This is a genomic window from Microbacterium sp. K35 (assembly GCF_004794375.1).
Taxonomy (GTDB): Bacteria; Actinomycetota; Actinomycetes; order Actinomycetales; family Microbacteriaceae; genus Microbacterium; species Microbacterium sufflavum.
The window spans coordinates 56842-168068 of sequence record NZ_SSDM01000417.1; the positions used below are offsets into that span (position 1 = coordinate 56842).

111 protein-coding genes and 3 tRNA genes (1 of these 114 running past the window's edge) are annotated in these 111227 nt (G+C 68.2%); 54 read left to right on the forward strand and 60 right to left on the reverse strand.

Annotated features, from left to right (window positions below; translation table 11 throughout):
* Positions 1 to 736: the 5' portion of a DEAD/DEAH box helicase gene (locus DW299_RS17625; RefSeq protein ID WP_136032340.1), read on the reverse strand. The gene continues 1007 nt to the left of window position 1, outside the view; only the first 736 of its 1743 coding nucleotides appear in the window; its start codon is at positions 734 to 736; its stop codon lies beyond the left edge, outside the window.
* 147 nt (positions 737 to 883) lie between these two features.
* Here DW299_RS17625 and DW299_RS17630 point away from each other — a divergent pair, with 147 nt between their 5' ends.
* Positions 884 to 1711, forward strand: a complete 828-nt coding sequence (locus DW299_RS17630; protein WP_136032337.1) for an SGNH/GDSL hydrolase family protein — start codon at positions 884 to 886, stop codon at positions 1709 to 1711.
* 4 nt (positions 1712 to 1715) lie between these two features.
* Here the strand turns inward: DW299_RS17630 and DW299_RS17635 are convergent, their stop codons facing one another.
* On the reverse strand, positions 1716 to 2516 hold the full coding sequence (locus tag DW299_RS17635) for a TrmH family RNA methyltransferase (RefSeq protein ID WP_136037356.1): 801 nt from the start codon (positions 2514 to 2516) through the stop codon (positions 1716 to 1718).
* A 65-nt stretch (positions 2517 to 2581) separates the two neighbouring features.
* Here DW299_RS17635 and DW299_RS17640 point away from each other — a divergent pair, with 65 nt between their 5' ends.
* Positions 2582 to 3421 carry a Sir2 family NAD-dependent protein deacetylase gene (locus DW299_RS17640; RefSeq protein ID WP_136032333.1) on the forward strand — a complete coding sequence of 280 codons (840 nt, stop codon included), beginning with the start codon at positions 2582 to 2584 and terminating at the stop codon, positions 3419 to 3421.
* Positions 3418 to 4005 carry a histidine phosphatase family protein gene (locus DW299_RS17645; protein ID WP_136037357.1) on the forward strand — a complete coding sequence of 196 codons (588 nt, stop codon included), beginning with the start codon at positions 3418 to 3420 and terminating at the stop codon, positions 4003 to 4005. The genes DW299_RS17640 and DW299_RS17645 overlap by 4 nt, the downstream gene beginning before the upstream one ends.
* A 37-nt stretch (positions 4006 to 4042) precedes the next feature.
* On the opposite strand, the gene DW299_RS17650 is transcribed toward DW299_RS17645, so the two are convergent.
* Genes DW299_RS17650 through DW299_RS17670 form a run of 5 tightly spaced genes read right to left on the reverse strand, consistent with a single transcriptional unit; the run spans position 4043 to position 9973 of the window.
* Positions 4043 to 4849 (reverse strand): HpcH/HpaI aldolase/citrate lyase family protein, encoded by an 807-nt coding sequence (locus tag DW299_RS17650; protein ID WP_136037358.1) that lies wholly within the window; start codon positions 4847 to 4849, stop codon positions 4043 to 4045.
* Positions 4846 to 5331: a MaoC family dehydratase gene (locus tag DW299_RS17655; protein WP_136037359.1), complete on the reverse strand. Its 486-nt coding sequence runs from the start codon at positions 5329 to 5331 to the stop codon at positions 4846 to 4848. Before DW299_RS17655 ends, DW299_RS17650 begins: the two co-directional genes overlap by 4 nt.
* Before the next feature lie 9 nt (positions 5332 to 5340).
* Positions 5341 to 6492 carry an acyl-CoA dehydrogenase family protein gene (locus tag DW299_RS17660; protein WP_136032325.1) on the reverse strand — a complete coding sequence of 384 codons (1152 nt, stop codon included), beginning with the start codon at positions 6490 to 6492 and terminating at the stop codon, positions 5341 to 5343.
* Positions 6489 to 8414: an acetyl/propionyl/methylcrotonyl-CoA carboxylase subunit alpha gene (locus DW299_RS17665; protein ID WP_136037360.1), complete on the reverse strand. Its 1926-nt coding sequence runs from the start codon at positions 8412 to 8414 to the stop codon at positions 6489 to 6491. Before DW299_RS17665 ends, DW299_RS17660 begins: the two co-directional genes overlap by 4 nt.
* Before the next feature lie 5 nt (positions 8415 to 8419).
* Positions 8420 to 9973 carry a carboxyl transferase domain-containing protein gene (locus DW299_RS17670; RefSeq protein WP_136032321.1) on the reverse strand — a complete coding sequence of 518 codons (1554 nt, stop codon included), beginning with the start codon at positions 9971 to 9973 and terminating at the stop codon, positions 8420 to 8422.
* Positions 9974 to 10085: 112 nt separating this feature from the next.
* Between DW299_RS17670 and DW299_RS17675 the strand changes: the two genes are divergently transcribed.
* Complete coding sequence (locus tag DW299_RS17675; protein ID WP_136032319.1) at positions 10086 to 10688, forward strand: TetR/AcrR family transcriptional regulator; 603 nt, start codon at positions 10086 to 10088, stop codon at positions 10686 to 10688.
* Here DW299_RS17675 and DW299_RS17680 read toward each other — a convergent pair.
* Genes DW299_RS17680 through pdhA form a run of 3 tightly spaced genes read right to left on the reverse strand, consistent with a single transcriptional unit; the run spans position 10681 to position 14175 of the window.
* A complete protein-coding gene (locus DW299_RS17680) occupies positions 10681 to 12051 on the reverse strand; it encodes a dihydrolipoamide acetyltransferase family protein (RefSeq protein WP_136032317.1) in 1371 nt (456 codons plus the stop codon). The genes DW299_RS17675 and DW299_RS17680 overlap by 8 nt on opposite strands.
* Positions 12048 to 13058, reverse strand: a complete 1011-nt coding sequence (locus DW299_RS17685) for an alpha-ketoacid dehydrogenase subunit beta (RefSeq protein ID WP_136037361.1) — start codon at positions 13056 to 13058, stop codon at positions 12048 to 12050. The genes DW299_RS17680 and DW299_RS17685 overlap by 4 nt, the downstream gene beginning before the upstream one ends.
* Before the next feature lies 1 nt (position 13059).
* A complete protein-coding gene (gene pdhA, locus DW299_RS17690; RefSeq protein ID WP_136037362.1) occupies positions 13060 to 14175 on the reverse strand; it encodes a pyruvate dehydrogenase (acetyl-transferring) E1 component subunit alpha in 1116 nt (371 codons plus the stop codon).
* 169 nt (positions 14176 to 14344) lie between these two features.
* On the opposite strand from pdhA, the gene DW299_RS17695 reads away from it, so the two are divergent.
* Complete coding sequence (locus DW299_RS17695) at positions 14345 to 14830, forward strand: Lrp/AsnC family transcriptional regulator (protein ID WP_136037363.1); 486 nt, start codon at positions 14345 to 14347, stop codon at positions 14828 to 14830.
* Here the strand turns inward: DW299_RS17695 and DW299_RS17700 are convergent.
* The gene (locus DW299_RS17700) at positions 14790 to 15689 is read right to left on the reverse strand and encodes an alpha/beta fold hydrolase (RefSeq protein WP_136037364.1); all 900 of its coding nucleotides are present in this window, start codon (positions 15687 to 15689) and stop codon (positions 14790 to 14792) included. The two genes, DW299_RS17695 and DW299_RS17700, sit on opposite strands and share 41 nt — an antisense overlap.
* A gap of 111 nt (positions 15690 to 15800) precedes the next feature.
* Between DW299_RS17700 and DW299_RS17705 the strand changes: the two genes are divergently transcribed.
* Both DW299_RS17705 and DW299_RS17710 read left to right on the forward strand, forming a co-directional pair.
* The gene (locus tag DW299_RS17705; protein WP_136037365.1) at positions 15801 to 16718 is read left to right on the forward strand and encodes a helix-turn-helix transcriptional regulator; all 918 of its coding nucleotides are present in this window, start codon (positions 15801 to 15803) and stop codon (positions 16716 to 16718) included.
* A 172-nt stretch (positions 16719 to 16890) separates the two neighbouring features.
* The gene (locus tag DW299_RS17710; protein ID WP_136037366.1) at positions 16891 to 17208 is read left to right on the forward strand and encodes a DUF7882 family protein; all 318 of its coding nucleotides are present in this window, start codon (positions 16891 to 16893) and stop codon (positions 17206 to 17208) included.
* 50 nt (positions 17209 to 17258) lie between these two features.
* On the opposite strand, the gene DW299_RS17715 is transcribed toward DW299_RS17710, so the two are convergent.
* The 4 genes from DW299_RS17715 to DW299_RS17730 form a co-directional block, all read right to left on the reverse strand.
* Positions 17259 to 17519, reverse strand: a complete 261-nt coding sequence (locus DW299_RS17715; RefSeq protein WP_136031905.1) for a DUF6458 family protein — start codon at positions 17517 to 17519, stop codon at positions 17259 to 17261.
* A gap of 141 nt (positions 17520 to 17660) precedes the next feature.
* The gene (locus tag DW299_RS17720; protein ID WP_275090601.1) at positions 17661 to 18923 is read right to left on the reverse strand and encodes a globin domain-containing protein; all 1263 of its coding nucleotides are present in this window, start codon (positions 18921 to 18923) and stop codon (positions 17661 to 17663) included.
* 45 nt (positions 18924 to 18968) lie between these two features.
* A tRNA-Ile gene (locus DW299_RS17725) sits at positions 18969 to 19042 on the reverse strand.
* A 13-nt stretch (positions 19043 to 19055) separates the two neighbouring features.
* A complete protein-coding gene (locus tag DW299_RS17730; protein WP_136037368.1) occupies positions 19056 to 19622 on the reverse strand; it encodes a gamma carbonic anhydrase family protein in 567 nt (188 codons plus the stop codon).
* Positions 19623 to 19754: 132 nt separating this feature from the next.
* Between DW299_RS17730 and DW299_RS17735 the strand changes: the two genes are divergently transcribed.
* On the forward strand, positions 19755 to 20240 hold the full coding sequence (locus tag DW299_RS17735; RefSeq protein WP_136037369.1) for a Dps family protein: 486 nt from the start codon (positions 19755 to 19757) through the stop codon (positions 20238 to 20240).
* A gap of 66 nt (positions 20241 to 20306) precedes the next feature.
* Here the strand turns inward: DW299_RS17735 and DW299_RS17740 are convergent, their stop codons facing one another.
* Genes DW299_RS17740 through DW299_RS17760 form a run of 5 tightly spaced genes read right to left on the reverse strand, consistent with a single transcriptional unit; the run spans position 20307 to position 25190 of the window.
* The gene (locus tag DW299_RS17740; protein WP_136037370.1) at positions 20307 to 21803 is read right to left on the reverse strand and encodes an amidohydrolase; all 1497 of its coding nucleotides are present in this window, start codon (positions 21801 to 21803) and stop codon (positions 20307 to 20309) included.
* Positions 21800 to 22441: an FMN-binding negative transcriptional regulator gene (locus DW299_RS17745; protein ID WP_136031895.1), complete on the reverse strand. Its 642-nt coding sequence runs from the start codon at positions 22439 to 22441 to the stop codon at positions 21800 to 21802. The genes DW299_RS17740 and DW299_RS17745 overlap by 4 nt, the downstream gene beginning before the upstream one ends.
* A gap of 39 nt (positions 22442 to 22480) precedes the next feature.
* Positions 22481 to 23479, reverse strand: coding sequence for an Fpg/Nei family DNA glycosylase (locus DW299_RS17750; protein ID WP_136031893.1), 999 nt, complete (start codon positions 23477 to 23479; stop codon positions 22481 to 22483).
* A gap of 1 nt (position 23480) precedes the next feature.
* Positions 23481 to 23966, reverse strand: coding sequence for a ribose-5-phosphate isomerase (locus DW299_RS17755; RefSeq protein ID WP_136037371.1), 486 nt, complete (start codon positions 23964 to 23966; stop codon positions 23481 to 23483).
* A 39-nt stretch (positions 23967 to 24005) separates the two neighbouring features.
* Entirely contained in the window at positions 24006 to 25190 is a 1185-nt protein-coding gene (locus tag DW299_RS17760) for a ferrochelatase (protein WP_136037372.1), read from the reverse strand.
* 164 nt (positions 25191 to 25354) lie between these two features.
* Here DW299_RS17760 and pepN point away from each other — a divergent pair, with 164 nt between their 5' ends.
* The 4 genes from pepN (at position 25355) to DW299_RS17780 (ending at position 31169) form a co-directional block, all read left to right on the forward strand.
* Positions 25355 to 27907 carry an aminopeptidase N gene (pepN, locus tag DW299_RS17765; RefSeq protein WP_136037373.1) on the forward strand — a complete coding sequence of 851 codons (2553 nt, stop codon included), beginning with the start codon at positions 25355 to 25357 and terminating at the stop codon, positions 27905 to 27907.
* 78 nt (positions 27908 to 27985) lie between these two features.
* Positions 27986 to 29059, forward strand: a complete 1074-nt coding sequence (locus DW299_RS17770; protein ID WP_136037374.1) for a mechanosensitive ion channel family protein — start codon at positions 27986 to 27988, stop codon at positions 29057 to 29059.
* Positions 29056 to 29505 (forward strand): globin, encoded by a 450-nt coding sequence (locus tag DW299_RS17775; RefSeq protein ID WP_136037375.1) that lies wholly within the window; start codon positions 29056 to 29058, stop codon positions 29503 to 29505. The genes DW299_RS17770 and DW299_RS17775 overlap by 4 nt, the downstream gene beginning before the upstream one ends.
* On the forward strand, positions 29502 to 31169 hold the full coding sequence (locus tag DW299_RS17780; protein ID WP_136037376.1) for an FAD-binding dehydrogenase: 1668 nt from the start codon (positions 29502 to 29504) through the stop codon (positions 31167 to 31169). The genes DW299_RS17775 and DW299_RS17780 overlap by 4 nt, the downstream gene beginning before the upstream one ends.
* A gap of 158 nt (positions 31170 to 31327) precedes the next feature.
* Here DW299_RS17780 and DW299_RS17785 read toward each other — a convergent pair whose 3' ends face one another.
* Positions 31328 to 31993 (reverse strand): DUF8185 domain-containing protein, encoded by a 666-nt coding sequence (locus tag DW299_RS17785; RefSeq protein ID WP_136031878.1) that lies wholly within the window; start codon positions 31991 to 31993, stop codon positions 31328 to 31330.
* A gap of 51 nt (positions 31994 to 32044) precedes the next feature.
* Between DW299_RS17785 and DW299_RS17790 the strand changes: the two genes are divergently transcribed.
* Complete coding sequence (locus DW299_RS17790; RefSeq protein ID WP_136037377.1) at positions 32045 to 32935, forward strand: acyl-CoA thioesterase; 891 nt, start codon at positions 32045 to 32047, stop codon at positions 32933 to 32935.
* Between the two features lie 36 nt (positions 32936 to 32971).
* On the opposite strand, the gene DW299_RS17795 is transcribed toward DW299_RS17790, so the two are convergent.
* The 4 genes from DW299_RS17795 to DW299_RS17810 form a co-directional block, all read right to left on the reverse strand.
* Entirely contained in the window at positions 32972 to 33460 is a 489-nt protein-coding gene (locus tag DW299_RS17795) for an acyl-CoA thioesterase (protein WP_136037378.1), read from the reverse strand.
* Positions 33461 to 33464: 4 nt separating this feature from the next.
* Positions 33465 to 35144, reverse strand: a complete 1680-nt coding sequence (gene ettA, locus DW299_RS17800) for an energy-dependent translational throttle protein EttA (protein WP_136031871.1) — start codon at positions 35142 to 35144, stop codon at positions 33465 to 33467.
* 81 nt (positions 35145 to 35225) lie between these two features.
* Positions 35226 to 35720, reverse strand: coding sequence for a DUF6993 domain-containing protein (locus tag DW299_RS19575; RefSeq protein WP_240745446.1), 495 nt, complete (start codon positions 35718 to 35720; stop codon positions 35226 to 35228).
* A 73-nt stretch (positions 35721 to 35793) separates the two neighbouring features.
* Positions 35794 to 36372 (reverse strand): single-stranded DNA-binding protein, encoded by a 579-nt coding sequence (locus tag DW299_RS17810; protein WP_136037379.1) that lies wholly within the window; start codon positions 36370 to 36372, stop codon positions 35794 to 35796.
* A 205-nt stretch (positions 36373 to 36577) separates the two neighbouring features.
* On the opposite strand from DW299_RS17810, the gene DW299_RS17815 reads away from it, so the two are divergent.
* Positions 36578 to 36847: a hypothetical protein gene (locus DW299_RS17815; RefSeq protein WP_136031867.1), complete on the forward strand. Its 270-nt coding sequence runs from the start codon at positions 36578 to 36580 to the stop codon at positions 36845 to 36847.
* A gap of 24 nt (positions 36848 to 36871) precedes the next feature.
* Here DW299_RS17815 and DW299_RS17820 read toward each other — a convergent pair.
* Positions 36872 to 36944 (reverse strand) — tRNA-Arg (locus DW299_RS17820).
* A gap of 61 nt (positions 36945 to 37005) precedes the next feature.
* Between DW299_RS17820 and orn the strand changes: the two genes are divergently transcribed.
* From orn to DW299_RS17850, 6 genes are all read left to right on the forward strand, one after another.
* Positions 37006 to 37632 (forward strand): oligoribonuclease, encoded by a 627-nt coding sequence (orn, locus tag DW299_RS17825; RefSeq protein ID WP_136031865.1) that lies wholly within the window; start codon positions 37006 to 37008, stop codon positions 37630 to 37632.
* A 36-nt stretch (positions 37633 to 37668) separates the two neighbouring features.
* Positions 37669 to 37741: transfer RNA gene (locus tag DW299_RS17830), tRNA-His, on the forward strand.
* Between the two features lie 88 nt (positions 37742 to 37829).
* On the forward strand, positions 37830 to 38459 hold the full coding sequence (locus tag DW299_RS17835) for a LysE family transporter (protein WP_136037380.1): 630 nt from the start codon (positions 37830 to 37832) through the stop codon (positions 38457 to 38459).
* A gap of 33 nt (positions 38460 to 38492) precedes the next feature.
* A complete protein-coding gene (locus DW299_RS17840) occupies positions 38493 to 38840 on the forward strand; it encodes a metallopeptidase family protein (protein ID WP_136037381.1) in 348 nt (115 codons plus the stop codon).
* 2 nt (positions 38841 to 38842) lie between these two features.
* Positions 38843 to 39133: an ATP-dependent Clp protease adapter ClpS gene (clpS, locus tag DW299_RS17845; protein ID WP_136031860.1), complete on the forward strand. Its 291-nt coding sequence runs from the start codon at positions 38843 to 38845 to the stop codon at positions 39131 to 39133.
* Complete coding sequence (locus DW299_RS17850) at positions 39130 to 39612, forward strand: DUF2017 family protein (protein WP_136037382.1); 483 nt, start codon at positions 39130 to 39132, stop codon at positions 39610 to 39612. The genes clpS and DW299_RS17850 overlap by 4 nt, the downstream gene beginning before the upstream one ends.
* A 16-nt stretch (positions 39613 to 39628) precedes the next feature.
* Here the strand turns inward: DW299_RS17850 and DW299_RS17855 are convergent, their stop codons facing one another.
* Genes DW299_RS17855 through gatC form a run of 6 tightly spaced genes read right to left on the reverse strand, consistent with a single transcriptional unit; the run spans position 39629 to position 45187 of the window.
* Positions 39629 to 40210, reverse strand: a complete 582-nt coding sequence (locus DW299_RS17855; protein ID WP_136031856.1) for a nucleoside/nucleotide kinase family protein — start codon at positions 40208 to 40210, stop codon at positions 39629 to 39631.
* Positions 40194 to 40511, reverse strand: a complete 318-nt coding sequence (locus tag DW299_RS17860) for a hypothetical protein (RefSeq protein WP_136031854.1) — start codon at positions 40509 to 40511, stop codon at positions 40194 to 40196. The genes DW299_RS17855 and DW299_RS17860 overlap by 17 nt, the downstream gene beginning before the upstream one ends.
* Positions 40512 to 40549: 38 nt before the next feature.
* Positions 40550 to 41809, reverse strand: a complete 1260-nt coding sequence (locus tag DW299_RS17865) for a DNA polymerase IV (protein ID WP_136037383.1) — start codon at positions 41807 to 41809, stop codon at positions 40550 to 40552.
* 47 nt (positions 41810 to 41856) lie between these two features.
* Positions 41857 to 43374 (reverse strand): Asp-tRNA(Asn)/Glu-tRNA(Gln) amidotransferase subunit GatB, encoded by a 1518-nt coding sequence (gatB, locus tag DW299_RS17870; RefSeq protein ID WP_136037384.1) that lies wholly within the window; start codon positions 43372 to 43374, stop codon positions 41857 to 41859.
* The gene (gene gatA / locus DW299_RS17875; protein ID WP_136037385.1) at positions 43374 to 44891 is read right to left on the reverse strand and encodes an Asp-tRNA(Asn)/Glu-tRNA(Gln) amidotransferase subunit GatA; all 1518 of its coding nucleotides are present in this window, start codon (positions 44889 to 44891) and stop codon (positions 43374 to 43376) included. Before gatA ends, gatB begins: the two co-directional genes overlap by 1 nt.
* Complete coding sequence (gatC, locus tag DW299_RS17880) at positions 44888 to 45187, reverse strand: Asp-tRNA(Asn)/Glu-tRNA(Gln) amidotransferase subunit GatC (RefSeq protein WP_136031845.1); 300 nt, start codon at positions 45185 to 45187, stop codon at positions 44888 to 44890. Before gatC ends, gatA begins: the two co-directional genes overlap by 4 nt.
* A 64-nt stretch (positions 45188 to 45251) precedes the next feature.
* Here gatC and DW299_RS17885 point away from each other — a divergent pair, with 64 nt between their 5' ends.
* The 3 genes from DW299_RS17885 to DW299_RS17895 are packed head-to-tail and all read left to right on the forward strand — an operon-like array spanning position 45252 to position 49316.
* A complete protein-coding gene (locus tag DW299_RS17885) occupies positions 45252 to 46952 on the forward strand; it encodes a long-chain-fatty-acid--CoA ligase (RefSeq protein WP_136037386.1) in 1701 nt (566 codons plus the stop codon).
* A 46-nt stretch (positions 46953 to 46998) separates the two neighbouring features.
* The gene (locus DW299_RS17890) at positions 46999 to 48852 is read left to right on the forward strand and encodes a DEAD/DEAH box helicase (protein WP_372490593.1); all 1854 of its coding nucleotides are present in this window, start codon (positions 46999 to 47001) and stop codon (positions 48850 to 48852) included.
* 2 nt (positions 48853 to 48854) lie between these two features.
* Entirely contained in the window at positions 48855 to 49316 is a 462-nt protein-coding gene (locus DW299_RS17895) for a GNAT family N-acetyltransferase (protein WP_168443176.1), read from the forward strand.
* Between the two features lie 15 nt (positions 49317 to 49331).
* Here the strand turns inward: DW299_RS17895 and ligA are convergent, their stop codons facing one another.
* From ligA to DW299_RS17910, 3 genes are read right to left on the reverse strand one after another with little or no spacing between them, the layout of a single operon-like run.
* On the reverse strand, positions 49332 to 51647 hold the full coding sequence (gene ligA, locus DW299_RS17900) for an NAD-dependent DNA ligase LigA (RefSeq protein WP_136037388.1): 2316 nt from the start codon (positions 51645 to 51647) through the stop codon (positions 49332 to 49334).
* Between the two features lie 38 nt (positions 51648 to 51685).
* Positions 51686 to 52783, reverse strand: coding sequence for a tRNA 2-thiouridine(34) synthase MnmA (gene mnmA / locus DW299_RS17905; protein WP_136037389.1), 1098 nt, complete (start codon positions 52781 to 52783; stop codon positions 51686 to 51688).
* 9 nt (positions 52784 to 52792) lie between these two features.
* The gene (locus DW299_RS17910) at positions 52793 to 53968 is read right to left on the reverse strand and encodes a cysteine desulfurase family protein (protein WP_136037390.1); all 1176 of its coding nucleotides are present in this window, start codon (positions 53966 to 53968) and stop codon (positions 52793 to 52795) included.
* A gap of 104 nt (positions 53969 to 54072) precedes the next feature.
* On the opposite strand from DW299_RS17910, the gene glgX reads away from it, so the two are divergent.
* From glgX to glgB, 3 genes are all read left to right on the forward strand, one after another.
* Positions 54073 to 56145, forward strand: coding sequence for a glycogen debranching protein GlgX (glgX, locus tag DW299_RS17915; RefSeq protein ID WP_136037391.1), 2073 nt, complete (start codon positions 54073 to 54075; stop codon positions 56143 to 56145).
* Between the two features lie 64 nt (positions 56146 to 56209).
* The gene (locus DW299_RS17920; RefSeq protein WP_205814444.1) at positions 56210 to 58282 is read left to right on the forward strand and encodes an alpha-1,4-glucan--maltose-1-phosphate maltosyltransferase; all 2073 of its coding nucleotides are present in this window, start codon (positions 56210 to 56212) and stop codon (positions 58280 to 58282) included.
* A complete protein-coding gene (gene glgB, locus DW299_RS17925; RefSeq protein WP_136037392.1) occupies positions 58279 to 60486 on the forward strand; it encodes a 1,4-alpha-glucan branching protein GlgB in 2208 nt (735 codons plus the stop codon). The genes DW299_RS17920 and glgB overlap by 4 nt, the downstream gene beginning before the upstream one ends.
* Before the next feature lie 51 nt (positions 60487 to 60537).
* Here the strand turns inward: glgB and DW299_RS17930 are convergent, their stop codons facing one another.
* Positions 60538 to 61473: a tetratricopeptide repeat protein gene (locus DW299_RS17930; protein WP_136037393.1), complete on the reverse strand. Its 936-nt coding sequence runs from the start codon at positions 61471 to 61473 to the stop codon at positions 60538 to 60540.
* Positions 61470 to 63431, reverse strand: coding sequence for a DUF8094 domain-containing protein (locus DW299_RS17935; RefSeq protein ID WP_136037394.1), 1962 nt, complete (start codon positions 63429 to 63431; stop codon positions 61470 to 61472). Before DW299_RS17935 ends, DW299_RS17930 begins: the two co-directional genes overlap by 4 nt.
* 177 nt (positions 63432 to 63608) lie before the next feature.
* Between DW299_RS17935 and DW299_RS17940 the strand changes: the two genes are divergently transcribed.
* A complete protein-coding gene (locus DW299_RS17940; protein WP_136031823.1) occupies positions 63609 to 64670 on the forward strand; it encodes an AI-2E family transporter in 1062 nt (353 codons plus the stop codon).
* A 27-nt stretch (positions 64671 to 64697) separates the two neighbouring features.
* Here DW299_RS17940 and DW299_RS17945 read toward each other — a convergent pair whose 3' ends face one another.
* From DW299_RS17945 to rpsB, 9 genes are all read right to left on the reverse strand, one after another.
* Positions 64698 to 65420 carry an alpha/beta hydrolase gene (locus tag DW299_RS17945; protein ID WP_168442836.1) on the reverse strand — a complete coding sequence of 241 codons (723 nt, stop codon included), beginning with the start codon at positions 65418 to 65420 and terminating at the stop codon, positions 64698 to 64700.
* Complete coding sequence (locus DW299_RS17950) at positions 65417 to 65704, reverse strand: Rv1322 family protein (RefSeq protein WP_136031821.1); 288 nt, start codon at positions 65702 to 65704, stop codon at positions 65417 to 65419. Before DW299_RS17950 ends, DW299_RS17945 begins: the two co-directional genes overlap by 4 nt.
* Before the next feature lie 9 nt (positions 65705 to 65713).
* Positions 65714 to 66247, reverse strand: coding sequence for an aggregation-promoting factor C-terminal-like domain-containing protein (locus tag DW299_RS17955; protein WP_240745447.1), 534 nt, complete (start codon positions 66245 to 66247; stop codon positions 65714 to 65716).
* Positions 66248 to 66453: 206 nt separating this feature from the next.
* Positions 66454 to 67035, reverse strand: coding sequence for a DivIVA domain-containing protein (locus DW299_RS17960; RefSeq protein ID WP_136037395.1), 582 nt, complete (start codon positions 67033 to 67035; stop codon positions 66454 to 66456).
* Positions 67035 to 68177 carry a phosphatidate cytidylyltransferase gene (locus tag DW299_RS17965; protein ID WP_205814445.1) on the reverse strand — a complete coding sequence of 381 codons (1143 nt, stop codon included), beginning with the start codon at positions 68175 to 68177 and terminating at the stop codon, positions 67035 to 67037. The genes DW299_RS17960 and DW299_RS17965 overlap by 1 nt, the downstream gene beginning before the upstream one ends.
* Positions 68178 to 68183: 6 nt before the next feature.
* Positions 68184 to 68738 carry a ribosome recycling factor gene (gene frr / locus DW299_RS17970; RefSeq protein ID WP_136031814.1) on the reverse strand — a complete coding sequence of 185 codons (555 nt, stop codon included), beginning with the start codon at positions 68736 to 68738 and terminating at the stop codon, positions 68184 to 68186.
* Positions 68739 to 68804: 66 nt separating this feature from the next.
* Positions 68805 to 69521: a UMP kinase gene (gene pyrH / locus DW299_RS17975; RefSeq protein ID WP_136037396.1), complete on the reverse strand. Its 717-nt coding sequence runs from the start codon at positions 69519 to 69521 to the stop codon at positions 68805 to 68807.
* A gap of 90 nt (positions 69522 to 69611) precedes the next feature.
* Positions 69612 to 70439 (reverse strand): translation elongation factor Ts, encoded by an 828-nt coding sequence (gene tsf, locus DW299_RS17980; RefSeq protein ID WP_136037397.1) that lies wholly within the window; start codon positions 70437 to 70439, stop codon positions 69612 to 69614.
* Positions 70440 to 70482: 43 nt separating this feature from the next.
* On the reverse strand, positions 70483 to 71424 hold the full coding sequence (gene rpsB / locus DW299_RS17985) for a 30S ribosomal protein S2 (RefSeq protein ID WP_136031920.1): 942 nt from the start codon (positions 71422 to 71424) through the stop codon (positions 70483 to 70485).
* Between the two features lie 304 nt (positions 71425 to 71728).
* Here rpsB and DW299_RS17990 point away from each other — a divergent pair, with 304 nt between their 5' ends.
* Positions 71729 to 72376, forward strand: coding sequence for a murein hydrolase activator EnvC family protein (locus DW299_RS17990; protein ID WP_240745448.1), 648 nt, complete (start codon positions 71729 to 71731; stop codon positions 72374 to 72376).
* Positions 72377 to 72470: 94 nt separating this feature from the next.
* Here the strand turns inward: DW299_RS17990 and DW299_RS17995 are convergent, their stop codons facing one another.
* From DW299_RS17995 to DW299_RS19580, 3 genes are all read right to left on the reverse strand, one after another.
* Entirely contained in the window at positions 72471 to 73373 is a 903-nt protein-coding gene (locus tag DW299_RS17995) for a tyrosine recombinase (RefSeq protein WP_136037398.1), read from the reverse strand.
* Positions 73374 to 73449: 76 nt separating this feature from the next.
* Complete coding sequence (dprA, locus tag DW299_RS18000) at positions 73450 to 74628, reverse strand: DNA-processing protein DprA (RefSeq protein ID WP_136037399.1); 1179 nt, start codon at positions 74626 to 74628, stop codon at positions 73450 to 73452.
* On the reverse strand, positions 74625 to 75275 hold the full coding sequence (locus DW299_RS19580) for a magnesium chelatase subunit ChlI family protein (protein ID WP_136037400.1): 651 nt from the start codon (positions 75273 to 75275) through the stop codon (positions 74625 to 74627). The genes dprA and DW299_RS19580 overlap by 4 nt, the downstream gene beginning before the upstream one ends.
* On the opposite strand from DW299_RS19580, the gene DW299_RS18010 reads away from it, so the two are divergent.
* The 3 genes from DW299_RS18010 (at position 75181) to DW299_RS18020 (ending at position 80584) form a co-directional block, all read left to right on the forward strand.
* Positions 75181 to 76656, forward strand: coding sequence for a tyrosine-type recombinase/integrase (locus DW299_RS18010; RefSeq protein WP_136031802.1), 1476 nt, complete (start codon positions 75181 to 75183; stop codon positions 76654 to 76656). The two genes, DW299_RS19580 and DW299_RS18010, sit on opposite strands and share 95 nt — an antisense overlap.
* A 389-nt stretch (positions 76657 to 77045) precedes the next feature.
* Positions 77046 to 78491 (forward strand): hypothetical protein, encoded by a 1446-nt coding sequence (locus DW299_RS18015; protein WP_136031800.1) that lies wholly within the window; start codon positions 77046 to 77048, stop codon positions 78489 to 78491.
* Entirely contained in the window at positions 78491 to 80584 is a 2094-nt protein-coding gene (locus DW299_RS18020) for a hypothetical protein (protein WP_136037401.1), read from the forward strand. Before DW299_RS18015 ends, DW299_RS18020 begins: the two co-directional genes overlap by 1 nt.
* An 841-nt stretch (positions 80585 to 81425) precedes the next feature.
* Here the strand turns inward: DW299_RS18020 and DW299_RS18025 are convergent.
* Complete coding sequence (locus tag DW299_RS18025; RefSeq protein WP_029259156.1) at positions 81426 to 81791, reverse strand: hypothetical protein; 366 nt, start codon at positions 81789 to 81791, stop codon at positions 81426 to 81428.
* Positions 81792 to 82391: 600 nt separating this feature from the next.
* Between DW299_RS18025 and DW299_RS19650 the strand changes: the two genes are divergently transcribed.
* Entirely contained in the window at positions 82392 to 82676 is a 285-nt protein-coding gene (locus tag DW299_RS19650) for a helix-turn-helix transcriptional regulator (protein WP_081860109.1), read from the forward strand.
* Positions 82677 to 82760: 84 nt separating this feature from the next.
* On the opposite strand, the gene DW299_RS19720 is transcribed toward DW299_RS19650, so the two are convergent.
* The 3 genes from DW299_RS19720 to DW299_RS18045 all read right to left on the reverse strand — a co-directional run bounded on the left by DW299_RS19720 (position 82761) and on the right by DW299_RS18045 (position 85961).
* A complete protein-coding gene (locus DW299_RS19720) occupies positions 82761 to 83231 on the reverse strand; it encodes a Mov34/MPN/PAD-1 family protein (RefSeq protein WP_081860108.1) in 471 nt (156 codons plus the stop codon).
* Positions 83216 to 84505, reverse strand: a complete 1290-nt coding sequence (locus DW299_RS18040) for a HesA/MoeB/ThiF family protein (RefSeq protein ID WP_136031787.1) — start codon at positions 84503 to 84505, stop codon at positions 83216 to 83218. Before DW299_RS18040 ends, DW299_RS19720 begins: the two co-directional genes overlap by 16 nt.
* Positions 84506 to 85007: 502 nt before the next feature.
* Positions 85008 to 85961, reverse strand: a complete 954-nt coding sequence (locus tag DW299_RS18045; protein ID WP_029259152.1) for an SMODS domain-containing nucleotidyltransferase — start codon at positions 85959 to 85961, stop codon at positions 85008 to 85010.
* 171 nt (positions 85962 to 86132) lie between these two features.
* Between DW299_RS18045 and DW299_RS18050 the strand changes: the two genes are divergently transcribed.
* Both DW299_RS18050 and DW299_RS18055 read left to right on the forward strand, forming a co-directional pair.
* Positions 86133 to 87431 carry an SAVED domain-containing protein gene (locus DW299_RS18050; protein WP_136031783.1) on the forward strand — a complete coding sequence of 433 codons (1299 nt, stop codon included), beginning with the start codon at positions 86133 to 86135 and terminating at the stop codon, positions 87429 to 87431.
* Between the two features lie 386 nt (positions 87432 to 87817).
* Positions 87818 to 88129 carry a thioredoxin family protein gene (locus tag DW299_RS18055; RefSeq protein WP_081860107.1) on the forward strand — a complete coding sequence of 104 codons (312 nt, stop codon included), beginning with the start codon at positions 87818 to 87820 and terminating at the stop codon, positions 88127 to 88129.
* A gap of 175 nt (positions 88130 to 88304) precedes the next feature.
* On the opposite strand, the gene DW299_RS18060 is transcribed toward DW299_RS18055, so the two are convergent.
* From DW299_RS18060 to cmtR, 5 genes are read right to left on the reverse strand one after another with little or no spacing between them, the layout of a single operon-like run.
* Positions 88305 to 88514: a hypothetical protein gene (locus tag DW299_RS18060; RefSeq protein ID WP_029259149.1), complete on the reverse strand. Its 210-nt coding sequence runs from the start codon at positions 88512 to 88514 to the stop codon at positions 88305 to 88307.
* A 54-nt stretch (positions 88515 to 88568) separates the two neighbouring features.
* On the reverse strand, positions 88569 to 89102 hold the full coding sequence (locus DW299_RS18065; protein WP_231494440.1) for a signal peptidase II: 534 nt from the start codon (positions 89100 to 89102) through the stop codon (positions 88569 to 88571).
* A complete protein-coding gene (locus tag DW299_RS18070) occupies positions 89099 to 89707 on the reverse strand; it encodes a cadmium resistance transporter (RefSeq protein WP_029259147.1) in 609 nt (202 codons plus the stop codon). Before DW299_RS18070 ends, DW299_RS18065 begins: the two co-directional genes overlap by 4 nt.
* Complete coding sequence (locus tag DW299_RS18075; protein WP_036271584.1) at positions 89707 to 91623, reverse strand: heavy metal translocating P-type ATPase; 1917 nt, start codon at positions 91621 to 91623, stop codon at positions 89707 to 89709. Before DW299_RS18075 ends, DW299_RS18070 begins: the two co-directional genes overlap by 1 nt.
* Positions 91620 to 91979 (reverse strand): Cd(II)/Pb(II)-sensing metalloregulatory transcriptional regulator CmtR, encoded by a 360-nt coding sequence (gene cmtR, locus DW299_RS18080; protein ID WP_029259145.1) that lies wholly within the window; start codon positions 91977 to 91979, stop codon positions 91620 to 91622. The genes DW299_RS18075 and cmtR overlap by 4 nt, the downstream gene beginning before the upstream one ends.
* Before the next feature lie 234 nt (positions 91980 to 92213).
* Between cmtR and DW299_RS18085 the strand changes: the two genes are divergently transcribed.
* The 20 genes from DW299_RS18085 (at position 92214) to DW299_RS18180 (ending at position 109586) form a co-directional block, all read left to right on the forward strand.
* Complete coding sequence (locus tag DW299_RS18085) at positions 92214 to 92495, forward strand: metal-sensitive transcriptional regulator (RefSeq protein WP_029259144.1); 282 nt, start codon at positions 92214 to 92216, stop codon at positions 92493 to 92495.
* Between the two features lie 31 nt (positions 92496 to 92526).
* Entirely contained in the window at positions 92527 to 92850 is a 324-nt protein-coding gene (locus DW299_RS18090) for a heavy-metal-associated domain-containing protein (protein ID WP_029259143.1), read from the forward strand.
* Positions 92851 to 92906: 56 nt separating this feature from the next.
* On the forward strand, positions 92907 to 95018 hold the full coding sequence (locus DW299_RS18095; protein WP_200935185.1) for a heavy metal translocating P-type ATPase: 2112 nt from the start codon (positions 92907 to 92909) through the stop codon (positions 95016 to 95018).
* A 51-nt stretch (positions 95019 to 95069) separates the two neighbouring features.
* Positions 95070 to 95531 carry a DUF6153 family protein gene (locus DW299_RS18100; protein WP_051671013.1) on the forward strand — a complete coding sequence of 154 codons (462 nt, stop codon included), beginning with the start codon at positions 95070 to 95072 and terminating at the stop codon, positions 95529 to 95531.
* 85 nt (positions 95532 to 95616) lie between these two features.
* Positions 95617 to 96216 carry a DUF305 domain-containing protein gene (locus tag DW299_RS18105; protein WP_029259139.1) on the forward strand — a complete coding sequence of 200 codons (600 nt, stop codon included), beginning with the start codon at positions 95617 to 95619 and terminating at the stop codon, positions 96214 to 96216.
* A 60-nt stretch (positions 96217 to 96276) separates the two neighbouring features.
* Complete coding sequence (locus tag DW299_RS18110) at positions 96277 to 97143, forward strand: F510_1955 family glycosylhydrolase (protein ID WP_045278977.1); 867 nt, start codon at positions 96277 to 96279, stop codon at positions 97141 to 97143.
* A gap of 210 nt (positions 97144 to 97353) precedes the next feature.
* On the forward strand, positions 97354 to 97689 hold the full coding sequence (locus DW299_RS19325) for a hypothetical protein (RefSeq protein WP_168442832.1): 336 nt from the start codon (positions 97354 to 97356) through the stop codon (positions 97687 to 97689).
* Between the two features lie 66 nt (positions 97690 to 97755).
* On the forward strand, positions 97756 to 98229 hold the full coding sequence (locus DW299_RS18120; RefSeq protein WP_136031778.1) for a hypothetical protein: 474 nt from the start codon (positions 97756 to 97758) through the stop codon (positions 98227 to 98229).
* A gap of 71 nt (positions 98230 to 98300) precedes the next feature.
* Positions 98301 to 98966 (forward strand): DsbA family protein, encoded by a 666-nt coding sequence (locus DW299_RS18125; RefSeq protein WP_136031776.1) that lies wholly within the window; start codon positions 98301 to 98303, stop codon positions 98964 to 98966.
* Entirely contained in the window at positions 98966 to 99952 is a 987-nt protein-coding gene (locus tag DW299_RS18130; protein WP_136031914.1) for an NAD(P)-binding domain-containing protein, read from the forward strand. The genes DW299_RS18125 and DW299_RS18130 overlap by 1 nt, the downstream gene beginning before the upstream one ends.
* A 9-nt stretch (positions 99953 to 99961) precedes the next feature.
* On the forward strand, positions 99962 to 100876 hold the full coding sequence (locus DW299_RS18135; RefSeq protein ID WP_029259133.1) for a cation diffusion facilitator family transporter: 915 nt from the start codon (positions 99962 to 99964) through the stop codon (positions 100874 to 100876).
* Positions 100869 to 101537, forward strand: a complete 669-nt coding sequence (locus DW299_RS18140; RefSeq protein ID WP_136037402.1) for a copper resistance CopC family protein — start codon at positions 100869 to 100871, stop codon at positions 101535 to 101537. The genes DW299_RS18135 and DW299_RS18140 overlap by 8 nt, the downstream gene beginning before the upstream one ends.
* Positions 101538 to 101556: 19 nt before the next feature.
* Complete coding sequence (lspA, locus tag DW299_RS18145) at positions 101557 to 102063, forward strand: signal peptidase II (RefSeq protein WP_342589059.1); 507 nt, start codon at positions 101557 to 101559, stop codon at positions 102061 to 102063.
* On the forward strand, positions 102060 to 102395 hold the full coding sequence (locus tag DW299_RS18150) for a DUF6804 family protein (protein WP_045278974.1): 336 nt from the start codon (positions 102060 to 102062) through the stop codon (positions 102393 to 102395). The genes lspA and DW299_RS18150 overlap by 4 nt, the downstream gene beginning before the upstream one ends.
* Positions 102396 to 102420: 25 nt before the next feature.
* Positions 102421 to 103371: a cytochrome c oxidase assembly protein gene (locus DW299_RS18155; RefSeq protein WP_136031766.1), complete on the forward strand. Its 951-nt coding sequence runs from the start codon at positions 102421 to 102423 to the stop codon at positions 103369 to 103371.
* A 124-nt stretch (positions 103372 to 103495) separates the two neighbouring features.
* Entirely contained in the window at positions 103496 to 104959 is a 1464-nt protein-coding gene (lnt, locus tag DW299_RS18160) for an apolipoprotein N-acyltransferase (protein ID WP_240745449.1), read from the forward strand.
* A complete protein-coding gene (locus DW299_RS18165) occupies positions 104944 to 105459 on the forward strand; it encodes a DUF3515 family protein (protein ID WP_055876958.1) in 516 nt (171 codons plus the stop codon). Before lnt ends, DW299_RS18165 begins: the two co-directional genes overlap by 16 nt.
* Complete coding sequence (locus DW299_RS18170; protein ID WP_168442834.1) at positions 105456 to 107354, forward strand: bifunctional copper resistance protein CopD/cytochrome c oxidase assembly protein; 1899 nt, start codon at positions 105456 to 105458, stop codon at positions 107352 to 107354. Before DW299_RS18165 ends, DW299_RS18170 begins: the two co-directional genes overlap by 4 nt.
* Before the next feature lie 62 nt (positions 107355 to 107416).
* Positions 107417 to 108034 carry a copper resistance CopC family protein gene (locus tag DW299_RS18175; protein ID WP_168442833.1) on the forward strand — a complete coding sequence of 206 codons (618 nt, stop codon included), beginning with the start codon at positions 107417 to 107419 and terminating at the stop codon, positions 108032 to 108034.
* A 193-nt stretch (positions 108035 to 108227) separates the two neighbouring features.
* The gene (locus DW299_RS18180) at positions 108228 to 109586 is read left to right on the forward strand and encodes a M23 family metallopeptidase (RefSeq protein WP_136037404.1); all 1359 of its coding nucleotides are present in this window, start codon (positions 108228 to 108230) and stop codon (positions 109584 to 109586) included.
* A gap of 97 nt (positions 109587 to 109683) precedes the next feature.
* On the opposite strand, the gene DW299_RS18185 is transcribed toward DW299_RS18180, so the two are convergent.
* Positions 109684 to 110445: a cytochrome c biogenesis CcdA family protein gene (locus DW299_RS18185; protein ID WP_029259124.1), complete on the reverse strand. Its 762-nt coding sequence runs from the start codon at positions 110443 to 110445 to the stop codon at positions 109684 to 109686.
* Positions 110442 to 111011: a TlpA family protein disulfide reductase gene (locus tag DW299_RS18190; protein WP_036271563.1), complete on the reverse strand. Its 570-nt coding sequence runs from the start codon at positions 111009 to 111011 to the stop codon at positions 110442 to 110444. The genes DW299_RS18185 and DW299_RS18190 overlap by 4 nt, the downstream gene beginning before the upstream one ends.
* Between the last annotated feature and the right edge of the window lie 216 nt (positions 111012 to 111227).

Here is a 111227-nt window from a genome sequence, read left to right on the forward strand (position 1 = left end):
GCGACGTGACGTCTTTCGTGTTGTCCTGACCTAGATGGGTCTCCAGCTCGTCGCCCGCGCTCGTGCGCCAGCGCATCTTGCCCGCGTACATGTGGAACAGGACCGGACGGACGACACCGTCGGCGAGAGCACGCCCGTAGCCGTACGCGTAGTCGGTGCTGGACACGCGGGCGCCCGTCTCGTCGGGCAGGTACTCCACGAACGGGATCGGCGCGGTGTCGCTGCGGAACGGGGTGCCCGAGAGGAGCAGCCGCCGCTTGGCAGGGCCGTACGCGTCGCGGATCGCATCGCCCCAGCTCAGCGCGTCGCCGCCGTGGTGCACCTCGTCGAGGATGACCAGGGTCTTCGCGTCTTCCGTGAGGTGGCGATGGATCGACGACTTCGCGGCGACCTGCGCGTACGTGACGACGACGCCGTGATAGTGCCGCGCGGGGGCCCAGTGGCTGTTGCGGAACCGCGGGTCGAGCCGGATGTGCACCCGAGCCGCCGCATCGGCCCACTGCGTCTTCAGGTGCTCCGTCGGGGCCACCACGATCACCCGGTCGACCTCGCCCATCCGCATGAGCTCCACCGCGAGCGTCAGCGCGAACGTGGTCTTGCCGGCGCCCGGGGTCGCAGCGACGAGGAAGTCGCGCTGGTCGGCCTGGAAGTAGGCGTCGAGGGCCTCCTGCTGCCACGCGCGCAGCTTGCTCGCCGTTCCCCACGGGGCGCGCTGAGGGAAGGAGGGAGAGAGCATCGACTCCACGATAATCGCTGCCGGGGACACCACGGCATCCGCCGCGATCGCCGCGCGCGTCCGCCCCCGCGGAACCCCCGACGGGTAGGCTCGGTCACTGCGCAGCGGCCGACCGCCGCCCGCAAGCCCCCCGCGAAGGAGAGCCGGATGAGCGACCAGGAATCGACCAGGAGCCCCTACGTCCCGAACGAGACCCCGCACCCGTGGCGACGGTTCGTGGCCATCGGCGATTCCTTCACCGAGGGCATCGGCGACCCCGACCCCGTGAACCCCGGCGCCCACCGCGGCTGGGCCGATCGCGTCGCCGAGGTCCTCGCACAGCAGGTCGACGACTTCGCGTACGCCAACCTCGCCGTGCGCGGCAAGCTCATCGCGCAGATCGTCGCCGACCAGGTCGAGCCCGCCGTGGCGCTGCGGCCCGACCTCATCTCGATCTGCGCGGGCGGCAACGACGTCATCCGCCCCGGCACCGACCCGGACGCGATCGCCGCCCAGCTCGAGGACGCCGTGTCGCGCCTGTCGTCCACGGGCGCCGCCGTCATCCTGTTCACCGGCATCGACACCGGGTTCACGCCGGTGTTCCGTCCCTTCCGCGGCAAGGTCGCGATCTACAACGAGAACGTGCGCGCGATCGCGGAGCGGCACGACTGCATCGTCGCCGACCAGTGGGCGCTCAAGGTCGTGCAGGACGCGCGATTCTTCGACGACGACCGTCTGCACTACAACGCGCTCGGGCATCACGAGGTGGCCCGCATGGTGCTGCGTGCCCTCAACGTCCCGAACGATCTGGAGGCCATGCAGCCCGAGCCGCTCCCCCTCCGTACGTGGCGGGCGGCCAGGGCCGAAGACCTGGGCTGGGCGCGGGAGCACCTCGTGCCGTGGGTGCTGCGGCGGCTGCGGCATCAGTCCTCGGGCGACAACATCGCCGCCAAGCGACCGGAGCCCGGACCGGTGATCCTCCCCGGCCGCGACTGATCGGTCAGTTCTGCAGCGCCCACAGCGCGACGGCAGCGGCGGAAGCGACGTTGAGCGAGTCGACGCCGCCCGACATGGGGATCGTCACCACGGTGTCCGCCGCAGCCAGGGCCTCCCGCGACAGACCGTCCCCCTCCGAGCCCATCAGCAGGGCGACCCGCTCCGGGCGCTCCGCAGCGTAGACATCCAGCGGTACCGCGCCGTCGTCGAGGGCGAGAGCGGCGATGTCGAACCCCTGCGCGGTGAGGTCGCGCATCCCCGCACCCAGGTCGGCCATGCGGGTCCACGGCACCTGGAACACCGTTCCCATGCTCACCCGCACGCTCCGGCGGTACAGCGGATCGGCACAGCGCGCCGAGACCAGCACCGCGTCGGCCCCCAGCCCGGCGGCCGCCCGGAACGCGGCGCCCACGTTCGCATGGTCACCCAGCCCCTCCAGCACCAGCACCAGCCGGGCCCCGCGGATCACGTCGGCGACCGGGGCGAGGGCGGGGCGCTGCATCGACGCGAGGGCTCCGCGGTGCACGGCGTAGCCCGTGACGCGTTCGGCCAGTTCGTCGGAAACGACCAGCACCGGGACCGGCAGCTCTCCGAGCACACACGCCATCTCCTCGACCCGACGTTCGGCGACGAGCACGGAGCGCGGGCGGTGACCGGCCGCCACCGCGCGCTCGATCACCGTCGTCGTCTCCGCGATGTAGAGCCCCTCGGCCGGCTCGGTGACGGCCCGCAGCGCCGTATCCGTCAACCCGCGGTAGTCGTCGAGCCGCGGGTCGTCGAGGTCGGTCACGGACGTCAGGTGCATCCCTCCACTCTGCCAGCGCGAGACCGGCCCCGTCGCCGCGCCGTAGACTCGCACGGGGAGGTCCTGTGAGCGCGTCGAACACCGCCGAGTCATCGGCCACCCTCGGCAGGGTCGCCGACCTGCTCCGCGGCCGGCGCATCGCCTTCCTCACCGGAGCCGGGATCTCGACCGACTCGGGCATCCCCGCCTATCGCGGCGAAGGCGCGCGCACGCGCAGCGACCCCATGACGATCCAGACGTACCTCGGTGACGAGGCCGCCCGACGGCGGTACTGGGTGGGCGGGCACCTCGGCTGGCGCGCGTTCGCACAGGCCGCCCCCAACCCGGGACACCTGGCCGTCGCCGCGATGGAAACCGCCGGGACCGTGTCCGGTGTCATCACCCAGAACGTCGACGGCCTGCACCTGCGGGCCGGCAGCTCGCACGTGATCGAGGTCCACGGCACCATGCGCCGCGTCCTGTGCCTGCACTGCGGACAGGTGTTCGACCGACGCGACATCGCCGTGCAGATCGAGGAGCTCAACCCCTGGATCACCGTGCCCGAGAACGTGGCCCTCGCACCGGACGGCGATGTGCTGCCCGAGAGCACGGACGGCTTCGTGATCCCCGCGTGCACGGTGTGCGGCGGGATGCTCAAGCCCGACGTGGTGTTCTTCGGCGAGTACGTGCCCCAGGACCGATTCCGCGCGGCCGAATCCCTGCTGCGCTCCAGCACGGCCCTGATCGTCGCTGGCTCCTCCCTGGTCGTCAACTCCGGCGTGCGGCTCGTCGACCGCGCCCGCCGCCGGGGGATCCCGCTCATCATCGTCAACCGCGAACCGACACGCGCCGACGCCTGGGCGGACGCCACGCTCGCCGCAGGCACCAGCGACGTCCTTCCCGCCCTCCAGGAGCTGCTGCAGTGACCCACCTCACCCTCATCCGCCACGGACAGACCGACTGGAACCTCGCGAGGCGCATCCAGGGCTCCACCGACATCCCCCTCAACGACACCGGGCGCGAGGACGCACGGTGGGCCGCCGAGAAGCTCGCCGGGACCGCGCACCACGCCGTGTACACGAGCCCGCTCTCCCGCGCCAGGGAGACCGCGGAGATCATCGCGCAGCGTCTCGGGCTCGACATCGCCGGTGTCGTCCCCGACCTGCGCGAGCGGGAGTTCGGCGAGGGCGAGGGACTCCTGGTCCCCGACTACATCTCGACGTACGGCGACTGGCACGCGGAAGTTCCCGGCGCCGAGTCGCTACCCGACGTCGGGGTGAGGGCGATCGCGGCCCTGCACCGCATCGCCAGGGAGGCGCGACGGCGATCGGCCCCGCAGGCGGAGTCGGTGCTCGTGGTCACGCACGGCGGAGTGATCCGCGCCGTGATCGATCACGTCTCCGGCGGCACGCTCCCCCGCGAGGGCACCGTGCTGGGCAACGGATCGGCGCACCGCTTCGTCGCGGCACCGGGGTACCTGCGACTGCTCGAAGAGTCGCCCGTGCTCTGACGCCCCGGCGCTCTGTCGCGCGGTGGATGACGCGGCCTCAGCGGGCGCGGGAGACCACGAAGCGCGCGTGCCGGAGCACGGGCTCGTCCACCATGCGACCGTCGAACCGGAAGACCCCGCGCTCCGTGGCGGCTGCCTCCAGCACGGCCCTCGCCCAGGCGACGGTCTCGGCGTCGGGACGGTAGGCCTCTCGCACGATGGGCACCTGGCTCGGGTGGATACACGCCGTGGCGCGGAAGCCGGATGCCGCAGCGTCGGCGGCCTCCTGCTGCAGCCCTTCCAGGTCGCCGATGTCGACGTGCACGGCATCGATGGCTGCCTTGCCGTGCGCGCCCGCCTCCAGCAGCACGCGCGAGCGGGCGTAGCGGGCGACGTCGCGGTAGAGGCCGGCCGCGGTCCGCGAGGACGTGCCGCCGAGTGAAGCGACCAGATCCTCCGCTCCCCACATCAGGGCGACCACCCGCGGATGCGCCGCGATGTCGGGCGCCGCGTGGACACCGCGGGCCGTCTCGCACAGCGCGATCAGGTCGTACGCGTCGCCGAGACGGTCGAGATCGGACGCGCTCTCGCTCTTCGCGACCATGACCGTCCGGAAGCCCGTCTCCGCCAGGGCGGCGAGGTCGGCGTCGAACTCGCCGGAGCCCGGCGCGTTCACCCGCACGATCACGCGCGCCGGGTCGAGCGCGGCCGATCGCACGTTCGCTCTGGCCTCGGCCTTCGCCGCCGGAAGCACCGCGTCCTCCAGGTCGAGGATGACCGTGTCGGCGCGGTCGAGCGCCTTCGCGAAGCGCTCCGGGCGATCCGCCGGGCAGAACAGCAGCGCGGGACCGAGGTCGAAGCTCATGCGGACGCCTCCGGGTGGCAGCGGACCAGGACCGTGCGCGTGGCCGTGGCGACCACGGTGCCGTCCTGGTTCCGCCCCGTGTGCGCGAGTCGCACGACCCCCATCCCCGGGCGGGAGGATGACAGGCGCTTCTCCTCCACGACGGTCTCCGTGGTGAGGGTGTCGCCCGCGAACAGCGGCTGCGGGAACGCGATGTCGCCCATGCCGAGCTGCGCCACGAGTGTGCCCTGCGTGAGCTGCGCCACCGAGGTCCCGACCATCGTGGACAGGGTCCACATCGAGTTGATCAGTCGCGCGTGGAACGGCTCGCTGGCGTCGGCGAAGGCGGCGTCGAGGTGCAGTGCCTGCGTGTTCATGGTGAGCGTCGTGAAGAGCACGTTGTCGGCCTCGGTCGCCGTGCGCCCCGGTCGATGCAGGTACCGCACGCCCGTGTCGAACTCCTCGAAGTACAGTCCGCGCTGCTCGATGTCGCGCATGCTCATCCCTCCACGCTACCCGGCGAGCCCCAGGGCCCTGGCGATCACCAGCAGCTGGACCTCCGTCGTGCCCTCGCCGATCTCGAGGATCTTGGAGTCGCGGTAGTGGCGTGCCACGGGGAACTCGTTCATGAAGCCGTTGCCGCCGAAGATCTGCGTCGCATCCCGCGCGTTGTCCATCGCGGCCTCTCCCGCCACGAGCTTCGCGATCGCCGCGGCCTCCGCGAACGGGGAGCCCGCGTCGCGCAACCGGGCGGCATGGTGCCACGCGAGTCGCGCGGTGTGCACGCGCGCACGCATGCGGGCGAGCGTGAACTGGGCGTTCTGCCGGGTGCTGAGCGCGCTGCCGAAGATCGTGCGACTCTTCGCGTAGGCGACCGCCGCCTCCAGGCACCCCTCGGCCGCACCGGTGGAGAGGGCGGCGATCGCGATGCGACCCTCGTCGAGGATGCTCAGGAAGTTGCGGAACCCGCTGCCACGCGCCCCCAGCAGGTTGCCGGCGGGCACCCTCGCCCCGTCGAACGTGAGCGGGTGGGTGTCCGAGGCGTTCCAGCCGACCTTGTCGTAGGGCGGCTCGACCGTGAACCCCGGGGTGCCGTTGGGCACGATGATCGTCGAGATCTCCTTGCGTCCCTCGGGCGCGCCGGTCACGGCGGTCACCGTCACGAAGCGCGTGATCGGCGTGCCGGAGTTGGTGATGAACTGCTTGGAGCCGTCGATCACCCAGTCGTCACCGTCGAGCCGTGCCGTGGTTCGCGTGGCGCCGGCGTCGCTTCCCGCCTCCGGCTCCGTCAGCCCGAACCCGGCGAGAGCGCGTCCGGCGAGCAGGTCAGGCAGCAGCTCGCGCTTCTGCTCCTCCGAGCCGAACCGGTAGATCGGCATCGCGCCCAGGCTGACCCCCGCCTCCAACGTGATCGCGATCGACTGGTCGACCCGGCCCAGCGCCTCGATCGCGATGCCGAGCGCCATATAGTCGCCGCCCTGTCCGCCGTACTCCTCGGGGAAGGGAAGGCCGAACAGCCCGAGCTCGCCCATCTGCGCGACCACGTCCATCGAGAGCGTGTGCGTGCGGTCGGCCTCGTAGGACTGCGGGGCGACCACGGTGTCGGCGAACTCCCGCACCATCCCCGCGAGCTCGCGCTCCTCGTCGGTCAGGCTCTCGATCATCGGTCGTCCTCCATCGTCGTCACCCGGGCGACCGGTTGGTCGCGCCGTACCTGGTCGCCGATCGCGACCAACAGGTGCACCACCCCGTCGTGCGGGGCGAGCACCTGGTGCTCCATCTTCATGGCCTCGATCGCGACGAGCGGCTCGCCGGCCGCGACGACCGCGCCGTCCGCGACGTGCACGGCCACCACGCTCCCCGGCATCGGGGCTCGTCCCTCCGGCTCGCTCGCGCGACCACCGTCGCCGGTCGCGGCCAGCCGACGCTGGAGGCGCGCGCGCCGATCCACGGGCAGAAGCCTCATGGTGGCCCCGTCTTCGACGACCCACACCGCCCCGTCGGCATCCACGGCCGCGCGCACCGTCGAACGTCCTGGGTCGGCGTCGTGCAGCTCGACCACCGCGTCGTCATCCGTGAGCACGGTGAGGGGCGCGACCGGAGCGGGATCGGCGCCGAGCCGCCACCCGGCGAGTCGTCCCCACAGCGCGTCGGCGGCTCGCGGCGATGCCCCGACGGGCTGGAGAGCGGCGGCTGCAGCGGCGAGCTGCGATGCGGAGGGTCGGCTCGGCTCCAGCGGGAGCAGCGTCTCGATCAGCCCCGTGTCGAGGTCGCCCGCGACGACACGCTCGTCGTGCAGCAGCCGCCTCAGGAACCCGATGTTCGTGTCGACCCCCAGCACCACGGTGCGCGCCAGGGCGTCGTCCAGGCGGCGGAGGGCGGTCGCCCGGTCGTCGGCGTGAGCGATCACCTTCGCGATCATCGGATCGTAGTAGCCCGTCACCACGCTGCCCGTCTCGACAGCCGCGTCGACCCGGACCCCATCCGGGGCCTCGAACAGCAGCACGGTCCCGGTGGACGGCAGGAAGCCGCGCTCCGGAGCCTCGGCGTACACGCGCGCCTCGACGGCATGACCCCGCCCGCGCGGCTCGACCTCGAGGGGACGACCGTCGGCGACCTGCAGTTGCAGCGCCACGAGGTCGAGCCCGGTCACTTCCTCCGTCACCGGGTGCTCGACCTGGAGGCGCGTGTTCATCTCGATGAAGAACACGTTCTCCGGGGCGTCCGCATCGACCAGGAACTCCACGGTGCCGGCCCCGACGTAGGCGACGCTCTCCGCCGCGCGCACCGCCGCCGTCAGGAGCCGGTCGCGCGTGTCCTCGGGGATGCCGGCCGACGGCGCCTCCTCGATGACCTTCTGATGCCGTCGCTGCAGCGTGCACTCGCGCTCACCCAGCGCCACCACCCGGCCGTGTGCATCGCCGAAGACCTGCACCTCGATGTGCCGCGGCCGGGCGATGAGCCGTTCGAGGATGAGCGCGTCGTCGCCGAAGGCCGCGGCGGCGACCCGTCGCGCGGAGGACAGGGCGGGGCGCAGTGCGGCCGCGTCCGCGACGACCTCCATGCCCTTGCCGCCTCCGCCCGCGCTCGGCTTCACCAGGAGGGGGAACCCGACCGCGTCCGCCTCCTCCTCGATCTCCGCGTCGGACAGCCCGCGTGCGTCGAACCCCGGAACGACCGGCACCCCGCTCCGCGCGACGTGGTCCCGCGCCCTGGCCTTGTCGCCCATGACCTGCAGAGCCGTCACGGAGGGGCCGACGAACACGATTCCGCTCTCGGCGCACGCCTCCGCCAGCCCGACGCTCTCGGACAGGAAGCCGTAGCCGGGGTGGATCGCCTGCGCGCCGGTGGCCCGCGCGGCCGCGACGACGGCATCGATGTCGAGATAGGACTCGGCCGCCGGAGCCGGCCCGATGCGGACCGCCACATCGGCCTCGCGCACATGGGGTGCCCCCGCGTCGGCATCGCTGTAGACCGCGACACTGCGGATACCCAGAGCGCGGAGCGTGCGGATGATGCGTCGGGCGATCTCGCCGCGGTTCGCGACGAGGACGGTGGTGAAGGAGAGACGCGGTGACGAAGACATGGGACTCACATCCGGAAGACGCCGAAGCGCGGTTCGGGCAGCGGGGTGCGGGAGACGACATCGAGCGCCAGCCCGAGCAGGTCGCGGGTCTGCGCGGGGTCGACGATGCCGTCGTCCCACAGGCGCGCCGTGGCGTAGTACGGCTCGCCCTGCCGCTCGTACTGCTCGCGGATCGGCTCCTCGAACGCCGCACGGTCGTCGGGCGCCCAGGTCTCACCGCGCGCGGCCAGCTGGTCCTCTTTCACCGTGGCCAGGACCGATGCGGCCTGAGCACCGCCCATGACCGAGATGCGGCTCGCCGGCCACGTCCACAGGAACCGCGGGGAGTAGGCGCGTCCGCACATCGAGTAGTTGCCCGCCCCGAACGACCCGCCAATGATCACGGTGAGCTTCGGGACACGGGTGGTCGCGACCGCGGTGACCATCTTGGCCCCGTCCTTCGCGATCCCTCCGGCCTCCGCGTCCGACCCGACCATGAAGCCGGTGATGTTCTGCAGGAACAGCAGCGGGATGCCGCGCTGGTCGCACAGCTCGATGAAGTGGGCGCCCTTGAGCGCCGACTCGCTGAACAGCACGCCGTTGTTCGCGACGATGCCGACCGGGTGTCCGTGGAGGCGCGCGAAGCCGGTGACGAGGGTGGTGCCGTATTCGGCCTTGAACTCCCGGAAGGTATCGCCGTCGACGAGCCGGTCGATCACGACGTGCACGTCGTAGGACGCGTTCACGTCCACCGGGACCACGTCGTACAGTGATCCCGTCTCGGACGGCGGTCTGCTCTCGACGACCTCCCAGGCGGGCGAGGCGGGCGCGGGAAGCGTCGCGACGATGTCCCGCAGGATCTCCAGTGCGTGCTCGTCATCCTCCGCGAGGTGGTCGACGACGCCGCTGCGCTTCGCGTGGAGCTCTCCACCCCCGAGCTCCTCCGCGGAGACGACCTCGCCGATCGCGGCTTTCACGAGCGGAGGTCCGCCCAGGAAGATGGTGCCCTGATCGCGCACGATCACCGTCTCGTCGCTCATCGCCGGGACATACGCTCCCCCAGCGGTGCACGACCCGAGCACGGCGGCGAGCTGCGGAACACCCGCGGCCGAGAGGCGCGCCTGGTGGAAGAAGATGCGCCCGAAGTGGTCGCGATCGGGGAAGACCTCGTCCTGTCGCGGCAGGAACGCCCCGCCCGAGTCGACGAGATACAGGCACGGGAGGCGGTTCTCGAGCGCGATCTCCTGTGCCCGCAGGTGCTTCTTGACCGTGAGCGGGTAGTAGGTGCCGCCCTTCACGGTCGCGTCGTTGCAGACGACCATGACGTGGCGGCCGTGTACGAGTCCGATACCCGCGATGACCCCGGCTCCCGGCGCCTCTCCCCCGTACAGGCCGTCCGCCGCCAGCGGAGCGATCTCCATGAAGGGGCTGCCCTCGTCGAGCACCCGCGCGACCCGGTCGCGCGGAAGCAGCTTGCCGCGCGCGACATGACGTTCGCGCGACGCCTCCGGACCGCCGAGGGCGGCGGTCGCGATCCGAGCACGGAGCTCGTGCGCCAGATCTTCCTGGGTTGCCGGCATCGTGATGTCCTCCTCGACCCACGACCGCGCCACGGACTGCCCTGGCGCGGTGCACGCATTCTCGGTTAGTGTTCACTAACCCGATGATTCAGGTTAGCGAGGATTAACTGAGATGACAAGCCCGCTCACCGCCAGGGACCGCGCGAAAGCAGAGCGGTCCGACGCGCTGCTGCACGCGGCCGCCCGGCTGTTCGCCGACCGCGGCTACACCGGCGTGAGCCTCGAGGAGATCGGCGCAGCGGTCGGCGTCTCCGGCCCCGCCGTCTACCGACACTTCGCGGGAAAACAGGCCCTGCTCGGTGCCGTGCTCGTGAAGGTCAGCCACGACCTGGTCGACGGGGGTGACCGCGTGGCGGTATCCGCCGCCGACCCTCAGGAGCGCATGCGCGCGCTCATCCGGTTCCACGTGGACTTCGCGCTCGGCAACGCCGAGGTCATCCAGGTGCAGGACCGCGACGTCGCGCATCTGGCCGACGCCGACCGCGCCGAGGTCCGCCGGCTCCAGCGTGCCTACATCGAGCTCTGGATGGACGCGCTCGCCGCGATCGATCCCCGCGACGACGTCGCCCGCGACGAACTCCGGCTGCGCGTCCAGGCGTGCTTCGGGCTGATCAACTCGACGCCCCACAGCACGCGAGCCGCGACGAGGCGGCACTCCGCCACCGCGACCGTACTGGTCACGATGGCGGAGGCGGCGCTGCGCGCCCTCATCTGAGCAGCATCGCCCTGCCGGGCTCCTCGAGCACGTCGGCCACGGCCTTCAGGAACGCGGCGCCCTCCGCGCCGTCCACAATCCGGTGGTCGAACGAGAGGCTCAGCGTCATCACCTGACGCAGCGCGATCTCTCCGGCGTGTTCCCACGGCTGCCGCCTGACCGCACCGACCGCGAGGATGCCCGACTGACCCGGCGGCAGGATCGGCGTCCCGGCATCCACGCCGAACACTCCGATGTTCGAGATCGAGAACGTGCCGCCGGACAGCTCCGCGGGCGACGTCTTGCCCGCGCGAGCCGTCTCTGCGAGCGCCGCGATGGCATCCGCGAGTTCCACCAGGGTCATCCGCTCCGCATCGCGGATCATCGGCACGATCAGGCCCCGCTCGGTCGCCGCGGCGATCCCGAGGTCGACGTAGCCGTGCTGGACGATCTCGCCCGCCTCTTCATCCCACCGCGCGTTCAGGCCCGGCGCCCCGCCGAGGGCGAGGCACACCGCCTTCGCGACGACGGCGAGCGGACCGATCCGGTGGCCACTGAGTGCGCGGTCCTCGCGCAGTCGTGCCAGTAGGTCCATCGTCGCGGTGACGTCGACCGTGTGGAAGACGGTGACGTGCGGCGCCGTGAACGCGCTCTGCACCATCGCCGCCGCGGTGTGCTTGCGTACTCCCCGGATCGGGATGCGGGTCTCGCGGTCGGGCTGGTGGCCGGTCGGACGAGCGGCACTCCCCGGCACGGGCGCGGGCGTGCGCGTCGCGTCCGAGCGGGCCGCGAGCCGCTCGGCGTACGCGTCGACATCCTGACGTGTGATCAGCCGGTCGCCGACCTCCGCCGCGACCAGCACCAGGTCGACGCCGAGGCGCTTCGCGTGCGCCCGCACGGGCGGCGTCGAGCGCGGCCGTTCGATCACGGTCTCCACGGACGCCGAGGGCGAGGCGTCGTGGGGGGCGGCCTCCAGCACCGCGGTGTCCGCCGCCGGACTCGCGCCACCGATCCGACGGGCACGCCGCGCGGGCCGGCCCGCCGTCGTGGGAGCAGCACCGTAGCCGACGAGGTTCGGCTGCGTCTTCTCGCTGCCTTCGGCCTCGGCACCCTCGATCGCGGGGGTCGGAGTCTGCGGTTCCTCACCGGCGACGTCGAAGGCGATGAGCGGTGCCCCCACCGCCACGGTCTCGCCCGCCTCGGCATGCAGGCTGGACACGGTGCCCTCGTAGGGCGAGGGCAGTTCCACCACGGCCTTCGCGGTCTCGACCTCGGCGAGGGTCTGGTTCAGCGCCACCTTCTCGCCGGGCGAGACGAGCCACTGCACGACCTCCGCCTCGGTGAGCCCTTCCCCCAGGTCGGGCAGACGGAACTCGGCGATCATGCGTCCGCTCCCGTCAGGCTGTTCGGGCGGTCCATCACGCGATCGACAGCGTCGAGGATGCGGTCGAGGTCGGGCAGATGGTACTTCTCGAGCTTCGCGGGCGGATACGGCACGTCGTGTCCGGTCACGCGCAGCGGCGCGTGCTCGAGGTACTCGAAGCAGCGCTCGGTGATGCTGGCGATGACCTCGGCACCGAGCCCGGCTTCCCTGGAGGCTTCGTGCGCGACCACGACCCGGCCCGTCTTGCGCACCGAGGCGGCGACCGAGTCGTAGTCCACGGGCGAGAGCGAGCGGAGATCGACGACCTCCAACGACAGCCCCTCGTCTTCAGCGGCGTCGGCGGCCTGCAGCGCCGTCGTCACCATCGCACCGTAGGCGATCACCGTCGCGTCCGTGCCCGCACGGACGACACGGGCGAGTCCCATCGGCGGCGCGTCGGCGAGCGGTGCCTCCAGGTCGACCTCGCCCTTGTGGTGGTAGAGGCGCTTGGGCTCGAAGAAGACGACGGGGTCGTCCGAGGCGATCGCCTGACGCAGGCTGCGGTACGCGTCCTCCGGGTTCGACACCGCGACGACGCGCAGCCCGGCGGTGTGCGCGAAGTAGGCCTCCGGCGACTCGGAGTGGTGCTCCGCGGCTCCGATGCCTCCGGCCCACGGGATGCGGATCGTGAGGGGCATCTTCACCCGGCCCTGAGTCCGATAGTGCAGCTTCGCCACCTGCGACACGATCTGATCGAATGCCGGGTACACGAAGCCGTCGAACTGGATCTCGACCACCGGGCGGTAGCCGCGGAACGCGAGCCCGACCGCCGTGCCGACGATGCCCGACTCGGCGAGCGGGGTGTCGATCACCCGCGCGGCGCCGAACTCGTCGAGCAGTCCGTCGGTGATGCGGAACACCCCTCCGAGCTTGCCGATGTCCTCGCCGAGGAGCACGACCCGGTCGTCGTCGCGCATGGCCTGGCGCAGTCCGGCGCCGAGGGCCTTGCCGAGCGTGAGCTGGGTCATGTCACACCTCGCTCTCGAACGACGCGAGGTACGCGGCGTACTCGTCGCGCTGGCGCTCCAGTCCCGTGTGCGCCTCGGCGTACACGCCGTCGAACACGGCCAGCGGCGGACGCGTGACCATTCCGAGACAGGCCGCCCGCATCTCCTTCGCCACCGCGTCCGCCGCCGCCTGCGTGTCCGCCACGTGGTCGTCGTCGAACTCCCCCACACGGCGCAGGTACGCCTCCAGCCGAGCGATCGGATCCCGCCGACGCCAGGCCTCCAGCTCCGCGTCGTCGCGGTACCGGGTGGGGTCGTCCGCGGTGGTGTGCGGGCCCATGCGGTAGGTCACGGCCTCGATGTACGCGGGTCCACGGCCGGAACGCGCATGGTCGAGGGCCCACCGCATCGCCGCCAGGCACGCGAGCACGTCGTTGCCGTCGACCCGCAGGCTGGGGATCCCGAATCCGGGCGCGCGTCCCGCGATCGGGTACTGGGACTGCACGGCGACCGGCTCCGAGATCGCCCAGTGGTTGTTCTGACAGACGAACACGACGGGGGCCTGGTACGAGGCGGCGAAGATCATCGCCTCGTTCACGTCACCCTGACTCGTCGCACCGTCCCCGAAATAGGTGACCGCCACTTCCGCCGCCTTCTCGTACTGGATCCCCAGTGCGTAGCCGACGGCGTGGAGCGTCTGCGCGCCGATGATGATCTGCAGCGGCGCGACACCGAGAGCCGCGGGGTCGTACGCCGCCCCCTCCTCCCCGCGCCACATGCGCACGTAATCGCCCGGCTGGGCGCCGCGCGCGTAGATCACGCCGGTCTCACGGTAGCTGGGGAACACGAAGTCGCGGGGGTCGAGAGCTCGGGCGGTGCCGATCTGCGTCGCCTCCTGGCCCTGACACGGCGCCCACAGTCCGAGCTGGCCCTGACGCTGCAGCGCCACGCCCTCCGCGTCGATGCGACGGAGTACGACCATGTCGCGGTGGAGCGCGCGGAGTTGCGCGGCGTCCACGTCCACGACGAACGGGTCGAGGCGCGGGTTCGGAACGCGGGACCCGTCCGGGGCGAGAAGGCGCTCCGAGAGTTCCAGATCCTGGGCGGTGTCTGCGATCGGTGTGGCCTGCGGTGACATCGTCGTCCTCCTCGTCCGGCGGCCCTCGTGGGGCTTCGCGCAACGGTGCCGGCGTCATCACCGGCATGGTCTGAGGGTACGTCTGCTCAACACCTCGCTCAAGCAATCGTCCACCACTTGAGCATGTTGCTCATTTTTCGCCAGTTCGAGCCTGCTAGGGTTTGGCACTATGCCTGGACTGGACCGAATCGATCTCGAGCTGCTCGCGTCGCTCGCCGACGAACCGCGGATCACGATCGTCGCGCTCGCGGAGAAGATGGGGCTGTCACGCAACACGATCCAGGCGCGGATGGCACGCCTGGATCAGACCGGCGTCTTCCTCTCCTACGAGCGCGCCTTCTCCCCCGACGTCCTGGGCTTCCCGCTGCAGGCCTTCGTCAGCATCGGCGTACGCCAGACCGAGCTTCCCCGCATCATCACCGAACTCGCCCGCATCCCCGAGGTCGTGCAGGCGCACGGACTCAGCGGATCGATCGACCTCCTCGCCCGCGTCGCGTGCCGTGACGCCAGGCACCTGTTCGACACCGACGCGCGCATCCTGTCGATCGACGGGGTCGAGCGCACCGAGACCTCCCTGGCCATGGGCGAGGTGATCCCGTTCCGGGTGGCGGGGCTCATCGGCCTCGCGCGACGGGAATCCTCAGGAAGCGCCTGATCGCCCCGGCTGCTTCGACCGGGGTCTCGTAGTGGATCAGATGACCGACGTGGGCGATCTCGACGAGTTCCGCGTCGGCGAACAGGGTCGCCAGCCGCCGCTCCGCCTCGATGGGCGTGATGTCGTCGCGCTGCGCCGCGACCAGCATCGTCGGCACGTCGATGCGCGGCGCGAACTCGCGCACGTCGTGCGACACGCTCGCGACGAACGCATCGTGCAGCACGTCGCGGTCGGAGAACCGGGAGAAGTAGGTGTCGTGCTGATCGTGGATGAAGCGGCGCAGCCCCGGGTCGCGGGTCTTCGCCATCGTGATGCTCATCACGCGCACGATGACCCGGTTTCGCAGCACCGCGGTACCGAGCCGGTCGGGCAGCTTCGCGCCGAGGGCGTAGTAGAGCACCGCCAGCCGGGTCATCAGCCCCTTCGGCCCCTCCAGTGCCGGCGCGCCGATGGGGTTGAGGAGGATCAGGCGCGGCGTCGCGAGACCTCCCGCGACGGCGGCCGCCGCGACGATGGAGCCGAAGGAGTGGCCGAGGATCACCGCTCCCGGGGCGGTGGCTGCGACGAAGTCCGTCAACCACGCGGCGTACTCGTCGAGGTCGTGGCGCCGTCCGGGGAGCGGCGCGGTCTCCCCGAAGCCCGGGAGATCCGGGACCAGAACCCGCACCTCCGGAAGGTACGCGAGCACCGGCTCGAGGCCGTGGTGCTCGCCGCGGAACCCGTGCACGGCGACGATGGTCGTGTCGGCGTCGCGCGGACCGTACTCCCAGTACGCCGTGACACCGCCGCGGACGGCGACCTCGTGGCGCTCCACGGGGAGGGTGCTCAGGCGGTCCGCGTAGGGGGAAGGCACGGTCATACCCCGAGTCTACGAGCGACCGACGCCACCCTCTGCCTCGGTGTCAGCATGATGGGTTATCGTCCCAAGTGGCCTTCCTCTTCGGGTCGGTCACGCAACGAGGAGCCGAAGGTGCAGTTCACATCCAGGGATGTCGCGCAGGTGGAGCCCACCTGGAAGCAGTTCGTGCCGTCCGCCACGCTCGAAGACGTCGACCCCCATCGCTTCCGTTTCGATTGGCGTTCGATGGAGCTCGGGGCCACCACGGTCCTCCGTTACGACCTCGCCGCACAGGTGCACGCCAGAACGCAGCCGGACGATCAACTGCTGGTGTGCCGTGTCGACTCTCCGGACGCGCAGGTGTGGTCGCATCGCCAACCGCTCGACGCGGGTGTGCCGTGGCTCACCGACGGCACCCAGGTGGACGCGACGTGGGAGCACGGAGCCCGCGTGCGCGCCCTCGTTTTCGATCGGTCGGCCGCCCAGGCCACGATGCGTCAGGTGACGGGAGACGACCGGGTGGAGCTCAAAGCCACCGGGCTCTCGCCCCATTCCCGCGCCGACGCCGACCGGTGGGGGGCGATGTTCACCTACCTCGAGAGCACGCTCGTCGAAGGCGAGCCCGTCGACCCGCTGGTCGGGAAGGAGTTCGAGCGCCACGCGCTGATGCTCACGATGACGAGCTTCTCGACGACGTTCAGCGATGCGTTGCGGCGTCCGAGCCAGCGGTCGGGCGCCCCTGCGTCGGTGCGGCGCGCCCTCGCGTACATCGACGACAACGCCCATCTCCCGATCACGATCGATGACGTGGCAGCCGCCGCGTACATGTCCACGCGGGGACTTCAGTACGCCTTCCGTCGGGCGCTCGACATCACCCCCACCGAGGCACTGCGTCGGGCCCGCCTAGACGGAGCCCATAGAGACCTGCTGGCCCGCAACGGGGCCTCCGTGGCGACGATCGCGCGGCGGTGGGGGTTCAGCAACTCCTCGCGCTTCGCCGCGGCCTATCGTGAGGCGTACTCCATGCCGCCGACGTTGCCCCGGACCTGACACCGCGCGCACACTTGTTTCGTGCGTGACGGCGAGTTGCGCGCCCTCTCGGGCTCTATCGGCTGAGCCGATTAGAGTCCGAAGTATCCGGATCACCCCGTCCGGCCCCCAGCATGTTTCGAGGAGCCCCCATGAACACCGCAGTCCTCCGCAGCACCAAGGTCGGTTGACGATGGGAAGCCTCTACTACGGAGACACTCAGACCCCGATCCAGATCGACGACAGGGCGCTCGCCCACCTCAAGGTCGTCATCGCCACCAAGCTTCGTCGCAATGAGAGCTTCACGCTCTCCTGGCGGCACCCCGAGGGCGACGCACCCGGCCGTTCGACGCTGTGGCTGCACCCCTCCATCCCGCTGCGCTTCGTGTTCGACGCTCCCGAGCCGCCGGAACTGAGTCGACGGTGGATCGAGGAGCTCGCCCATTCGGCGAACTCGAGCGGCGGCATCACCCTCGTCGAGGAGCATCTCGAGGGCGCCGACATCAGCTGACACGCAGACGGCTCGCGGGGCCCAGGGTCCCCGCGAGCCGTCCGTGTCGCTCAGAGTCCGTCGTCGGAGCTCGAGCTCACCGACCGTCGGGTGGTGGGTTCCCCCGTGGCGGGATCGACATACGTGCGCGAGACGGTCTCGGTCCGACGGCGGCGTGCCAGGAGCACGATGCCGATCAAGAAGACGACGACTCCGGCTCCCATGAGGATGTATCCGACCATGTCGAGATTCACCCAGGTCACCTCGACGTTCACCGCGAAGACGAGGATCGCCCCGATCACGAAGAGCACGATTCCAGTGCCGATGCTCATGTTGCCTCCCGTTCAGCGGCGGACGCCGCACAGAAAGAGGCTGGCGCGTCCGGACGGCCGACAGGAGGGGCTTGACACGGCCCTCTCCTGTCGTTCTGGTCTCCGGAGGCCCCGGTGAACCGGGCCTCGACCGGTCGCTGCTCACGCCGCAGACGCGTCCGCTGGATGGCGCATCCAGGTGTCGGGGCCGAACACCTCGTAGTCGATCCGCTCCGCGGGCACGCCGCGCCCGAGCAGTGACGCGCGCATGTCGCGCATGAAGCCGAGGGGTCCGCACAGGAGCACCCGCGCCCCGGCGGGAAGCTCGACATCCGTCAGGTCCATCCGCCCGGCGCGCACGCCGTCGAGGACAGGAGCGTCCGTCGGGGCCGACGAGTACCAGCGCACCGCCGTCGCATCCTCCAGGCCGCTGAGGTTCTCCTGCACGGGGCCGACGAGCGCGTGCGACGACGGTGTGCGATCGGCATGGAAGAGCCGCACAGTGCGCTCGGGCTGCGTGCGTCGAACGCCGTCCAGCATCGCCGCGACCGGGGTGATGCCGATCCCTGCCGAGACCAGCACCAGCGGGTCGTGCGACTCATCGAGGACGACGTCACCGGCGGGCTGTGAGACGTCGAGGATCGTGCCGGGCATCGCGTTGTCGTGCAGCCACGTGGACACCTGGCCGTCGGGCGCACCATCGATCCCGCGCACCCGTTTCACGGTCACCCGCAGTGCTCCGCCCCCGGGCGCAGACGACAGCGTGTACTGACGCGGCTGCCGTGAGCCGTCCGGCAGATCCACGGCGACGGCCACGTACTGCCCCGCGCGGTGATCGGCGACCGCACCGTCGAGGGGTTCGAGCACGAGGGTGACCACGTCGTCGGTCTCCGCGATCCGCTCGACCACGCGGTGCTTGCGCCACGGGTGTTCGGGGTCGGTGCCGGCCAACGCATACAGTCGAGCCTCTTCCGCGATGAGTGAGCACCCGAACAGCCAGTACACCTCGTCCCAGGCAGCACGGACCTCCGGGGTCACCGCGTCGCCCAGCACGATCCCCACGGCGTCGAGCAGATGGTGTCCCACGATCGTGTACTGACGCGCGCGGATCCCGAGCGAGACGTGCTTGTGAGCGATGCGCCGCATCGCGGGCGTGAAATCGGGCGCCTCGGGATCGATCAGGGACACGGCAAATGCGACGACCGAGGCGGCGAGGGCCCTCGGCTGCTCACCGTGCGCCTGGTGCGCCCGGTTGAAGACCCGGAGAAGCTCGGGGTGCGCCGCGAACATCCGCGGATAGAACAGTCGAGTGATCTCCTCGGCGTGCTCGGCGACCACACCGGCGGTGGCGCGAACGACGGTCTCGGATTCTGGTGAGAGCTGCATGACTTCCCTTCGGAGTGCGGATGCTCTCAGCCTCCTCATCCGGTGCGCCCCATGGCGGCATGGATCCCGTGCAAATCCGAGTCGTAGGGCGGGCGGGACTTGAACCCGCGATCGTTGGGTTATGAGCCCACTGCCTTAACCAGCTTGGCCACCGCCCCCTGCCCTCCGAGACTACCGCCCGTCCGAACCGCTCTCCTCCCCGGGCGCGTCGGCGTGCGCCGCACCGCGATGGGTCTCGACGTGTCCGCGATAGATCCGAGCGTTCTCCCGTAACCCGGCACGCTCCTCGTCGCTCAGCGCGCGACGAACGCGGGCCGGGACGCCTGCCACCAGCGAGCCGTCCGGCACCTCCGCGTCGCCGAGTACGAGCGCGCCGCCCGCGATGAGGCACTCCGAGCCGATACGGGCGCCTGACAGCACCACGGCTCCCATTCCGACGAGCGAACCGTCGCCGATCCGACAGCCGTGCACGACGGCGTTGTGCCCGATCGAGACATCGTCTCCGATCACGACCGGGTGTCCGCTGTCGACATGGATCGACACGTTGTCCTGCGCGTTGCTGCCAGCGCCCATCGTGATCGCAGCGGAGTCCGCCCGGAGGACCGCGTTGTACCAGACGCTGGACCCTTCCCCGATGGTCACCTCCCCGATCACCCTGGCGCCCGCAGCGAGGAACACCGAGTCGTCGAGATCGGGAGTGCGGCCGGGCAGAGACAGGATGGTCGCGTCGTCGCTCATGCAGCGACTCTAGTCGTCGCCCGTCCCGCGCCGATTCCCGGCGGTAAGCGATGCCTCATCTTCCTTGCGGAACATTCTCAGCTGAGTAGCGTTGTTCCCATCAGACACGAGAATCTCCCGGAGGAGCACAAGATGAGCAAGGCACAGACCGATTCCCCCACCGCCATCGACCCCACCGTCGCCGCCGGCGCCGCGCAGTTCCTCTCCCCCGTCGTCCTCGGCCTTCAGGCCCTGACCATCAACGGCAAGCAGGCGCACTGGCACGTGCGCGGGGCGAACTTCGTCGGCGTCCACGAACTCCTCGACACCATCGTCGCCCACGCCGGCGACTTCGCCGACACCGCCGCCGAGCGGATCGTCGCCCTCGGACTCCCGATCGACGCGCGTGTCTCGGCCGTCGCCGACAAGGCCGGTTCGACGTCGGTCGCCGCCGGCTTCGCGCAGTCGGATGAACTCATCCGCGCGGTCATCGCCGATATCGACGCCATCCTCGTCGACGTCAAGGCGGCCGTCGAGGGCCTCGACGAGGTCGACCTGACCAGCCAGGACGTCGCGATCGAGATCCAGCGCGGACTGGAGAAGGACCGCTGGTTCCTCGTTTCGCACATCGCGGCCTGACCAGTCAGCACCTTCGGAGAGGGCGGCCCCGGGATACCGGGGCCGCCCTCTCCGCGTGCGCGAGGCTCAGCCGACGTGGGTCACGCGGCCCGCGAGAAGGGTGGCGGCCACGGGCATCGCGCGCAACGCGGCGGCATCTGCGGTGCGCGGATCCGCGGACGTGAGCGCGATATCGGCGATCTCCCCGGGGCGGAGCGTGGAGCGCACGCTGGCGCTCAACGCCTGGTCGACCGTGAGGCGTTCCTCCGGGTGCCACGATTCCCGCTCATCATCCGTGCGCCAGACCGCCGCCGACAGAGCCTGCCACGGGTCGAGGGGCGCCACCGGGGCGTCGGAACCGAACCGTACCTCGGCACCAGCGGCGAACAGAGACGACAGCGGGTAGCCGAGAGAGGTCTGCCCTGCCCAGTGGTGCTCGACGAAGTCACGGTCGTCGACGGCGTGCTGCGGCTGCACGCTGGCGATCACACCGAGGCGCGCGAACCGCGCCAGGTCGGCATGACGCACGAGCTGGGCATGCTCCAGGGAACCGGTCGCCCCGGTGACCATGAAGGCGTCGAGGGCGGACGTGACAGCGCGGTCGCCGATGGCGTGCACGGCCGCCGTGATGCCCGCGCCGGTCGCGGTGGTCAGCAGGGCGACGAGCTCATCGCCCGGTACCGTCAGGACCCCGTAGTTGCCGGGGTCGTCCGGATAGGCGTGAGAGCACGCGGCGGTGCGGGTTCCCAGCGACCCGTCCGTGATGATCTTGAGCGAGCCGACACGGATCAGACCGCGCGCCTCGGCGGGAGTGTCCGGTTCCTCGTGCGGCTCGCCGCTACGCAGCCCTTCGGTCACGGCACGATCGAGGTCTGCGGGATAGAACGCGAACTCCACGCGGTGCGAGGCGAAGCCCGCACGGACGCGGCGCGGCCAGGCAGCGGCGTTCCACGCCATGTCGAAATCGACCAGTCCGGTGACGCCTCGCGCCGCTGCGGCCTCACCGGCGCGGAGCACGGCCTCGTCGCTGTGCGCCGGGTCGACCGCGTTGAGGCGGCGCGAGATCTCGAAGGCGTCCTCCTCGCGCAGGACCCCGTCGTCAGCACGGAAGCCTTCGCGGGCGAGAGCAGCGGTGTTCAGCCACACGCTGTGCACGTCGGCATTGATGAGGTAGGTGGGCGCCGCTCCCGTCGTCGCGTCCAGCAGCTCCAGGCTCGGCCGATCCGGCCACAGGGCGTCGCGGAATCCCGTACCGACGCGGCGTCCGTCGGGGAGCGTCGGCGCCTCACCCATCCGCAGCGCGGCTTCCGCCGCCGAGGTCGTGTCATGCAACGGGACCCGCTCCGCCGCCAGCGCCCACTGGACCGTGTGCACGTGGTTGTCCCACAAGCCGGGGACCGCCCAGAGACCATCGGCGTCGAGCACCTGTCCACGCGGTCGCAGGGCGCCGGTCGGCGCGATGTCGACGATGACGCCGCCGTCGAGGTGAAGGTCCACCGGCTCGTCGTCGATGAGGAACTCCCGGCCGGGACCGGCCAGACGAACGGCGCGCACCGTCCCGACGGTGTCGTTCCGCGCCGTCATGCCCGGTTCCCCTCGCGCGCCACCTGAGCGCGCCGCATCTCCGCCGCCAGAGGACGGTTGGTGTACGGGCCTTCGCTCTCGAGTGCCGCGATCACCGACTCGATCGTCTCGACGGGCTTGTTCTGGCTGAGCTTGCGCTTTGCGACGACGCGCGCGGGGGTGAGGCGGAATCCCACTGTCCCTGCGGCGAGCCGTTCCACGAACGCGGCGTCGTTGGGACGCTGCCACATCAGCCGCGGCTCGGGCATGCCGTTCTCGAACCGCTCCACGAGGCGGTCGAGCACCCGCAAGTTCTCGTCCGGCGTCAGGATCTCGGGTGTGCCCGCCAGGTGCACGGCGGTGTAGTTCCATGTGGGCACCGCGGGGACATCGCCGTACCAGCCGGGCGACACGTAGCCGTGCGGGCCCTGGAAGACCACCAGCAGTTCCCGCTCCCCCAGCCCGTGGATGAGGTCGTCGGGACGCCCGACGTGCGCCACGATCGTCAGGTCGTCGCGGTCGTCGTCGAGCAGCACGGCATAGTGCGAGGCGACGAGCCCGTCGTCGGTCGAACTCACGATGGTGGCCCAGGGGTTGGCCTCGATCACGCGCCGGATCTCGGTCACGTCGGCGAGCGTGAAGCTCGGATTCTGTCGCATGGATTCAGCCTAGGGGCGCCCGCACACGCCAGCGCGGACTCACGCCTGGCAGCGGGGGCACCAGTAGAGCTTGCGCGCGCCGATCTCCTCGAGCGCGATCTCGGTGCCGCAGACCCGGCACGGGAGTCCGGCGCGGTGGTACACCCAATGCCGGTCGTCGCGGCTCGCCATCGCAGCACGGTACTCGTCGGGCGACAGGTCGTCCATCGTCATCATCTGACCCGTCTCGACACCGATCGCCAGCAGGCGCACCCAGTCGTGCCAGAGGGCGCGCACCACATCCTCCGGCACGTCTCGTCCGGGCGTGTGCGGATTGAGCCGCTGCCGGTAGAGCATCTCCGCGCGATACACATTGCCGATGCCGCTCACCACCGCCTGGTCCATCAGCAGCAGCGCGATGGGCGTCGACTTCTTGCGCACCGCGCGGACGAAGCGCTCCTCGTTCTCGGCCGGATCACCGACGAGCGGATCCGGACCGAGCTTGGCGACCGTCGCGAGCATCTCCTCGGGCGTCTGCAGAACGCACGCCGTAGGGCCGCGCAGGTCGGCGGCCGTGATGTCGGTCATGAGCCGCAGACGCACCTGCCCCACCACGGGCGGCGGCCATTCCACCCCCTCGTCCGCGAGACCCTTCGTCTGCTCGGACATGCGCACGTGCACCCGCGTGCGTCGCGGGGCGCCGATCGAGGCGAGAGAGTTCTCTCCGGCGTCGTCCAGGATCGGGTCCTCCAGCACGGTGCCTCGCTGGTTCGTCTGACCCATACGTCCATTCGCAGACGCGATCGTGGGGTCGACGAGGATCTCGCCAGCGAAGTCCCAGGCACCGTAGAGCCCCAGGTGCACGCGAAGCCACAGGTCGCCCTCGGTCTCCAGGAACATCTGCTTGCCGACCGCCTGCACGCTCGTCGCCGTGCGCCCGTCGAGGATCGCCGCCCCCTCGGCGAAGCGTCCCTGGGGGCTGGAGGCGCGGAGCACCTTGCCGACGAAGTTGCGGTCGAACTGCCGGGCGATGCGGTGGACGGAGTGACCCTCGGGCATGTCAGCCCCGCGGATCCGGGAGCAGCGAGCCGTCGCGCTCGAAGTCGGCGATCTGTCCGATGCGGCGCACATGACGCTCGTCGCCCGAGAACGGGGTCGAGATGAACCGGTCGATGAAGGAGGTCACCTCGTCGTACGTGTGCTGCCGCGCGCCGATGGAGATCACGTTGGCGTCGTTGTGCTCCCGTGCGAGCTCGGCCGTGGAGAGGTTCCACACCAGGGCCGCGCGGACACCGCGCACCTTGTTCGCCGCGATCTGCTCGCCGTTGCCGGATCCGCCGAACACGACACCCAGCGCCTCGACGCCCGCCTCCTGATCGGCGACCACCGCCTGAGCAGCCCGGATGCAGAACGCCGGGTAGTCGTCGAGCGCGTCGTACTCCACCGGACCGTGGTCGACGACCTCGTGCCCCGCCGCCCGCAGGTGCTCCTGCAGCTGCGTGGAGAAATCGAGTCCAGCGTGATCGGTGGCGATGTGGATGCGCATGGCTTCCATCCTAGAAGTCGCCGCCGACACCCGTTCCGGTCACGGGGCGACGCCGGCGGCCGCCGGCTTGAACCCCGCCCTGACGTTCTCGCAGCAGCCGGGCCGGCAGACGTCGAAGCCGCCGGGGAGCGACGTGACGTGAGCGCGCTCCTCGTTCGGACGCCCCTGCAGCCGCTCCTCGATCAGGTCGACGATCCCCTCGACGAACGTCGGCGACACGCCAGGCGTCGGCGTGCGCGTGAACGCGAGTCCCGCGTCTTCCGCCGCCTCCGCCGCCTCGGTGTCGAGATCCCAGAGCACCTCCATGTGGTCGCTCATGAATCCCACCGGCACGACCGCGACCGCGCGCCGCCCTCGCGCGGGAAGCTCACCGATCACGTCGCACACGTCCGGCTCGAGCCACGGCTGCGACGCGGGCCCCGAGCGCGACTGGTAGACGAGCTCCCAGGCCACGTCGGCCGCCGCCGGCACGGACTGCCGTACCCGGTCCATCACCCAGGCCGCGACGGCCAGGTGCTGCGCGGCATAGGCGCCGCCCTCGCCCCAGTCGATGTCGCGGGCGCCGGAACGCTCGGCGTCGGCCGTCGGGATGCTGTGCGTTGAGAACAGGATCTGGATGTCCGGCGCGGCGATGCCCTGCGCCAGGAAGCCCTCGATGGCCTCCCGCACCCCCGACTCGAAGGCCTCGACGAAACCCGGGTGGTCGTAGAACGGGCGGATCTTGTCGATCGTGACGGTCTCCCCGAGGCCGGTCTCCTCCAGCACGCGCGCGAAGTCCTCGCGGTACTGGCGGCAGCTGGAGAACGAGCTGTAGGCGCTCGTAGCGAACGCGAGCAGCGTGGTGTGCCCGTTGCGCGCCGCCTCGGGCACGACCTCCTCGAGGTAGGGGGCCCAGTTGCGGTTGCCCCAGTACACGGGCAGCTCGATGCCGCGCGCGACGAGCGCCTGCTCGAGCGCCTCCTTGAGCACGCGGTTCTGCCCGTTGATGGGGCTCACGCCGCCGAAGTGACGATAGTGGTGCGCGACCTCCTCCAACCGCTCATCGGGGATTCCGCGGCCGCGCGTGACGTTGCGGAGGAACGGGATCACGTCCTCCTGACCCTCCGGGCCACCGAAGCCGGCGAGGAGGATCGCATCGTACGCGACGGGCGTGGTCACGAAGGGCGCACCGCTGGCGGCGGCAGGCGAGGCAAAGGGGACGACATTCGGCTCGATCGCAGTCACCCCTCCATCCTCCCACCTCGTCGAGGCACCGGTGTCCGCTCGCCGCCGGGAGAATGCGCACAGAGCGTGAGCCCGCCTCGCGCACTGGCGTAGGCTGTCATGGTTGCCGTCGGCGCCAACTGCGCCGACCCCGGTGACATCCCCTCACCCCTGGGAGTACAGCTGTGCCTGGAGAGAACCTCACCCGAATCGAAGCGCAGGAGCGCCGCGATGTCATCGACACGCACTCCTATGAGGTCGCCCTCGATCTGACGAAGGGCGCCGAGGTCTTCGGTTCCCGCAGCGTCGTGCGCTTCTCCGCGACGCCCGACGGTTTCACCTTCATCGATCTGATCGCCCGCGACGTGCGCGAGATCTCTCTCAACGGCGAGCAGCTCGACCCGCAGGAGGTCTTCGCCGACTCTCGCATCGCGCTGTCCGGGTTGCAGGCCGAGAACGTGCTCGTCGTCGACGCGGACTGCCTCTACACCAACACGGGCGAGGGCCTGCACCGATTCGTCGACCCCGTCGACGGCGAGGTCTACCTGTACTCGCAGTTCGAGGTGCCGGACTCGCGCCGCGTCTTCGCGGTCTTCGAGCAGCCCGACCTCAAGGCGACGTTCCAGTTCACGGTCACGGCGCCCGCGGCGTGGAAGGTCGTGTCGAACTCCCCCACGCCCGAGCCCATCGTGCACGACGACGACGTCACCGCCACCTGGGGCTTCGAGCCGACGCCGCGCATCTCCTCGTACATCACCGCCCTCGTCGCGGGACCCTACGAGTCCACGTTCTCCGAGCTCACCAGCGCCTCCGGCCGTGTGATCCCGCTCGGCGTCTACGGCCGCAAGAGCCTGTGGCAGCACCTCGACGCCGACTACATCTTCGACAAGACCCGTGAGGGCTTCGCGTACTTCGAATCGAAGTTCGGCGTCCCCTACCCGTTCGCGAAGTACGACCAGCTGTTCGTGCCCGAGTTCAACGCCGGGGCGATGGAGAACGCGGGTGCGGTCACGTTCACCGAGACCTACGTCTTCCGCAGCAAGGTCACCGACGCCGTCAAGGAGCGCCGGGTCGTCACGATCCTGCACGAGCTCGCGCACATGTGGTTCGGCGACCTGGTCACCATGAAGTGGTGGAACGACCTGTGGCTCAACGAGTCGTTCGCGGAGTGGGCCTCCACCATCGCGACGGCCGAGGCCACCGAATGGACCGAGGCCTGGACCACGTTCAACGCGATGGAGAAGACCTGGGCCTATCGCCAGGATCAGCTCCCCTCCACGCACCCGATCGTCGCGGAGATCAACGACCTGGAAGACGTGCAGGTCAACTTCGACGGCATCACCTATGCCAAGGGCGGCTCGGTGCTGAAGCAGCTCGCCGCGTGGGTCGGCATCGAGGCGTTCTTCGCCGGGGTGTCGCAGTACTTCCAGAAGCACTCGTGGGGCAACACCGAGCTCAGCGACCTGCTGTCGGAGCTCGAGGCCACGAGTGGACGCGACCTGGGCACCTGGTCGAAGAAGTGGCTGGAGACGGCCGGCGTCAACACGCTCGAGCCCGTGGTGGCCGAGGGCGACGACGGCAAGATCTCGCGTTTCGCGATCACCCAGACGGCCCCGGCGGACTACCCGACCATCCGTCCGCACCGCCTGGGCATCGGCTTCTACTCGCTGCAGGACGGCACGCTCACGCGCGTCCACCACGTCGAGGTCGATGTCGACGGCGACCGCACCGAGGTCCCCGAACTGCAGGGCCTCACGCGCCCCGACCTGATCCTGCTGAACGACGACGACCTCGCCTACGCCAAGATCCGTCTCGACGAGAAGTCGCTGGCGACGGCGATCGCACACCTCGCCGACATCCACGACCCGCTTGCGCGGTCCCTGGTGTGGGGCGCCGCCTGGGACCAGACGCGCGACGCGGAGACGGCGGCCTCGGACTACATCGACCTCGTGCTGGGCAACATCGGCCGCGAGACCGAGTCGACCACGGTCCGCACGACACTCGCCCAGCTGCGCACGGCGGCCACGCTGTACGTGCGACCCGAGGAGCGCCAGGCGGCGCGGCTCAAGGTCGCGGACGGCCTGTGGGCCCTCGCCGAAGCCGCAGAGGCGGGCAGCGACAGCCAGCTTCAGTTCGTCACGGCGTTCGCGAACGCCCTGGTCACCCCTGAGCACGCCGGCGTCGTCGGGCGCCTGCGCTCCGGCGAGGAGACCCTCCCCGGTCTCGAGATCGACGCCGACCTGAACTGGCAGCTGCTCGTCGGACTCGCGACCATCGGAGCGACGGACGCCGCGACGATCGACGCCGCTCTCGCCGCCGACAACACCGCCAAGGGCGCGGAGTTCGCCGCGCAGGCACGAGCCGCTCTTCCCGACGCCGCCTCGAAGCAGGCCGCGTGGGCCTCTCTGATCGAGCGGGATGACGCGCCGAACACGATCGTCCGGTCGGCAGCCCTCGGCTTCGTGCACCCCGCAGGCGCCGAGGTGCTCGGCGAGTTCGTGCCGAAGTACTTCGACATGCTGCTGCCGGTGTGGGAGTCGCGGACCTACCAGATCGCCCAGTACCTCATCGTCGGACTGTTCCCCACGGCGCTGGCCGACGTGGCGCTGCGCGACGCGACGCGCTCGTGGCTGTCCTCGCACCAGGACGCTCCGCCGGCACTCCGTCGCCTCGTGCTGGAGAACCTCGCCGACGTCGAGCGCGCGCTGGCGGCGCAGTCCCGCGACGCCGAGGACTGATCGGCGCCACCCTCCGTCCGGGCCTCTGCCGCCGCGCTTCCAGCCGGGGCAGAGGCCCGCTCGGTAAACTCGGCACCGATGATCCTCCCCCTCGAGACCACGCCAGACCCCACCCCCACCCCGCTTCCCGACTGGGTCCAGGATCTGCTGACCCTGCTCGGACACATCGGCGGCAAAGCGCTCGTCGTCGCGATCATCATCGCCTCCTGCGTGGTGATCGCTTTCGTGCTGCGGGGCGTGATCAGGCGCGTCGTGCACCGGATCGTGGACAGCGCGAAGAACAAGGCGTCGGTCGACGACACCCAGGCGCTCGAACGCTCTCCGCTCGCCGATATGCGTCTGGTCCAGCGCACGAGGACCCTGGGCACGATCCTCCAGAACATCGTCAACGTGATGCTGGTGGTCATCGCGATCGTGCTGGTCGTGAACGCTCTCAGTCCCAGCCTGCTCGGGTCGCTCACGCTGCTGACCGCCGCCGTGGGTGCTGGTCTCGGTTTCGGCGCCCAGAACATCGTCAAAGATGTGCTCAACGGGATGTTCCTCGTCGCGGAGGACCAGATCGGCATCGGTGACGTGGTCGACCTTGGTCTGGCGAGCGGCGTGGTCGAGTACGTGAGCGTGCGCATTACCCAGGTCCGCGACGTGAACGGCACGCTCTGGTACGTCCGCAACGGCGAGGTCACGCGCATCGGCAACATGTCGCAGGGCTGGGCGCGCGCGATCGTCGACACCGGCGTCGCGCCGGACGCCGACCTCGACCAGGTCGAGCACATCATGCTCGAGACGGCACAGGGCCTCGCGAAGGACCCCAAGTGGCGGACGCGCATCGTCGAGAAGCCCGAGCTGTGGGGCCTGGAATCCATCGACGGCGACGCCCTTGTGGTCCGCGTCGTCATCAAGACCAGGGCGAACGCCAGAGACGACGTCGCACAGGAGCTGCGGCGCCGGCTGCGGGCCGCTCTGCTGGAGAGGGCGATCGCGGTACCGCGCATGTCCGATGTCGTGCCGACGGGGCTCGAAGGCGCACGGCGCGTACGCGGGGCGAACCCGCCGAAGACCCGGCCGAACGCCGTCACGGGCGTGCCGGTCATCCCGGACCGCGGCATCTGGCGCCGCAAGAAGCCGTCGACCGAGGGGAATGGCGACAGATGACGTTCTACGACGAGGTCGGGGGCGCAGAGACGTTCCGGAAGATCGTCTCCGTGTTCTACCGCGAGGTCGCCCTCGATCCGGTGCTCAAGCCGATGTATCCCGAGGAGGATCTGGGCCCCGCCGAGGACCGCCTGCGGATGTTCCTGGAACAGTACTGGGGCGGTCCGACCACGTACGGCGAGACCCGCGGACACCCGCGCCTGCGCATGCGTCACATGCCGTTCCACATCGACCCCGACGCGCGTGATCGTTGGCTTCGTCACATGCGCACCGCCGTCGACGAGGCTCGATTGTCTCCGCTGCACGAATCCACGCTCTGGGACTACCTGGAGCGCGCCGCCTATGCCATGGTGAACACATTCGAGCCGTCCGGCATCGGCACGACTCCCCACGGGCGCCCGACGCTCGAGACCCGCGCACGTCAGGAATCAACGGAGAACACATGACGACGAAGCCCCCGACCACGGACGTCCTGGTGATCGGTTGGGGGCTGGCCGGACTGGTCGCCGCCCGCGAGGCACTGGCGGCCGGGCGCCGGGTCATCGTCGTCGACCAGGAGCCGCGGACGAACCTCGGCGGCCAGGCGTGGTGGTCGTTCGGCGGACTCTTCTTCGTGGACTCCCCCGAGCAGCGCCGATTCGGCATCAAGGACTCGCTCGAGCTCGCCACCCAGGACTGGTTCGGCAACGCGGGCTTCGACCGCCCGGAGGACGAGTGGCCGCGCCGCTGGGCCGAGGCGTATCTGCAGTTCGCCGCCGGGGAGAAGCGCTCATGGCTGCGCAGCCTCGGCGTGGGCTTCTTCCCCGTGGTCGGCTGGGCGGAGCGCGGCGGCTACGGCGCGATCGGACCGGGCAACTCGGTGCCGCGATTCCACATCACCTGGGGCACCGGCCCCGGGATCGTCGCCCCCTTCGCCGCGGCCGTCGAGGAGGGCGAGCGCAGCGGTCGTCTCACCGTGCTCGCGCGGCACCGCGTGGAGAGCCTCATCGTCACGGATGGACGTGTCACCGGCGCCCGCGGCTCCGTCCTCGCCTCCAGCGGTGCGGAACGGGGAGTGCCGTCCTCCCGCGAGGTGATCGGCGCGTTCGAGATCACGGCGGAGGCGACCGTCGTGTCGTCCGGCGGGATCGGCGGCAACCACGAGCTCGTTCGTGCGGCGTGGCCCGAACGGCTGGGAACGCCGCCGGCGCACATGCTCTCCGGCGTCCCGGCGTACGTCGACGGCTCGATGCAGGCCGTCACCGCGGCCGCCGGCGCCCGCCTGATCAACGGCGACCGCATGTGGCATTACGTGGAGGGGATCACGAACTGGGATCCGGTGTGGCCCGCGCACGGCATCCGCATCCTCCCCGGCCCCTCGTCCCTGTGGCTCGACGCGACGGGCGCGCGCCTCCCCGTGCCGCTCTTCCCCGGGTTCGACACGCTCGGGACGCTCGCGCACCTCCGGCGCACCGGTCACGACCACTCCTGGTTCGTCACGTCGCGGCAGATCGTGGAGAAGGAGTTCGCCCTGTCCGGCAGCGAGCAGAACCCCGACCTCACCGGCAAGGATGTGGGGCTGCTGCTGAAGTCGCGGCTCGCCAAGGGCCCGACCGGCCCCGTCCAGGCGTTCCTCGACGAGGGACAGGACTTCATCGTCGAGAACGACCTGGAGTCGCTGTTGGAGCAGATGAGCCGGCATGACGGTGGCGAGCTGCTCGACATCGACACCGTGCGGCGCGAGGTGGTCGCGCGCGACCGCGAGATCGAGAACGAGTTCACCAAGGATGCCCAGATCGGCATGCTGCGCTCGATGCGCGGCTACCGCGGTGACAAGCTCATCCGGACGGCAGCGCCGCACCGGCTGCAGGACCCGGCCGCCAGCCCGTTGATCGCGGTCAAGCTGCACGTCCTCACCCGCAAATCGCTGGGCGGCATCCACACCGACCTCGACGGTCGTGCGCTGGACGCCCAGGGCATCCCGATCCCTGGCCTGTTCGCCGCGGGCGAGGCGAGCGGCTTCGGCGGTGGCGGTGTCCACGGGTACCGGGCGTTGGAGGGCACGTTCCTCGGCGGGTGCCTGTTCTCCGGCCGACAGGCGGGAAGGTCGGCCGCCGCGGCGGCGGACTGACCCCGCGCCACAGGGCTCGTGGCGAAACCCTCGGATACGCCCCGGCGCGGTCGATCGACGAGCGTGGCTCACCCCCTCGGGTCACGCCGGCACGCCGGCGCTTCGGCCGTCCCATCAGGCCCTGGCGCTCATCCCGTCGCGCCGTGGTGGCAGCGCCGTCAGGCTCGGGTGCCGGTGGCCCGCACGCCCGTGAGCCCGGACGCCACGGGGCCTCGTGCCAGCACATGCCCGCGACGGAAGGCGAGCCGCGACCAGCGGCCGGCGCGCGACACCCCGACCTGTTCCTCGCCCGAGATGAAGCCCATGGCGTCCGCGGCGAACGCCACACCGCGCGGCAGCCCGCCGAGATCGTCGTCGGGCTCGCCCCAGATGGCCGCCCGGAGCGCGCGAACCGCTTCCTCGCCCGAGCCGGCACCCGCCCCCCGCGCCACGGCGGAGATCCCCCACTGTGCGCGCTGCGCGACGACGGACGCCTCCAGCGACGCCTCCACGGTCCAGCCCTGGCGCGGCGGGGACACCCCGGCCCAGGACGGCGACAGGCCGGTGTCCGGCAGCATGAGGCGTTCGGGGGTGTCGGCGGGCGACAGGCTGTCGACGACCAGGTCGCATTCGAGCTCAGGGTCCGCGTGCACGATACGCATCGCGAGGATCGTGGGGGTCTGATCGAACAGGGTCTGCGGCGAGAGCACGGCCGTGGTCAGCGCCAGGACCCCGCGCGAGGCCTGAAGTCGTACTCCCCCGTCGCCCGCGCGACCGGCGCGGCCCACGAACGTCAGGACATCCTTCGCCGTGTCGGGATCGGCGAGCAGGAGCGTAGGCGGCACGCGTTCTAAACTACCAAGAGGTGCGGCGCCTGCGGTCGCGGAGAGGAACCCATGAGCGCGGACGACCACGCCATCCAGACCGTCGATCGACTCCTCGAGGTTCTCGACCTCGACGCCACCCAGGCCCGGACGACCGAGGACATCTTCACGGGCTCCTCGCACCCGATGCCGAGCGGCCGCATCTACGGAGGCCAGGTGCTGGCGCAGACGCTCCTCGCGGCGGAGCGCACACTGCCGGAGGATCGCGCCGTCCATTCGATGCACGGCTATTTCCTGCGGCCCGGTGACGCGAGTCAGGGCATCACGATCGCCGTCGACCGCATCCATGACGGCCGCTCATTCTCGACGCGCCGCACGCAGGCGTACCAGAACGGGGTGCCGATCTTCTCGATGATCGCGTCCTTCCAGGATGCGGATCCGGGAGTCGAGCACGCGGAGCCCATGCCCGAGGGCGTGCCCGACCCGGAGACGCTGTCCCCCGACGAGGATCGCGTTCCCGGACTCACCGGGGGCGCGCGGCGGATGCTCACCGATCGCGCCGCGGACATCCGTCACGTCGAGTCGCCGCTGTACCTCCCCAACGACGATGCCCGGGTCCCGCGTCAGGCCGTCTGGATGCGACTGCGCGCTCCGCTCCCCGACGACCAGCGGCTGCATCGCGCGGCACTGGCGTACCTGAGCGACATGACGATCCAGGAGTCCATCCTGCGCGCGCACGGGGTCTCGTGGGCACACCAGGGGCTCAAGGTCGCGAGCCTCGATCACGCGATGTGGTGGCACCGTCCCGCGCGCGTCGACGAGTGGCTGCTGTACGCGCAGGAGTCCCCGAACGCGCGCGGCGGGCGCGGGCTGGCCACCGGGCGGATCTACACGCGCGACGGCTCGCTGGTGGCGAGCGTGGCGCAGGAGATCATGATCCGCGTGCCGTCGGAGGCATCCTGATCCGAGCGTTCGGCGCGGGTCACACGGCCGTCGAGGTCAGCGGTGCGCGTACTCGATGGAGGGGCCGACGTACGGCTCCCAGGCCTCGCGCATCTCGGAGGTGAGTCGCGTGGGGCGACCCGTCGCGGCCTCGACGAGCACGATCACTGCTGTCGACCGCGCGTACAGCACCCGCGGCTCCGCGGCCGGGTCGTTGTGCACCTCGTAGCAGACCTCGACACTGGACCCGCCGAGCTTGCCGAACCACATCTGCACCTCGAGCGGTCGACGCTGATACGGCACCGGCGCGAGGTACTCGATCTCCTGCCGGGCGATCAGCGTCAGGATGCCCTCGTCGATGCCGGAGTCGAGCACCGCCGTGGACGGCGCCTCCTCGCCGGGACCCGCCCGCCAGAACGCGCGGACGCGCGCCTCCTCGAGCAGCTTGAGCATCGAGGTGTTGTTGACGTGGTTGAACGCGTCCAGATCCCCCCAGCGGAGGTGGATCGGGATGTGCAGGCGGGTTCCCGGCGAAGGCGCAGTCATCGGGTCAGTCGCGCGTGAGCTTGCGGTGGGTCGACCGGTGCGGCTTGGCCGCGTCGGGCCCGAGGCGCTCGATCTTGTTCTGCTCGTAGGCCTCGAAGTTGCCCTCGAACCAGTACCACTGGTCGGGCTTCTCGTCGGTGCCCTCGTACGCCAGGATGTGCGTCGCGATGCGGTCGAGGAACCACCGGTCGTGGGTGATGACCACCGCGCAGCCGGGGAACTCGAGAAGGGCGTTCTCCAGCGAGCTGAGCGTCTCGACGTCGAGGTCGTTGGTCGGCTCGTCGAGAAGCAGCAGGTTGCCGCCCTCCTTGAGCGTCAGCGCGAGGTTCAGTCGGTTGCGCTCACCGCCCGAGAGCACACCGGCCTTCTTCTGCTGGTCAGGACCCTTGAAGCCGAACTTCGACACGTAGGCCCGCGAAGGGATCTCCGTCTTGCCGACGGTGATGAAGTCGAGGCCGTCGGAGACGACCTCCCACAGCGTCTTGTTGGGGTCGATCGACGAGCGCGACTGGTCGACGTAACTGATCTTGACCGTCTCGCCGATCTTCAGGTCGCCGCCGTCAAGGGGCTCGAGCCCGACGATGGTCTTGAACAGCGTGGTCTTGCCGACGCCGTTCGGACCGATCACGCCGACGATGCCGTTCGGCGGAAGGCTGAAGCTGAGGCCATCGATCAGCGAGCGTCCGTCGAAGCCCTTCTTCAGGTTCTTCGCCTCGATCACCACGTTGCCCAGGCGCGGCCCCGCGGGGATCTGGATCTCCTCGAAGTCGAGCTTCCGCGTCCGCTCCGCCTCCGCGGCCATCTCCTCGTAGCGCGCGAGTCGCGCCTTCGACTTCGTCTGGCGACCCTTGGCACTGGAACGGACCCATTCGAGCTCGTCCTTGAGGCGCTTGGCGAGCTTCGCGTCCTTCTTGCCCTGGATGTCGAGACGCTCGGCCTTCTTCTCCAGGTACGTCGAGTAGTTGCCCTCGTAGCCGATCAGCCGACCGCGGTCGACCTCTGCGATCCACTCGGCCACGTGGTCGAGGAAGTACCGGTCGTGGGTGATGGCGATGACGGCGCCCTTGTACGACTGCAGGTGCTGTTCGAGCCACAGCACACTCTCCGCGTCCAGGTGGTTGGTCGGCTCGTCGAGGAGCAGCAGATCCGGCTTCTGCAGCAGGAGCTTGGCGAGGGCGACACGTCGCTTCTCTCCACCGGAGAGGGGGGCGATCGCGGCGTCGCCGGGGGGCGTGCGCAGTGCGTCCATGGCCTGCTCGAGCTGGGAGTCGAGGTCCCAGCCGTCGGCCGCGTCGATCTCCTCCTGCAGGGTGCCCATCTCGGCGAGCAGCGCATCGAAGTCCGCATCGGGATCGGCCATCAGCGCCGAGATCTCATTGAAGCGGTCGAGCTTCGCCTTGATCGCGATGCCGTCCTGGATGTTCTCCAGCACGGTCTTCGACTCGTCCAGCTCCGGCTCCTGCATGAGGATCCCGACCGAATAGCCGGGCGACAGCTTCGCCTCGCCGTTGGACGGCGTGTCGAGCCCGGCCATGATCTTCAGGATCGTCGACTTGCCGGCGCCGTTGGGGCCGACCATGCCGATCTTCGCTCCGGGAAGGAACGCCATCGTGACGTCGTCGAGGATGAGCTTCTCGCCCACCGCCTTGCGCGCACGCACCATCGAGTAGATGTACTCAGCCACCGAAAACCGCTCCTTCTGTTGGCGTCGAAGATCGACACTCCAGCCTACCGGCCGTCGGCGGCAGGGTTCGTGATCGAAGCATCACCAGTCGATCGGACGCGTCGTCCCGACCAGGCAGCGTCCCTCGGCGAGCTGGGGCATGACGACGGCCACCACCTGTCCCGTCGAGGGACCGACCTGTCCCACCAGGCAGGACTCCTCTCCCCAGCGCACCGAGAACTGGAGGCTCTCCACCGGGTTACCCACGGTGGTCTGGTCGGGCGTGACCTGCATGGCGGTGCGATCGAAGCCCGCGGCCACCAGCGCGTCGATATAGGCCCGACCCTCCGCCCGCTGTTCCGAGGCCCACACACCCTCCGCGATCGCCCGGAAATACGGAAGATTGTCTTCCGCGGTGCCCTCGGGCTGCAGAGCCGGCGACGCCGTCGCCGTATCCGCGGGCGAGGGCGACAGGAAGCTCGGCGGCGTCGGATGCTCGCCGGCAGCGGCCGTGCATCCGACGAGGAGGACGAGGATCGCACCGGCTCCGACGAACGCGCGGGCGGTGCGGGCGAGTGACGGGGCCGTTCGGAGCACGAGCCGAGTCTACGTCGCCCACACCCACAGCCCGGCGTGCTGACGGTGCGTGGCTGACGCTGCGCGCCTGCCCCTACTGCCCCGCCGACACCCTGGCTCCCGCTCCGAGGAAGCCGTCGGGGAACGCCTGGTCCGTCGCCGCACCCCCGTCCCCGGAACCGTCGATGCCCCACAAATCACCCAGATCGTCTCCGGATCGGCCACTCGCCGTCGTCCGCGCGCTTCCACTCGCGGAGTCGGCACCGGGAGACTGCTCCCCATCCTTCTCCCCCTCCGCCACGGTCTCCGGAGAGCGTCTCGGCGACGGCCGGAACGCGGTCGTCCCCCACCGCAGGTCGTGCCCGATCGCGTCGGCTTCGATGTCGGCACTCGTGCCCTGCTTCCCATTGCTCTCCCAGGCCCGAATGCGCAGGCGGCCGGTCACGACGATGCTGTCGCCCACCCGCAGCGACGCCCTGGCGTTCTGACCGAGCTGCCGGAACGCCGCCACGGAGAACCAGTTGGTCTCGGAGTCGACCCAGGTCTGGGTCGTCGGTTCGAAGCGGCGGTGCGTGCTCGCCAGCCGGAAGTTGGTGACGGGCACCCCCGCGCCGGTGTGCCCCTGATGCGGATCGGTCGCCACTCGCCCCACGACGGTGATCATCTCGGTCATGCTGTTCTCCTTCTGTCGCCGGAGCCTCTCCGGATGTCTCCAGCCTGCGGCGACGGCAGGAGCATCGACTGACGCATCCACGCGCTGTGGGGACGCATCGCCGACATCGACGAAGCGTGGAGGAAGAGCCCGGTCAGACGCGTGTCCCGGCGCGGCGCGAATGTCGGTGGCCCGTCCTAGCGTTGTTGCAGGAAGGGAGAAATCGATGTCTGAACGAACGTCCGCCACGGCCCCCGAGGTGCCCTTCGCCGCACCTCGTCTCTCCTCAGAGAAGGAGCATCTCGTCCGCGCCGCCGACCACCTGTGGCGGGTTCAGGACTCGCGGGAGTATGTCCTCGGTCACCTGAGGATCGTGCCGGACCCGCTCGGTCTGCGCTACCGGGCGGAGCGGCTGCACCTCGCGACCGGCCGCTTCCGGCTGATCGGAGAGTTCTGGCGTGCCGACGATGCCGTGGCCGCGCTTCGCCACTGCTGATGCCGTCGCTACGTCGATCGGAAGCGCCCCCGGCAGGATTCGAACCTGCGACCAAGAGATTAGAAGGCTCCTGCTCTATCCCCTGAGCTACGGAGGCGGACAGTCCTACCGTACCGCGGGCAGGCGGGCGATGTCGGTGCCCTCGATAGGATGACGACATGGTAGCTGCCTCCGAGAACGATCGCCTGGTCTGGATCGACTGTGAGATGACGGGCCTCGATCTCTCCGTGGATGAGCTCGTCGAGATCGCGGTCGTCGTCACCGACTTCGAGCTGCGTCCCCTCGACCCCGGATTCCAGGTCGTGATCAAGCCGAGCGATCAGGCGCTGTCCCACATGAACGACTTCGTCACGAAGATGCACGAGACCTCCGGGCTGATCGAGGAGATCCCGCGGGGCGTCACGCTCGCGGAGGCCGAGGAACAGACGCTCGCCTACATCCGTCGTTTCGTCCCGCTCGAGCGCAAGGCACCCCTCGCAGGCAACACGATCGGCACCGACCGCATGTTCCTCGCCAAGTACATGCCGCAGGTCGACCAGTGGCTGCACTACCGCAACGTGGACGTGTCGAGCATCAAGGAGCTCTCCCGGCGCTGGTATCCCCGGGTGTTCTTCCAGGCCCCGGCCAAGGACGGCGGACACCGGGCCCTCGCCGACATCCTCGAGTCCATCCGTGAGCTCCGCTACTACCGGGAGGCCGTGTTCGTCGACGAGCCGGGTCCGTCGAGCGACGACGCCAAGGAGATCGCGACGCGCACCGTGTCGGAGTTCACCTCGAACATGTAATAGACTCGTAGGGTTGCCCGCGCAGGCGGGCGCATGGTGGGTATAGCTCAGTTGGTAGAGCGCCTGGTTGTGGTCCAGGAGGTCGCGGGTTCAAGCCCCGTTACTCACCCGGAGAGAAGAAGCCCGGTTCCTCGGAACCGGGCTTCTTCCGTCTCAGGGCGCGGATCGACGCTGCCGTGCGGCTCTAGACTGGAGCCGTGTCACTGGCGGTCTGGTTCTCACTCCTCACCGCGTCGGTGGTGATCAGCTTCACGCCCGGCGCCGGCGCGATCAACACGATGTCGAACTCCCTGTCGCAGGGTTGGCGACGCTCCATCTGGGGCATCATCGGCCAGCAGATCGCTCTGATCGTCCACGTCGTGATCGTCGCCGCGGGCGTCGGTCTGCTCGTCTCCCGCTCCGAGGTGCTGTTCACCCTCATCCGCTACGCGGGCGCCGCCTACCTCGTCTTCCTCGGCCTCCGCCTCATCCTCAGCCGCCCGACACCACCGCTCGACGACGCGCCCGTCCCCGCACCGGCGCACGAGAGCCATTGGTCGATGATGCGCCGGGGCTTCTGGGTCAACCTGCTCAACCCCAAGGCGATCGTCTTCTTCCTCGCGTTCATCCCTCAGTTCATCCGGCTCGACCAGCCACAGCTTCCCCAGTACCTCGCGCTGATCGCGACGGTCGTCGTGGTCGACGTGCTGGTGATGTGGGGGTTCTTCGCGGTGGCGGCCCGGCCCTTCCGCCGCCTGACGGCCTCGCCGCGCGGGCAGCGCATCCTCAACGCCGTCTTCGGCGGCCTGTTCATCCTCGTGGCAGCGCTGCTGGTCCTGCTGCACTGACCGGTGTCCCGAATGGCCCCTAGGCTGGTCTGGATGGACATGGACGCCGGCGCATTCGAGGCCCTCGTGATCGAGGAGCTGGACCTGCTGCCCGACGACATGGTGGACCGCCTCGACAACGTCGTGTTCGTGGTCGAGGACCGCCCCGCGGACGGCAGTCTCGACCTGCTGGGGATGTACGACGGTCTCGCACTGACGGAACGCACACAGTACGGCATGGGCGAACTCCCGGATCGGATCATCGTCTACCGCGAGCCGCACCTCGCCCAGTGCGAGACCCTCGATGAACTGCGCGACGAGATCCACACGACGCTCGTGCACGAGATCGCGCACTTCCACGGCATCGACGATGCGCACCTGCACGAGCTGGGATGGGCGTGACGATGAGCACGGCACTCCCCGATCTCGACGAGAGCACGGATCTGTCCGCCGCACCGCTCGAGCCCTGGCAGGTCGTCGTCTGGAACGACCCGGTGAACCTCATGAGCTACGTGGTCCGTGTCTTCCGCACCTACTTCGGCTACACCGAGGAGCACGCCACCGCACTCATGCTCGCCGTGCACAACGAGGGCCACGCGATCGTGGCGACAGGGCCGCGCGAGACGATGGAGGTCCACGCGCAGGCGATGCACGACTACGGGCTCTGGGCGACCGTGCGGAAGGCATCCGCATGACCGCCCCCCTCATCCTCACCGTCGCCGCCATCGAGGGCGCCCAGCTCCTGCGGATCGTCGACGACTTCCTCGCCCTCATCGCCGAGCAGGATCCGAATGACCCCGCCATCGCCCGACTGACGCCCAACCCCTATCCCGACGACGAGGGGGCCGCCGCCGCGTTCGCAGCGGCCACTCGCGACGACGTGACCGACCGGCGTGTCCTGGATGCGCGCACCGTGCGGTCGGCGCTCTCCGCCTTCGACCCGGAGGCGCCGCTCACGCCGGAACAGGCCCGCGAGCCCCGGGAGGTGACGATCCGGCGAAGCGACATCGACGCCTGGCTGCGCACCCTCACCGCCATCCGTCTGGTGATCGCGACGCGGCTCGGCCTCACCGTGGAGGAGCCCGTCGCGGGTGGTGAGGCGATGGCCGTGTACGACTGGCTCGGCTACCGGCTCGAACTGCTCATCGAAGCGGCCGACGACATCGGGGCCTGAGACCGGATACCGGCGGTCACGGCACCGTGACGATGCGCGTCGCCAGCTCGCGCGGGTGGTGCTGCAGGAGGTGCTGACGCTCCTGCGCCGCCCACCGCTCCCAGTGCGGTCGGTACGTGTCGCCGTCCCTCGCGAGCGCGCGCGCCTTTCGCGACTCCTCCCCCGCCTCCACCCAGATGCGGACATCGGCGAGGTCGGCCGTCGACGGACGGAGGATGCCGCTGCCTTCGACGATCACACCGAGCGATGGGTCGACGGCATGACTCTCCGCCTCCGTGTTCTGCTCCCAGTCCCACCGACGCCAGGAGCCGAGCAGGCCCCGCCCGTGCGGCCGCAGGATTCCGTCCACCGCTCGCTCCGCGCCGGACTCCAGGCCGTCCCAGCCCGGGTACAGCGAGTCGAGGGCGATGACCTGCACCCGTCCGACGAGCGGCCAGTTCCGCGCGAGCAGCTCCGCCAGCGAGGTCTTGCCAGCACCGCTCCCGCCGTCGATGACCACCATCGGGTTCGCCGCAGCGAGGCCGCGGATGTCCTGCGCGATCAGTGCCGCGGCCTGGCGAAGCGCCGCCGCGACGGGATCGTCACTTCTTGAGGGCACGGATGATGCGCGTGAGGGCACGACCGGTGACCCACACGAAGGGCACCGCCACGACGAGCAGCGTCACGATGTTCGGCTCGAAGCGGAGCCCCTCCTCGCGGCGCACGTAGACGCCGACGGGAATCGAGACACCGCCCCCGCCGCCGCCCTCGGCACCGTCGCCGCTGCCGCCCCCGAAACCGGAGTAGGTGAATGCGACCGGCGTCACGCTCACGCCGTCGACATCCTGCGGCTCACCGTACGCGCTCTTCACGCCGAAGGACGCGACCTGCTTCCCGAGTTCCAGTGCAATGTTCGGCATGCTCCCACGGTAGCCGACCCCGCCCGCGTGCGCGCCCCTCAATCCGCGATGCCGTGATCTTTCGGATGCCGCGCGGCCCCGCGACCCTCGCCGCGACCGATGTGACGCGCGCGGCTGATCGTCGCCGTCCCGAAGCGGGCGATCGCCTCGTCCACCGCCCCCTCCACGCGGCGCCAGTCCTCGTCGTCGTCCCAGAGCGCCAGGGCGGAGCCGCCCGCCGGCTGCAGTCTCTCGGCCCGCACGCCGACCAGACGGATCGGATCGCGCCGATCGATCTGCTCGAACAGACTCTGCGCCGCTTCCCCGATGCGCTGGCTCACGGCGGTCGGGTCGCTCAGGGTCTGCGACCGGGTGACCGTGCGGAAGTCGGCGAAGCGGATCTTGATCGACACGGTCGACGTCTCCCACCCGGCACGACGCAACCGCGCGCCCACGCGATCGGCCAGCCGCAACAGCTCCGCACGCAGGAACGCGCGGTCGTCGACATCGACGTCGAACGTCTCCTCGTGTCCGATACTCTTCTCCACGCGCTCGGTGTCCACCGCCCGCGCATCCCGGCCCCACGAGAGCTGCGCCAGCCGCGCACTCAGCGCCGGGCCCACTGCACGGTCGAGCATGTCGGCCGTGGTCGCCCTGATGTCGCCGATCGTACGGATGCCTCGCGCCTCCAGCGCCTCCGCCGCCTTCGGCCCCACACCCCACAACGCGCGCACCGACCGCGGGGCCAGGAAGTCGAGCGTCTCCGCGGCCGATACCACGAGCATGCCGTCGGGTTTCGCGATCGTCGACGCCATCTTGGCGACGTGCTTCGTCTCGGCCACGCCCACAGAGCACGTGATGCCGACCTCCGCCGAGACGCGCTCCCGGATCTGCGCGGCGATCCTCGCCGGGCTCCCCCACAGCCGACGCACGCCCTGCACATCGAGGAACGCCTCATCGACGGACAGGGGCTCCACCAGCGGGGTGAACGACTCGAAGATCGCCATCACCTGGCGCGAGACCGCCTGATAGCGGGGGAAGTGCGGCGGTACCACCCTGGCCGTCGGGCACAGGCGGAGAGCCTGCGAGACGGGCATCGCGGACCGAACGCCGTAGCGCCGCGCCTCGTACGAGGCGCTGGAGACGACGGAACGACCGTCCGGCGAGCCGATGATGAGGGGCAGGCCCCGCAGACTCGGATCGTCGAGCACCTCGACCGCGGCGTAGAACGCGTCCATATCGACATGCAGGATGCGGGTGCCGGTGTCGTCGGCATCGGCCGCGGACACCATGCGCCCTCTGCCGTCACCGTGTCCCATGCGTCCATTCTCTCCCGGGCCCCGGACACGAGGCCCGGGAGAGACGGCTACTGGGCAGCGCGCTCGAGGATGAGCTCGCGCACGCGTGCGGCGTCGGCCTGACCCTTCATGGCCTTCATGACCGCACCGATGATCGCACCGGCGGCCTGCACCTTGCCGTCCTGGATCTTCGCCATCACGTCGGGCTGTGCGGCGAGGGCCTCATCGATCGCCGCGACGAGCGCGCCGTCGTCGGACACCACGGCCAGGCCCCGGGCATCGACCACCTGCTGCGGAGTGCCCTCGCCGGCGATGACGCCCTCGAGCACCTGGCGGGCGAGCTTGTCGGTGAGGGTCCCCTCGTCGACGAGCTTCTGCAACGCCGCGACGTTCTCGGGGGTGATCAGCTCCGCGGCGTCCTTCTCCTGCGCGTTCGCCAGGCGGCTGATCTCACCCGTCCACCACTTGCGCGCGGTCGCCGGCGTCGCGCCCGCCGCGATCGTCGCCTCGACGACGTCGAGCAGACCGCCGTTGCGGACGTCCTGGAACTCCAGCGGCGTGAAACCCCACTCGGCCATGAGCCGGCGGCGCCGCGCGACGGGCTGCTCGGGCAGTGCCGCGCGCAGCTCCTCGATCAGCTCCGGGGCCGGCTGCACAGGGAGGAGGTCCGGCTCGGGGAAGTACCGGTAGTCGTCCGCGTCGGACTTCGGACGGCCCGGCGAGGTGGTGCCGGTGTCCTCGTGCCAGTGGCGGGTCTCCTGGATGATCGTGCCGCCGTCGGCGAGGATCTGCGCCTGGCGCTGGATCTCGTACCGGACGGCGCGTTCCACGGAGCGCATCGAGTTGACGTTCTTCGTCTCGGTACGCGTGCCGAGCTTCTCCTGCCCCCGCGGGCGCAGCGACACGTTGGCGTCGCAGCGCAGGTTGCCCCGCTCCAGCCGGGCCTCCGAGATGCCCAGACCGCGCACGATGTCGCGGATCGCCGCCACGTACGCCTTCGCCACCTCCGGCGCCCGGTGCTCGGTGCCGAAGATCGTCTTGGTGACGATCTCCACCAGCGGCACCCCTGCGCGGTTGTAGTCGACCAGCGAGTACTCCGCGCCCTGGATGCGTCCGGTCGCGCCGCCCATGTGGGTGAGCTTGCCCGCGTCCTCCTCCATGTGCGCGCGCTCGATCGGGATGGTCACCATGGTGCCGTCTTCGAGCTCCACCTCGACCGACCCCTCGAACGCGATCGGCTCGTCGTATTGCGAGATCTGGTAGTTCTTGCCGAGGTCGGGGTAGAAGTAGTTCTTCCGCGCGAACCGGCTCGACTCCGCGATCGAGCAGCCCAGTGCGAGTCCGAGGCTGATCGACGAGCGCACGGCCGTCTCGTTCACGACCGGCAGCGACCCGGGCAGACCGAGGTCGACCGGGGCGATGAGCGTGTTGGGCTCGGCGGCGTGATACGCCTCGTTCGCCGGGTTCGGCGCGTCGGAGAACATCTTGGTGTTCGTGTTGAGCTCGACGTGCACCTCGAACCCGAGCACAGGCTCGAACAGCTCGAGAGCCCTGTCGAAGTCCATCAGCTTGGCTGCGGCGGCCATCAGCGGTTCCCTCCTGCGAGCTGCGGTGCGCGGGTGAGGAGCGGCGCCCCCCACGAGTCGACGAGGAGTGTCTCCAGCGCCGCTCCCACGCGGTAGAGACGGGCGTCCTCCCTGGCCGGAGCCAGGAACTGGATGCCCACGGGCAGGCCGTCGTCGTCGGACAGGCCGCTCGGGATCGAGATGCCGGGCACACCCGCGAGGTTCGCGGGGATCGTGGTGATGTCGTTGAGATACATCTGCAGCGGATCGTCGATCTTCTCGCCGAGCTTGAACGCCGTGGTCGGCGCCGAAGGCGTGGCGATCACGTCGACCTGGCCGAAGGCGGCGGCGAAGTCCTGCTGGATGAGCGTGCGGACCTTCTGGGCGCTGCCGTAGTACGCGTCGTAGTAGCCCGCGGACAGCGCGTAGGTGCCGAGGATGATGCGTCGCTTCACCTCGTCGCCGAATCCGGCGTCGCGCGTGGCGGACATGACGTCCTCGACCGTGGGGTTGCCCTCCGGCGTCACGCGCAGACCGAAGCGGACCGAGTCGAACTTCGCCAGGTTGCTGGACGCCTCCGCCGGGAGGATCAGGTAGTACGCGGCGACGCCGTACTCGAAGTGCGGCGCATCGATCTCGACGATCTCGGCGCCCTGAGCCTCCAGGAGCGCGAGGGCGCTGCGGAACGACGCGGCGACCCCCGGCTGGAAGCCGCTGTCGGGAAGCTCGCGGATGACACCGACGCGGAGACCTCTGAGGCCGTCCCCGCTCGCACCTTCACGCGCTGCAGCGGCGAACGACGGCCACCGCTCGTCGAGCGACGTCGAGTCCTTCGGGTCGTGGCCGCCGATCGCATCGTGCAGCAGACCGGCGTCGAGCACCGTGCGGGTGACCGGGCCGACCTGGTCGAGGCTCGACGCGAGGGCAATCGCGCCGTAGCGGCTGACTCCGCCGTACGTGGGCTTCACCCCGACCGTGCCGGTCACGTGAGCAGGCTGACGGATCGAGCCGCCCGTGTCCGAGCCGAGCGCGAGCGGGGCCTCGAACGCGGCCACGGCGGCGGCCGAACCGCCGCCGGATCCACCGGGGATCCGGTCGAGATCCCAGGGGTTCCGCGTCGGGCCATACGCGGAGTGCTCCGTCGACGAGCCCATGGCGAACTCGTCCATGTTCGTCTTGCCGAGCGGGATGAGACCGGCCGCGCGCGAGCGGGCGACGACGGTCGCGTCGTACGGCGACCGGTAGCCCTCGAGGATGCGCGAGCCGCTGGTGGTCGGCTGGTCGGTGGTGACCAGGACATCCTTGATGGCGAGCGGGACCCCCGCGATCGGGCCGAGCTCCTCCCCTGCCGCACGGCGTGCGTCGACGGCAGCGGCCGCGTCGAGCGCGTGCTCGTTGATGTGGAGGAACGCGTGCAGGTCGCCGTCGACCGCGGCGATACGGTCCAGGTGCGCCTGGGTGGCCTCGACGCTGGAGACCTCACGCGCCGCGAGCTTGTCGGCGAGTTCCGCCGCGGTCAGCCGGATGATGTCGCTCACTGCTCTTCTCCCAGGATCGCGGTCACCCGGAAGCGGCCGTCGGCGGCGTCGGGGGCGTTCTGCAGCACCTGCTCGTGCGTGAGCGTCTGCCCGACGACGTCTGGACGGAAGACGTTGCTCAGGGGGATCGGGTGGCTCGTGGCGGCGACGTCGGCCGTGGCCACCTCCGACACCTTGGCGATGTTGTCGACGATGGCGTCGAGCTGGCCCGTGAGCCGCGTCACCTCGTCGTCGTTCAGCTGGATGCGCGCGAGCACGCCGAGATGGCGCACAAGATCAGGGGTGATTTCAGACACGACCCCAGTCTAGTTGGGGTGCCGTCGCCCGCTCGGCGCGTCGCGGCGCGCATAAGCTGGGCGCGTGAGCACGTTCCAGCCTCCTCGCCCGTGGATCGCCAGCTACGCCGACGGCGTCCCCGAGGATCTCGCCCCCGTCACCGGTTCCCTCGTCGACATCGTCGCCGCGTCCGCCCGCGACTACCCCGACGCTCCCGCGCTGCAGTTCTTCGGCCGCGAGACCACGTACGCCCGACTGCAAGACGCGATCGACCGGGCCGCCACCGGACTCCGCGACCTCGGCGTGCGTGCGGGCGACCCGGTCGCGATCGTGCTGCCGAACTGCCCACAGCACATCATCGCCTTCTACGCCGTGCTGCGTCTGGGCGCCGTCGTCGTCGAGCACAACCCGCTCTACACGCCGCGCGAGCTGCGGAAGCAGTTCGAGGATCACGGCGCCAAGCACGCGATCGTGTGGAACAAGGTCGTCGCCACCGTGCAGGACTTCCCCGCCGACCTCGCCGTGACGAACCTCGTCTCCGTCGACGTGACGCGCGCGATGCCCGCCCTCACCCGCTTCGCTCTGCGGCTGCCCGTCGCGAAGGCGCGCGAGTCCAGGGCAGCGCTGACCGAGCGCGTGCGCGGAACCGTGGTGTGGGACTCGCTCGTGGCCTCCGACCCGCTTCCGGCGTCGCATCCGAGACCGAACACGGACGACCTCGCGATCATCCAGTACACCTCGGGCACCACCGGAACTCCGAAGGGCGCCGCGCTGACGCACCGCAACCTGCTGGCGAACGCGGCGCAGGCGCAGGCATGGGTGCCGTCGATCCAGCGCGGCAAGGGCTGCGTGGTGTACGCCGTGCTGCCGATGTTCCACGCCTACGGGCTGACGCTGTGCCTCACGTTCGCGATGTCGATGGGGGCGCGGCTCGTGCTGTTCCCCAAGTTCGACCCCGACCTCGTGCTCGATGTCGTCAAGAAGCACCCCGCGACCTTCCTCCCGCTCGTGCCCCCGATCGCCGACCGGCTGCTCGCGGCCGCGCAGGCGAAGGGCGTCTCCCTGGACGGCATCGAGGTCGCGATCTCCGGGGCGATGGCCCTGCCGCACGAGCTGGTCGTCCCCTTCGAGGCCGCGACCCACGGGTACCTCGTCGAGGGCTACGGGCTGAGCGAGTGCTCGCCCGTGCTCATGGCGAACCCCGTGGCCGACAACCGCGTGCCGGGCACCGTCGGCCTCCCCCTTCCCGGAACGGAGTGCCGCGTGGTCGACCCCGAGGACCCGACGCAGGACGTACCGGCGGGGTCGGCGGGCGAGCTCGTCGTCCGCGGCCCGCAGGTGTTCTCCGGCTACTACGGCAAGCCGGAGGAGACCGACGCCGTGTTCGTCGACGGCTGGTACCGCACGGGAGACATCGTCACGATCGACGAGGCCGGCTTCGTCCGCATCGTCGACCGCATCAAGGAGCTGATCATCACCGGCGGCTTCAACGTCGCCCCCACCGAGGTCGAGAACGCGCTGCGGCAGCACCCGTCGGTCGTGGACGCCGCCGTCGTCGGACTGCCCAGCGAGCACTCGGGCGAGGAGGTCGTCGCCGCGATCGTCGTCGACGGAGGAGCCGATGTCGACGTCGAAGCGATCCGCGCGTACGCCCGCAGCATCCTCACCCCGTACAAGGTGCCGCGCCGCGTGTTCGTGGTCGACGAGCTGCCGAAGTCGCTCATCGGCAAGGTCCTGCGCCGCCAGGTCAAGGAGAAGCTGCTCGCGCTCACCACCGGCGCCTGAGCCGTCTGCACAGGTGGTGGCGGCCGGCGCGCGCTACCCTTGGGAAGTGACCCCTGAAGACGCAGTGCCCACCGACGCCCCCGACGAGTCCCCCGCAACCCCCGGATTCGAGGAGCTCGGCATCACCGGGCCCGTCCTCAAGGCCATCCGAGACCTCGGCTACGAGACCCCCTCCCCGATCCAGGCCGCGACGATCCCGACCCTGCTGTCGGGCCGCGACGTGGTGGGCATGGCGCAGACCGGCACCGGCAAGACCGCGGCCTTCGCGCTCCCCGTGCTGGAGCGCCTCGACACCGCACAGAAGACCCCGCAGGCCCTCGTGCTCGCCCCCACGCGCGAGCTCGCGCTGCAGGTGTGTGAGGCGTTCGAGTCGTACGCCTCACGCATGAAGGGCGTCCACGTGCTGCCCGTGTACGGCGGTCAGGGGTACGGCGTGCAGCTGTCGGCGCTGCGCCGCGGTGTGCACGTGGTCGTCGGAACCCCCGGTCGCATCATGGACCACCTCGCCAAGGGCACGCTCGACCTCTCCGAGCTGCAGTACCTGGTGCTCGACGAGGCGGACGAGATGCTGAAGATGGGCTTCGCGGAGGATGTCGAGCAGATCCTCGCCCAGACGCCGGAGGAGAAGCAGGTCGCGCTGTTCTCCGCCACGATGCCCGCCCAGATCCGGCGCCTCGCGCAGCAGTACCTCCGCGACCCCGAGGAGATCACGGTCAAGTCCAAGACCGCGACCAACACGAACATCACCCAGCGGTACCTCGTGGTGTCGTACGCGCAGAAGGTGGACGCCCTCACGCGCATCCTCGAGGTGGAGAACTTCGACGGGATGATCGTCTTCGTCCGCACCAAGAACGAGACCGAGACGCTCGCGGAGAAGCTCCGCGCTCGCGGCTACTCCGCCGCCGCGATCAACGGCGACGTGCCCCAGGTGCAGCGCGAGCGCAGTGTCAACCAGCTCAAGGACGGCAAGCTCGACATCCTGGTCGCGACCGACGTCGCCGCGCGCGGTCTCGACGTGGAGCGCATCAGCCACGTCATCAACTTCGACATCCCCACCGACACCGAGTCGTACGTGCACCGCATCGGCCGGACCGGGCGCGCCGGGCGGACCGGCGACGCGATCAGCTTCATCACCCCGCGCGAGCGCTACCTGCTGAAGCACATCGAGAAGGCCACGCGTCAGACGCCGACGCAGATGCAGCTGCCGACCACGGAGGACGTCAACACCACGCGCCTCGCGCGCTTCGACGACGCCATCACGACCGCGCTGTCCGAGACCGCCCGCATCGACGCGTTCCGCGACATCATCGCCCACTATGTGCGCCACCACGACGTGCCGGAGAGCGATGTCGCCGCGGCTCTCGCCGTGGTCGCGCAGGGTGAGCGACCGCTCCTCCTCGACCCCGCGGACGACCCGCTCGCCAGAGCCGTGGCCGCCGACAACCGTCCGCCGCGTGAGCGCGCACCGCGGGACGCACGGGAGACGCGTGAGCCCAGGGAACGCCGGGGCCGTGGCGACTATGCGGCGTACCGCATCGAGGTCGGACGACGGCACCGCGTGGAGCCGCGGCAGATCGTCGGCGCGCTCGCGAACGAGGGCGGCCTCGGTCGCGACGACTTCGGCGCCATCAACATCCGCCCCGACTTCTCGATCGTCGAACTGCCGGCCAACCTCGACCCCGCCGTCCTCGAGAAGCTCCGCGACACCCGCATCTCCGGGCGGCTGATCGAGATCGCGCCCGACCGTGGCCCCGGGGCACGCCGGGGAGCTGCGCGCGACCGCGGGAACGACGACGGCGCGGGCCGCGGCTACCGCGGTGACCGCCATGACCGTGACGATCGCGGACCCCGCGGTCCCCGCGAGGACAAGCCGTTCCGGAAGCCCCGTCACAAGAGCTGATCGTGCGTATCGACCGTGCGGACCGCGGAGACGTCGCGGGGCTCGCGCTGCTCAAGTGGCAGGACGTGCCAGACGAGCTGACGGCGGGACGGTCGTTCGACGAGTTCACGGCGGAACTCGCCGCCTGGTGGAGCCTCCACGAGGACACGCACTCGGCGTTCGTGGCGAGGGCGGACGACGGCGAGCCCGTCGGGGTCGCCTGGGTCGCGATGCTCCCCCGGGTGCCGCGCCCCGGGGCCGCGGACCGGGTCTCGGCCGACGTGCAGAGCGTGTTCGTGCTGCCGGAGCACCGCGGGCGCGGAACCGGGCGAGCACTGGTCGCGGCGGCGTGCGCTCACGCGGTGTCCCTCGGCGCAGGACGCGTCACCGTGCACTCGAGCGAGGAGGCCGTGACGCTGTACCGCGGGCTCGGCTTCGCCGACTCCCCTCGGCTGCTGCAGTTCCTGCCTCCCACGGACACCTGACCCGCGGGCACCCGTTCAGCCGAGGGCGTCGGGTCCCTCGGTCACCAGCAGGTGGAACTGTGCAGCGTCGAGGATGCGGATGCCCAGTTCCTCGGCCTTCGCGAGCTTGGAGCCGGCGCCCGGACCGGCCGCGACGAAGTCGGTCTTCTTCGACACGCTCGACGCGGCCTTGCCCCCCGCCTTGATGATCGCCTCCTGCGCTCCCTCGCGCGTGTAGCCGTCGAGCGAACCCGTCGCGACGACCGTGAGCCCGTCGAGCACTCCGCCCTCGGCGACCGCAGCCCCGGGCCCCGGGTGCCCCGGCGTCGCCCACTGCACCCCCGCCTCGCTCCAGCGCCGCACGATCTCCTGGTGCCAGTCGACCTCGAACCATGCGAGCAGCGAGTCGGCGATGATCCCGCCGACGCCCTCGACCGCGGCGAGCTCCTCCCGGGAGGCCGCCCGGATCGCGTCCAGCGAACCGAACCACTGCGCGAGGGCTCGAGCCGCCACCGGGCCCACGTGGCGGATGTTCAGCGCGACGAGGAGTCGCCACAGGTCTTTCGTCTTGGCCTTCTCGAGCTCGGCGAGGAGCGTGAGCGCCTGCGAGGAGGGCTGGGGGCCCTCGCGCCCCGCCTTCCTCTCGGCCGCCGTCGGGTTCCGGCGGAACGGCGCCCTCGTCTTCACCAGGCCGTCCTCGTCCTCACGCGGCAGCCCGGTCTCGGCATCCCGGACCACGACCTCGATCGGCACGAGCTGGTCGAGCGTCAGCGCGAACAGCCCGGCCTCCGTCTCCAGCGGCGGCACGGCGGGTGACGTCGGCTGCGTGAGGGCCGCGGCCGTGACCTCGCCCAGCGCCTCGACGTCGAGCGCGCCGCGCGACCCGATGTGCTCGACACGCCCGCGAACCTGTGCGGGACACGAGCGCGCGTTCGGGCAGCGCAGGTCGATGTCGCCCTCTTTCATCGGCCGCAGCGGTGTTCCGCACTCCGGACAGTCGGCAGGCATCACGAACTCGCGCTCGGTGCCGTCCCGCTTCTCCACGACCGGCCCGAGCACCTCGGGGATCACGTCACCGGCCTTGCGCAGCACCACGGTGTCGCCGATGAGCACGCCCTTGGCCTTCACGACGTCCTTGTTGTGCAGCGTGGCCTGACGCACGACCGACCCCGCGACGTGCGCGGGCGCCATCACCGCGAACGGGGTCGCCCGGCCCGTGCGTCCGACCGACACCACGATGTCGAGGAGCGTCGTCTGCACCTCCTCCGGCGGGTACTTGTAGGCGATCGCCCACCGGGGTGCCCGGCTGGTCGCGCCGAGCTCGTCATGCAGCTCCAGCTCGTCGACCTTCACCACGATCCCGTCGAGCTCGTGCTCGATGTCGTGCCGGTGCTCGCCGTAGTACTCCACGAAGTCGACGACCTCATCGATGCTGCGGCACACCCGCGTGTGCGGGCTCGTCGGCAGGCCCCATTCAGCCAGCAGGTCGTACACCTGGCTCTGCGCGGCCACCGGCGGCTGTGCCCAGGCGCCGATGCCGTGCACGTACAGCGCGAGCGACTCGATCCGCAGAAGCCCCGCCTCCAGTTCGAGCCCGTCCTTCTTGTCGATCTGCTGGCGCAGACCACCGCTGGCGGCGTTGCGCGGATTCGCGAACGCGGGGAACCGACGTGCCGCAGCCGTGCGCGCCTTCTCCTCGTCGAACGGCTTCTTCACGCCGCCGCGCGCCTCCCACCGGGCGAGCGCGTCGGCGTAGGCGCGCTCGCGGAAGGCGGCCTGCGCGGCGTTGAGCCGTTCGAACGCCGCGACCGGGATGAACACCTCGCCGCGGACCTCGACGATCGGCGGATGCCCCTCACCACGCAGTCGCTGCGGGATCTCCGGCAGACGGAGCGCGTTCTCCGTCACGATCTCGCCCACCCGGCCGTCACCGCGTGTGGCGGCGGAGGTGAGCACCCCGTTCTCGTAGCGGAGGTTGATCGCGAGTCCGTCGATCTTGAGCTCGGTGAGCCAGTCGACGTCGCGACCGGCCGCCGCGCGGGTCTTGGCCGCCCACTCCCGCAGCTCGTCGACGGAGAACACGTTGTCGAGGCTGAGCATGCGCTCGGCGTGCTCGATCGTGGCGAGACCGGTGGCCTCCGCCGCTCCCACCATCTGCGTCGGCGAGTCCTGGCCCTGCAGTTCGGGGTGCAGGCGCTCCAGCTCTTCCAGACGCCGCATCCACCCGTCGTAGGTCGCGTCGTCGACGAGCGAGGTGTCGCGTCCGTAGTAGGCGTCTTTGGCCTCGAGGATGCGGGTCGTCAGCTCCTCGGCCTCGATCCGAGCGTCTTCCAGTGAGATGTTCTCCGCCACCTGCTCAGTCTAGGAGCGGCCGCCGACATCCGCCGGGATCAGACGCCGACCGGAACCGCCGAGACCGTGGTGTCGATCGTGAACTGGCCCAGCACGCGCGTGCCGACGTACAACACCGCGGTCTGCCCCGGTGCGACGCCGTCGAGCGGAACCTCCGGAGCCACACGGACGCCGTCCGCGGTCATGGTGGCCGTGGCGGGAACGGGGTCGGCGTGCGCGCGGATCTGCACGTCGCATGCGAAGGACGACTCCACGGGCGCCGCGCCGGCCCAGCTGAACCGCTCCCCCGCGATCTCGGCGATCGCGAGCGCCTCCTTCGGCCCGACGACCACGGTGTTGGACACCGGCCGGACCTCCAGCACGAACCGGGGCTTGCCGTCCGCGGCCGGCACCCCGAGCTTGAGCCCTCGCCGCTGCCCCACCGTGAAGGCGTGCGCGCCCTCGTGCTCGCCGACCACCGCGCCGCTGCGGTCGACGATCTCCCCGGTCTCCGCACCGACCTTCTCCGCCAGCCACCCGCGCGTGTCGCCGTCCGGGATGAAGCAGATGTCGTGGCTGTCGGGCTTCTGGGCGACGGTCAGGCCCCTGGCGGCCGCCTCAGCGCGCACGACCGCTTTGGAGGGCGTCGTGCCGAGCGGGAAGTAGGTGTGCGCGAGCTGCTCGGCGGTGAGCACACCGAGCACGTACGACTGGTCCTTGGCGTTGTCGGATGCCCGGTGCAGCTCCCGGCCGTCCGGCCCCTCGATCAGGGTGGCGTAGTGCCCCGTGCAGACGGCGTCGAAGCCCAGCTCGATCGCCCGCTCCAGGAGCGCGGCGAACTTGATCTTCTCGTTGCAGCGCATACAGGGGTTCGGGGTGCGCCCGGCGCGGTACTCGGCGATGAAGTCGTCGATCACGTCGTCACGGAACCGCTCCGAGAAGTCCCACACGTAGAAGGGGATCCCGAGCAGGTCGGCGGCGCGGCGCGCGTCGAGCGCGTCCTCGATCGTGCAGCAGCCGCGGCTGCCCGTGCGCAGCGTCCCGCCCGCGCGGGACAGGGCGAGGTGCACGCCGACGACGTCATGCCCGGCCTCGACCGCCCTCGCCGCGGCGACGGCGGAGTCGACGCCGCCGCTCATCGCCGCAAGGATCCGCATGGGTCCAGTCTACGAGCGCGCAGCTGAGCCGGCGCCGGACGCACGCGCATACGCGTCCGCGATCACCGACAGCACGGCGTCCACGTCATCATCGCGGGAGGTGCGCCCCAGAGAGAAGCGCAGCACGCTGCGGGCGTCTCGCTCCGACCGGCCCATCGCCATCACCACGTGGGAGGGCTCCGCGACCCCCGCCTGACAGGCCGAGCCGGTGGACACCGATACCCCGGCGACGTCGAGGAGGAAGAGCAGGCTCTCCCCCACGGCCCCCGGGAACAGCAGCTGCGCATTGCCCGGCAACCGCACGTGCGGGTCGCCCAGGAGCTCGGCGGCGGGCACCTGCGCGCGAACGCCCTCGACGAGGCGGTCGCGCAGAGCACGCAGCCGACGCGCCTCCTCCTCGCGCTCGCTCTCGGCCAGCTCGACCGCGGTGGCCAGCGCCGCCGCACCCGCCACGTCCTGCGTGCCTGCCCGGAGCCCCCGCTGCTGTCCACCGCCGCGCAGCAGCGGAGCGAGACGAGCCGACCGGGCGACCAGCAGTGCGCCGGTCCCGACCGGAGCACCCACCTTGTGGCCCGCGATGCTCAGCGCGACGAGCCCGCCATGACCCTCCGCCGACCCGCGCAGGCCCCGGAAGGAGAGCGGCACGTGGCCCAGGGCCGCGACCGCGTCGAGGTGCAACGGCACGCGGTTGTCGGCCGCCGCCGCCGCGAGGGCGGCTACATCGTTGATCGTGCCGGCCTCGTTGTTGGCGACCAGAGCCGTCGCGAGCGCGGCACCCGGAAGCGCGGCGGCGAAGCGGGGGTCATCGATGCGCGCCTCCGGCGACACCGGGACCGCGCGGACCTCCGCGCCCTCCTCGGCGAGAGCCGCGACGGTGTCCATCGTGGCGTGATGCTCCCCGTCGGGCAGCACGATAGCGGTGGTGCCCGCGTCCCGTGCGCGCCAGAGCCCCTGCACGGCGAGGTTGATCGACTCCGTGCCCCCCGAGGTGAACACGACCTCGATCGGGTCGGCGTGGAGCACCGCGGCGAGCCGCTCCCTCGACTCCTCCAGCAGGCGCCGCGCGTCCTGTCCGGCGCCGTGCGTCGACGAGGCGTTGCCCACGACGGTCGCCGCCTCGAGCCAGGCGTCGCGGGCCTCCGCGCGCAGAGGCGTGGTCGCCGCGTGGTCGAGGTAGTGCCGCATACCTCGATTCTCCCCCGTTCCCCGGTCGTGCGGACACGGTCGTGCCTCTGGGACCGGGTCCGCGCCGACATGAGACTGAAATGCAACACGCCTAGGGTGTAGTCATGCCTGTCTCCCGCGTCCCCGTCGTCCCCGGCGGATCGGCCCTCGACGATCTCGGCGTCCGCCTGCACGACGGCGGCGGCACCCTGCGGGTCTGGTCGGGCAACGCCTCGTCGATGGAGCTGGTCGTCTTCGACGCCACCGACCTCGACTGGGTCACGGACCAGGCCGCGCTCGAGCGGCGGCCGGGCGGCGTGTGGGAGGTCACGTCTGCCCTGCTCCAGCCAGGAACCCGGTATGCGGTCCGCGTGGGAGGGCCGCACGGCCCCGGCAACACGTTCAACCCCGAGACGCTGCTGCTCGACCCGTACGCGAAGGGCCTCGCCCAGGGACACGGCTACCAGGAGTGGCGGTCGGTGGTCATCGTCGACGGCTTCGACTGGGGGAACACGAGCAAGCCGCGCATCCCGCTCGATCGCACCGTGATCTACGAGGGCCATCTCAAGGGCATGACCAAGCGCCACCCCGAGGTGCCGCCCGCGCTGCACGGCACGTACGCGGGTCTCGCACACCCCGCGATGATCGAGCACTTCCACGCGCTCGGCATCACCTCCGTCGAGCTCCTGCCCGTGCACGCCTTCGTGCCGGAGCCGCGCCTGCTCGAGCGCGGCCTCACCAACTACTGGGGCTACAACACCCTCAACTACTTCACGCCTCACGCCGCGTACGCCACCGAGGACGCCCGCAAGCGCGGACCGGAGGCGATCATCGCCGAGTTCAAGGGCATGGTGAAGCTGCTCCACGAGGCCGGGCTCGAGGTCATCCTCGACGTCGTCTACAACCACACCTCGGAGGAGGGCATCGGCGGCCCGCGCTCGAGCCTGCGCGGGATCGACAATGCGAGCTACTACCGGCAGGACGGGAACGGCGTCTACATCGACACCACCGGGTGCGGCAACACGCTGGACACCAGCACCGACGCCGGCGCCCGCCTCGTCCTGGACTCGCTGCGGTACTGGGCGGAGGAGATGCAGATCGACGGTTTCCGCTTCGACCTCGCGACCGCGATCGCCCGAGACGCCGCCCACACATACAACCCGGAGCATCCGCTGCTGCGGGCGATCGCCGCCGACCCCGTGCTCGCCGACACCAAGCTCATCGCCGAGCCGTGGGACGTGGGGTTGGGCGGCTGGCAGACGGGCAACTTCCCCACGGGGTGGCACGAGTGGAACGACCGCTACCGCGACCGGGTGCGCAACTTCTGGCTGAGCGACATCGACTACGCCCGTCGCGCCTCCGCCCCGGTGGGCATCGGCGGCTTCGCCACGCGCCTCGCGGGCTCCTCCAACACCTTCAGCGAGGAGCGCGGTCCGCTCGCCAGCATCAACTTCGTCACGGCACACGACGGCTTCACGCTCCACGACCTCGTCTCCTACGACGTCAAGCACAACGAGGCGAACGGCGAGAACAACCGCGACGGCGCCGACACCAACCGCGCCTTCAACCACGGCGTCGAGGGCCCCACTGACGATCCTGCGATCCTCGCTGCCCGCCGGAAGGCCATGCGCAACCTCCTGGGCACGGTCCTGCTGTCCGCGGGCATCCCCATGCTCACCGCCGGCGATGAGGTCGGGCGCACTCAGCGCGGGAACAACAACGCCTACGCCCAGGATTCTCCCCTCACGTGGCTCGGGTGGAACCTGGAGCCGTGGCAGGAGGATCTGCGGGCGCACGTCACGCGGCTCATCCAGCTGCGCCAGGAGAATCCCGCTCTGCGCCCCAGCCGCTACGCCCGGCTCGGCGAGCACATCCCGAACGCGTCGGTCATGGACTGGTACGACCAGAACGGCGAGACGATGGAACCGGGGCAGTGGAACGATCCCGGCAACCGCACGCTGCAGTACGTCGCCGCCTCCACGCCCGACACCGAGGCGGCGAACCGCATCCTCCTGATCGTGCACGGCACGGAGGCGCCGATCGACGTGCGACTGCCGCTGGAGATCGACGGCGCGAACCGGTTCGTCTCGCTCTGGTCGAGTGCCGACGAGCACCCCTCCGCGCACGCGGAGGTCTTCGAGCCCGGCGACGTCCTGTCCGTTCCCGGCACCTCGATGCGCCTGTTCCGCGTCGAGTGATAGCACGGTTCTGCGCCCGGGTCGAGCGGTAGGCTCCGGCACACCGGAGCGGTAGATTCGCACTGTGACTGCACGTGCTGGTACCCGGCCCCCGGCTCTCCGGAGCCCCGCTCAGATCCCGCCGCGCGAGTTCGACGGCGCAGACCTCCCCGGCGAGCTGCGCACGACGCGGATCCCGCTCCTCGACGGCTCGCCCTCGGTCCCGGGCGGCTTTCCCGCGAAGGCGTTCGCCGGCGAAGTCGTGCCGTTCCGGGTGGTGTCGTTCCGGGAAGGGCACGACCTCATCGGCGTGCACGTGCGCCTCACCGCCCCCACCGGAGAGCAGAGCCTGCACCGCCTGACCGCGCTCGCGGACGGCACCGATACGTGGACGGTCTCGATCGCGCTGGACCTGGAGGGTCCGTGGCGGTATCGCTTCGAGGCCTTCTCCGACGACTACGCCACCTGGGCGCATGCCGCACGGCTCAAGCTCGCCGCCGGCGTCGATGTCCCGGTCGTGGCCGCACTCGGCGCCGAGCTGCTGGCCAGGGCCGCCGCCGAGAAGGACCGGCCAGCGGCCCAGCGTCGCCGCCTGCGCGAGGGCGCCGAGGCGCTGCGCACGGGAGACGCCGCGCTCGCCGCCTCCCTCGCGGCAGACCCGGAGCTCGCGGTCGTCTTCGCCGAGCGTCCCCTGATGTCGCTGCGCTCCGCCTCCGCGGACCAGCACCTCCACGTCGATCGCACGCGAGCAGGGGTGGGCGCCTGGTACGAGTTCTTCCCCCGCTCGGAGGGGGCGCGGCGGCTGAAGGACGGCTCGGTGCGGAGCGGCACCTTCCGGACGGCTGCGAAGCGGCTCCCCGACGTGGCGGCCATGGGGTTCGACGTGATCTACCTCGTGCCCATCCACCCCATCGGCTCGACCAACCGCAAGGGACGCAACAACACGCTGGTGGCCGAGCCGGGCGACCCCGGCTCCCCGTACGCGATCGGTGCGGCCGAGGGCGGGCACGACGCCATCCATCCCGACCTCGGTAGCGCCCAGGACTTCCGGGCCTTCGTCCGGGCTGCTGAGAAGGAAGGGCTCGAGGTCGCGCTCGACCTCGCGTTGCAGGCGTCCCCCGACCACCCGTGGGTCCGCGAGCATCCGGAGTGGTTCACGACCCTGCCGGACGGCACGATCGCCTACGCGGAGAACCCGCCCAAGAAGTACCAGGACATCTATCCGCTCAACTTCGACAACGACCCCGAGGGCATCGCCGCGGAGATGCTGCGGGTCGTGCAGCACTGGGTGGCACAGGGCGTGCGCATCTTCCGGGTGGACAACCCGCACACGAAGCCGCTCCGGTTCTGGGAGTGGCTCATCCGCACCGTGAACGAGAGCGATCCGGGGGTCGTGTTCCTCGCGGAGGCCTTCACCCGTCCCGCCGTCATGCGGGCGCTCGCTGCGGTGGGTTTCCAGCAGAGCTACAGCTACTTCACCTGGCGCAACACCAAGGCGGAGCTGGAGGAGTTCCTCACCAGCATCTCCCACGACACCGCGGACTACATGCGACCGAATCTGTTCGTGAACACGCACGACATCCTCACCGAGTACCTCCAGTTCGGTGGCCGGGCGGCCTACCGCATCCGCGCCTGCATCGCGGCCACCGCGGGGCCGGTGTACGGGGTGTATGCGGGATACGAGCTCTTCGAGAACGTGGCGCGTCCCGGCTCGGAGGAGAACATCGACAACGAGAAGTACGAGTACAAGTTCCGCGACTGGCGCGGTGCCGAGGAGCGCGGTGAGTCCCTCGCCCCGCTGCTGCGTCGGCTCAACGCGATCCGCGCCGAGCATCCGGCGCTGAGGCAGCTGCGGAACCTGGAGACCCACTGGAGCGACGACGACGCCGTCCTGGTCTACAGCAAGCACCTCGATGCGGCGTTCACCGGCACCGGACAGGCAGACACGATCATCGTGGTCGCGAACGTCGACCCGCACTCGGTCAGGGAGACCACGGTCCACCTCGACACGACCCGCTGGGGTGTCCCCCCGGGCGAACCGTTCGAGGTCGAGGATCTGCTGACCGGCAGTGTCTGGACCTGGAGCGACCACAACTACGTGCGGCTCGACGCCTTCGCCGAGCCGGTGCACATCCTGAAGGTGAGGGAGAGAGCATGAGCTTTGCCGAAGAAGCGATCGCATCCGCCGAGTGGGTCGCCGTCGCCGAGGGACAGCACCACGATCCGCACGCCGTGCTGGGAACCCATCCCGCGGAGGACGCCGCGGGGCGGACGGTCACGATCATCCGCGCCCGCCGCCCGCTGGCCTCCTCCGTCGCCGCCGTGTTCGCCGACGGCACCCGGCTCGAGCTCTCGCACGTGACCCACGGGCTGTGGGAGGGCCGTCACCCCGGGCCGCCCGTCCCCTATCGACTGGCGACGCGCTACCGCGACGTGGACGACGAAGCTATCACCGGCGACCCGTACCGTCACTCCCCCGCGCTCGGCGAGCTCGACCTGCACCTCATCGCGGAGGGACGGCACGAGCGGCTCTGGGAGGTGCTGGGAGCGCATCCCACCACGCACGACGGCGAGGCGGGTGTCGCGTTCGCGGTCTGGGCGCCGAACGCCAGCGCCGTACGCGTGGTCGGAGACCACAACGGGTGGAACGGCGAGACGCACGCGATGCGGTCGATGGGCGTGAGCGGCGTCTGGGAGCTGTTCATCCCCGACCTGCCGCTCGGCACCCGGTACAAGTACCAGATCCGCACCCGCGCCGGTGCGTGGATCCTCAAGGCCGACCCGATGGCGCTCGCCGCGCAGCTGCCGCCGGAGACCGCGTCGGTCGTCACCGCCTCGACCTATGCGTGGCAGGACGGCGCGTGGATGACCCGGCGCGCCGCGACCCACGCGGTCGCGCAGCCGCTCTCGGTCTACGAGGTGCACCTGGGCTCCTGGCGGGGCGGCCTCGGCTACCGTGAGGTCGCCGATCCCCTCATCGAGCACGTGCAGCAGACGGGGTTCACCCACGTGGAGTTCCTCCCGCTCGCCGAGCACCCGTTCGGCGGCTCCTGGGGCTACCAGGTCAGCGGGTACTACGCGCCGACGAGCCGCTACGGCACGCCGGACGATCTGCGCTACCTCATCGACCGCTTGCACCAGGCGGGCATCGGCGTGATCCTCGACTGGGTCCCCGGCCACTTCCCGAAGGACGAGTTCGCGCTCGCCCGCTTCGACGGCCAGCCCCTCTACGAGCACCCCGATCCCCGGCGCGGCGAGCATCAGGACTGGGGCACGCTCATCTTCGACTACGGTCGCCCCGAGGTCCGCGGCTTCCTCGTCGCGAACGCCCTCTACTGGCTGGAGGAGTTCCACGTGGACGGGCTGCGCGTCGACGCGGTCGCCTCGATGCTGTACCTCGACTACTCGCGCCGCGACGGCGAGTGGGAGCCCAACGTCCACGGGGGTCGCGAGAACCTCGAGGCGATCCGGTTCCTCCAGGAGGTGAACGCCACCGCCTACCGCCTGCACCCCGGGATCCTCATGATCGCGGAGGAGTCGACGAGCTTCCCCGGCGTCACCGCGCCCACGGATCACGCGGGACTCGGGTTCGGGTTCAAGTGGAACATGGGCTGGATGAACGACTCGCTGCAGTACATCGCCCGCGACCCGATGTATCGCGCGCACCATGAGGGCGAGATGACGTTCTCGTTCGTCTACGCCTTCGGCGAGAACTACGTGCTACCCATCAGTCACGACGAGGTCGTGCACGGGAAGGGCAGCCTGCTCGCGAAGATGCCCGGCGACCACACGCACAAGCTCGCCAACGTCCGCGCCTACCTGGCCTACATGTGGGGACACCCGGGCAAGAAGCTGCTGTTCATGGGCCAGGAGTTCGGGCAGCTCGCCGAGTGGTCGGAGGGGCGCGAACTCGACTGGTGGCTGCGCGAGCAGCCCTCGCACGCCCAGCTGCAGGACTTCGTCGGCGCGCTCAACGGCGTGTACCGCGCCCAGGCGCCGCTGTGGGAGCGTGACAGCGACGGATCGTCGTTCACGCGGCTCGGCGCCCCCAGCTGGGACCCCTCCGTGATCGCCTTCGAGCGGCGCGACGCCCACGGCGGGCGGCTGGTGGTCGTGAGCAACTTCGCCGGGGTCGAGCGCACCGGCTACCGACTCGCACTCCCCCGCGAGGGCGTGTGGCAGGAGGTGCTCAACTCGGACGCCGCGGAATACGGAGGACACGGATCGGGCAACCTCGGCATGGTGGTCGCCGTGCGCGACGACAGCGGCACCGCGACGGCGGCGATCACGCTCCCCGCGCTGTCGACCCTCTGGCTGCGTTACCAGCCCGAGCCGCACGTCCCCACCGTCAACAACGGCTGAGCTGCGCCGGCCGCGCCCCGCGAGGACGACCTCGCCCGGGGCGCGGACGCCTCAGAACAGCAGCGAGGACAGCCGGTTGCGCGCCGACACGACGCGCGGGTCGGCGGGGCCGATGAGGCCGAACAGCTCCACGAGCCGCTCGCGCACCGGCGCCCGCTGGTCCGACGGGAGCTGAGCGAACAGATCGAGGAGCCGCGCGAACGCGTCGTCCACGTGCCCTCCGGCGAGGTCGAGATCCGCCACGTCGAACTGCGCCTGCACGTCGAGCGGTCCGGCGGCGGCCGCGGCCCGCGCCTCCTGCAGATCGAGGCCCTGCACGCGGTGGAGCAGGCGCACCTGCCCGAGCCCGGCGATGGCGTCTTCATCGCGCGGGTTCTCGGCCAGCGCCTTCTCATATGCGCGGATGGCGGCGGCGTAGTCGCCCGCCTCGATCGCGGCGTACGCCTCGGCGTGGAGCGGGGGCAGCTCGGGCTCGACCGGCTCGGGCGCATCCGCTGCGGCATCGCCCGAGATCGACAGCGTCCCGGACACGCCGTTCTGCGCCGCTACCTGGAGCAGCTGGGCGAACACCTCGCGCACCTGCTGCTCCGGCACGGCACCCGTGAACATCGGCACCGGCTGCCCGGCGATCAGCGCGACCACCATCGGGATCGACTGCGCGCGGAAGCTCTGGGCGAGCTGCGGGTTCGCGTCCACGTCCACCTTCGCCAGCAGCACGCGACCGCCCAACTCGCGGGTGACCTTCTCGATGATCGGGCTCAGCTGCTTGCACGGCCCGCACCACTCGGCCCACAGGTCGACCACGACCGGGACGGTGCGGGAGATCTCCAGGACCTCGCCGAAGGTCTCGTCCGTCGCATCGACGACCACATCGGTGATGCCCTGGCCCTGCGTCGCGGGGCCGCCCCCGGAGGCCGGGGTGGGGCGGTTGCGGAGACTCGAGAGGTCGACGGCGCCACGCAGCGCCGCGGGAGAGATGTCGGTCACTTGATCACCTTCACGGAGAGCAGGTCCTGGGTGGAGGCCAGGAGCTTGATCGGCTCGCTCGAACCCTGCGAGGGGACGGCGAAGAACAACTGACTCAGGTACGTCGTCTCGACACCCGTCGACGACTCGGTCACGCCCGTGAGCGCCTTGGCCTGCTCGTTGTTGCCGAAGCGGATGACGACGTCGGAGTTGACCGGGGTGATGGTCTCGACGTCGAGCACCGAGACGGCGACGATCGCGCCGCTGTCGAGGGTGGTCATGGAGACCGGCTCGGCGGTCGTGGGCGCCGCCTTGAACGCCGTCTTCGATGTCTCGGCGGCATTGGCATCCACGAGCCCCTGCACCACGGTCTGCCGCCCATCACGGATCGACTGGGCGACCGCCAGCGAGAGATCGTCGAACTGGCCGTAGTACTGGCTCTTCTCCACGTTGTCGACCACGTCGGAGAACGCCGTGGCCACCTGGTCGGGCGGCAGCGTCAGGAACGCGGAGTCGGCCGGCACCATGGAAGTGCCGAGCCAGCTCGCCGCGACCTCCGGGAACTGTGCGTCGGCGGCCATCTGGGCCAGGTTGGTCACCTTGTAGTTCGACCACGGGTCGTCCTGCGTCATCGTGAGCAGCACGGGCGGGACGGTGTCGTCGTCGGCGCTCTGCGAGAGCATGAGAACGGTGCGCGGCCAGCGGTCCGTGGCCTCGGGCAGCACGACCCGCACGTCGTCGGTGGGGATGGCGACGGGAGGCGCGTCGTTGGTGACCTTCGCGCGGATGGCGTAGTCGGCGACGCGCTCCTCGAGCGCGGGGCCGACGAGGCGGGTGGCCGCGAGGTCGGCGTCGAGGGTGCTGTCGGCCTCGGCGACCGTGTCGGCCAGGCTCTTCAGGATGCGCTTCGCCTGGGCCTCGGTGACCGCCGGCGGCTTCTGGTTCTCGGGGGCGATGACGGTCGGCGACGGCGAGGGCGTGGCCGAGGCGTCGCCCAGCTGCGGCCAGGAGTCGGCCGAGCACCCGGCGGCCAGGAGCGCGGTGAGCCCCAGGGCGGGCAGGACCAGCATCCAACGGCGGCGCGTCGCTCCGGCGGCGCGCAGGGAGGACTTCCCCTCCGGTTCTGTGCGAGGCGTCGGCTCGTCCTCCACCACCTCGGCGTCCTCGACACCGGGGTCGGACGTCGGCTTCGCGTCGGCCGCATCCAGAGCCGCGCGCTCGCCCGCGGGCAGTGCGGCGACCTCGATCGGCTCCGTCATCGGGAGCGGCCCGGGGCCTTTCCGGCGCGGCCCACGTCCGCGGCGCTGGTGGCGGATCGCGAGGATGTAGAGCACGAGGCCGATCACGAGCACGATCCCACCCGCGACCATCAAGGGTCCGGCGAGCGGGGTGCTGTTGTCGAGGGGCCAGGAGACCACGATGTCGTCCGGAGCGTCTTTCGTGCCGTCGTAGGCGATGAGTACGCTCGTGCCCTCTGGGAGCTGCATGTTGTCGGCCGTGAGCAGGTTCTCCTCGCTGAAGGAGTCCAGCCACAGGTCGGAGCCGACCGGGTCGCGACCTGCGGGCTCCTCGGTCTCGGCGTCGGTGGCCGGCGTCTCTTCGGGTGCCGGCGTCGCTCCCGCCTCGTCGCCGGGCTCCGTCGTCTCCTCCTCAGCAGGAGCCGAGACGTGCTCCACCACGAACTCACCGTCGTCACCGACCGAGACGTGGTTGTAGTCGGAGTCGGCCAGCCAGGCCTGCATGTCGGCGGTTCGGCCGTAGCTGGCGAAGATCTCGCCCTCGCCGCTCACCACGAGCTTCTGCGAGCCCGGGTTGGTCCGCAGCACGTCGCCGTCCATCAGCACGAACGGCGCGGGCTCCTCGATCGAGACGCGCTCCTGCTGGTTCGATGGGCCCATGAAGACGGTCCGCTGAGCGATACCCGCGCCGATCAGCACGGCAGCCAGCACGAAGGCCACCACGGCCCATACGAAACGCACGAATAGTCTCCTCACGCATCGCGAATACCCGCCCGCGACGCCACACTCGACATTTCAGACTAGCGAAGTCACCTGTGTGTTGCCCACGAGCAGTTCCCGTGGGCAACGGACGGCACGTCGTCGCGGCACCGTGCTCCGGGCTCGATAGCCTTGCTGCAGCCGTCTCGAGGAGCACCGATGAAGATCCACAATCCGTTCCGCACCGCCCTCGTGGCGACGCTCGGCGTGGGACTCGGGATCCTGCTGATCAGCAGCGTGCAGACCCTCTCGACCGTGCTGCTCTACATCGGGACGGCGCTCTTCCTGAGCCTGGGCCTCGATCCGCTCGTCTCGTTCCTCGAGCGACGGCGACTCCCCCGGTGGCTCGCCGTGCTCGTCACGATCCTCGCGGTCCTTGCGGTCTTCGTCGGGATCATCCTGATCGTGCTGCCGGTGCTCGTCGACCAGATCTCGCAGTTGATCGCGCAGATCACCACGATCGTCCAGCGCGGCACCGCGATCGACGACCTGAAGGACTGGATCCAGGAGACGTTCCCGAACCTTCTCGTCGACGACGTCTTCAACTACATCGAGGACTGGCTGACCACGAACCTGGCGGAGATCGGGGGGTCGATCGGACAGGGAGTGCTGATCGCCAGCGGCGCCGTGCTGAGCGGCGTGTTCGGGGCCTTCATCGTGCTGATCCTCACGATCTACCTCACGGCGTCGACCCCGTCGCTCAAGCGAGCCGTGTACCAGCTGGTGCCGTCGTCGAAGCGCGACCGGTTCATCGACCTGTCCGAGCAGATCACCGATTCGGTCGGCTACTACGTCATGGGCCAGGTGTCCCAGGGCGTCATCAACGGCGTGCTCAGCGCGATCTACCTGACGATCATCGAGGCGCCGTTCCCCGCCGTCCTCGCGGTCATCGCGTTCTTCTTCTCCCTGATCCCGCTGGTGGGCACACTCACCGGTTCCACGATCATCGTGCTGGTCTGCCTGATCCCCGGGCTCGGCTCCCCCGCCACCGCGCTGGCCGCGGGGATCTACTACCTGATCTACATGCAGATCGAGGCGTACGTCATCTCCCCGCGCATCATGAGCCGCGCGGTCTCCGTCCCCGGCGCGGTCGTCGTCGTCGCCGCCCTCGCCGGCGGCAGCCTGCTGGGTCTGCTCGGGGCGCTCATCGCCATCCCCGTCGCGGCGAGCATCCTGATCATCTACCGCCAGGTGCTGATCCCGCGCATGAACGACCTCTGACGCGTCGTCCGACGCGCCGCGCGGCGGTCAGGAGTCGTCAGACCAGTGCGTCGGCAGTGGGAGCGCCGACGGGTTCACGGCAGCGACCACCTCGGTGAGCACGCGTCGCGTCTGCGTCTCCCCCACCCAGAGGTGCTTGCCGCCCTCCACGGGGATCAGACGCGCGTGCGGGATCGAGGCGAAGCGCTTCTCGGCCTCGGCCGGCCGCAGATAGTCGTCGAACTCCGGAACCAGGACCACGACCTCACGATCGGCTTCCGCCCAGGCGGCGACCTCTTCGTCCGTCGCGCGGTGCAGCGGCGGCGACAGCAGGATGATGCCCTCGATCGCGTGGTCGCGGCCGTACTTGAGCGCCAGCTCCGTGCCGAACGACCAGCCCAGCAGCCACGGGCGCGGCAGCGCGCGAGCGTGCACGAACTCCATGGCCGCGGCGACGTCGAACTGCTCCAGAGCCCCGCCGTCGAACGCACCATCGCTCGTGCCGCGCGGAGACGTGGTGCCACGGGTGTTGAAGCGCAGGACCGCGAGATCGGCGAGGGCGGGCAGACGAGCCGCCGCCTTCCGCAGGATGTGCGAATCCATGAATCCGCCGGCCGTGGGAAGCGGATGCAGCGTGACGAGCGTCGCGACCGGCTCGCTCTCCGCGGGCAGGGCGAGCTCCCCGACCAGGGTCAGGCCGTCCGCCGTCGTCAGCTCGATGTCCTCGCGGCGCGCCGGCAACTGCAGCGGTCCCCGGATCTCGATGGTCATGCGATCCTCCAACAGTGGTTGTGCCAGTGCCGGCGGTCGGCGAGGGCGGCAGCCTCCCCCAGAACCCCGTCCGCCCGCCAGGCGACGACGTGCGCGGTACCGGGCTCGATCACCCGTCCGCACCCCGGGCAGACGTACTCCTTCAGCGCCTGCACCGCGGAGACGGGCTGAACGGTCCACTCGACACCGCGACGGATCTCCGTGCGCTTCCACCCCGCCAGCAGGCGATCGAGCGACGCGTCGGGGTCAGGGCGCGCCGGAGGGCGTCGACGTGAGCGGGGCATGCTGCCTGCTCACCACCAGTGGTTGGTGGTCCAGAAGTTGTACGCGCCCGCCCAGCTGCCGTAGCGACCCGTGGCGTAGCCGGTGGCCCAGCGCAGGTTGTCGACCGGGTTGTAGCCGTTTCCGGGCACCTTGCTGCACGGCAGCGCCTGCACGAGACCGCAGGCACCGGACGACTTGTTCGTCGCGTTGGGGTTCCAGCCGCTCTCGCGCGACACGATGTAGTCGACGTACTGCCAGTCGCTCTGAGCGATGCCCGCCGCAGCCATCCACTCGGCCGGCGCACCGCCACCGCTGTACGGCGGGAGCGATCCACCGCCGGAGGGCTTGCCCTTCGATCCGCTCGTCGCGGTCGGGGCGGGCGGCGGGGGCGGCGGCTTCGGCTTGACGTAGATCTCGAACGTGCCACGGGCGAGCGGAGTGATCTCGGCGCCCTTCACCGTCACCGTCAGGTCCTGCGTGTCGGCGAGGGCAGCGGCGTAGACCGACTCCGGCGACTCCTGCGGGGCGGGCTCTGCGAGAGCGACGCCGGTCGGTGCGACCATCGCGGCGGCCAATCCGACGACAGCCAGCCCGCTGAAGGCACCGGCGACGCCACGACGTCGCGTCCACCGGCGGGCTCCTCGGGACACCGACGTCGCGGTCGCGGCAGGCACCGGCGACGCAGCGGTTCGATCGAGGTTCATGTCGTTTCGGGAGTACACGATGGGAGACAGTTTACGCACAGGAGCCTGGACAGGCCATCCACGACTCAGCGGACCGCCAGGATCACGTCGATCGTCGCGTCCAGGAGCGCGTCCACCTGCTCCTCCCGGTACCCCCCGCGCTGCATGCGGAACGCCGCGGATCGGAGCTGCTCCGCGGTCAGGGGGTCGCCGTCGCGCAGGTAGCGGACGATGCGCGACATCACATGATCGACCTCGTCGACGCGGTAGCCGAAGGTGAGGATGCCGGTCCGGCCGAAACGGTGGCGCGCCGGCCGCGCGAGGTGATCGAGGATGACCTGCGCGTCCGCCCTCGCCTGCTCGACCCAGGCACCCGCACCCAGCGATCGCACGGCGCGCTCCCGCTCGCGTGCAGCGAAGGCGTCCTCCACCCGTCCGAGTGCGGCGTCCACGTCAGCGACGACGTAACCCTCCTTGACGAGGGGGAACGAGGCCGTGCGGACGGCGTCCGCCGTGAGCTCGTCGCTCCCGGTCTCGAACGCGCGGCGCGCCGACGCGAGGAACGTGTCGACGGCTGCACGGTGATATCCGCGCGTGCGCCCCGTCGTCACCGCGAACGCAGGGGGCGCCGAAGGCCGGGTCTTCTCGTCGGTCCGGTTGTCGGTCATCACAGCACCACCCAGGGAGAGAGGAGGAAGTAGAGGCACAACGCGGGGATCGTCGAGGGCAGGATGCTGTCGAGTCGATCCAGCAGACCGCCGTGACCGGGCAGCCAGGAGCTCATGTCCTTGATGCCGAGATCGCGTTTGAGCATGGACTCGCCGAGGTCACCCAGCGTCGCGGACAGCAGGATCGCTGCTCCGAAGATCAGTCCGCCCCACCAGGGCAGATCGAGCAGAAGGATCGCGAGGAGCACACCGGCGACGAGCGACGCCACGACAGCACCGCCGAAGCCCTCCCAGGTCTTCTTGGGACTGATCCGCGGTGCCATCGGATGGCGTCCGAACGCGAGACCGGCCGCATAGGCACCGGTATCAGCGGCGACGGCGATGGCGATGAAGCTCAGGACCCACCACTGCCCGCCCTCCTGCTCGAGCAGGATCAGCGCCACTCCCGCCAGGAACGGGACGTACACCTGCACGAAACCGCCGATGACCGCATCGGTGAGCACGTCGCCGTAGGTGCGCCCGTCCTTGGCGATCATCTGGGCCACCAGGCGCCAGACGATGACGAACGCCACCGACACGAACAGCATGACCCACGACAGCCACGGCGCCGCGAAGTAGGCGCCGAGGACGAGGAACGTCGCAGCGATCAGCTGCGGCACGACGTCCACACGGCGTCCTGCCGCCCGCAGCGCGCGGGACAGCTCGTACACACCGAGCAGCGCGGCGGCGAGGGCGAACGGCACGAACAGCGCCTTGATGAAGAGAAGCGAGGCGAGCAGGGCACCGCCGAACGCGAGCCCGATCAGGATCGCCAGCATGAGGTCGCGCCCCGTCCGCTGCTTGATCCGCTCGTTGGCCTGATCGAACTGATCCCGCGCGTGCGACACGTGCGTCCCGAACTCGTCGCGGGCGGCGCGCCACTGTTCGCGGATCGCGTTGTGGTCGGCCGTGTCGAGGCGTCGCGCCGGACCGGCCGGCGTCTCGGGCTCGGGAAGCGGCGGGCGGGGCGGCACCGCGGCGACGTCGAACCCCGGGAACGCTGCATCGGCGAGCGGGGCGCCGGCCTCGGACACGCCATCGTCACGCGCATCGCGGCGCGTGAGCGGCTTGCCCTCCTCGGCGTCTCGCGTTTCGTCGGTCATGCGGGCTTACACCTCGAGGAGTTCGGCCTCTTTGCGCTTGAGCGCGTCGTCGATCAGATCGACGTGCTGACGCGTCAGCGCGTCCAGCTCCTTCTCGCCACGGGCGATCTCGTCTTCACCGAGCTCGCTCTTCAGCGCATCGAGCTCGTCCTTCGCCTTGCGACGGATGCCGCGCACGTGCACCTTCGCGTCCTCGGCCTTGGACTTCACGAGCTTGACGTATTCCTTGCGACGCTCAGCCGTGAGCTCCGGCATCGTGACGCGCACGAGGTTGCCGTCGTTGGTGGGGTTCGCACCGAGGTTCGGCATCTCGCGGATGGCCTGCTCGATCGCCTTCAGCGCCGACTTGTCGTACGGGGTGATGATGAGCGTGCGCGCCTCCTGGTTCGCCAGGGAGGCCAGCTGCGCGAGCGGCGTCGGGGTGCCGTAGTAGTCCACGAGCACCTTCTGGAAGAGCTGGGGGTTGGCGCGGCCCGTGCGCACCGTGGAGAAGTCCTCCTTGGCAGCCTCGACGGCGCGAGACATGCGGGTAGTGGTTTCAGCGAGGACATCCGCGATCACGGTGACTCCTATCGTCGGGGTGTTCAGAAATTCTATCGGTCGGGCGTGCTCGAACCGCGCAGGCCGTCAGGCGGTGACGAGCGTGCCGATCGTCTCGCCCAGAAGCGCGCGGGTGACGTTCCCGGCCGGCTCCATCCCGAAGACGCGCATGTCCATGTTGTTGTCCATGCACAGGCTGAAGGCGGTGGAGTCGACGACCTTGAGGCCCTGCTGCAGCGCGTCGCGGTACGTCACGCGTTCGATGCGCTGGGCGTCGGCGTGCTTGTTCGGGTCGGCGGTGTAGATGGCATCGACGCCGTTCTTGGCGACGAGCACCTCCTGCGCACCGATCTCCAGGGCGCGCTGCGCCGCGACGGTGTCGGTCGAGAAGTACGGCAGTCCGGCACCCGCGCCGAAGATCACGACGCGCCCCTTCTCCATGTGTCGCTCCGCCCGCCGCGGGATGTACGGCTCGGCGACCTGCGTCATCGCGATCGCCGACTGGACGCGGGTCGCCGCCCCCGCCTGCTCGAGGAAGTCCTGCAGCGCGAGAGCGTTCATCACGGTGCCGAGCATGCCCATGTAGTCCGCGCGGCCGCGGTCCATGCCGCGCTGACTCAGTTCGGCGCCGCGGAAGAAGTTGCCACCGCCGACGACCACGGCGACCTCGACCCGATCCACCGCCGCCGCGATCTCCCGCGCCATCTGGCTGACGACGTCCGGGTTCACCCCCAACTGCCCCGCTCCGAAGGCCTCTCCGGAGAGCTTGAGCAGGACGCGGCGGCGTCCGGTGCGTTCAGTCATGGGTGGTGTCCTCTCGTCCCGATTCAAGATAGTGCCTCGTGGGCATGAAGAAGGGGTTCGGATCATGCGATCCGAACCCCTTCGACGGTGTTACGCGCCGACCTTGAAGCGCGCGAAGTCCGTCACGGTGATACCGGCGTCCTTCGCCACCTGGGCGACGGAGAGCTTGTTGTCCTTCGCGTAGTCCTGCTCGAGCAGGGCGACCTGCTTGATGAACGCGGCGACACGGCCCTCGACGATCTTCGGCAGGGCGGCCTCGGGCTTGCCCTCGTTGCGGGAGATCTCGGTGACGATCTCACGCTCCTTCTCGACCGCGTCCGCCGGCACGTCCTCGCGGGACAGGTACGACGGGTTCGCGAACGAGATGTGCTGAGCGATGCTGCGCGCGGTCTCGGCGTCGTCACCCGAGTAGGCGACGACGACGCCGATCTGCGGCGGCAGGTCCTTGCTGGTGCGGTGCAGGTAGACCTCGACCTTGTCGCCGGAGATCGTGCGCACGCGACGCAGCTCGACCTTCTCGCCGATGATCGCCGCCTCCTCCGAGATGAGCTGCTCGACGCTCTTGTCGCCGGCCTGGGCGGCCAGCGCGGCCTCGACCGAGTCCGCCTTGACCGCGGCCGCGGCGTCGGCGACCTTGTCGGCCAGCGCGATGAATCGGTCGTTCTTCGCGACGAAGTCGGTCTCGCAGGCGAGCTCGATCAGGGTCACGGCGCCGTCCTGCTCGCGAGCGACGACGAGGCCCTCGCTCGTGGAACGGTCAGCGCGCTTGGCGTTGCCCTTCGCACCCTTGAGACGCAGGATCTCGGTGGCCTTCTCGACGTCGCCGTCGGCCTCCTCGAGCGCCTTCTTGGTGTCGACCATTCCGGTGCCGAGCTGCTCGCGCAGCGCCTTGAGGTCCGCGATGGTGAAGTTGGCCATGTGTGGTGGCTCCTTGCTTCGTGATGTGGGTGTGAACGAGGGATTACTTGTTGTCTGCGGCCTCGGCGGCGGCGACCTCAGCGGTCTCCTCACCGGAAGCGGCGGCGATCGCCTCGTCGTGCGCCTCGGCACCGGCCTTGTCGGCGGCGGTCTCGTCGGCAGCGGGCGTCTCGACGACAGCGGCCTCATCGGCGGCGGTGACCACCTCAGCGGCGTCGGCCGACTCCTCGACCGGAGCCTCGAGCAGCTCCTTCTCCCACTCGGCGAGCGGCTCGGCGTCACCCGACTCGGGGTTGTGCTTCTGCTGCAGGCCCTCGGCCGCGGCGTCAGCGATGATGCGGGTCAGCAGCGAGACGGAGCGGATCGCGTCGTCGTTGCCGGGGATCGGGTACTGGAAGTCGTCCGGGTCCGCGTTGGTGTCGAGGATGCCGATCACCGGGATGCCGAGCTTCTTGGCCTCGTCGATCGCGAGGTGCTCGCGCTTGGCGTCGACGACCCACAGGGCCGACGGCGTCTTGGTGAGGTTGCGGATGCCGCCGAGCGACTTGTGCAGCTTGTCGAGCTCGCGCTTCTTGAGCAGCAGCTCCTTCTTGGTGAAGCCCGAAGCGGCCGGGTTCTCGTAGTCGAGCTCCTCGAGCTCCTTCATGCGGGCGAGACGCTTCGCGATCGTGGAGAAGTTGGTGAGGAGTCCACCCAGCCAGCGCTGGTTCACGAACGGCTGGCCGACGCGCGTGGCCTGCTCCGCGAGGATCTCCTGCGCCTGCTTCTTGGTGCCGACGAAGAGGATGGTGCCGCCGTGCGCGACGGTCTCCTTGACGAAGTCGTACGCCTTGTCGATGTAGCCGAGCGACTGCTGGAGGTCAATGATGTGGATGCCGCTGCGCTCCGTGAGGATGAAGCGCTTCACCTTCGGGTTCCACCGACGGGTCTGGTGTCCGAAGTGCACGCCGCTGTCGAGCAGCTGGCGGATGGTGACCACAGCCATGGTCGTCTCCTGGTTCTGGCGCTCGAAGGCGCCGTTGAGGTTGTTCACGCCGACCGGATGATCGGACGCCCTGGTGCCCGGCTCACGCCCACCTGCGGGAAGCAGGACCTGCGGGAGTGGATGCCACGAGAGAATCGCTGTGGGCACGCGTAGTCACCCCGAGATCGAGGTGCTCGTCCAGCATACAGGATCACGGTGCGGCGCTCGCACTGCACAGCCTGGAGCTCGCGCGACTTGTTCCCGGCCGCCGAACCAGCGACTCGCCCGCCCGCCATGCGTCCGCCGCCCCCCTCAGACTCGCCGCATGACCTCAGAACACCGATCGGTCGTCCTCGCTCTCGGGCTGGTCGCAGCCGTGCTCTCGGGCACCCTGAGCGGCGCGGCGGCCACGACCGCTCCCGTCGCGGGCTCGGGCCCGGAGCTGACGAACGTCGCGGCGGTTGATCGCGCGCCGACCGGTCTCTCCCTCGGGGTGTCGCGCGTACGGATGGCGGGTTCGAGCACCGGGAGGCCGCGCGACCGCACGCGCGAACCCGTCGGCGACTGGCACTGGCCCGTGGAGGGCGCGCGCTCCGTCGTGGTCCGCTTCCGTGCTCCGACGCAGCCGTACGGCCCGGGTCATCGCGGTGTGGACATCGCTGCGCCCGTCGGCGCCGCGGTCACGGCTCCGGCGGACGGTGTCGTGGCCTTCCGGGGTGTCGTCGTCGATCGGCCTCTTCTGACCATCACTCACGCCGGCGGTCTGGTCACGACGTTCGAGCCGGTGGACTCTTCGCTCTCGCCGGGCGAACGCGTGACACGTGGACAGCAGGTCGGCACGGTCGCGCGGGGCGGACACGCGGCTGATGGCACCGTCCATCTCGGCGTGCGGCTGCAAGGCCTGTACGTCGATCCACTGACGCTGTTCGGAGAGGTGCGACGCGCGATGCTCCTCCCCTGCTGTCGCGAGTGATCCGGCGAGTCCGACGACCGGCAGCCTCCTCGCGGGCCCGTCGCACCCCGGGGTGCTGCAACAGGGGTGCGGGACGTGAGCGGCTCGGGCGCCGTCAGGCGCGGGGATGAGCGAGACGATAGGTCGCCGTGAGGCGCTCCGCGGAGACATGCGTGTAGATCTGGGTCGTGCCCAGGCTGGCGTGGCCGAGGATCTCCTGCACGGCACGCAGATCCGCGCCTCCGTCGAGGAGGTGGGTCGCCGCGCTGTGTCGCAGCGCATGCGGGCCGATCGTGTCCGCCCCCACGACCGGCGCCAGCGCTCGGGCCACCAGGGCGTACACGGCTCGCGGTCCCATGCGTCCCCCCCGCGCTCCGAGGAAGACTGCCGTTCCGGGGGACATGGCGCGGGCGAGCAGCGTGGGCCTGGCACGGGTGAGGTACGCACCTGTGGCCACGACGGCCGGAGCCCCGAAGGGCACGACCCGCTCCTTCGCGCCCTTGCCGAGGACACGGACGGTCCCGCGCTCGAGGTCGACATCGTCGACGTCGAGGCCGCACAACTCGGAGACGCGGATGCCTGCCCCATACAGGAGCTCCAGGATCGCGTGATCTCGCAGCGCCACCGGGTCTCCGTCGCTCGCGGCCGCGCGGTGCGCGTCGAGCAACTGGGTCATCGCATCCTTCGACGCCACGGTCGGCAGCGTCTTCGCTCGTTTGGGGGCCACGAGGCGGATGCTCGGGTCGGTCGCGATCAGCTCGCGTTCGCGCGCCCAGGCGAAGAAGGATCGTGCGGCGGCCGCGCGACGTGCCAGGGTGGAGCGGGCGTCGCCACGCTGGGTCGCGTGCCAGAGCCATTCCCGAAGATCTTCCAAGTCCACGCTCGCCACCGGCCCGATGCCCACCGTGGACCCGAGGTCTCGCAGGTCTGCACGGTAGGCGCGCACGGTCGCGGGCGAGAGCCGGCGCACCTTCTCCAGGTGGTCGGTGAACGCCTCCACCGCGACTGCGTAATCCACGTCTCCAGCTTGCCCGGATCGTCGGCGAGTTCGTCGCGCCCCGCCGCACCGCGACGTTCGGCGGTACTCGGGCAACTCAGCGGCGGCGCCACCCCCGCTCGTCTCGGCGCACGGTGCCCTCCAGATCGAGAAGCCCGAGGATCGCGCGCGCCCGCCCTGCCTCGACCCCCGCTCGTTCCGCGATGTCGGCGATCGTCAGGGAGACCGCCGTGCTCATCGCTGCCTCGACACGACTCCGATCGGGGCCGAGGGAGGAGACGCCAGGAGGCGCCCCCACCGACTCCCCCATGAGCTCTCTGACCTCCGCGGCCGACGTCACGCAGGTCGCATCGTACTCCCGCAGGAGCCGATGGCACCCGGCCGATGATGCGGACGTCACGGGTCCCGGCACCGCGCCGAGGGGCCGTCCGAGAGTCGCGGCATGGCCCGCGGTGTTCAGGGAGCCGCTTCGCCACCCCGCCTCGACGACGACCGTCGCATGCCCCAGCGCCGCGATGAGTCTGTTTCGAGCGAGGAACCGCCACTTGGTGGGAGCGGCCCCGCACGGGGGCTCGCTCACCACGGCACCGCGCTCCGCGATGCGCGTCAACAGGTCGTGATGACCGGCGGGGTAAAGACGGTCCACGCCGCCGGCGAGCACCGCGACCGTCTCCCCTCCCACCCCGAGAGCAGCGCGGTGTGCCGCTCCGTCGATGCCATACGCACCACCCGACACGATCACCGCGCCGGTCGTCGCCAGGTCTCCCGCCAGCTCCGACGCCACGCGGTCGCCGTACCCGGTCGCAGCCCGCGCGCCGACGACGGCGACCAGGGGCTGCGCAACCAGGAGCTCGCAGCGCCCGCGCACCCAGAGAGCCGCGGGTGCCTGTGTGCCGAGATCGGACAGACGGACCGGCCAGCAGGCGTCACCGGGCACGACGAGGTGAGCCCCGACCGATTCCGCCGCGCGGAACGCACGACACACCGCTGCTGGTGACGCGCGGGGTGCCCAGCGCCTCCGTGCCTCAGCGAGCGCGCGTACAGCTCCGGCACGGCGCACTTCGGGTTTCGTGCGCGCACTCGCGTCGAAGGCGTAGCGGAGCCCACCCACCGCTCCGAACTCCTGCGTCAAGACTCCGGCGACGGCATCTCCGGGTTCGGCGATGACGCTCCAGGCCGCGCGGGCGACGACGTCCGCAAGTCCTTCGGATTGGCCTCCTCGAATCCGACGGGCGACCGCGCACGTGCTCTCGTCGGCGAGCAGAGCGTCGATCATGCCGCCACCCCTCGACGTAGGTGCAAGGCGCGACCGATCTCCTCTTCGCCGGGCCGCTCCCGGCCGGCGAGGTCCGCCATCATCCACGCAACCCTGAGCACACGGTCGTAACCGCGGAGCGTGAGCGCACCGCGCTCGAGGGCACGATCGAGGATCATCCGCTCGGTCTTCTCCACATGGAACGGGGCCCGTCGGAGGACGGGACCCGGCACCTCGGCGTTCTTCTGCCAGGGTGTCCCACGCCAGCGATGCGCCGCGCGCTCCCGTGCTGCCTGCACGCGCTCACGCGCGAATGCCGTCGTCACCCGGGCACGCGCGTCGGAGATGGCTTTCGACGCGGCAACACGGGTGAGCCCGAGATCGATGTCGACTCGGTCACGCAAAGGGCCGGATATCCGAGCGGCATACCGTCGGACGGCGCTCGGCGGACAGGTGCATTCCGCGTTCCGCACACCGAAGTTGCCGCAGGGACACGGGTTCGTGGCGAGCTTTTGAACGTACTTTGCCGCGTGTCTAGTGTCCTGGCGTTGCCCCGAAGGTTTGGCTGGGGGCATGGACGATCCCCCGCTCACCGCGAGCACTAGACGCTGGCGACAGTTCAAGCAGGTCCGCACCGAGGGCGGCACAGACTCAGATGCTGAGGACATGATTGCGCGTCTATTGCAACGTGCCCTACCTCACATCCCAGTGGGTACGCCTTACCTGGTGAGCCCGGATTTCGAGTACGACGCGGAACTGAACGACTTCTTCCACTCCGCAAATATGCTTGGCTCGAGGATGTCGACACGGGTTGGCTACGCAAGCAACCTGGCGGCATTCTTGAACTTCCTTCATGTGAACCGCGGCGGAAAGAACTGGCGTGATGCGACGCCGGAGGATCACGAAGCCTATTTCGGGTGGCGACGGGAGGATCCGGACGGACCACGTGTTGGAGCATCTACGTGGGACCGAGAGGTCGCCGCGGTCAATCGCTACTACGCCTGGCAGGTTGCCCGAGGCTCGATACTGGAAAACCCGATTCCGCAACGTCAGCGTCGAGCGTTCCGCCAACGCGCCGGGCACCTCCTAGATGGGGGAACAGCCCCTGCGACGCGGTCTCATGGCGCGCGCCGCGACAGGCTGGATTGGCTCCCGTCTTCGTCGTATCGCCGCTGGCGGGACATTGGCCTCCGCGGTTACAGACCTGATGGTCAACGAGATCAGGAGTTCCGAGGCCGCTGGGCCACGCGTAACGCCACCTTCGCTGACATGTTGGTCCGCACTGGGTTGCGGCTGGCGGAACAAGCGAGCCTGTTTACGTTTGAGTTGCCCGCCGTAGCGCGGGCGAGCGGTTACCACCGGTATTTTTTACCGGCGTCTGTGGCCAAAGGCGGATCCTCGCGGTGGATCTACATTCCATCGAGTGTTTTGCGTTCGCTCCACGAGTACGTCGAGACGGATCGAAGCGAGGCTCTCGAGCGCTTTCGAGACTCTGGTGGACATCGCATACCGCCGGACAGTTTCATCCTGGACGCCGACAGACGGCACGCGCGAGCGGTCGGATCAGGGCATCGCATTGGTACAAACCTGCTGACCCCAGAGGAACGCCGACGCACATTTGTCGATCGCGGCGACGCGCTAGAACCAGCCTTGCTGTGGCTTTCGGAATCCGGAGACCCGATGTCGGTTTCGAGTTGGAAACACATCTTCAGCCAGGCCAACGCCCGTTGCGCGAGGAACCGGGTCGCTCTGCATGCGAGCGCGCATACGCTCCGCCACTCCTTCGCGGTCATCACTCTGGAACACCTCCAGCGGGGGCACATAGCGGCGCTTCGGTCCTTGAACTTGGACCAACGTGGAGAGTACGTGCGCGTATTCGGAGACCCCTTAGATTGGGTGCGCCGCAGACTTGGCCACCGGAGCATCGAGACCACTCAGATCTACTTGCACACTCTCGCAGACCTCGAGATGACGACGCGGATGAAGCTCATCCCAGATGAATGGGAAGACTCGAGCAATCCAGTTCTTATTGCTCAGGAAAACGCATGAACGGCCCGACGAGTCGCCGCGGATCGACTGGCGTGGGTCGTCCAGCCTCACTGCCGTCTAGCCACTACAGCCGCGAGGATCCCCGCTCCGCCACGGAGTCACCGATCGTCCGCTTCGTTGGCGAGGACGGACGACGGTGGGAGTTCGACATCGGCGCCCTGCCATTGCCGGGATGGCATCCTGCTTTGGCGGAGAGTTGGGCCCAACGAGTGGGGCCAGCGGGAGGTCTCCGTACTCTTTCTTCAGCCATGGGAGGTTGGACGATACTGTCGCGATTCGTGCATTTCCTGAGCTGCTCCGTCGACCCGCCCTTGACTCCCAAGCGGCTACGTCCGAGGCACTTCGACGGGTTCCGTGAAAGCCTTGAGGCGACATCAAATCGTCAGACCGTGACGAAGCACCTTCATGCCGTCGGAACGCTGCTCGATCTGCCCCCTTTCGCCGTGGATATAGGAGAAGACCTTCGCGAGAAATTCCGGCCGCGAACGCGCAACACGCGCTCGTTCGCTCCGGGATACTCGGACCGCGAACTACGGTCGATTATCGCCGCCGCTCGTCAGGACGTCGCATCTTTGCGCGATCGGTTGGATCGACGTGTCTCCGACGACGACGCTCCAGCCATTGCGCAAGCCTTGGCGACAGGCAGCATATCGGCCGACGGGGTTCCCTTCCTCGATCGGATGGCTCACCGTCGACGGTTGGGCGAACAGGTCTTCGTCACCAGGCGAGACTTGATCCCTCTGCTGACGTTGTTCGTGAGTACGACAGGATGGAACGTCGAGACGATCAAAGAACTGACCACCAGTCACCGCGTCATCGAAGACGTCGCAGTAGAGGTCAGCTTGCTCAAGCGCCGACGAGGCCCCGGCAGATGGCACAACTCGGCCACCTGGGAAATCGGAAAGCCAGGCCAGGAACTCCGCACACCTGGCGGGCTGTACCTCCTTATGCTCCGCCTTATGGAGCCAGCTAGATCGCTCGTGGCTGACAGCCCCTACTGGGCCGTATGGCTTGGGGCCGGTCGCTCTGGACCTGATCGTGTCGGCAACCCTTTCGGGGCCGCCCTGAACACGGAGGTGAGCAATCGGGACTGGGTCAGGAAACACGGCCTACACGCAGACAAGAGTTCGGACCAAATCCGCAACGACGAGCCGCGTGGCACCGGAGACTCTCCTCATTTTCCAGGGCATGACCTGCCCCTGAGCTTTCCGAGGCTCAAGAAGAGCGTCGACGTTCGTCGCACGCGTGCAGTAGGTGGGCATCTGCCGTCTGCTACGCGCTCGAACACAGTTCCTGTGCTGTTTCGCAACTATCTATCAGGCGACCCGTCGACCATTGACTGGGCCCGCGGTGTCATGGCCGATGCCGTCGCAGACGCAGAACGGTCAGCCTGGTCTGCCCACCTGAAGGCTCTTCAGGCGAGCGGACGTCAACGCCTCGACGTGCGCCCAACTTCGATGCCTGTCGCCGCGGTTTCGTCGAGCGCCGGCTCTTCCGTACTAGACGAGGGGCCGTGGTCGGCGTGTCGAGATCATGCCCACCATCCCTTGACCGGACGCCGCTGCTCTCAATCCTTCCTTGACTGCTTCAGCTGCGCGAACAGCGTGATTACGGGCGACCACCTCCCGAACTTGCTCTCACTCCTTGAAGGACTCGAATCTCGTCGCGCACACATGACGAGCGATGCTTGGTGGCGACGCTACGGTCCAAGCTGGACGGCGATCCGTCACGATGTCCTTCCCCGATTCACCGAGGGCGAGGTTCAAGAAGCGACAGACCACAAGCAAGGCGATCGCCTCCTAGATCTCGTTGATCCACGATGGGAGCATTCGTGATGTCCAACGCCCACGCACTACCTTCAGAGGTGGCCGACGACCCGTACGTTCTCCACGGGCGCCCACTGATTCAGGGTGCGGCACTCGCGCAGACTGCAAGGTTCAGTGACGACGTCTGGCCCGTAGGTGTCGCCGTATTGCAACGAAGCGGACGCTCTCAAAGCCTGCACTTCGGAACTATCCCTGCGGAGCACCGACTTGAGATCAAGCTGGTCTGCTACGCAGCCCTCTCTGGTGAGATCCCGACCCACGAGGATCGGCCGGGCATCCAGACGATTCTGTCAATGCAGAATCGCATCCGTCACCTCAGCGACTGGCTCAGCACGTTCCGCCCCGGGATGATGATTTCCGACCTGCGGCCCCACGACCTCGACGACTATCAGACTTACCTCATCGCAAACGTTCGGTCACCGTGGCAGCGGCACGCGTTGCGCACTGCCGTGGCCTATCTCTGGCGTTACCGATCCACGCTCGGAGCCAGGGCGCTGGGATTCGATCCGCGCCTCACCGCGTTCTGGTCGATCGAGCCCTATCCCGGAAAGCGCACCGAGAACGCCACTTCGCGGATCCCCGAAGCCGTCCACGCGCCGTTGTTGGTTTGGGCAACTCGCTTCGTCGACGACTTCTCGCAGGACATCATCGACGCCACCGCTCTCTGGCACGCCCGGAAAGCGAGGTCGAGAGTGGGCGAGGACCCGCATCGACGTCAGAAAGTTGCTTGGGGACAGGCTCCGAGCCTCGTTCGCGCCTACCTTGCAGCAGCAGAAGCCGCTCGACGTCCACTTCCCGGAAGCGCAGGCCGACCCAACATGTCCGCGATCGCGCGCGCCGCCGGTTGCAACCCCCTCGCGTTGAGCCCCTTCGCAACCAAAATCGCTGAACTCGCCGCAACCCTAGGTGTTTCCGAATATGCGGACTTGGACCAACGGATCAATGGTCGACTAGACGGCCGGCCATGGATCCTGGGGTTTCGAACCAACCCGCACGAGGTCGACTCGCTATCAAGGATGTCCAGCCTGCTGCAGACGGCTTGCTACATCGTGATTGCTTTCCTGTCCGGGATGCGTGACAGCGAGATCAAGCACTTGCAAACCGATGCCGCTGAGTGCGTCACCGACTCGCAGGGCACTCCGATGCGCTGGTTCGCCCACAGCCTCGCATTCAAGGGCGAGGAAGAGGTCGCGGGAGTGCCCGCGATGTGGACTATCGGAGAACCCGCCGCTCGTGCGATTAGGGTTCTCGGGCGTTTAACTGAAGCATCTGGGTCGCCGGGCCCATGGCTGTTCATCCCACTTGGGACAGGGCCGGGTCGAGGATCCGGCGCACGCAACTCCAACGAAGTTCTAACAGTCGCCGGGACGAACCTCGCCCTGAATCGCTTTCGAGACTGGGTGAACGGTTACTGCCGAGTGCACAACCGCGAGGACGGCATTCCCAACCACAACGACGAACCGTGGCGTCTCACCACACGTCAGTTTCGGCGGACCCTCGCCTGGTACATCGCGCGCCGTCCTGGAGGCGCAATCGCCGGCGCAATCGCCTACCGGCACCACAGCATCCAAATGTTCGAGGGGTACGCGGGCACGAGCGACTCTGGCTTTCGGGCGGAAGTCGAAGCCGAACAGGCACTCGCACGCGGCGAGCACCTCTTGGCGATGATCGAGCGAACTGATCATCTCCAACTCGCCGGACCGGCAGCCGACGAAGCTCACGCAAGGCTGTCAGAGTTCAGCTCGAACGGTGTATACGCAGGCACTGTGCAAACGGATCCCCGCCGTTTTCTCCGACTTCTAAAGTCGAGAGGACCACAGGTCTACCCGGGCCATTACGTGACATGCATCTTCGATGCATCGAAAGCACAATGTCAGATGACACCGGACGGCCCGGACCTGGAGACGTGCCAGCCACTCACCTGTCAAAACGTGGCGTTGACCGAAGACAACCTCTCCGCCTGGCGATTGGAGATCCTCCAAATCGACGCCGACCTCATGCAGCGTCCTGCTTTGCCTCCACTACTCATCGACCGCCTACGGCAACGACGAGCACGTATCCTCAGCCGCCTGAACGGAGATCCCGATGACTCGACGAGTTAACCTTCCAACGATTGAACAGGTCCAAACGGCCATTCAGGAACTCTCAGGACACGAGTCCGATTCGCCCCTCACGGTTCGCCGACTCGCGCAACATGTCGGCCTGGCCAACAGCACCTTTTGGCGCCACTTCCCTGAGATAGCTCAGTCCGTCGCAGACAAGCGCCGTCAGCGCACGCGAACAGGAACTGCGCCCCGCCCCGCCGATCAAGAAAGACGCAATGAAACTGAGGCCCGCCTTCGTGAACGCGTCTCAGAGCTGGCCTCCCTGGTCGACGCGTCAGCCGCGCAAGTGCAGCGGCTCACGCTTGAGAATCGCGTACTTCGCGAGCGTCTCCAAACCGAGAGCTCAATCGTTCACATAAGGGAGAGATGAGATAACGGCGAACGTCCGCCCACGCGAGCGCAATGTTGGTCGCCTCCGCGTCGCAGTCATGGCAAATCGCCTTGAGAGGACCATCGTCGCGGCAACGTCGTCCCACACTCGCTGGAATCCTGAGACTTATAGGGATGTATAGCGTTTCCGTATACATCCCTATAAACCCCTAGATCTGGCTATGTCTGACCAGAATCTGTGTCGACCTGATCTCATGCGGCAGCCGTCCAACCTCGAGACCGTCCGAGGCGAGCACGCATCGCGGAACTCGGACTCACTTCCCGGGCCAAAGTTCGCCGATCGACCATCCGAGTATTGCCACTGCCCCCGCTGACTTCGAACCTCGGCGATCGCCCGGCGCTCGGCTGCGATCAATCGTGGCGGCTGAGGTCGATGAACAGCCTGAGTCGCGGTGACGAAGTCGGAGATGTTCTTGACTCATGCTGCAGCAACCGTTGCGGGACACATTCAACGGGCCTTTTCGGCCGCGTGCTCAGCGCACAACGTCCACGTCCATAGGTGAATCGCGTACTGGCGAGCGGGTGCCCCGCACTCCTCACAAGTCACGATGCTCTCCCACTCCGCGGCTCGAATCGTCTCGTTGAACTCCTCGTCGTACTCTTCTGGGTCCTCAGAGGCGGCCGCGAAAAAGCTGAGGGAGCCGAATTTCGACTTCACCTGGAAGACGGAGTACGCGGGGGCAATAGCCGCGAGGCGGGAGTCGAGCGCGGCAATCAGCGGATACCACCCAGGGTTCACATCGATGATCGCGGGCCAGTCCGCTGCGAAGCGGTCGACGACGCTCTCAAGGCTCGGCGGGAAGTTCGCGGTCATTGTTGCTCCAGACGTGCGAGTTGTCGGCGTCGCGAGTGGACCCGAAACTCGCGTCCGACACGTAGGCTCCGCATCACCCCTTTGTCAAAGCTAATCATCCCTCGCCGTCGCCATTCGATCGCAGCGAGCCCACGGAATCCTGCGACAACGCGTCGCCTCTGCATGAACTCCAGCCCAGCGGGCAGAGGGCCCGGTAGCCCGTCCGTATCGGGCAGCAGATGCACGAACAACTCAGCAAACGTAGGTCCGGCAGCAGTGCGTCGGCGGGTTTGCGCCACGAAGATCGCAGCAGCGAGTGCCCACTCCTCGGCGCTCTCAGCCCCAGTGAATTCCTCAAAGATGTACACCCACTCGACGGGCGGAGGGGCCTCAATGTCTTTCCACCAGACCGGGTACGACGTATGCATGCTCAGGCCACCACCTCTGCGGTCGTATGCACGGGCCTCTCCCGCGGCACGACCGCCTGTCATCGGGATGGGCAGCACACGTGCAAGGAACAGCGGAGCAATCCGACGGAGACATGATTGTTTCGTATGGCCTCCGAAATTATGCCATACAGAATAGGCCGTACGGGAGTGCGCCACTCAGCAGTCTGAGTAAGTGTCAAGGCGAAATGAGCAGGTCGAAGCTGCCTGGCGAATCTACGCCCAGCGTCTGGCCACATCGCTTCGCTCCGCTCGGGACCGCGCGAACCTCAGTCAAGAAGACGTGGCCTATCGCGCTGGCCTGACCCGGTACACGTATCAGAAGTATGAGAAGGGCGAGTCTCGCCCCGGCGCTCCGATCAACCCCACGCTTCGGACCCTGCTCGCATTATCTCAAGTACTCGAGGTACCTCTTGATCGTCTCCTCCCCGACTCAGTCCCCGATCTTCGGAGCCGATGAGACCGATCCGCGGTCATAACCAGCGGCACCGAACTCGAAGCTTGATGTCCCGCCCCGAAGCACAGTTTTGCGGCTGCGTCGCCGTCAGAGAACGATCGGCCGTGCCCCGCCTGCCACCAAGAAAATGTGAGCTCCTCGGTGCTCCACTGACCACGTGGCAAGCGTCGGAACTGTGCCGCTGAGTGAAACGATGAGTGCTACGAAACGGCCGAATTGCAGGTCAGGATCGGTGACGTGCCTCACGTAGGTTTCGAGGTCGACCTCGCTGGGTACTGGTGGAACGTCTACGTGGGTGTGCCATTCACCAATCCAATGTGACCCATCAGATCGATATAGCTGCTCCGCAATCTCCTGCGTGTGCGCGAGATCGCGACGGAAAAGCCGAGCGCCGTGGAGAGCCTTTGGACCTGGACCGGCGGCGTGCAGGACGCGACTGCCGTCAGATGGACCGAATAGCGCTCCGCCCGTTTCATACCGAGGATCGCCTGCTCGGATCGTCCGTCCGATGAACTCGATCGCTGCTGCCTCGATCTCGATTGTCACGTCGGACTGCATGCTGGGCAATCATCGTAGGGTCGCCCAGCGGGATACCAGGTCTGATCGAGCATTCGCGTCGCGTTGAACGGGCTGGGATACTCGGGGGCCGGTCGTAGTGCGATCACAAGGTTGTCGTCGACGAGCGTCTGATCGAGTTCACCTTGCCGCCGCAGTAGGGTGGCGACCGCGATCTTCGCCGCAAGTTGACCGATGAGGTGGAGATCACCGCCGACGGCGGTCATGGGGTTGTGGCGAGTGCCGGTGCCGTACCCACGGTCGAGCGTGGTCTCAAGATCTATGCGTCCCGCCTCTTGGAGGCGTCGTCTCTGGCATTCAAGGCACCCAACCTCTGGTAGGGGACGGATCCGGAGGATCTCGCCGTATCGCCCGTCGCCCAGTACGCAAGCGAGAACGATCGGCTTCCCAGCTCTGCGGGCAAGGTAGTTCGCAACGCGTCTCGGCTCCACGCCGTCAACGGTGCAGATGACTATGTCCGCGGCATCGAGCAATGGTCGGACGACGTCGGCGTTGACGACGAGGTCGATTGGCCACGCAACGAATCCGCATTCCGGCCAGTTGGCTCCAATCGTCTGCGCGAGTGCATCCACCTTGTTCATGCCCACGCGAGCGGTCGTGAGGACGTGTCGCGGCACGTTGTGGAACAGGAACCGATCTGGATCGACAGCGTCGATCTGACCAACGCCGTAGCTGGCAAGTGCCTCCGCAACGGCGCCACCGATACTTCCTGCGCCCAGTAGCAAGACCCGCGTCTGCGAGAGCTGCCGGATCGGCCAGTACCCGTCAAGCGCACTGAGGAGTTCTTGCCCGTTGTGGATGTCTAGCGCAATCGGACGCACGACGGATTCGGAAACCATCCAGGCTGACCAAGCCGGTAGCGGTTGCCCGTCCACGATCTCCGGGGGTTCGGGGCAATAAGTTACGGCGATCGACCACTTTCCGGGGGAAGGCTCGAGGGCCCTGGGCACAATGCGCTTGAACTCTTCGAACGTCAGGCTGCCGGATTGCCTCGTCAGGAAATACTCCACGACCACGATTTCTTGCGTGACCGAGTACCAGTGGCCGGCTGGGTGGAAGTCGGCACTCATCAGGAAATGCCCGGGGTCGGTGATGACCGGGACGCGATCTGATCCTTCGTTTGAGAGCGCGACGACCAGCGCCGCTCGATCGGGACCAGAAAGCCGACACGTCAGATTGCCCCACCCATGCCCGTTCTCGATGACTTCTTGCGCTTCCGAGGGCAGGAGAACCAGCCAGTCTTCTCCGATCGTCAACGAGACTCCTCGACGGCCTTCTCGATGATCGAGTCTAGGCAATCGTCATGCGCGATCCCGCTGGTCGTCATCTCTGCGATCGTTCGCTTCTCCAAGAGTGCGAATTCGATTGCCCACCCGGAAGCCTTCCGCAGCAGTTCGCTGGTCTGAGACCAGGGGTACCACTGATCAGCGTCGCGAATCAGGCATAGTCGCCCGCTCGGGAGCACATGAAATTGCGTGAAGCCTCGGAGGTTCTGAGCTGGCTGCGGAATGAGCGGAACAACCTGGGGCGGCGCCGCCGGGAACGCGTGAGTGTACTCGACCCGCACAACGAATGGATCGACCAGATCACTTATCTCGGCGGGCGCAGGCCTCGCGAAGGGCCAGAGAGGCAACGGGCCTTCGAAGTATCCGGGTCCTTCCGGTGTCCATTGGAGCAGAGGTGCGACGCCTCGCACATCCATCTTCTCCTGCTCGAGTCGGAGCGGGTCATCTTCCCACCAGGTGCGTGTAGCGAGCATCATCCCTGGGGAGAGTCCTTGATCGGACGCGGGCCTGGGTCGGGTTCACCGGTCGGGGGCAGCACGAGCGGGAAAGCCTCGCCGAAAATACTCTGCCAAAGTCGCGTGGCGGTGGGTTGATCGTTGTTCGCGACCGCTTTCACCGCTGCAGACGCTGACGCAGCCGAGTCTTCGAGGGCGCGGCGCAGGCCAGCAGTATCGAGATCCGGTTGAATCAAGCCAGATAGCTCCGCCGGGTCTTCGATCACGAGATCATGATTCGAGGCCTCGATGAAGAAATTCTTGAGGGCTTCTGGGCGGTTCGCTTGAGAAAGACATTCGAGAGCGAGAACCTCCATCACGAGCGATTTCACCCGACCGGTGTCCTGTTTGTGCTGCCTTGCCCAGTACTTCAGTACCCGCACCAGTGGCCGGAACTGAGGCCACTCACGTTGGCGCGCCGCGACTTCGTTGATGAGGTACTCGGGGTCAGCCAGAGACCATCGCTCTTCGCTCTTGAAAGGGATAAGTATCCCATCCGAACGACGTAGGGCCGGCATTACATCGACGGTGAACGCATCGTCTGATCCGGGCGGGTCGATGAAGCATTTTGCTGCTCGATTGCGGTTTGCGGTGTTGACCTGCCGTACGAGCTGCGCGTGTGATCCGCTCTCGCTAGACAGCAGCTCGTGGACGAGATCGCGGCATCGTTCGATTGCATCTTCGGCCGACTTCCCAGGCTGGCCCCACTCTGGATGCTGATCGGGGTCGAACTCGACGACCAGGTCGACATCGTGCACTGGTTGCAGCTGCGTGCTCCGGGCCAGAGATCCAGACCCCCAGACCAGCTTCACATCAGGCGCTGTGCTGAGAGCGGTCTTGAAAACGTCTCGACGCTCTCTTGCGAGCTGCACAATCTCCACGTCCGCGTCGATCTCAGCCTGCAACGAGTCGAACGAATCCAGCACTGCCATGAAGCCTCCCAGTGACCTTGGGCAGATGCGACGACTCCGTCCGGTCTGCGTAGTCATCAGGATAGTCCGGGCCTCCGACACGCGGCCGTCCGGGCGGATTGCGGCGCGGGCGTCGGACTTCCGTTGCATACTCGTCACATACCCGGAGCAGAGGCGATCAGGAGTATCAAAATGAGCACGAGTGTCGACGTACTCGGTCCGTTGTTTCTTTCCTATCGACACAACGACGGGGCTGAGATCGTGGCGAATCTCGCCTGGCTGCTACGCGCCGCTGGCATTCCAGTCTGGCGGGACAAGGATGACCTCCCCCCTGGGGACACTGCGGAGAGGCTGGCCGAAGCAATCGGCGATGGCCTGTCGGGCGCGGTGTTTGTCATCACCGAGGACATCGCGAACAGTCCGATCGTTCGAGGCATCGAAGCGCCGAAGCTGATCGACCTCCATCGGTCTGACGCCCGATTCCAACTCCTGATCGCCAACGACGTCGCAAAGGAATCATCTGCGTCGCTTGACTACAGCGCTCCCGATCGGCTCTTGGGCCGGGTGAAGGATGACCTGAAGGGTGTAGATCAAAGTGGTACAAGCCCGGAGGGACTGCTTTCACTCGTCGGAAAGGCAGTTGCACATCGCATGGCGCAACATCGCCCTTTGGTGGAAAACAATGGGCGATTCGACCTCTCGATTCAGACTCGAAACATCGGCCAGGTCTACGACCGTACTGGCGCCCAGCTCGACATACGTGTACGCCGGTCGAGTCACGAAACGCTTCCGGACTCGGCCGGACTGGAGGACCTCCGTCGCAGCCTCACACTGTTGCCAGATGCGATCACCAGGACAGGCGCTCGGGCAGTACGCATAACGGGTGGCGCACACCTGTCGATCGCTTTCGCGCTAGGAATCGCCCTGCCTTCGGCAAGGATTGGCCATCTCGAGGTCGTCGATCAACGCGATGCAATCTGGGCCAGCGGAGAAGAAGCGGCTGTCCCGTCAGCGCCAACGCTCCAGTTCACTGCCACGAAATCAGAGGAGCCAGCCCCACAGGGCACACGTCCAACTGTCGCGGTGTATGTCGATCTTCTCCCCACGCAAAGTGACGCGGCGTTCGACCGCTACCTCGCCGAGCACGGAGAAGAACTTGATGCCTACGCGGTCATCCGACTCCACGAGCGTGGCCTCATCGACCCGGCTCGCGCAGGAGCAATAGCTTCCGAAGTCGCTGGTCTGATCCGCCAGCTTTCGGCGACATACGGCAACGCTCAAGTAGACCTGCTCCTCGCTCTGCCTTTTGGGCTCGCCGTACTCATCGGTCGACTCTGCAACACCCTGCGGCTCCGCGTGTTCGAATGGGACAACAGTGACGACGAGGCGAGCAGCGACGCTCGGCCGCGATACGTTCCGTGCGTCGCGGTGCGCGCAAATTCCTCATCTGGCCCCATCACTGCTGTGCTGCTCGAAGCATGCACGGCGTGATCTCGCCCTCGGCCTGACTCTCTTTCACTGCCGGGCAGTCATCCCACGGGCCGTGACCGGGTCTGGAACCGAGACTTTTGGCGAAGCGGCCCGATGGCACTACTGCCAGCTACACAGAGACACCGCGGCTCAGCTCAGCGTGCATGGAGCAGCTGGCTGTCTCACGAAACGTCGGTAACCGAATTTCAGTCTCACCCTGCCTAAAACGTCGGGCGGACCGTTTCGGCGCAACAGGTTCCGGCAGGGGGTTTCGGCAGGCGCGAGACCGGCGTGTCGTGCCGTCGGCAGTCGACCTCGGTGCACCCGCCAGAAACGATCGTTTTCGGTGATAGCCCTCCACCACAAATGGGTCACGACATCAGCAGAGAATCGAGGATGATTGAGTCGTGGAGATTGAGCTGCTGCATATCGCTGATTGCCCTAGCTGGGTTGAGGCCAGTCGTCGTGTTGCCGAGGCGCTTAGCGAAACAGGCCACGACGGATTGAGCCTGCGTTATCGACTCATCCGAACAGAGGAAGACGCCGCCGGGGTTCAATTTGCGGGCTCCCCGACGATCACGGTGGACGGAAACGATCTCTTCCCGGGGTCGGATCGTAGTAGTGAGTTGGCTTGCCGCATCTACAGCACACCTGCTGGGTTGGCCGGGATGCCAACGGTTGAACAGATCCGAGAGGCAATGAGGGCCTATGGAGACTGAGCTCGATGTCGCCTGCACGTGCTGCGGCCGGCATCTACCACGAAGGAAGCTGCACGCCCTCGGAGACGACGGTGCGTTCATCTGTCGACGATGCGGTTTGTGGGTCGCGCTTCGCTTACGACGTGACCGCCCGCCTACGTAGTCCCCACACTCAGAAGCCGCACGCACGGGCGAGCTACACCACGGCGATTGTCCGGACTTCGCGCTCCCATGCCTGTGTTGCGACCTGCACGGCATCCCAGGGGGAGCCGAGCGGGGGCGTGTAGGAGAGGTCGAGGTCGCTCATTGCGGCGATCGTCATGCTGTGGTGCAGCGCTGCCGCGTAGGTGTCGATGCGCTTGGAAATTTCCGCACCGCGGGTGCCGACGAGCTGCGCGCCGAGCAATAGCGCCGATGTAGAGGGCGAGTTGATGGGTTGTCCCCGCTTCTCAAAGCGGTTTCACTTTGTGGCCTCATCGCCGGCGCGGATCATGAGGAGCGCTCCGGTGACCGCTGCGGCGAAGATCACGATGTCGGCGATGTTCCCGATGAACCAATTTCCGTAGGCGAGAAAGTCCACGACGTGTCCGCGGGCGAATCCCGGATCGCGGAAAAGGCGGTCGCCTGCGTGTGAGGCGGCAGCTCCTCCGAGCGCGCCGATGACGATTGCCCATCCCAGGCGTTGTACTCGGAACGCGAACACGATTGCTGTGACGGTGGCGGCGACGGCTAGCAGCGCGAACACCCAGGTGAAGCCTTCCCCGAAGGAGAATGCCGCTCCGGGGTTGTAGGCGAGCTGCAAACCCAACAGGTCACCGATTAGGGGGACGCGCTCACGCTCAGTGAGGGCCGCTTCAGCCCACACCTTCGTTCCCTGATCAATCAACACGACAATCACGGCGATCAGGAGCGCTCCACCAGTGAGCTGCCACCGCCGCGCCGACGACCGCTCGCGCACAGCGGGCGGGTGAGCTTCTGTTTCGGAAGGGATCATGCGAGGACCTCGATCAGACGGACGATGACCCCGGATTCGATCAGGATGAACAGGCCCAGACCGATGAAAACTGCCGGTACAAGCCAGTGCTCGACGCGCTCCAACCCCTCGGTGACTGCCTTGTTAGTGCCGATGAGCCGGCCCGCCGCGCACCAGACGGCAACGAGGATGAGGAACACGACGATCATGATCGCGACGTCGCCGGGCGTGCTGGTGCGGAAGATCGGCGTGTAGAGGGAGATGTTGTCCGCCCCGTTGGCGATCGTGATACCAGCGACGCCCCACAGTCCGACCGCGGTGATCTTGGAGTCGTCGTCATCGTCATCGCCGTTGCGGCGCAGGCCGCGAATGAGCGTCCAGATGCCGATGCCGAGCGGGATCAGGCCAAGGAAGCCGACCCATTCGTCCGGGACGATGGTGAGGCCGAGCGCGGCGATCACGCTGATGACGACGAGGGTGATGAACCCGAGGTACTGGCCTGCGACGATCTGCCACGGCCGGGGTTTCCCTCGGCTGGAGGCGAGGAAAAGCACGGTGAGCACGACGATGTCGTCGATGTTGGTTGCCGCGAACAGGCCGATCGCTGATCCAATGGTGGCGAGCATCAGCGTCCCAGTCGTGGCGTGCGGGTGCGGGCGGCCCGCAGGCCGTTGAGGATCACGATGACCTCGGCGACCTCGTGGACCAGGACGACAGCCGCGAGCCCCAGGACGCCGAAGAGCGCGAGCGGGAGCAGGGCGGTGATGATCAGCAGCGACAGGATGATGTTCTGGTTGATGATCCGTCGACCGCGCCGGGCGTGATCGAACGCCCGCGGGATGAGGCGTAGATCATGGCCGGTGAAGGCCACGTCCGCGGATTCGATCGCTGCGTCGGAGCCGGTCGCGCCCATCGCGATGCCGACGTCTGCGCCCGCGAGGGCGGGGGCATCGTTGATGCCATCGCCGATCATCGCGACCGGTCCCGCCTTCGACAGTTCCCCGATCGCGGTCGCCTTGTCCTCCGGGCGCAGCTCCGCGCGCACATCGCTGATCCCGGCCTGCGCAGCCAGGGCACGAGCGGTCCGGGCGTTGTCGCCGGTGAGCATCGTCACCCCGACGCCCTGGCCGGTGAGTGTCCGGACTACCTGGGGGACTTCAGGGCGCAGCTCGTCGCGGACGCCGATCGCGGCGACCGGTGACCCGTCTCGGTGCACGATGACGACGGTCATGCCCTGCTCTTCCAGCGTTGCGACCCGCTCAACGAGGTCGCCGGCGTCCAGCCAGCGGGGACTGCCGACGGTGATTCTCGATCCGTCGACGGTGCCGTCAATACCGTGGCCGGCCTGCTCGGTCACATCTGCAGCTGCCGGTGTCCCCGGAGCTGCGGCGGTGATCGCTGAGGCAAGAGGATGTGTGCTGTGCTGCTCCAGCGCAGCCGCCCACGCCAACGCCTGGACCTCGGTTACACCGTTCGCGGTGAGTACGGCGGTGACCACGGGTTCGTTGCGGGTAAGGGTTCCGGTCTTGTCGACGGCGACGTGCCGGACCGTACCGAAGCGCTCGAAAACGGCGCCGGACTTGATGATCACACCGAACTTGCTCGCGGCGCCGATCGCAGCGACGACCGTCAGCGGGACCGAGATCGCCAGCGCACACGGAGACGCCGCGACCAGCACGACGAGCGCGCGGGTGATCCACACCTCCGGGTCACCCAGCAGCGAACCGATGATCGCGACGAGCGCCGCGAGGATCAGAACGCCGGGCACCAGTGGGCGGGCGATCCTGTCCGCCAGACGGGCACGCTCGCCCTTGTCGGTCTGCGCTTTCTCGACCAGCTCCACGATCGTCGTGAGCGAGTTATCGGTGCCCGCAGCCGTCGCCTCAACCTCCAGCGCGCCGGCACTGTTGATCGCACCGGCCGACACAACATCGCCAGGCTCGACCTCGACCGGGATCGACTCCCCGGTGATCGCCGATGTGTCCAGGCTGGAGCGCCCGGATCGGACGATCCCATCGGTCGCGATCCGCTCACCCGGGCGGACCACCATGACCTGGCCAACCGTCAACTCTCTCGCCGGTACCTGCGCGGAGACACCGCCCTGCAGCACCGTCGCTGTCTCCGGCACGAGCTTCAGCAGTGCCCTTAGCCCGCCGCGGGCGCGGTCCATCGCCTTGTCCTCGAGCGCCTCAGCGATCGAGTACAAGAACGCCAGAGCTGCAGCCTCCTCCACGTACCCGAGGATGACTGCGCCGATCGCGCTGATCGTCATCAGCAACCCGATGCCGAGCTTGCCCTTGAATAGTTTCCGGATCGCGCCCGGCGTGAACGTCGACGCGCCCAGCAGTAGTCCGACCCAGAACAGCACCAACGCCGGGATCTCTAAGCCGGACCACTCGAGGATCAGACCCCCCAGGAACGCGACACCCGAGAAGATCGGCACCATGATCCCGCGGTCTTTCCACCAGGGCCGCTCAGCCTCTTCGTGTTCCTCTCCCGCCGTGGCGGCAGGCTCATGCTCGCAACCACACGCCTCGCTCACGCGCCAGCCCCCGCTCCGCAGCAGCCCGCCACCGTGCACGCCGAGTCCACGCACGGGGCGTGCACGTCGACAGCCAGCGTCACGTCCACCAGTGCGACGAGGGCAGCAGCTAGGTGCGGGTCGGCGATTTCGTATCGGGTCTGACGGCCCTCCGGCTCGGCAACGACGATGCCGCAATCGCGCAGGCAGGTGAGGTGGTTCGACACGTTCGAGCGCGTCAGCTCCAGTTCGCGCGAGAGCACAGCGGGATAGCTCGGTCCGTCGAGCAACGTCATTAAGATCCGGGAACGGGTCGGATCAGCCATGGCCCGGCCGAGTCGGTTCATCACATCAAGACGGGAAGCAATGGTCAGCATGCACTGAACTATACAGTGACCGCTGACTGGTTATCAATTCGATCGAATGTTATGGCGTTCTGTTCGTCGCCGCGTCAACCAGTCGTGAGGTGCGCGATCCTGCTGTGGTGGACGACGCCGCATGCCGCCGGGCGCTCGATAGCGATCGTCCCGCGAAACTGCAGCCGGAGGCTGTCGTTCGGGAATAGGCCGGTGCCTGTTGAGTTACATACCCCCAGGGGGTATGTTGTGGGTATGAACGGTTACACCGACAACAAGGCGGATCTGCGCAAGCGATTGAGTCGGGTTGAGGGTCAGGTGCGAGGTATCTCGCGGATGGTCGATGAGGACAAGTACTGCATCGACATCCTGACGCAGGTCGCTGCGGCCACGAAGGCGCTCGAAACGGTGGCCTTGTCGCTCCTGGGTGACCATCTGAGCCATTGCGTCGCTCAGGCAAGCGCTGAGGGTGGCGAGGTTGCGGCGGAGAAGGTCCGCGAAGCTAACGACGCCATCGCTCGCCTGGTCCGTTCATAACCACACGTCTAACGATCTGGAGAAATTCACTATGACTGACCGCATCGAACTCGGACTGAAGGACGCAAACGCTGGTTGCGCATGCTGCGCAGCCCCATCGAACATCGAGGCATCCGCTCCTGTGGCGGCCCCGGTCTCGGAAGAGGTACTGGTCACGGGAATGACGTGCTCGCACTGTGTGTCGAGCGTCAGTGAGGAACTGAGCGCGCTTGACGGTGTCGCGTTCGTCGCTGTCGACCTGAACGCCGGCGGCTCGTCCCGCGTGACGATCCACAGCGCAGCCCCTGTCGATCCCGCTGCCGTGAGGGCTGCGGTCGAAGAGGCCGGTTACAGCCTCGCGACCAGCCAGGCCTGATTCACTTATCCGTCCGCACCCGGCTCGACCCCGGGCGCATCGAACAAGGAGTTCTGATGAGCCAGCACGACGAGCACACCCATCACATCGCACACGAGAATCCCGGCACCGCGCCGACGGCGCAGCATGACCACGCGGCGATGAGCCACGACCACGGCGCTCCTCAAGGTCACGCGGGCCACGGCGGTCACGCGGGCCACGGCGATCACGTGGGCCAGTTCCGGCGGTTGTTCTGGATCATGCTGGTCCTTGCGGTCCCGGTTGTCGGGTTCTCGGGGATGTTCTCGATGCTGCTCGGGTACCCGTTGCCGGAAGCCGCCTGGGTTGGGTGGGTGTCCCCGGTTCTCGGGACGGTCATGTACATCTGGGGTGGGGCCCCGTTCCTCACCGGCGCGGTGAGTGAACTTCGTGCCCGCAAGCCCGGAATGATGCTCCTGATCGCCCTCGCGATCACGGTCGCGTTCCTCGCATCCTGGGGCGCGAGCCTCGGCCTCCTCCATCATGAGCTGGACTTCTGGTGGGAGCTGGCGCTGCTGATCGTGATCATGCTGCTCGGCCACTGGATCGAGATGCGCTCCCTCGCACAGACCACCTCAGCACTGGATTCCCTCGCTGCACTGCTGCCCGACGAGGCGGAAAAGATCGAAGGCGACACGACCGTGACGGTCGCCCCGTCCGATCTGCTGGTGGGTGACGTGGTGGTGGTGCGCCCAGGCGGGCGGGTGCCCGCTGACGGGCGGATCGTGCAGGGCTCGGCCAGCATGGACGAGTCGATGATCACCGGCGAGTCCCGGCCCGTGCGCCGCAGCGACGGCGACCAGGTCATCGCCGGCACCGTCGCCACCGATTCCGGGGTGCGGGTCGAGATCACCGCGATCGGCGACGACACCGCTCTCGCGGGGATCCAAAAGCTGGTGACCGAAGCGCAGAATTCATCCTCGCGCGCGCAGCGGCTCGCAGACAAGGCCGCCGGGTGGCTGTTCTGGTTCGCGCTCGGCGCCGCCGCGATCACCGCCATCGTCTGGACGATCGTCGGCATGCCCGACGCCGCCGTGATCCGCACGATCACCGTGCTGGTGATCGCCTGCCCGCACGCGCTCGGTCTGGCGATCCCGCTCGTCGTGTCGATCGCCACCGAGCGTGCCGCTCGCGGAGGCGTGCTGATCAAGGACCGTCTCGCGCTGGAGAGCATGCGCACCGTCGACACCGTCCTGTTCGACAAGACCGGCACGCTCACCAAGGGCACCCCCGCCGTGACCGCGATCGACCCCGTCTCCGGGACCGACCCTGACCAGCTGCTGGCCTGGGCCGCGGCCGCGGAAGCAGACTCCGAACACCCCCTCGCCCGCGCGATCGTCAACGCGGCGAAAGAGAAGACCCTCACGGTCCCCTCGTCAGCCGATTTCGAATCGTCCCCGGCGGTCGGGGTCCGTGCACGTGTCGATGGGCGCGTGGTGCAGGTCGGTGGCCCGTACATGCTCGAGCAGGAACACGCCTCCGAGCTACCGGTCGCCGACGAGTGGCGCCGTGAGGGTGCGATCATCCTCCACGTGCTCGTCGACGGACAGGTCGCGGGTGCCCTGCGCTTGGCGGATGAGATCCGCTCGGAGTCGCGTCACGCCGTCGAGGCCCTCCACGAGCGTGGCGTGCAGGTGGTCATGATCACCGGTGACGCCGACGCGGTCGCAGCCTCCGTCGCGGGCGAGCTCGGCATCGACCGGTACTTCGCCGGGGTCCGACCCGAAGACAAGGCCTCGAAGGTGAAAGAGCTGCAAGGCGAAGGGCGCAAGGTCGCGATGGTCGGAGACGGTGTCAACGACGCCCCCGCGCTCGCGCAGGCCGACGTCGGCATCGCCATCGGCGCCGGGACGGATGTTGCGATCGCGTCCGCGGGCGTCATCCTCGCCAGCGACGACCCCCGGTCGGTGCTCTCGGTGATCGAACTGTCGCGGGCCAGCTACCGGAAGATGAAGCAGAACCTCTGGTGGGCCGCCGGCTACAACCTGCTCTCCGTCCCCCTCGCCGCCGGAGTGCTCGCCCCGATCGGGTTCGTGCTCCCGATGTCCGTGGGCGCGCTGCTGATGTCCCTGTCAACCATCGTCGTCGCGCTCAACGCGCAGCTGCTGCGCCGACTGGATCTGCGCCCGGACGCCGTGGCCGGTAAGTAGCGAGAAACAGTTAGGTCGACGGACGTAGGCTGGGGCGAACGGGAGGTGAGTATGTCGCTGATCAAGGTCTCACAACAGGTGCGCGGACCGCGCACGCTCACCCACACCGTCCTGGCCGTCCTCGCGATCGCCGTGGGCATTATCGCCGGCCTACTGGCGATGCACTCCTTCAACTCGCATGCGACGGCCGCCGGTCACCATGACACCGTCACCGTCAGCACTCAGGCCGAAGTATCCGCCCATCACCCCGACGCCTCCGCGACCGCCCTCGTGCCAGCCGCGCCGACACAGGAGGCGGGATGCGCGACGTGTGGGGCCGGAGATTCGATGACGTGGATGGCGTGCGTCCTCGCGCTCCTGGTGGCCACCATCCTTCTCAGGCGGATCGGGCTCGGCTGGCGGCACACCCTCTTGGTTGCGACCCGCGCGCCCGCGACAACACGCGGGCCCGCCCGCGCTCACGCCCTTCCCCCGCCTCCATCTCTCACGGTTCTCTGCATCAGTCGCACGTGATCACGCGCTAGCCCGCTCTGGCGGGCAACGCACCCTCGGGCACCGGCAGCCGCCGGGCCCCATCACTGACCCTTGGAGAACCCTCATGAAGATTCGACCCGCGGCGATCGCCGCACTCACCCTCACCGCACTGCTCGCCCTCGCCGGCTGCGCGGGAACCACCGGATCCGACAACGGCATGGAAGGCATGGACCACGGCGGCAGCTCGTCCGCGCCCGCAGAGACAGCAGATGCGAATGACGCCGACATCATGTTCGCCAGCATGATGAAGGAACACCACGCACAGGCCATCGAGATGTCCGACGTCCTCCTCAGCAAGGACGGCGTTGACGAGCGCGTCGTCTCTCTCGCCGAAGAAATCAAAGCCGCTCAGGAGCCCGAGATCCAGCAGATGGACCAGTGGCTCGAAGACTGGGGCGCGGAGATGGACAGCATGGAGGGCATGGATCACGGCAGCGGCATGATGTCCGAAGAGGACATGCAGGCCCTCGAAGATGCCGCCGGTCCCGATGCGGGGCGTCTGTTCCTCGAGCAGATGATCCAGCACCACGAGGGTGCCGTCGACATGGCGCAAGACGAAGTCGACAACGGTCAGAACAGCGACGCCGTCGCACTGGCCGAGACCATCATCGACACGCAAACGGAAGAGATCGCCACCATGAAGGAGATCCTCGCAACTCCGTGATCCACGGGTGGGGTGCGGGACTCCCGCACCCCACCCATAGATCTGTTTGCGGACACCATCATGCGAACCCTCAAGAACTTCACCCTGCCTACTTCCCGCCTGCGACGTCGCGGAGCACTCACGATCGCTACGACAATCGCGGCCAGCATCGTGCTCGCCGGGTGCACAGCACCTGCCGAGCCGACCACCGGACACGACCACGCCACCACCATCGAACACGTCCACGCGATCGTGCCTGACCCCTCAGGAGACGGCTACCTACTGGGCGCCCACGACGGGATCTACACGGCCACGCTTGACGGCGAAATTGGCGACCGCGTCCAGAACACCGACTTTGACGCGATGGGCCTCACCGCCATCGGGGATACCCTCATCGCGTCTGGACACCCCGGGCGAACGACTGCCCCCGAACTCGGTTCCCCCAACCTCGGAATCATCCGAAGCGACGACAGCGCCCGATCCTGGTCACCGGTCTCGCTCACCGGAGAGAAGGACTTCCACGCTCTCGCCGCCGGCCCGGACGAGAGCCTGTACGGGCTTGCGTCAGACTCCATCGAACTGCTCCGCAGCGACGACACCGGACAGACATGGTCGCCCGCCGGGGAAGTCGTCGCGGTCAACCTCGCCATCGACGCCGCAGGGCAACTGTTCGCCGCCACACCCGACGGGCTGCAAGTCAGCGCGGATGAGGGCGCCACGTTCACCACCGTGAACGATGCACCGCTGCTCTACCTCCTCGCCGCTTCACCCGATAGCAAGCGCCTCGTCGGTGTCGGCAACGGCGGACAGATCTGGGTCAGACCCGCATCAGGCGCGGAGTGGGTTCCCGCCGGCACAACCCACGGCTCCGCACAAGCGATCACCATCACGAACGGCGGCGACATCTTGGTCTTCGATCAGAGCGGACTCACTGCGCTGCCCCGCTAGGCCGCCCCGAACGGTCACAATCTTTCCCGGGTTCGGATCGCAGCAACGACTTGGGCTGAGGTAGCCGATCCCAGGGGTTACTTACACCAAAGTGCTCGTCCGAGTTTGGCGCTCCCATGCCTGCGTTGCGAGCTGCACGGCGTCCCATGGGGAGCCGAGCGGGGGCGTGCAGGAGAGGTCGAGGTCACTCATCGTTGCGACGGTCTTGCCGTGGTGCAGAGCCGTGGCGTAGGTGTCGACGCGCTTGGAGATCTCCGCACCGCGGGTGCCGACGAGCTGCGCGCCGAGCAGCAGACCCCTTTTGTTCCCCTGTGCGCGTGCGGTCGGGTGGCGTTGTCCCTGTACTTGCTGCATGGCGGCCTCATCGCGCTCTGGAGTAACGCGTATGGCCGCTCTGCAGAGAACTTCTACTTGGGCTGGCTGGTGATCGTTCCGGGCATGATCGTGGTGGGTTGGCTGTGGTGGCGCTTCGCCGGAACTGGCCCAGTTGAATGGGCGATGGGCTGGCTCAGCGGACGTCCCAAGACTTCCTCGTTTCGCCGGTAGAACCAGCGCGTGGCTCACGAGTTCGCAAGGAATCTTGATTGGTGGGGCTGGTAGCATCCTGAGGTCATGGTCGTCTACGGTCGCACTCGCAACTGCACCAGCCGCGCCGACGATTTCCTGATAACGAAGATCATTACAGCCCTCGGACTGGCGCTTCTTCTCGTTGTCGGAGCATGGCAGGGCGGCCACCGTGACGCGACGGATGCGACTCCGTATCTGAGCACGACATCTTCGTCGTCGCTAGGGACGCCTTCTGTCGGCCATGTCTCGGCGGTTACGGGTGAAAGCGATGTCGGCGCGACCGCCGAACAGGTCGTGACCGGGGACACAGCAAACGACATCATGATCGGTGTTGCCGGGTGCCTCTTGGGTATCATCTGCTGCTTCTTGGTGCTCATCGTCACGCGGACCTTCCGCCGTCACGTCCCCTCTTCTCGTATTCGCGAACGTTTGCCGCGCGCACCATCACTGGCGGCCATGACGGGGTGCCTGTTCGCGTTGCCTCCTTCTCTCACACAGCTTTCTCTGTCGCGGACCTGACCCTGGCGGCGCCATCTTTTCGATGGCGCTCCACTGGTCGTCCTCGTTCGTTGTGTGTGTTTGGAGTGTCTATGAAATCTTCCGTGAAAGCGGTACTTGTCACCGTGGCTTTTGCCGTGGTGTTGCTGGTCGTCGCGCTGGTCTTCGTCCTGATCAATCAGAATCAAGCTGCCGCACCCGAGACGGGGACCGCTGATGGTCCACAGGTCGTCCGTGAGAACTCGCATGTCCTCGATGACGGAGGGGAAGGGGCGGTGACGGTTGTCGAGTTCCTCGATTTCGAGTGCGAGGCGTGCGGTGCTTTCTATCCCCTCGTCGAGGATCTCCGCGGCAAGTTCGATGGCGAGATCACTTACGTGATCCGCTACTTCCCGCTGCCGGGTCACCTCAACTCGAAGAACGCCGCGATCGCTGCCGAAGCCGCAGCGCAGCAGGGCCGCCTGGAAGACATGTATCACCGCCTGTTCGAGACGCAGCCTCAATGGGGTGAGGCTCAAGAGTCTCGTGCGGACCTGTTCCGGGGGTTTGCGGAGGAACTCGGATTGGACATGGCCGCGTTCGATGAGGCTGTCGCTGATCCTGCGACAGCAGAACGGGTTCAATTTGATCTCGACGAGGGTGAGCAGCTCGGTGTCAGCAGTACCCCCTCGTTCTTCATCGATGGGGAGCCTGTCGTACTGGAGACGTGGACCGATCTGGAGGACAGCATTGAAGCCGCGGTGAACGGTGCTGAATGATGGCGCATTCGCTATCGCACCGTCGCGTCATCATCGTTGGCGCCGGGCACTCCGGATTGGCGACAGCCGCCGCGCTCAGGTCCTCCGGGTTTGAGCCACAGAAAGACTTCGTGATCATCGATTCTGCACCCCCCGGTCGACGAAGCTGGGTCACGCGGCGGCAGTCGATGAAACTACGCAGTGCGGCACGCCACAGTGTCGTCCGCGGGTTCCCTTTCCCGGGCGATGAAGATCGTCATCCGAGTGCGGATGAGATGTCCGACTACCTGTCTTCGGTGGAGAAAGCCCCCGGTGTGAAAACCGTGTGGAGCACCCGAGCTCTTGGAGTCAACCGGTTGGGCGACGGATCCACGCTGCATCTGTCGACCTCTGCCGGGGAGGTGCAAACCCGAAATGTGGTCTGTGCAACGGGAGCTGCCGCCGTGCCGCGCATACCGGGGTGGCGCCAGGAACTGGCAGTACCCGGTGTTGTGTTGCATTCCAGCCAGTACCTCTACCCCGCGCAGGTACCCCCCGGCCCCGTGTTGGTTGTTGGCGGCGGATACAGCGGAGTGGAGATTGCTGAGGAACTCGCGTCCTCCCACGACGTCACCCTCTCCACTCGAGCGGCACCCTCACGAGTATCAGAGCGGCCCATCTGGTCAAGGCTGCGGCGTAAGGGTCCGATGTCCGAGGCACGCCCCCGCGTAGATTCGACAGACGTCACTCATGCCGCCGCCGTAACGGAGATTCGCGGAGACACCGTGATGTTCGCCGATGGGGCGTCCATGAAGCCGTATTCCGTGGTTCTTGCGACCGGATACAGGCCGGCAGACACATGGCTGCCAGATTCGGAGCCGCCCGGGCAGCCATTGCACGTCAGTGCACGCATCCCCGGACTGTTCACTGTTGGCATGCCGCGATACTCCCGCGCGGACGCTGACACCCTCGCTGGGGCGAGTCGCGATGCGGCGACCGTCGCCCGGCTCATCGTTGGACGGCCGTAAAGGAGCACCATGACAGAAACAGGGCACAGTCACGGTATTGGTGACGCCACTCCCCGCAATCGCCTGGTCATCGCGTTCGCGATCACCTCCTCGGTCTTCATCGTCGAAGTGATCGGCGCGATCATCACAGGTAGCCTCGCACTGCTCGTTGATGCTGCACACATGCTCACCGATGTCATCGGGTTGGCGATGGCCGTCACCGCTGCGCATCTGATGAACCGTCCCCCGACTCCCAAATACACCTTCGGTCTTCAACGCACGGAGGTGCTCGGTGCGCTCGCTCAAGCAGCTCTGCTGCTCGGAGTGGGCATCTTCGCGCTCGTGGAAGGCGTACGGCGGCTGTTCGAGCCCCCTGAGATCGCTTCGGGAAGTCTGCTGTTCTTCGGCATCGTCGGTCTCGTCGCCAACATCGCCTCCATGCTCGTATTGTTCAGCGGCCGCGGACGCAATCTCAACATGCGCGCCGCGTTCCTCGAGGTCGTCAATGATGCCCTCGGTTCCGTCGGCGTCATCGCCAGCGCCATCCTCATCGCCGTTTTCGGTTGGTATCAGGCGGACGCCGTCGCGGGCGTCTTGATCGCGCTGCTCATCATTCCCCGCACCCTCATCCTGTTGCGAGCATCCGGCCGGGTGTTGATGGAGTCCACACCCGCCGGCCTCGACCTCGAGGACGTCCGCCGCCACATCCTTGCCCTTCCGCACGTGGTCGCTGTGCACGACCTCCACGCGACCCAGGTCTCGACCGACCTCCCCACGCTCACCGCCCACGTCGTGGTCGATGACACCGTCACGATGGAAGCTTCCGCCGCACTGCTGACATCACTTCAGCAATGCGTCAGCGAACATTTCGCCGTGAGCATCGAACACTCCACCTTCCAGATCGAACCCGAATCCCACCCCGGAGAGCACGACACCCATGCATAAACGCCTCTCGGCACGCACCACTGCCGTCCTCACCACCCTGTTGTTGTCGGCATCCGTCGTACTTGGGACTGCATCTCCGGCCGCCGCTCATGACGACTTCGTTTCGTCGTACCCCACCGCCGACTCGACCATCAACGGCTCCCCCGACGAGATCTCTCTGATGTTCACCGGGACCCTCACCGGTGGTGACGACGCAACGGTCGTCGAGGTTATCGATGACAGCGGAGCAAACGTCGCCGTCGACCCGCCAACGGTGAGCGGTGACTCGATCACCCAACATCTCTCCCCCGACGCCGCAACCGGCATCTTCACCGTCCGCTGGAAGACCGTCTCCGCCGACGGACACCCGATCAGCGGAGAGTATGTGTACACCGTCACGCCCGCGACGGACACGGAACCCAGCACTGCGACCACAAGCCCCACCCCTGAAACCTCCCCAACCGAGGAGCCGGAACCGGCCCGACCCGCGCAAACATACGGTGGCACGGCATCCGGCGGCGGTGCTTTCGAACTGCTACCCCTGTTCTTCCTCTCGGGTCTGGCACTGATTCTGGGGATCGGCGTCGTGGGAGTAGTTATGGCCGGGCGCCGGCGTAACCAGCGCGACCGCGCACAGGCCGCCAAGGATGCCGCAGCTACGGAGAAAGACGCCGATGCGTGATCGAGTCCGCCGGTCGGCCGTGATGCTCATCGTCGCCGCCATCGTCATCCTGATCGATCAAGGCACCAAGACTCTTGCTCTGAACACGTTGCGGCAAGATGCGCGTATACCGCTGATCGGTGACTGGCTCGGTCTTCAACTGGCCTTCAACCCCGGGGCGATCTTCTCGCTCGGGGAAGGCTCCACATGGGTCATCACCGTCATCGGGGTCGCTGTCACCGCAGTCCTCATCGGTGCCGCCACCCGAGCCCGGAACGTGTGGTCGGCGGTTGGTTTCGGTTTCATCGTGGGCGGTGCGATCGGAAACCTCATCGACCGCTTATTCTCGCCGCCCGCGTTCGGGATCGGGCACGTCACCGACTTCCTCGCCTACGGAAACCTGTTCATCGGCAACCTCGCCGATGTCGCTCTCGGCATCGGTGCCGTATTCCTCATCGTCGCGGGTCTGCGCACAAGCCGTCGCCGACCAGACCCCGATCCCGATCCCGTCGACCCTGTACCCGCCGAAGAAACGGTTCACCCATGAGTCCCAAAGAACGCGTCCCCTCCACTTACCAGCGGAACGCCCTCGCCCCCAGCCTCGTCGCCGCCGCGATCCTGTTCCTTGCCCCGGCGCTCTTCCAGGCGAATTGGGCACCCCTCGTCCTCTTCATCGCCTCAATTTTCGGGCTGATCGTCGCGTGGTTTGCGCTGCAGGCACGCCACTGGTGGTGGATCCCGGTCTTCCTCGCGATCGCCGTGCTCTGGAATCCGGTGATGCCATTCCCCTTCTCCGGAGTTGTGTGGACCACAGCACAGCCCATCGCGGCCGTGGTGTTCCTGGCAGCGGGGGCGACGATCAAGGTGATCCGGAAGTGAGCGGCGAGAGCTTCGTGTCACGACCATGCGTGTGAGCAACGAGATCCCCAGCAGTCCCCCGTCTCTGCAGACATTCCTCGCACCGGCCGACATTCCGCTTCCGGTGCTACCCATCGTCGCGGGGATCCTCGCTGCGCTGTATCTCGTCGGAGCGATCCGATTGTGGACGCACGGGCGTCGTTGGCCCGTGTGGCGGACGGTCAGCTTCCTGCTCGGGTGCATTCTCCTCGCGGCGGTCACCGGTCTGGGCGTTGAAACCTACGGCCAGGCGCTGGTGTCCGTTTTCATGTTCCAGCAGCTCACTCTGATGATGATGGTGCCGCCGCTACTGGTCCTCGGCTCACCCGGAACCCTTCTTCTGCGAGCAACACCGCATCACGGAGCGGGACGGGTAGTCCTCACAGCAGCCCACAGTGCTCTTCGAAGCCCGGCCGCGAGATGGGTACTCAGCCCGTGGGCCGCTGTCCCGCTCTACCTGTTCGCGTTCTACGGCATCTACCTTGCGGGTGCTGCCGATGTCATCCTCACCGCGCCCGGAGGTCACGTCGCGCTCGAGGTCGGATTCCTCCTCGCCGGCATGCTGTTCACCATCCCCATCCTGTCCTCCGATCCTCTGCCGGTCAGGTTGGGTCATGGTGCGCGTGCACTGGACGTGTTTGCTGAAGCCGCGCTGCACGCGTTCTTCGGGGTGTTCCTCATGATGGCCAGTACGATCCTGGTCGGCTCATTCGTCGCCCCCACAGAGGCGCTGGGCATCGATCCCCTCGCCGACCAGCAGCTAGCCGGCGCTCTGGCATGGTCCTACGGTGAAGCCCCGACCGTGCTGATGCTGATCTACGTGATGCATCGTTGGTTCCGCAGCGACACCGCTCGTGCTGCCGCGGACGACCGGTACGCCGACGTGCACGGGAACACCGACCTCGACACGTACAACGCCTACCTCAAAAAACTGAGCTCTCATGACCGTGACCGCTGACCCGTTAGTGAGAAACGCCCTCTCCGGCCGAACAAGGCGCGGCAACCCCAGAAAGCACAACGCGCGCCTGCCAGCCGCGGTGCCCTTCCCCGTAGCGATTGTCGCGTCCGCCATCGCAGGAGGAATGCTGGATCTTGCCTACCCCGCATACGGGTGGTGGCCTGCAACGTTCGTGAGCGTAACCATCGGGCTGTGGACGCTCCGCGGACGTTCTCTCCCCAGGGCGTTCCTGATCTCCCTCGTCTACGGCGCGGCCTTCTACTTCACCCACTTGGTATGGGTGTCACGGTTTCTGGGCCCCATCCCGTGGGTCGCGCTGGCTGGCTTGGAATCCCTGCTGTTCGGTGCCGGCGGCGCGCTGATCGCACTCGCCTATCGTGTCGCCACCACCCGGGCGCGACACGGGTATCGCGCGATCACTCCCGTGCTCGTCGCCGGGGTGTGGGTGCTGCGAGAAACGCTGATGGGGAGTACGCCGTACACCGGTTTCCCGTGGGCGCGCGTCGGTTTCAGCCTCGCCGAGAGCCCGCTCGCGGAGGCCGCTTCATGGGTGGGGACCACCGGGCTGTCCTTCCTGACGGTTCTCGTCTGCGCGAGCGTCGTGGAGGCCCTCATCCTCCGCCGATGGGAGCCAGCAGCAGCAGCGGCGGTCATCGTCGTTGCCGCGACAGTCGTCCCTCTGTTCCCCACCGAGCAAGCGGGAATGATGCGCGTCGGATGGGTGCAGGGCAACGGCCCTAGCGGCTACTTCGACACCAGGACAACAGGTGACATCATGCGCGCGCAGGAAGAAGCGACCGCTCCTCTTCTGGACCGTGAGATGGACCTTCTCGTCTGGCCAGAAGGGGCCGTTGACGCAGATCCCCTGCGCGATGTCGCCGTCGCAGGCCGCCTTGATCGACTCGTGCAGGGTGCTGGTGCTCCGGCACTGGTGAATGCGGCGACCACTCGTGGAGCCGATACGTTCAACACCTCGATGCTGTGGACCAGCGCCGGGCCGCAGCAGCTCCACGACAAGGCCAACCCCGTCCCTTTCGGCGAATACGTTCCGGACCGTTGGTTTTACGAAGCGATCGCCCCCGACCTCATCGGATTGATACAACGCGAGTACACGCCCGGCTCCAACACACCCCTCGTGAACGTTGGCGATGTGCCCATCGGTCTGGCGATCTGTTTCGACGTCATCTACGACGACGTCATCCACCAAAGCGCGGCCTCTGGCGCGCAGATGTTCGTGTTTCAAACCAACAACGCGGACTTCAGAGGCACCGACGAGAACCTCCAACAGCTGGCCATCGCCCGCATGCGCGCGATCGAAACAGGGAGAACTGCCGTGAACGTCTCCACCACCGGGACCAGTCAAGTCATCGGCCGCGACGGGCAGGTGTTGGCTCAGGTTGCGGTGGACACGACCGCGGCGAAGATCACCGAGGTCCCTCTCCGCACCGGCACGACCCTCGCCGTCGTGCTGATGCCGTGGCTCGACTGGACACTCAGTATCGGAACCGTACTAGCGCTGCTCATCATGTCGATCCGACAGCGGCCGGCGGATGCTGACGCCCAAGAAGACGGATGGATGAAGTTGTGAAGCTCAAGATTCTGACCTCTGTCGCGGCACTGTGCGCACTGCTTCTACTCAGCAGCTGCGCACCCACCGTCCACCTCGAGCCCGCAGCAAACGCGAATGACCCGCTGTGCGCAGAGGTCACCGTGCGACTACCGGACTCGATTGGCGACCAGGCTCGCGTGTGGACGGACGCTCAGGCCACCGCAGCATGGGGCACCCCCAGTAGCGTGCTCCTCACCTGCGGGTTGGAACCCCCGGCCCCCACCACGCTGCAATGTGTCAGCTTGGGGGGCGTCGACTGGATCGTCGACGAGGAGGAGACCCCGAATCTGCGGCTCACAACCTACGGCCGGGAGCCGGCTGCCCAGGTGTACGTAGACACGACCACCCTGTCGGCGGACGCGGTTCTTGAATCTCTCGCCGGGGCGATCCAGCAGCTCCCCAAGACCGGTGAATGCACGGCACCTGTGACGGAAGACCCGGACGCTCCTGGCACTGGGACGGGAGATACCACTCCATGAATCCCGTCGTTCTCCGGATCGTTGGACCAACGATTCTCGTTGTCGCCGCACTCATCGCTGTGGTGGTCGGGCTCGCAATCGGTGGAGGAGCTGCACCGAGACTCACCAGTGACCCTGGAGCGCTCGTGCGATGGGGACTCCCAGCCGCGAAGCTGTTCGTCAATCTTTCCGGTGCGGCGATGCTCGGGCCCCTGGTGCTGGCGGTGTTCGCTCTCCCCTCGGGGGGGAAACCCTTCACCGTCGCGCTAAATATTGCCTCTGCCGGCGCCGCAACCCTCACCATCACCAGCGGGGTGGTGGCTTTTCTCACCTTCCTGTCCTCATTCAATCCGCAAGTGAGCTTGGGCGCCGAGTTCGGTGCGCAGCTCGGCCGCTTTCTCCTCGACACGGAGCTGGGACGATCATGGCTTATCACCGCGATCCTCGCCTCAGTCGTGACAGTCCTCGCATTCGCTGTGCGCAGCTATGGGGCGGTGCTGTTCACGACCGTGCTTGCGGTCATCAGCCTGATACCCATGGCCACCCAGGGCCATTCGGGTGAGCTCGCCAACCACGATCCCGCGGTCATGTCCCTCGTCCTGCATGTCATTTCAGCGGCAATATGGCTCGGGGGTCTCATCCTGCTCGTCGTCGTGCGACCGATTAGCTCTCCGCACGAACTCGAGAACCTGCTCCGCCGGTACTCGACGGTGGCGCTCATCGCGTTCCTCGGCGTCGCCATCTCGGGATACGCGCGGACGCTCACTGCCCTCGGACGGTGGGAGGACCTGGCCTCACCGTACGGCCTCATCCTCTGCACAAAGATCGGCGCGCTTCTGATCATGGGCATCCTGGGTGCCGCCTACCGCCGTCGACTCATCGCAAAGGCCAACGAGGGCCGTGGCGCCTTCTGGATGATCGTGAGCGTCGAACTCGGTTTCATGGGTATCGCGAGCGGGGCCGCCGCAGCTCTCGCCCGCACCGCCGCCCCCGCCGATACGGTCACACTCCCGCAGACCACCGCCGCGGAGATCCTCACCGACGCACCTGTCCCGGTCGCACTCACCCTGCAGAGATGGTTCACGGCGTGGAGCCCCGACCTCCTCTGGGTGCTCGTCGCGGGTTTCGGAATCTTCTTCTACCTCGTCGGCGTCCAACGCGCACGGCGCCGCGGGTATCCGTGGCCAGCCAGGCGGACGATCAGCTGGATTGCGGGGATGGGGGTGCTTCTGTGGACGACCAGTGGACCGCTCGCCGCCTACGACGACGCGCTCATCAGTCTGCGATTCCTCTCCTTCGCTCTCCTCAGTCTCGCAATCCCCCTGCTCCTTGTCTTCGCGGCGCCCGTCACCCTCGCAACCTTGGTCACCCATCCACGGGAGGATGGAAGCCGAGGACCGCGGGAATGGCTTCTCTGGGCCGCCCACAGCCCGCTGGCACGGTTTACTCTGCGCCCCGTCGTCGCGGCGTCTCTTTTCGCCACATCGCTGTGGTTGATCCACTACTCCGACCTGTTCCGATGGTCGCTCTACGACCAGCTCGGAGCGGAATGGATGATCAGCCAGCTCCTCGTCACCGGGTGCCTCTTCGCACGATCGATCGCCCTAGATGCGTCCACGACCCCCGAGGGGCGGTGGCGTTTCGCCTCACTCATTGCGCTCACAGGCGTGGCCGCCTTCTTCGGCATCGCCACGATCACCCGCGCCGACCTCATCGTCGCGGAGTGGTTTGGCGCCATGGGGCGGACATGGGGACCCACCCCCCTCCAGGACCAGGCCCTCGCCGGAGGCGCCACCTTGATGATCGCGGGAACGCTCGCAATCCTCACCGGCATCTCCGTCCTCCACACGAAAAGCAACAACCGACCTACCGGTAGCACCCCCGCGCCCGCCGTACGAAAGGACCCGCACCTGTGACCTCCACCCACCGCACTCGCTGGCTCGCCAGCACACTTCTAGCCCTCATCACACTGGGAATCGTGGCCGCACCTGCCCCCGCAGCTCTCGCGCACGACAACCTCCTGGACACGGTGCCCGGGGCAGACGAAACCGTCGCCCAACTTGACGACGTCGCTCTCACGTTCAGCGGGGAACTCATTGACTTCAGCCAGGCCAGCTTCGCCCAAGTGCAAGGGCCCGACGGCCTCTTCTATGAATCCAGCTGCTCCACCATCGACCGCAATATCCTCACCACCCCGGTCGCACTCGGAGAACCGGGCGTCTACACCGTGCTGTGGAACGCCGTCTCCAGCGACGGTCACCCCATATCCGAGAGCTTCACGTTCACGTACGCTCCCACCGGCATCGAGCCAGGGCTGGGATGGGACAAACCAGCATGCGGGAACGAACAATCACGGATCCAACCGGCAAAGGCGTCGCCCTCCGCCGCGCCAACCACCGAACCGCCAGCAGCGGACACCCCTGCCCCGGTGGTATCCGCAGGCGATAACGAGGTGGCTTCGATCGCGATCCCGCTCATCATCGCCGTTGCTGTCATAGGTGCCGCGGTGATCACCGCCACCGTTGTCGTACGGCAAGTAAAGAAGAAGAAACGCAACGGGTTGAGCGCCGACGCCCACACGGACCCGAAAGAGTGAGCTTCGTGTCAGAGCAGTCGAACTCAAGCCCGGTGCGTCAGATATGGGGCACAGATCAGAGATCACGGGCGAGTCGGCGCGACTTCGGCCCCCACGAACGGACGATAGACCAGACAGCGGGCAACGCGAGCATCGCCAATCTATGCGCCCCTGGCAGCAGAATCCACGAAGCCGAGCTCGAGGAGAGGGCACAGTGAACGGACGAAGCGTCTCCGCGGCTGCTACGGAGGCGGCTGAAGAATGCGGGTGTGCACCCACGCCCGCCGAACGCGACTCATTCTGGAAGCTGAGTATTACTCGACGTGGCGCTTTCGGACTCGGCGCCCTCGGCGTCGCTGCATTCGCTGCCTTCGGTATCGGCTCCGGCGTCTCAGCCGCGTACGCTGCGTCGTACCCGAGCTGGGACGATGTCCAACGCGCCAAGAACAACGAAGCTGCCAAGGCTGCCGAGATCACCCGGATCGAAGGGCTGATCCAGTCCTTGACGCAGAAGGTCGCTGAGACTCAGGCGGCCGCCGATACAGCCTCCGACGAGTTCTACGCAGCACAACAGCAATACTTCGCTGCGATCACGGAAGCCGAGAGCCTGCAGGCGCAGGCCGACGAACAATCAGCGATTGCCGAAACCTCTGCGCGAAGGGCCGGTCAAGTTGCAGCACAGCTGTACCGCAACGGTGGAGACGATTCAGCACTGCAACTGTTCTTCTCCGGTTCCGCGGCCAACGCCGATGAGCTCCTGTCCCGGCTGGGCACCATGGACAAGCTACTCGAGTACAACCGATCGGTCTACGATGACGCAATCTCGGCGCGCAACACCGCCCAATCGCTGACCGATCAGGCGAAGGTCGCCCGCGACGAACGGGACCGACTACAGCAGGTCGCAGAGCAGAAGATGATTGCCGCACAAGAAGCGGCCGACGCCGCGCAAGCCGCTCTCGACGAGCAAGCCGCGAACCTCGAGACGATGCAGGCGCAGCTCGCCGCGCTGAAAGACACCACCACGCAGACTGTCGCTGGCTACCAGGCGGGTGTAGCCGCACGCGAGGCCGAAGAGCGAGCCCGTCGCGAACGCGAAGCCGCCGAAGCCGCAGCCAACGGAGGCGGCAACGGTGGCGGCGGAGGCTCCGCCGGGAGCGGCGGTTGGGTTCGTCCCCACGGGGGCGGCCGGAGTTCAAGCTACGGCCCGCGGACCCCCATCTGCGGATCGCAGGGCTGCTCCTCGAGCTACCACTACGGCGCGGACATGGCCAACGGCTGCGGAGCGGCGATCTACGCCGCCAACTCCGGAACAGTGGACTACGCCGGCGCCAACGGCAACTACGGTAATTACGTCCGCATCCAACACGGCGGGGGCGTCAGCACCGGTTACGCCCACATCAAACCCGGTGGCATCGCCGTTGGCCGGGGGCAGTGGGTCAATTCCGGCCAGGTCATCGCCTACGCGGGTGACACCGGCCGATCCTTCGGGTGCCATCTGCATTTCGAGGTCTATATCAACGGTGGTTACACCAACCCCGTCCGATTCATGGAAGATCGCGGCGTCTACATCTAAGGCTCCGACACGGGGTCACGAACTGGCGCCGTCGACATGAGCAGTTGGGTAGAGAGGACTGCTCCAGTCGGCACTCGCGACGTCCCTGCTAGGGATCTCAGAGAGGAAGGATGACGCTGCCCATCACCGCCGTCAGCCGCGACATGATGTCGGTCCACAGCCCCGTCACCATCAGGAGGCCGAGGACGATAAGCAGGATGCCGCCGCAGACGTTCACCACCCGGATGTGACGACGGAGAAACTCGACCGTCTTCGCCGCCCAACCGAACCCGAGTGCGACCAGCAGGAACGGGATGCCGAGGCCAAGCGAATACGCGAGGCCAAGGAAGCCGGCCCGGACAGGGTTGCCGGCGTTGAACGAAAGCGCGATGATCGCGGCAAGCGTCGGACCCATGCACGGCGCCCAGCCGATGCCGAGTGCTACTCCGAGGAGCGGAGCCCCGACGACCCCGGCCCGGGAGCCGACGTGGAAGCGGACCTCTCGCTGGGCGAAACTGAACAACCCGAGGAAGACGAGCCCCATCAGGATGACGACGACGCCGAGGATGCGTGTGACCAGGTCTCCCCAGCGTAGGAAGAACACGCCGGCCGTGCCGCCTAGCGCAGTGATGAGAACGAAGACGACACTGAAGCCGAGGATGAACAGAAGCACGCCGACCACGAGCTGACGGCGCTCAGGCGCGACTGCGTTCGTCGCGTCACCCTTCGAGCGCGGCGCGACCGCTCCGCCGAGGAAGCCGAGGTAGCCGGGGACCAGCGGGAGCACGCAGGGCGACAGGAACGACACGAGGCCGGCGAGCATCGCGATGGGGACTGCGAGCCAGAGCGCGCCGGACCCGATGATGATGTCGGTGTTCATGGTGTTTCTGCTAGAGCGTCTTTGACGAGCGTCGAGAGGATCGAGGTGCCGTCGATGGGTCCGATGATGCGGGCGGCGACACGGCCCTGTCTGTCGAGCACGAGAGTCGTCGGCGTCGCCTGGATCGGCACGGCCTCGGAGAATGCGAGTTTCGCCTCGGCCGTGGTCACGTCGATCAGGCTTGGGTAGGTGATGCCAAACTCGTCAGCGAAAGCCTGGGCAGTGTCGGCCTGATCGCGGGTGTTGATGCCGATGAAAGCTACATCCTCGCCGCCGTATTCCTGCCAGACGCTTTCGAGATCCTTCGCCTCGATGCGGCATGGCGCGCACCCGGCGTACCAGAAGTTCACCACCGTGACCTTGCCGGCGTTGTCCGCGCTGTCGAAATCATCACCAGTTTCAGTGGTACCGCTGAAGGCGACCGGTTCGCTCCGCTCGGTGATCGGGATCTCGACGATCGCGCCGTCGGCGGCCACATAGCCGGTGTTCTCACCCTTGAGGAAGGAATCGCTGACCGGATCCGGCGCACAACCGCTCAGACCGATCGCGAACACTGCGGCGAGCATGACTCCGACCGCACCACGAACGGTACGGAATTGCGAGTTTCGGGACACATTTCGCACTCTATGCAGATCACCTATGCCTCCGCCGAGCCCCAACTATGTCGCGATCTCGAGACCGCAATCCAAGCGCCGCTAGGACACTTTGAACGCCGCCGCTAGGCGCGTTTCGCGCTCCCATGCTTGTGTTGCGACCTGCACGGCATCCCAGGGGGAGCCGAG

Coding starts and splice junctions, on each gene's coding strand:
- DW299_RS17630 (WP_136032337.1), top strand. CDS start 884: ATGAGCGACCAGGAATCGACCAGGAGCCCCTACGTCCCGAACGAGACC.
- DW299_RS17635 (WP_136037356.1), bottom strand. CDS start 2,516: ATGCACCTGACGTCCGTGACCGACCTCGACGACCCGCGGCTCGACGAC.
- DW299_RS17650 (WP_136037358.1), bottom strand. CDS start 4,849: ATGAGCTTCGACCTCGGTCCCGCGCTGCTGTTCTGCCCGGCGGATCGC.
- DW299_RS17655 (WP_136037359.1), bottom strand. CDS start 5,331: ATGAGCATGCGCGACATCGAGCAGCGCGGACTGTACTTCGAGGAGTTC.
- DW299_RS17660 (WP_136032325.1), bottom strand. CDS start 6,492: ATGATCGAGAGCCTGACCGACGAGGAGCGCGAGCTCGCGGGGATGGTG.
- DW299_RS17665 (WP_136037360.1), bottom strand. CDS start 8,414: ATGTCTTCGTCACCGCGTCTCTCCTTCACCACCGTCCTCGTCGCGAAC.
- DW299_RS17670 (WP_136032321.1), bottom strand. CDS start 9,973: ATGCCGGCAACCCAGGAAGATCTGGCGCACGAGCTCCGTGCTCGGATC.
- DW299_RS17675 (WP_136032319.1), top strand. CDS start 10,086: ATGACAAGCCCGCTCACCGCCAGGGACCGCGCGAAAGCAGAGCGGTCC.
- DW299_RS17680 (WP_136032317.1), bottom strand. CDS start 12,051: ATGATCGCCGAGTTCCGTCTGCCCGACCTGGGGGAAGGGCTCACCGAG.
- DW299_RS17685 (WP_136037361.1), bottom strand. CDS start 13,058: ATGACCCAGCTCACGCTCGGCAAGGCCCTCGGCGCCGGACTGCGCCAG.
- pdhA (WP_136037362.1), bottom strand. CDS start 14,175: ATGTCACCGCAGGCCACACCGATCGCAGACACCGCCCAGGATCTGGAA.
- DW299_RS17695 (WP_136037363.1), top strand. CDS start 14,345: ATGCCTGGACTGGACCGAATCGATCTCGAGCTGCTCGCGTCGCTCGCC.
- DW299_RS17700 (WP_136037364.1), bottom strand. CDS start 15,689: ATGACCGTGCCTTCCCCCTACGCGGACCGCCTGAGCACCCTCCCCGTG.
- DW299_RS17710 (WP_136037366.1), top strand. CDS start 16,891: ATGGGAAGCCTCTACTACGGAGACACTCAGACCCCGATCCAGATCGAC.
- DW299_RS17715 (WP_136031905.1), bottom strand. CDS start 17,519: ATGAGCATCGGCACTGGAATCGTGCTCTTCGTGATCGGGGCGATCCTC.
- DW299_RS17720 (WP_275090601.1), bottom strand. CDS start 18,923: ATGAGGAGGCTGAGAGCATCCGCACTCCGAAGGGAAGTCATGCAGCTC.
- DW299_RS17730 (WP_136037368.1), bottom strand. CDS start 19,622: ATGAGCGACGACGCGACCATCCTGTCTCTGCCCGGCCGCACTCCCGAT.
- DW299_RS17735 (WP_136037369.1), top strand. CDS start 19,755: ATGAGCAAGGCACAGACCGATTCCCCCACCGCCATCGACCCCACCGTC.
- DW299_RS17740 (WP_136037370.1), bottom strand. CDS start 21,803: ATGACGGCGCGGAACGACACCGTCGGGACGGTGCGCGCCGTTCGTCTG.
- DW299_RS17745 (WP_136031895.1), bottom strand. CDS start 22,441: ATGCGACAGAATCCGAGCTTCACGCTCGCCGACGTGACCGAGATCCGG.
- DW299_RS17750 (WP_136031893.1), bottom strand. CDS start 23,479: ATGCCCGAGGGTCACTCCGTCCACCGCATCGCCCGGCAGTTCGACCGC.
- DW299_RS17755 (WP_136037371.1), bottom strand. CDS start 23,966: ATGCGCATCCACATCGCCACCGATCACGCTGGACTCGATTTCTCCACG.
- DW299_RS17770 (WP_136037374.1), top strand. CDS start 27,986: ATGATCCTCCCCCTCGAGACCACGCCAGACCCCACCCCCACCCCGCTT.
- DW299_RS17775 (WP_136037375.1), top strand. CDS start 29,056: ATGACGTTCTACGACGAGGTCGGGGGCGCAGAGACGTTCCGGAAGATC.
- DW299_RS17780 (WP_136037376.1), top strand. CDS start 29,502: ATGACGACGAAGCCCCCGACCACGGACGTCCTGGTGATCGGTTGGGGG.
- DW299_RS17790 (WP_136037377.1), top strand. CDS start 32,045: ATGAGCGCGGACGACCACGCCATCCAGACCGTCGATCGACTCCTCGAG.
- DW299_RS17795 (WP_136037378.1), bottom strand. CDS start 33,460: ATGACTGCGCCTTCGCCGGGAACCCGCCTGCACATCCCGATCCACCTC.
- DW299_RS17810 (WP_136037379.1), bottom strand. CDS start 36,372: ATGACCGAGATGATCACCGTCGTGGGGCGAGTGGCGACCGATCCGCAT.
- DW299_RS17815 (WP_136031867.1), top strand. CDS start 36,578: ATGTCTGAACGAACGTCCGCCACGGCCCCCGAGGTGCCCTTCGCCGCA.
- orn (WP_136031865.1), top strand. CDS start 37,006: ATGGTAGCTGCCTCCGAGAACGATCGCCTGGTCTGGATCGACTGTGAG.
- DW299_RS17840 (WP_136037381.1), top strand. CDS start 38,493: ATGGACATGGACGCCGGCGCATTCGAGGCCCTCGTGATCGAGGAGCTG.
- clpS (WP_136031860.1), top strand. CDS start 38,843: ATGAGCACGGCACTCCCCGATCTCGACGAGAGCACGGATCTGTCCGCC.
- DW299_RS17850 (WP_136037382.1), top strand. CDS start 39,130: ATGACCGCCCCCCTCATCCTCACCGTCGCCGCCATCGAGGGCGCCCAG.
- DW299_RS17860 (WP_136031854.1), bottom strand. CDS start 40,511: ATGCCGAACATTGCACTGGAACTCGGGAAGCAGGTCGCGTCCTTCGGC.
- DW299_RS17865 (WP_136037383.1), bottom strand. CDS start 41,809: ATGGGACACGGTGACGGCAGAGGGCGCATGGTGTCCGCGGCCGATGCC.
- gatB (WP_136037384.1), bottom strand. CDS start 43,374: ATGGCCGCCGCAGCCAAGCTGATGGACTTCGACAGGGCTCTCGAGCTG.
- mnmA (WP_136037389.1), bottom strand. CDS start 52,783: ATGCGGATCCTTGCGGCGATGAGCGGCGGCGTCGACTCCGCCGTCGCC.
- DW299_RS17910 (WP_136037390.1), bottom strand. CDS start 53,968: ATGCGGCACTACCTCGACCACGCGGCGACCACGCCTCTGCGCGCGGAG.
- glgX (WP_136037391.1), top strand. CDS start 54,073: ATGCCTGTCTCCCGCGTCCCCGTCGTCCCCGGCGGATCGGCCCTCGAC.
- glgB (WP_136037392.1), top strand. CDS start 58,279: ATGAGCTTTGCCGAAGAAGCGATCGCATCCGCCGAGTGGGTCGCCGTC.
- DW299_RS17940 (WP_136031823.1), top strand. CDS start 63,609: ATGAAGATCCACAATCCGTTCCGCACCGCCCTCGTGGCGACGCTCGGC.
- DW299_RS17945 (WP_168442836.1), bottom strand. CDS start 65,420: ATGACCATCGAGATCCGGGGACCGCTGCAGTTGCCGGCGCGCCGCGAG.
- DW299_RS17950 (WP_136031821.1), bottom strand. CDS start 65,704: ATGCCCCGCTCACGTCGACGCCCTCCGGCGCGCCCTGACCCCGACGCG.
- DW299_RS17955 (WP_240745447.1), bottom strand. CDS start 66,247: ATGGTCGCACCGACCGGCGTCGCTCTCGCAGAGCCCGCCCCGCAGGAG.
- DW299_RS17960 (WP_136037395.1), bottom strand. CDS start 67,035: ATGACCGACAACCGGACCGACGAGAAGACCCGGCCTTCGGCGCCCCCT.
- DW299_RS17965 (WP_205814445.1), bottom strand. CDS start 68,177: ATGACCGACGAAACGCGAGACGCCGAGGAGGGCAAGCCGCTCACGCGC.
- pyrH (WP_136037396.1), bottom strand. CDS start 69,521: ATGACTGAACGCACCGGACGCCGCCGCGTCCTGCTCAAGCTCTCCGGA.
- tsf (WP_136037397.1), bottom strand. CDS start 70,439: ATGGCCAACTTCACCATCGCGGACCTCAAGGCGCTGCGCGAGCAGCTC.
- rpsB (WP_136031920.1), bottom strand. CDS start 71,424: ATGGCTGTGGTCACCATCCGCCAGCTGCTCGACAGCGGCGTGCACTTC.
- DW299_RS17990 (WP_240745448.1), top strand. CDS start 71,729: ATGACCTCAGAACACCGATCGGTCGTCCTCGCTCTCGGGCTGGTCGCA.
- dprA (WP_136037399.1), bottom strand. CDS start 74,628: ATGATCGACGCTCTGCTCGCCGACGAGAGCACGTGCGCGGTCGCCCGT.
- DW299_RS18010 (WP_136031802.1), top strand. CDS start 75,181: ATGGACGATCCCCCGCTCACCGCGAGCACTAGACGCTGGCGACAGTTC.
- DW299_RS19580 (WP_136037400.1), bottom strand. CDS start 75,275: ATGTCCTCAGCATCTGAGTCTGTGCCGCCCTCGGTGCGGACCTGCTTG.
- DW299_RS18020 (WP_136037401.1), top strand. CDS start 78,491: ATGTCCAACGCCCACGCACTACCTTCAGAGGTGGCCGACGACCCGTAC.
- DW299_RS18025 (WP_029259156.1), bottom strand. CDS start 81,791: ATGACCGCGAACTTCCCGCCGAGCCTTGAGAGCGTCGTCGACCGCTTC.
- DW299_RS19720 (WP_081860108.1), bottom strand. CDS start 83,231: ATGCAGTCCGACGTGACAATCGAGATCGAGGCAGCAGCGATCGAGTTC.
- DW299_RS18045 (WP_029259152.1), bottom strand. CDS start 85,961: ATGGCAGTGCTGGATTCGTTCGACTCGTTGCAGGCTGAGATCGACGCG.
- DW299_RS18050 (WP_136031783.1), top strand. CDS start 86,133: ATGAGCACGAGTGTCGACGTACTCGGTCCGTTGTTTCTTTCCTATCGA.
- DW299_RS18065 (WP_231494440.1), bottom strand. CDS start 89,102: ATGATCCCTTCCGAAACAGAAGCTCACCCGCCCGCTGTGCGCGAGCGG.
- DW299_RS18070 (WP_029259147.1), bottom strand. CDS start 89,707: ATGCTCGCCACCATTGGATCAGCGATCGGCCTGTTCGCGGCAACCAAC.
- cmtR (WP_029259145.1), bottom strand. CDS start 91,979: ATGCTGACCATTGCTTCCCGTCTTGATGTGATGAACCGACTCGGCCGG.
- DW299_RS18085 (WP_029259144.1), top strand. CDS start 92,214: ATGAACGGTTACACCGACAACAAGGCGGATCTGCGCAAGCGATTGAGT.
- DW299_RS18090 (WP_029259143.1), top strand. CDS start 92,527: ATGACTGACCGCATCGAACTCGGACTGAAGGACGCAAACGCTGGTTGC.
- DW299_RS18095 (WP_200935185.1), top strand. CDS start 92,907: ATGAGCCAGCACGACGAGCACACCCATCACATCGCACACGAGAATCCC.
- DW299_RS18100 (WP_051671013.1), top strand. CDS start 95,070: ATGTCGCTGATCAAGGTCTCACAACAGGTGCGCGGACCGCGCACGCTC.
- DW299_RS18105 (WP_029259139.1), top strand. CDS start 95,617: ATGAAGATTCGACCCGCGGCGATCGCCGCACTCACCCTCACCGCACTG.
- DW299_RS18110 (WP_045278977.1), top strand. CDS start 96,277: ATGCGAACCCTCAAGAACTTCACCCTGCCTACTTCCCGCCTGCGACGT.
- DW299_RS18120 (WP_136031778.1), top strand. CDS start 97,756: ATGGTCGTCTACGGTCGCACTCGCAACTGCACCAGCCGCGCCGACGAT.
- DW299_RS18125 (WP_136031776.1), top strand. CDS start 98,301: ATGAAATCTTCCGTGAAAGCGGTACTTGTCACCGTGGCTTTTGCCGTG.
- DW299_RS18130 (WP_136031914.1), top strand. CDS start 98,966: ATGGCGCATTCGCTATCGCACCGTCGCGTCATCATCGTTGGCGCCGGG.
- DW299_RS18135 (WP_029259133.1), top strand. CDS start 99,962: ATGACAGAAACAGGGCACAGTCACGGTATTGGTGACGCCACTCCCCGC.
- DW299_RS18140 (WP_136037402.1), top strand. CDS start 100,869: ATGCATAAACGCCTCTCGGCACGCACCACTGCCGTCCTCACCACCCTG.
- DW299_RS18150 (WP_045278974.1), top strand. CDS start 102,060: ATGAGTCCCAAAGAACGCGTCCCCTCCACTTACCAGCGGAACGCCCTC.
- DW299_RS18155 (WP_136031766.1), top strand. CDS start 102,421: ATGCGTGTGAGCAACGAGATCCCCAGCAGTCCCCCGTCTCTGCAGACA.
- lnt (WP_240745449.1), top strand. CDS start 103,496: ATGCTGGATCTTGCCTACCCCGCATACGGGTGGTGGCCTGCAACGTTC.
- DW299_RS18165 (WP_055876958.1), top strand. CDS start 104,944: ATGGATGAAGTTGTGAAGCTCAAGATTCTGACCTCTGTCGCGGCACTG.
- DW299_RS18170 (WP_168442834.1), top strand. CDS start 105,456: ATGAATCCCGTCGTTCTCCGGATCGTTGGACCAACGATTCTCGTTGTC.
- DW299_RS18185 (WP_029259124.1), bottom strand. CDS start 110,445: ATGAACACCGACATCATCATCGGGTCCGGCGCGCTCTGGCTCGCAGTC.
- DW299_RS18190 (WP_036271563.1), bottom strand. CDS start 111,011: ATGCTCGCCGCAGTGTTCGCGATCGGTCTGAGCGGTTGTGCGCCGGAT.